Origin of the sequence: Methylosinus sp. R-45379 (assembly GCF_001644125.1) — a bacterium.
Classification (GTDB): Bacteria; Pseudomonadota; Alphaproteobacteria; order Rhizobiales; family Beijerinckiaceae; genus Methylosinus.
On sequence record NZ_LUUM01000276.1, the window covers coordinates 1 to 110,905 of the forward strand.

Sequence of the window (110,905 nt, forward strand, 5' to 3'; positions counted from 1 at the left end):
GCCCCCTCTCCCGCGAAGCGGGGGAGGGTGAGGGAGGGGGCCATCGACGGAGTGAGGGAACGGCGCCGGCTTCCAATCGTCTCGACATGAAATCCTCATCGAGGAGATTCCCGACATGATCGATTACGGAATTCTGCGGCTCGTCTGGTGGGCCTTGCTCGGAACGCTGCTCATCGGATTTGCGATCGCCGACGGCTTCGATCTCGGCGTCGCCGTGCTGCATCCCTTCGTCGCCCGCAGAGACGGCGAGCGCCGGCAGACGCTCAATGTCATCGGCCCGGTGTGGGAAGGCAATCAGGTCTGGCTGATTCTCGGCGGCGGCGCGATCTTCGCCGCCTTTCCGGCGCTCTACGCCGTCTCCTTCTCGGGCTTCTATCTGGCGATGTTCCTCGTCCTGCTCGGCCTCATTCTGCGGCCGGCGGCGATCGTCTATCGCAGCAAGGTGGAGACGCCCGGCTGGCGGCGCGCCTGGGACTGGATTTTCTTCGCCTCCGGCTTTGTGCCGGCGCTTCTCTTCGGCGTCGCCTTCGGCAATGTGCTCCTCGGCGCGCCCTTCCGCTTCGACGATGAGATGAACGTCGTCTACGAGGGCAATCTCTTCGGCCTGCTGACGCCCTTCGCTCTGCTCGCGGGCCTCGTCAGCCTCGCCATGATCACGCTGCAGGGCGCCGCCTGGCTCGCCGCCAAGACGCAAGGCCCGGTCGCCTTTCGCGCCAAGCTGGCCGGCTGGCTGGCGGCGATCGTGCTGCTCGCCGCCTTCACCTACGCCGGCTATTGGGGCGCGCAGAATATCGACGGCTATGTGCTGACGAGCGCCGTCGATCCCTCCGGCCCCTCCAATCCTCTGGCCAAGACCGTCGCGCGCGAGGCCGGCGCCTGGCGGGCCGCCTATGAAGCGCGCCCCTGGACGCTGGCCGCGCCCGCCCTGACTTATTTCGGCGTCATCGTCGCCGTGCTGGCGCTCGCCCTCTCGGCGCCGATCGTGGCCTTCATCGGCTCGAGCCTCGCCACCGCGGGCGTCATCGCCACGGCGGGCTTCACCCTCTTTCCCTTTCTGCTGCCCTCCTCGCTCGATCCCAATCACAGCCTCACCCTGTGGGACGCCTCCTCGAGCCGCCACACATTGACGCTGATGCTGGGGGCCGTCGTCGTCTTCCTGCCGATCGTGCTCGCCTACACGGCCTGGATCTATCATGCGCTGCGCGGGCAGGTGACGGAGGCGAGCGTGGGGGACAAGGACAATTATCCCTACTGAACCGCAATTTCCCCTATCGCGCGAAGGACACCGCCATGTGGTATTTTTCCTGGATTCTCGGCCTCGGACTCGCTTGCGCATTCGGCGTCATCAACGCCATGTGGCTCGAGCTCGAGGAATATAGTGAGGAAAAGTGACCGACCAGCGGGCCAGGCGCCTTGACGGGTCGACGGCTTTCGCCTAGGAACCCCACCTTCACCACTTCGGCCTCGCGCTCCGTTCCTCAGCGGGAACGGAGCCGTCGTCGTATAAAAAGCCCGCAGGGGCCGGCCTCCACCGGACGCGGGTCTAATCGGCGAACAAAGTTCGCCCTCACATGGAGAGACGAGAAAATGGCCCGTATAGCCGGCGTCAACATTCCGACCAACAAGCGCGTCGTCATCGCTCTGCAGTATATCCATGGAATCGGGCCGAAAAAGGCGCAGGAGATCATCGAGAAGGTGAACATCCCCGCCGAGCGTCGCGTCGCCCAGCTGACCGACGCCGAAGTGCTGCAGATCCGCGAGACGATCGACCGCGACTATCTGGTCGAAGGCGACCTTCGCCGCGAGGTGGCGATCAACATCAAGCGCCTGATGGACCTCGGCTGCTATCGCGGCCTGCGCCATCGTCGCCAGCTGCCGGTGCGCGGCCAGCGCACCCACACCAACGCCCGCACCCGCAAGGGCAAGGCGAAGCCGATCGCCGGCAAGAAGAAGTAATCAGAACGACGTGTCGCGGGCTCGCCCCGCGACGATCACCTGGGCGCGGAGCGACGAGCGCTTCCGCCCGCATCGAGCCCTAGCGCCCGGCATTACGGGCGCGTCCGAAGGACGAGAAAGAGACTATGGCAAAAGAGACCACCCGCGTTCGCCGCAGGGAGCGCAAGAACATCGTTTCCGGCGTCGCGCATGTGAATTCGACGTTCAACAACACGATGATCACCATCACCGACGCGCAGGGCAACACCGTGTCCTGGTCGTCCGCCGGCACGATGGGCTTCAAGGGCTCCCGCAAATCGACGCCCTACGCCGCGCAGATGGCCGCCGAGGACGCGGCCCGCAAGGCTGGCGAGCATGGCGTTCGCACCCTCGAGGTCGAGGTTTCCGGGCCGGGCTCCGGTCGTGAATCGGCGCTGCGCGCGCTGCAGGCCGCGGGCTTCACCGTGACCTCGATCCGCGACGTGACGCCCATTCCGCACAATGGCTGCCGCCCGCGCAAGCGCCGCCGCGTCTGACGAGACCTATTTCATCGAGACGAATTGCGACGGGGTCTCGCGCCGCAGGCGCGCGGGACCCGGCCGAGAGCTGAAGGAAAGGCGCCACAGTGAGCATCCAGAAGAACTGGCAGGAACTCATCAAGCCCAGCAAGCTCGAGGTGACGGCGGGTTACGATCCGCGCCGCATCGCGGTGGCCGTCGCTTCGCCGCTCGAGCGCGGCTTCGGCTTGACGTTGGGCAATGCGCTGCGTCGCATTCTGCTCTCCTCCCTGCAGGGCGCGGCGATCACCTCGATCCACATCGACGGCGTGCTGCACGAATTCTCGTCGATCCCCGGCGTGCGTGAGGACGTCACCGACATTGTCCTCAACATCAAGGACATCGCCATCAAATACAGCGGCGAGGGCGTGAAGCGCCTGACGCTGAAGAAGCAGGGTCCGGGGCCGGTCACCGCCGGCGACATCCAGGCCACCGGCGATCTGCAGATCCTCAATCCCGATCTCGTCATCTGCACGCTGGACGAGGGCGCCGAGTTCCGCGTCGAATTCACCATCGCGACCGGCAAGGGCTATGTCCCGGCCGACCGCAATCGCGCCGAGGACGCGCCGATCGGCCTCATCCCGATCGACAGCCTCTATTCGCCGGTCAAGAAGGTGAGCTATCGCGTCGAGAACACCCGCGAGGGCCAGGAGCTCGACAAGGACAAGCTGACGCTGACGATCGAGACCAATGGCGCGATCTCGCCGGAAGATTCGCTCGCCTATGCGGCGCGCATTCTGCAGGATCAGCTGTCGGTGTTCGTGAACTTCGAGGAGCCGCGCCGCGAGGAGGCCGCCCCGTCCATCCCGCAGCTCGCCTTCAACCCGGCGCTGCTGAAGAAGGTGGACGAGCTCGAGCTCTCGGTGCGCTCGGCCAACTGCCTGAAGAACGACAATATCGTCTATATCGGCGACCTCATCCAGAAGTCGGAGGCGGAAATGCTCCGCACGCCGAACTTCGGCCGCAAATCCTTGAACGAGATCAAGGAAGTGCTGGCGCAAATGGGCCTGCACCTCGGCATGGAAGTGCCCGGCTGGCCGCCGGAGAACATCGACGATCTCGCCAAGAGATTCGAAGAGCATTATTGAGCGAATAGCGAAATAGCGAGTAGCGAATAGAATTTTCTACTCGCTATTCGCTACGCGCTAATCACTCCTTACGACGGCCGTTCCTTGGCACGGCGGCCGCTAAAATAACGGAGACGCCAAATGTATCATCGTAACAAGAAGCGCCGCTTCGGCCGCACCCACGAGCATCGTCAGGCGATGTTCGTCAACATGGCCCAGGCGCTCATCAAGCATGAGCAGATCGTCACGACTCTGCCCAAGGCCAAGGATCTTCGCCCCATCGTCGAGAAGCTGGTGACGCTCGGCAAGCGCGGCGACCTCCACGCCCGCCGTCAGGCCATCTCCCGCCTGCGCGATGTCGATCTGGTCAGAAAGCTCTTCGACGTGCTCGGCCCGCGCTACAAGGAGCGCAATGGCGGCTACACGCGCGTGCTGAAGGCGGGCTTCCGCTATGGCGACAACGCCCCGCTCGCCGTGATCGAGTTCGTCGACCGCGACGTGGACGCCAAGGGCCAGGATTCCGGCCCCGTCCAGACGGCGACGGAAGAAGCGGCGTAACGCCGATGCTCTCCGGCCCCGCGAGCGGAAGCGTTCTCGGCGGACCGAAGCTCCTGTTGAGATTAGAAGGGGCGGCGCTGATGGCGGCCGCCCTTTTCGCTTATTTCGGCCTCGGCGCCGATTGGCGCCTGTTGGCCTGGCTGTTCCTCTTCCCCGATCTGTCGATGGCTTTCTATCTCGCCGGCCCGCGCATCGGCGCCATCGCCTATAATACCGCTCATACGACCATCGTCCCCTTCGCCGTGCTCGGCGCCGGCGTCTATCTCGACCAGGGCCTGATGATCTCGATCGCGCTGATTCACATTGCGCATATCGGCTTCGACCGAATGCTCGGCTTCGGCCTCAAATATGGAAGCGCCTTCGGCGACACGCATCTCGGCCGCGTGGGACGCCCGCCGGACCCGGAAGCGTGATCCTCGAGCCTTGGGAAGAGCTCTCCCGCGCCCGCACCGCCGCGGGCGATGAGCTGCAGCTGCGCCAGCGCGGCGGCGTCTATGAAATCCGCTGCAACGGCTATGACCTCATGTCCAACCGCGCCCACCGCTCGGAGGAGGCGCTGGCCCGGCTCGCCCTCGCCGAGCCGAGCGCAGGCGCGCCGCGCATTCTGGTCGGCGGCCTCGGCATGGGCTTCACCCTTCGCGCCGCGCTCGACGCCGCGCCGCAAAATGCCCGAATCATCGTCGCCGAGCTGCTCCCCGAGATCATCGCCTGGAACCGCGGCCCCCTCGCGCCGCTGGCCGGCCGACCGCTGGACGACGCCCGCGTCCAATTGCTGGAGGGAGACGTCGCCGCGCTGATGGAGGCGGAAGCGGGCGCCTATGACGCTATCCTCCTCGACATAGACAATGGCCCGGAGGCGGTGCTCTGCGACATTAATTCCGCGCTCTTCTCCGCGCGCGGCCTGCGCAAGATGCGGCGCGCCCTCGCCCCTGCGGGCGTGCTGGCCGTCTGGTCCGCCGATCCGTCGCCGCGCTTCGAAGAACGCCTCGAGGAAACGCGCTTCTCCTTCCGCGCCGAGGAGATCGCCGCCCGCGGCGCCGAGGGCGATCCCCGCCACACCATTTATCTCGCACACGCCCTCGGCTGAGCGCCGCCCCTACGCGCTCATGCGAATTCCACGAGTCTGACGCTTTTCGGGCTAATATGCGCGAACGAATCTCGCCCCACGAATCGCACCCCGAGAGGACGATCGATGATTTTTCTTCGGCGCCAATTCATTGCGGCTCTCGCCATGCTCACGCTCGCCGCTCCGGCGGCGCTGGCGGAGGCCCTGCTCGCGCCTCAGCAGGAGCGCGCCCTGCCGCAGTCGCGCGCCGATGTGATCTTGTCCTTCGCGCCCATCGTGAAAAAGGCGACGCCCGCCGTCGTCAATGTCTTCGCGACGCGCGTCGAGCAGCGGCCGGCCAATCCTTTCTTCGACGATCCGATCTTCCGCCGCTTCTTCGGCGAGGGCGGCGGAGGCGGCGGCCAGCGCGGGCCGACGGCGCAATCGCTCGGCTCCGGCGTCATCGTCGACGCCTCGGGCCTCGTCGTCACCAATAATCACGTCATCGAGGGCATGACCGATGTGAAGGTCTCGCTCTCCGACAAGCGCGAGATACCGGCGAAAATCCTACTGCGCGATCCGCGCACCGATCTCGCCGTGCTGAAGCTGACCGAGGCCGCGACCTATCCGACCATGGAGCTCGGCGATTCGGACGCGCTCGAGGTGGGCGATCTGGCGCTCGCCATCGGCAATCCTTTCGGCGTCGGGCAGACGGTGACGCAGGGCATCGTCTCGGCGCTGGCGCGCACGCAGGTCGGCATTTCCGACTATGGCTTCTTCATCCAGACCGACGCCTCCATCAATCCCGGCAATTCCGGCGGCCCGCTCGTCGACATGGCCGGACGCGTCGTCGGCATAAATTCGGCGATCTTCTCCAAATCGGGCGGCTCGGTCGGCATCGGCTTCGCGATTCCCGTCAATATGGTCAAGATCGTCGTGGCGGCGGCCAAGGGCGGCGGCAAGCAGGTCAAGCGCCCGTGGCTCGGCGCGACACTGCAAAATCTCTCCAAGGAGATTTCCGACGGCCTCGGCCTCCAGCGCCCCGCCGGCGCGCTGGTCGCCGATCTCTACCCCAAAGGCCCGGCGCTCGACGCAGGGCTGAAGCGCGGCGACGTCATTGTCACCGTGGACGGCCAATCGGCCGACGATCCCGAGGCGCTGGGCTATCGCCTCGCCACCAAGCCGCTCGGCGGACAGGCGACGCTGGGCGTGCTGCGCGGAGGCAAGACCATCGCCGTGCCTTTGAAGCTCTCCGCCGCTCCCGAAGTTCCGGCGCGCGATGCGGTGAAGCTGAAAGGCCCCTCGCCCTTCGCCGGCGCGACGGTCGTCAACATCTCCCCGGCCGTGCTGGAGGAATTCTCCGTGCAGGGCGCGGCCAATGGCGTCGTCGTCGCGGAGATCGACCCGCAATCGGTCGCCGCGCAGCTCAATCTGCAAAAGGGCGACGTCATTCTCGTCGTCAATGACGAGAAGATCGCCACCACCCGCGACCTCGAGCGGGCGACGATCAACCGCCATTATTATTGGAAGATCACGCTCGCCCGCGAGGGACAGGTGATCACCACGGTGGTGGGCGGGTGAGCGGCGCCCCCTCCCCAGCCCTCTACCGAGCAGCGGCTATCGAATGCGCGCATCCTCCGCGCCCCCGCGACCGTCCTGGCCGGGCTTGTCCCGGCCATCCACGCCAGGAGGCCGAGGCGTCTTAGAAGTTTGGCATGACGCAGAAGCCTAGGGGGCGCCCGCCGTGGGATGAATCCGTCGATAGCAGGCGTTTTCCCTTTGTTTCTCAGGTGCTTGGCGTGGATGGCCGGGACAAGCCCGGCCATGACGGCCATAGTGTCTCGAGCGGGATCGGCGGCGGCGCCGCGGCGCTACATTGTGCATTCCTCGAGCATATGATCACGCGCGTGGACGGCGTGATCCTCGCCCGCTATTGCCTCAATCTCACGCCCTTCGACGGCGATCGCTCGCCGGTGTGGGAGAGCGATCCGCTTCCGCCTCCCGCCATTCGCTGAGCTAGTCGCCCCTGTGCGCCTAAGCACAAACACGGGCGCGCCGCTCTCCTACAACAGCATTGTTCGCCGGACATGACGCCGACGACGCGCTGAGGGAGAGAAAACAATGACTTTCGCCGTTACCGAATTCGCTTCGCGCCCTGTCCGCACCGACGCCGCCATGCGCATGGCTTTCGTGATCCTCGGCGCGACCGTCGCGCTCGCCGGCGCCAAGGCCATTCTGGCGCAGAGCGTCGCCGCCCCCGTGCCGCCGACCGCGCCGGTCGCCTCCATCGCCGAGCCGGCGAGCTTCGCCGCCGCCGACGCCACGCAGAGCGTCTGCCGTCCCGTCGTCGTCGAGATCGACGAAGGCTATGGCGTGCGCGGCCAGGTTACGCGCTGGGTCTGCCGCAAGGCCTATTGATCTGTGTCCTCGCGCACAAACGCCGAGGACGCCGCTCCCTTACAACTCGCCTCATACGCAGGGCGCGCCGCCCACGACACGAACCGAGGATGAGACAATGACCTTCGCCGTTTCCGAATTCGCCTCGCGCCCCGTCGAGACCGGCTCCGCGATCAAAATCGCCTTCGTCATTCTGGGCGCGACCGTCGCCCTCGCCGGCGCCAAGGCCTTCCTCTCGCGCAGCGCCGCGCCTGTGGCCGAGCCCGCCGCCTTCGCCGTCGCCGAGCATGCGCAGGACCGCTGCCGCTTCGTTCCAGTCGAGTCCGAAACCGGCCTCGCCAAGGGCCAGGCGCTCCGCATCGTCTGCCGCAAGGCGCGCTGAACGATCAGAGCTTCACGAAACGATAGCCGACCCCCGGCTCCGTCAGAAGGATCGCCGGCGCCGAGGCGTCATCCTCGATCTTGGCGCGCAGCTGGCCGATGAAGACGCGCAAATATTGCGTGTCCTCGCCATGCGCCGGACCCCAAACCGCCGTCAGAATCTGGCGATGAGTCAGCAGCCGGTCCGCGTGACGCGCGAGCGTCGCCAATAGCTCATATTCCTTGGGCGTCAGCTTCACGGCGACGCCGTTCTTCGTCACCCGCCGCCGCGCGAGATCGACGCGCAGCCCGCCGCTCTCTATCTCGGCGGCCTCGGCCACGGTCTTCGCGCCATGCCGCAGCGCCGCGCGCAGCCGCGCCAGCAATTCGCCGATCGAGAAGGGCTTTTCCACATAATCGTCGGCGCCGGCGTCGAGCGCGGCGATCTTCTCCGCCTCGCGCTCGCGCGCCGAGAGAATGAGGATCGGCACTTGCGAAAAGGCGCGCGCCTGCCGCAGCGCCTCCTTGCCGTCCATGTCCGGCAGGCCGAGATCGAGCAGCACGGCGTCCGGCGCAGAGGCGGCGATCGCCTTCAGCGCCTCGCGGCCGGTTGCGGCCTCCAGCGTCTCATAGCCGCTCGCCGCCAGCGCCGGCCGCAGCACGCGCAGCATTTGCGGCTCATCGTCGACGATCAATATGCGCGGGCCGCTCATGCCGTCTCGTCGCTCATGCGTTTCGCCGTTCATGCGATTCTTGCGCCCCAGTCGCATAATCCGCTTCGCGGCGCCATACAACGGCGCCGATTCGCGCCGATTTGAGTCGGCCGCCGCCCGGCTCTAGAGTGTTTTCGAGCGCGGCGGGAACCAGTTCGCGTGAAGAAAACACGACCGAACGAGAAGCGATGCCGCAAGATCAGTCCGAAGATTTCGCCCGCCTCTATCTGGCGACGCCCCGCCTCGCCGAGATCGAGCCCTTTCTGCCGAGCCTTGCCGCCGCGCTGGCGGCCGCCGAGGTCGCGAGCCTGCTGCTGCGCCTCGAGACTATGACCCCTGCGGCGGCCGAACGCGCGATAAGCGCGGTCGCGGCCATAGCGCAGCCGGCAGGCGTCGCGCTCATCATCGAGGGCGAGCCGGAGGCGGTCTCGCGCTGCGGCGCGGATGGGCTGCATCTTCCCTATGACGAGAAGCGCCTCGCCACGGCGATCAAACGGCTTTCGCCCGATTTCATCGTCGGGGTCGGCGTTCTCGCCTCGCGCGACGAGGCCATGCGCGCCGGCGAGGCGGGCGCCGATTATCTCGTCTTCGGCGATATAGGCGAGGACGGCGCGCCGCCCACTCTCCAATGGACCGCCGAGCGCGTCGCCTGGTGGGCGGAGATTTTCAACACGCCCTGCGTGGCGCTGGCGCATAGCCTCGCCGAGGTCGGCCCGCTCTCCGCCGCCGGCGCGGAATTCGTGAGCCTGGACGCCGCAGTGTGGGACGATCCCCGCGGCCCGGCAGAAGCCATGCGCGACGCGGCGCGGCTCGTCCGAGAGGCGGCGAAATGAGCAAACGCCTCGCTTTCGCTCTTCTCCTGCTCGCCTCCCCGGCCCTCGCGGCCGAGCCGGCGCCGCCGGCCGCCGATCTCGCCTTCGGCGCCTATCAGCGCGGGGATTATGTCGCCGCCATGGGCGAAGCGCAAAAGCGCCTCGCCGCAAATCCCAGGGACGCCGCCGCCCTCACGCTGATCGGTCGGCTCTATCTCGACGGGCAGGGCGTCGCGCGCGACCGCGCCAAGGCGATGCAATGGTTCCGCCGCGCCGCCGACTCCGGCGGCAAGGACGCCGCCTATTTCTTCGGCGCGGCGGCGCTCACCGGCCGCGACATCCCCAAGGACCGCGCGCTGGCCCAAACCTATCTCGAGAAGGCGGAAAGACATCCGGCCGCGCTCGAACTTTTGGGCGAGCTCTGGCTCGAGAATGACGGCAAGGAGCCTGACTTCGCCAAGGCGCAAGCCTATTTCCGCCGCGCCGCCGAGCTGGACAATTCCGACGCCGCTTATGCGCTGGCGCTTCTCTACAAGAGCGGCCGCGGCGTCGCCGCCGATCCGGCCGAGGCCGGCAATTGGCTGCGCAAGGCCTCCGAGGCCGGCCATACCGCGGCCATGGTGGAATTCGCGATCATGGAATTCAACGGCGCCGGCGTCGCGCGCGACCGCGCCCATGCGGTGAAGCTGCTGCGGCAGGCCTCCGCCGCCGGCAATGTGGTGGCGCAAAACCGCCTGGCGCGCTTGCTGGCCGAAGGGCTCGGCGTCGAGAAGAATCATTCCGAGGCCATGCTGTGGAACAGCCGCGCCAAGGCCGCCGGCCTCGTGGACGAGAAGCTCGACGCGCTGCTGGAGACGACCATTCCTCCGGCCGAGAAGCCCGCCGCTCCGCCGCCGGCTCCGGCTGCGAAATAGGCCGCCATGGCGAGCCTTTCGGCGCATCTCGCGCGCGCTTATCTGCGCCGCTTCCTGCGCCCGCGCATCTGCGGCGAGGGAGAACCAGACGCCGCCGTGCGAGCGCTGAATCTGCGCTTTCCCTGGCCGCCCGCCGGCGCCGCCGAAGCCGACCCGGATAGTCCCGGCGAATGGATCAGAGCGCGCGCGCCAAAGGCCACGCTGCTCTATTTGCATGGCGGCGCCTATATGGCCGGCGCGCCGCGCCTCTATCGCTCGACCGCGCGCTTTTTCGCGAAGGCCGGATTTAATGTCTTCACCCCCGCCTATCGGCTGGCGCCCGAGCATCGTTTTCCCGCCGCGCTCGACGATGTGAGCGCCGCCTATGAGCGCCTCGCCGCACGCGGACCTTTGGCGCTCGCCGGAGATTCGGCCGGCGGCGGATTGGCGCTCGCCCTGATGCTGCGGCTGCGCGCGCGCGGCCTGCCGCTCCCCAGCGCGGCGGCGCTGTTCTCGCCCTGGACCGATCTTTCCACGAGCGGCGCCTCGACGCGCGACAATGAGGGGAAGGACCCGATCTTCACGCGGCGCGCGCTGCGGCTCGCCGCGCGGCAATATCTCGGCGAGGCGAGCGCGCGCGACCCGGAGGCCTCGCCGCTGCTCGGCGATCTCTCCGGCCTGCCGCCGCTCCTGCTGCATGTGGGCGAGCATGAGCTGCTGCTCGACGATTCGCGCCGCCTCGCCGAGCGCGCCGCAGCGGCAGGAACATCCGTGGAGCTGAAGATTTTCCCGCTCGTCCCGCATGGCTGGCAATTGGGCGCCGCCTTCATGCCGGAAGCGCGCGCGTCGCTGCGCGAGGCGGCTGCGTTTCTGGCGCGGCGCGCGTAGACCCTCCCCGACCAAAGCAAACGGGCGCGCTCACCCTCCCCTGTAGGGGGAGGGTCGGACCGTGAAGCGGTCCGGGGTGGGGTTCCGCAGCAAAGACTCGGCGGAAACACCCCCTCCCGATCGCCTTCGGCGCTCGACCTCCCCCCTCGAGGGGGAGGTGGAAACGCCTCTTCGATCATCGAGCGCTCTGTCCGTCGGAAGCGGATTGCCAACACGAAAGAGCGGCTATCGCGCCTCACCCCCACGGCCCATGCGATGGCGGATCGAGCGGGCTGCGGCCGTCCTGCGGCAGAAAGCCCGGCGCGCCAGGGACCGGCGCCGGCTGCGCTTCCCAGGGGCCGTGATCCTCGATCGGCGGCGGCGGCTCCAGCTTCGGCATGTCGCGGCCGCCGGCGTAGCGCACCAGAGCGGCGACGCGATCATCGACGGAAGGATGCGTCGAGAACAGCGCGCGCGCCTTGCGCGTCGGGCTCTCGATGAAGAAGGCGCCCATGCGCGAGGGCATATCGGGAATGAGCGCGTTCGACTCGATCTTGCGCAGCGCCGAGATCATCGCATCCGGGTTCTTGGTGAGCTCCACCGAGCCGGCGTCGGCGAGAAACTCGCGCGAGCGCGAGATGGCGAAGCGGATCAGCACCGACAGCCCCCAGCTCAGCGCGATAATGGCGAGAGCGATGATGATGGCGAGGCCGGCGCCGCTCGCCCCGCCGCGATCGCGCCCCTCCTCCGCCGTGCGCTTAGGCGAGAATCGAAAGCCCCAATTGCGGAAGAGAAGATCGCCCACGAAGGCGAATATTCCGGCGAAAATCGCGGCGACCACCATCAGCTGCACGTCGCGATTGCGAATATGCGTCAGCTCATGGCCGATCACCGCCTCGATCTCGACATCGTCCAACGTCTCCAGCAGGCCGCGGGTGACGGTGACGGCGTAATGGCCCTCTCTCACGCCGGAGGCATAGGCGTTGAGCGCCCCATCCTCGATGATCTTGAGAGCGGGCATGGGAATGCCGCGCGAGATGCAGAGATTCTCGAGCAGATTATAGAGCCGCGGCGCGTCCTCGCGCGAAACGTCGCCGGCGCCGGTGGCGGCGTCGATCAGTCTTTGGTGGAAGAAATAGGCGATGGCGAACCAGAGCCCGGCGGCGCCGAAGGCGATGGGCCAGCCATGCTCGAGATCGCGCAGCGCCCGCGCCATGATTTGCGGCAGCGTGCCGTCCTGCGACGCCTCGAACAGCAGCGCCACGGCGAACAGCAGCGCCAGCAGCAGCACGACGAATCCCGCGAGCAGCAGCAGCGAGCGCAGCCGGTTCGCCTGAATATGGGTGTAGAGGCCGTAAGCGTGAAACATGCGGCTATTCTCGCTGGCCCGGCGAGCCTAGCCAAGTGACGAATCGCACATTCCGATCTTCGTGAGCGGAAGAGGCCCCGGGAGAGGGTCGGGGACGGGGCGCACGGCTCCCTTTGAACTCGATGCGCTTTGTGTCTTATTGCGCCTCGAACCGAGGAAGAGCACGAAGCGTCTCATGGACGAGAAACCGCGATCCGACGACAAGGCCGCCCGGCCGACGCCGATGATGGCGCAATATATAGAGATAAAATCGGCCAATCCCGATTGCCTGCTCTTCTATCGCATGGGCGATTTCTACGAGCTGTTCTTCGAGGACGCCGAGACCGCCTCGCGCGCGCTCGGCATCATGCTGACGAAGCGCGGCAAGCATCAGGGCGCTGATATTCCCATGTGCGGCGTGCCGGTGGAGCGCGCCGACGATTATCTGCAAAAGCTCATCTCGCTCGGCCATCGCGTCGCCGTCTGCGAGCAGATGGAAGACCCCGCCGAGGCGCGCAAGCGCGGCAATAAATCCGTCGTCAGACGCGATGTCGTGCGGCTCGTCACGCCCGGCACCATCACCGAGGAGCAGCTTCTCGATCCAGCGCGCCCCAACGCCTTCGCCGCGCTTTCGCGGCTGCGCGGGGGCGACGGAAACAGGCTCGATGGAAGCTGGCGCTATGGGCTCGCCTGCGTCGATATTTCCACCGGCGCCTTCGATGTCGCGGAGGTCGGCGAAACGGAGCTGGCCGGCGAATTGGCGCGGCTGGAGCCACGCGAGATCGTCGCGGCGGAAGCGATCTGCGCCGATGCGCGGCTCACATCGCAGCTCGCGCATCTCGACGCGCCGCTGACCGCGCTCGGACGCGATGTCGGCGGCGAGAGCGCTGCGCGGCGGCTGCTCGATTTCTTCGGCGTCGCGACGTTAGAGGGCTTCGGCGCGTTGGGCGAGGCGGAGATTGCCGCGGCGGCGGCGGCCATCCTCTATGTCGAGCGCACGCAAAAGGGAAAACGTCCGGCGCTGCGCCGTCCCTCGAGCCTGCGCCGCAGCGCGACGCTGGAGATAGACGCGGCGACGCGCGTGAACCTCGAGCTGACGCGCACGCTGAAAGGCGAGCGCGACGGCTCGCTGCTGGCGACGATCGACATGACCGCGACGCCCGCCGGCGCACGTCTGCTCGCCGAGCGCATCGCCGCGCCCTCCACCGAGCCGGAGCTGATCGCGCAGCGGCTCGACGCGGTGTCCTTCTTCGTCACCGCGCCGGAGCTGCGCGCGCGCTTGCGCGCCACGCTCGCCCGCGCGCCGGATGTGGCGCGGGCGCTCTCGCGTCTGTCCTTGCAGCGCGGCGGCCCGCGCGATCTCGGCAATATTCGCGCGGCGCTCGCCGCCGCGCGCGAGATCGTCGCGCTCTTTTCCGCGCAGGAGGCGGCGCCGCTGGTCGCGCAGGAGATCACGACGCTCGCGGCTTGCGACAATGAATTGGAGCGCGCCATTGCGACGCGCCTCGCCGCCGATCCGCCGCTCGACAAGCGCGCCGGAAATTTCATCGCGCAAGGCTTCGACGCCGAGCTGGACGAAGCGCGCGCGCTGCGCGACGAGAGCCGCCGCGTCATCGCCTCGCTGCAGCAGCGCTATGTCGAGCTGGCCGAGACCAAGCAGCTCAAGATCAAGCACAACAACTTTCTCGGCTTCTTCATCGAGGTTCCGCAGGCGCAGGGCGAGAGACTGCTGCGCGCGCCTTTCGATGCTGTGTTCACCCATCGCCAGACGATGCAGGACGCCATGCGCTTCTCGACGCGCGAGCTCGCCGAGCTGGAGGCGAAGATCGCCTCCGCCGCCGATCGCGCGCAAGAGCGCGAGCTGGCGCTGTTCGAGAAATTGGCGGGCGCCGTTCTCGCGCGCGCGCAAGAGCTGCAACGTCTCGCGCAAGGCTTCGCCGCGCTCGACGTCTTCGCGGCGCTCAGCGAGCTGGCGACAAAACGCGATTGGACGCGCCCGCAGGTCGATTCCTCTCTCGATTTCGAGATTATCGGCGGGCGTCATCCTGTCGTCGAAGCCTCCCTGGAGGCGCAAGGGAAAATCTTCGCCGCCAATGATTGCGATCTCGGCGACGCGCGCGCCGGCAAGATCGCCGTCGTCACCGGGCCGAACATGGCCGGCAAATCCACCTATCTGCGCCAAAACGCGCTCATCGCCATTCTCGCGCAGGCGGGCTCCTTCGTGCCGGCCAAGAGCGCGCGGTTAGGGGCCGTCGATCGCTTGTTCTCGCGCGTCGGCGCGGCGGATGATCTCGCGCGTGGGCGCTCCACCTTCATGGTGGAGATGGTGGAGACGGCGGCCATATTGAATTGCGCCGGCCCGCGCTCGCTGGTCATTCTCGACGAGATCGGCCGCGGCACGGCGACATTCGACGGCCTCTCCATCGCCTGGGCGACGATCGAGCATCTGCACGAGGTCAATCGCGCGCGCGCGCTGTTCGCGACGCATTTCCACGAGCTGACGCAATTGACGAAGCGCATGGGACGGCTCGTCAATCTCACCATGAAGGTGAAGGATCACGCCGGCGAGGTGGTGTTTCTGCACGAGGTCGCGAAAGGCGCCGCCGATCGCTCTTACGGCGTGCATGTCGCCGAGCTGGCGGGGCTTCCGGCGAGCGTGGTGGCGCGGGCGCATGCGATTCTCGCCGAGCTGGAGGCCGCGGATCGGCGCGCGCCGGTCGAGAAGCTCATCGACGATCTGCCGCTCTTCGCGCATGTGGTGACGAGCGCGCCGGCGAAGGACGAATTGCGCGAGGCGCTGGGGGCGATCGATCCGGATGCGCTGACGCCGCGCGAGGCGCTGGCCGCGCTCTATGAGCTGAAGGCGAAAGCGAGCGGCCGTTGAGCCGCCGCGTCAATCCTTCGCATAAGCGGCATAGGCCGCATTGGCCTGAGAGGTCGTCGAGGCGCTGTCGAGCTTGGCGCCGCCGAGCGTGAGATCGCGCAGGCTGGCGAGCAGCGAGTCGATCTGCGCATAGGGATCATGCGCGCCATCGGCGTCGGCGGATTCGTCGCCCGAGGATGTCGACGCGGATTGCGCGGATTGCGCGCGCTGCGTCTCGCTCGCGGGCGCGGCGGCCGCCGGCTGATATGACGTCCCATAGGCCGGGCGGCCATAGAGCGACAGATCGGAAAGTGTGAGCGACACAGCTATGCTCCTTTGCTTCTCGCGTCGAGAAACGTCTTACAGGCGGGAGCTTAACGCGGGTCGCGGAATAACTACGCAATTTTACCTAATTATCGGCGCAAGGGCCGGCGGCCCATCATTTCATCTACCCATGACCTGCACGCCGGGCGCGTAGCGCAACGCGTCTTGAACAGAAGTCGCCTGAATATCGTCCATGAATTTTCGCGATAGGACGGTCACGCCGCCGGGGACATTCATCACATCGCGCTTCTCGCCGCCGGGGCCGACGACATAGGGAATGTGATAACCATCTTCCGCGGGCGTCTTCCGCGACGCGTCGGCGCAAGCGCTCGTCGCGATCAGCGCCGATGCGACGCCGGCCAGAATGCGAACATGAGGCATGACGATTTCTCCTCGCCGCCGTTCGGCTACGCTCGCCTTTCTATCATGGCGGCGGCAGCGGCGCGAGCGGCGCTTCTCTCGGCGCGAATGGTGGAATAGCGCTGCGGCGGCGCTAGAATGAGAAAGCGATTCTCTGCCGGAGCCCGTCCATGTCCTACCGCGCGCCTCTCGATGATCTGCTCTTCGCCATGCGGCGAGCGGCGGGCGAGACGGCCTTCGGTCCGGGCGGACTCTATTCCGAGCTGGACGCGGCCACCGCCGCCGCGACGCTCGAGGAGGCCGCCAAATTCGCCGAGACGGCGCTGCTGCCGCTCGATCGCGTCGGCGACCGCGCGGGGGTGACGCTCGCGGACGGCGAGGTGGCGACCGCGCCCGGCTGGCGCGAGGCCTATTCGCTCTGGGTGGAGGGCGGCTGGAACGCGCTTTCCGCGCCGCCCGGCCATGGCGGCATGGGCCTGCCGCTGCTGCTCGGCGCCGCCTGCACGGAGATTTGGAACGCCGCCAATATCTCCTTCGCGCTCTGCCCGCTGCTGGGCCAGGGCGCGATAGAAGCGATGGAGATCCACGCGAGCGAGGCGCTGAAATCCGCCTATCTGCCGAAGATGATCTCCGGCGAATGGACGGCGACGATGAATCTCACCGAGCCGCAGGCCGGCTCCGATCTCGCCCATTTGCGCACGCGCGCCGAGCGCGCCGAGGACGGAAGCTATCGCCTGTTCGGGCAGAAGATTTTCATCACTTATGGCGAGCACGACCTCGCCGAGAATATCGTTCATCTCGTGCTGGCGCGCCTGCCCGACGCCCCCGCCGGCACGCGCGGAATTTCCTTGTTCCTGGCGCCCAAGTTCCTGCCGGGGCCGGACGGGCGCCCCGGCGCGCGCAATGATCTGCGCTGCGTCGGGATAGAGCGCAAGCTCGGCATCCATGGCTCGCCGACCTGCACAATGTCCTATGGCGACAATGACGGCGCCGTCGCTTTTCTCGTCGGCCGCGAGAATGAGGGCCTCGCCTGCATGTTCACTATGATGAACAATGCGCGGCTCTCGGTGGGGCTGCAGGGCGTCGGCCTCGCCGAGCGGGCGACGCAGACGGCGCTGGCCTATGCCCGCGAGCGCCGTCAGGGCCGAGGCGCTTCATCCGATCCGGCTCCGATCGTCGAGCATCCCGATGTCGTGCGCATGCTGCTGACGATGAAGGCGAAGACCGCCGCGGCGCGGGCGATCTGCTATCTCACCGCCGCCGCGCTGGACCGCGCTCGCCTGCTGGAGGGCGAGGAGGCGCAGGCGACCCAGGAGCGCGCCGGCCTGCTGACGCCGCTCGCCAAGGCCTATTCCACCGACATAGGCGTCGAGGTCGCCTCGCTCGGCGTTCAGGTCCATGGCGGCATGGGCTTCATAGAGGAGACCGGCGCCGCGCAATTGCTGCGCGACGCGCGCATCACGCCGATCTATGAGGGAACCAACGGCATTCAGGCCATCGATCTCGTCACCCGCAAGCTGCGCCTCTCCAAAGGCGCGGCCGTGTGGCGCGAGATCGACGACATGCGCGACGACATAGACGCGCTGTCTGCGAGCAATGACGCCGTATTCGTCAATATCGCCCATCGCGCCGCGGCGGCTGTCGACGCCTTCGAGCGCGCGACCGATTTTCTGTCCGCGACCTCCGATCCGCGCGGCTTCGAGGCGCTCGCCGGAGCGACGCCCTATCTGCGGCTGTTCGCGCTGGCGCGCGGTGTCACTCTGCTCGGGGCCGGTGCGCTCGCCTCGCGTGGCGCCGGCGACGCCGCAACTCAGAATAGAATCGTCACGGCGCGATTCTTCGCCGATAATCTCGCCGTCGCGGCGGAGGGGCTGGAACGCGCCACCGTCGAGGGCGGCGACTCCATCATCGCCGGACAGGCGCTGCTGTCCGCCGGGCGAGAGTGAATCGGGCCGCGGAGCCCGAGAGACGAGAAAGACGCTCATGAAAAATCGCGAGCAGAATCGTGAGATCCTCGTCCGCCGGGACGGCCCGCTGCTGCGGATCGTCATCGACCGGCCGGCCAAGCGCAACGCGATCGACAAGCCCATGTACGAGGCGATGATCTCCGCCTTCGCCAAGGCCGACGCCGACGAGGAGATTCGCGCCATCGTGCTGTCGGGCGCGGGCGGCGATTTCACCGCCGGCAATGATCTCGAGGATTTCCGCCGCCCGCTGGACAATCCGCAGGATTTCCCGGCTCTGCGCTTCGTCCGCGCGCTGGCGACGCTGCAAACGCCTCTCGTCGCCGCCGTGGCGGGCGACGCCATCGGCGTCGGCGTGACCATGCTGTTCCATTGCGATCTGGTCTACGCCTCGCATGGGGCGCGCTTCAAAATGCCTTTCGTCGATCTCGGCGTCATCCCCGAGGCGGCCTCGACGCTGCTGGTTCCGCAACGCATCGGCCTCGTCAAGGCGACGGAGTTCCTGCTGCTCTGCGACAGCTTCGGGGCGAGCGAGGCTCTGCGCCTCGGCATCGTCAATGCGGTCGCCGGCTTCGACGAGGTGGAGGAGATGGCGCTCGACGCCGCGCGCCGGCTAGCGGCCAAGCCACGTGCGGCGCTGGCGGCGACGCGGCGCCTGCTGCGGGGCGATACGGCGGCCGTGGCCGCCCGGATCGAGGAGGAGGCCGCCCTATTCGCGGCGGCGCTGACGATGCGCGAGACGCGCGCGCGGCTCGAAGCGTTTTTCGCCGGCGCCCCGGCCAGCGACCCGCTCGCTCAGTCGTCGGACAATCTGGCGTAGTTCACGAGCCGCGACGCCTTGTAGAGAATGGCGCGCATCTTCTCGCCGGCGCGGGCGCATGTGCCGGCGAGGCGGTCGATGTTCTGCGGCGAGCCGGTGCGATATTGCAGGCGCACGGCGGCGACGCTGGCGACGGCGATGGTGTCGAGCTCGGCGACATAGGCCTCGAAGCGACGCTTGAAGTCCGGGCTCACCTTCTCATAGGCGGCGAGCGCCGAGTGGCGTCCGGGAAGCTGCGAGCGCTCGAAATACTCTTTGTAGGTCACCGGCCGCCAAACCAGCAGATCGTCGATGAGCTCCGGCATGTGCGGCAGCTGCTCGAGCATCATGACGAGCTCGTTGAACAGGTTGAGATAGTCGTTGGCCAGACCGGACACCGGGCTGATCAGCGGCTTGGTGGATGAAAAAGGATTCGGCGCTCGACTGCCGTCGACTTGATCGAGCGTTGCGAATTGCGCGTCAGCGGTCATAGGAAATCCCGATATGCTGGGGTCCAATATGGGCTCCAATTGATAAGAATCTCTTTCCGCCTTCCCGCTGCGATTCCGGGAAGGCGCGGGATTTCCGGCATTTCGCAGCGCAGCGAGAATGGGAGAATCGAGGGAAGCCATGTGCGGTCGATACGCCATCACTCTGCCGCCGCAGGCGGCGCGCGACTATTTCGGCTATGTCGATCAGCCGAATTTTCCGCCGCGCTACAATATCGCGCCGACGCAGCCCGTCCCCATCGTGCGGCAGGAACGCGATCCGCGCGGCGGCGAGGCGCGGCGCTTTCAGCTGGTCCGCTGGGGCTTTCTGCCGGGCTTCGTGAAAGATCCGGCGAGCTTTCCGCTCATCATCAACGCCCGCGCCGAAAGCGCGCCGGAGAAGCCCAGCTTTCGCGCCGCGATACGGCGTCGGCGCTGCCTCTTCATCGCCGACGCCTATTATGAATGGCGCCGCGACGGCGCCAAGGGCCGGGCGCGGGCGAGCCGGCCCTATCTCTTCCGCCACGCCGATGGGACGCCGCTGGCGCTCGCCGGCCTCTATGAGACATGGATCGGCAGCGACGGCAGCGAGCTCGACACCGCCTGCATCCTCACCGTCTCCGCCAATGGCGCGACGGTCGCCATTCACGATCGCATGCCGGCGATCCTCGCGCCGAAGGATTTCGATCTCTGGCTCGGCCTCGACGAATATGCGGCCGAGGCGGCCTGGCGCCTGCTGGCGCCCGCGCCGGACGACGCGCTCGAATTCTTCGAGATCGGCCCGGAGGTCAATAAAGCCTCCAATGATACGCCCTCCGTTCAATATAAGCGCGCCGATCTCCTCGCCTGAGCGGCGCGAGGATGCGGCGAGGGGAAGAAAAACGCCTTGGCGGCTCTGCGGCCGGTGATATGACTCCCGGTCGTCGCCTGTTTCGACATGAGATTTTCTCGAAGGGAGTTTGGTATGCGCATAGGCATGCGCGCCGCATTCGCGGCGCTCGGAATCGTTCTTGCGTCATCTGTCGGCTCTGCGAGCCTCGCTGGCCCCTATAATCCGGTCGCCCAAGCCGCGCAGTCGAAGCTCGCCGCGCAAGGCTTCGATCCAGGCGTGCCGGATGGCGTCGCCGGGACCAAGACGGCCGCCGCAATCTCCGCCTTCCAGCAGAAGTCCGGCCTGCCGCAGAGCGGCGCGCTCGACGCCGCGACGCTCGACAAGCTCGGGATCGGCGTCTCGACGGCGAAGCCCGTCGCCGATTGGATCGCCGTTCCGACGCAGGAGGAGATCGACAAGCTCGTCGCCGGCAAGAATGATCCGGCCCAGGCCTACAGCAATTATCTGCCCAACGCCCCCGCGGCCGGCCTCTCGCTGCCCGGCGCGGCCATTCTCGCGGCGATGAACCAGAGCGCCGATGTCTATGGCAGCCGCCGCGCCGGCGAGCCCAAGCATACGGATCAGGGCTATCAATATACGGCCGACTGCCTGAAAACGAATTACGCGCCGACCAATTGGTCGGACATAACCATCCATTATTATTGCCAAATGTCCAAGCCGCGCGCCTGCTACACTTATGCGCTCTCCGGCAAATCCACGCCCGCGGGGGTCAAATATCAGCGTCCGGCGGCCTATCGCGGCTGCGCGGCGGGCAAATTGAAAGAGGCCGCCGATTTCGTCGCCTTCGTGCCGAAGACGCAGCCTCTGGTCTTTCAATATGTGATGTTCGGCCAGACGCACGCTTTCGATCACGAGCAGGAGCAGGCGATCATCAACGCCTTCTATGGCGTGACGAATCCGGCCGACAAGGCGGAATGCAAGGCCAAGCGCCCGCGCCGCACCGAGGATCCGACCGACGGCTCCCATTGCCTGGTGAGCAAGATCATGTCGCCGCGCCTCGCCGGCAAGGGCGATTGAGCAGGAAGCAGGAATAAGAGAGAGGGGCCGCGAAGGCCCCTCTCTTTTTGGCGCGTCACATCACCTGACGCAGCACGAAGTAGAGCGAAGCCGACAGCAATATGGCGGCGGGGAGCGTGAGCACCCAGGCCATCAGCAGCTTCTGGATCGTCGCCATCTGCACGCCGGCGCCATTGGCGGCCATCGTGCCGGCGACGCCGGAAGACAGCACATGCGTCGTCGAGACCGGCAGGCCATACATGTCGGCGGCGGCGATAGTGCCGGCGGCGACCAGCTCGGCCGAGGCGCCCTGGCCATAGGTCAGATGCTGCTTGCCGATCTTCTCGCCGACGGTGACGACGATGCGCTTCCAGCCGATCATGGTGCCGAGGCCGAGCGCGATGGCGACGGAGATCTTCACCCACAGCGGGATGAATTTCGTCGCCTGATCGATCTGGTCCTTATACTCCTTCAGCACCTTCTTGTCGGAGTCGGTCAGCTCCGACGCCTTGTCCTTGGCGAGGAAGCGCAGCGCCTCGGAGGCGAGGTAGATGTCGTTGCGCGTGTTGCCGACGGTGGCGAAGGGGATTTTCGCGATCGAGCCATAGCTCTCGATCTGATGCGAGATGTCGCGGATCAGCACGGCGAGCGACGGATAGGTTCCCTCGTTGATCTGATGCTGAGCGACGTAATTCGTCACTGCCGGGCGCGGATCGCCGAGGACGTTATAGCCCGCGGCCTTCGTCTCCACGACCTTGGACGCCGCATGCGAGGCTTGCGAGAAGCTCGCGAGATGGCTCGCCGGAAGCGCGCGATTGAGCGCATAGGAGGTGGGCACCGTGCCGATGAGGATCAGCATGATGAGGCCCATGCCCTTCTGGCCGTCATTGGAGCCATGCGCGAAGGAGACGCCCGTGCAGGTGAGGATCAGCAGGCCGCGAATCCACCACGGCGGCGCCGCCTGGCCCTTGGGCTCGGTGTAGAGCTCCGGCTTGCGGACGAGGAACTTCATCACCAGCAGCAGCAGCGCCGCGGCGCCGAAGCCGAAGAGCGGCGACAGCAGCAGCGAATAGCCGATATCGGTGGCCTTGCCCCAATCGACGCCGGAGGTTCCGTCGCGGCCGCGCATGAGGGCGTTGGCGACGCCGACGCCGATGATGGAGCCGATCAGCGTGTGCGAGGAGGAGGCCGGCAGGCCGAGCCACCAGGTGCCGAGGTTCCACACGATCGCGGCGATGAGCAGCGCGAACACCATGGCGAAGCCGGCCTGCGAGCCCACTTGCAGAATGAGCTCCACCGGCAGCAGCGACACGATGCCGAAGGCGACCGCGCCCGTGGAGAACAGCACGCCGAGGAAGTTGAAGAAGCCCGACCACACCACGGCCACCGGCGCCGGCATGGAATGGGTGTAGATGACCGTCGCCACGGCGTTGGCCGTGTCGTGGAAGCCGTTCACGAACTCGAAGCCGAGCGCGATGAGCAGCGCCACGCCGAGCATGATGAAGGGAAGATAATTGGTGACCGGCGCGCCGGACTCCAGAATATCCTTGTAGATGCTCCACGCCGTGAAGGCGAGGCCGAGCGCGATGACCGCGAGGAAGATGAGAAGCGCACGTATGTCGAGCTTGTGATCGAGCTTCGGCTTCGGACTATGAGCGTCGGCGCTTTCACGCAGATCGACGCTCGAGGCAACGGATGTCATAACTTTCTCCTCGCAACGAAAGGCGTGAATATTCAACAATTGCGCACGACAAGCGTGTGACGACGCGGGCTCTACGGGCCGGGAGCAGAAATTCTTCGCCGCGCGGCGATCTGGCGATGCGTTCGTTCTCTCGTCGCGGTTCTGTTAAAAGAACATTCTATTTGACATAACGAACAATTCGCTAGAGCCTATAGGCTCGCAAAGCGACGCGCCGCGCGCCCAAAGTGGTCGTGAGGGGCCGCGCGCCGCTGAGAAGGAGGCCGAAAAAATGTCCGACGCCTATATCATCGAGCTCGGCGAGGAAGCCGTCGGCGTGATCGCCCGCGACGCCAAGGGCTATCGCTTCTATGCGGCGAAACAGTCATTCCGCCCATTGGAGGGGCGTCTGTTCCAATCGGCGGAAAATGCGCGCAGCGCGGCGCTGGAGCTGCGGCGCGAGGCGCCGCCGCGTCTCTCCGCGCTCACCTCGCTCGCCCTCGTCGCGGAGCAGGGGCGCGGTTGAGCGATCGTTTTACGCGGCGGCCCCGCATTCCCGGCCGGGCTCAGGCCCGCCGGGAATGACGGCGCTTTTTTTATTCCTTACGCCCGACCGACGCTCAGATAGGTGAAGCCGCGTTTGCGAATGTCGGCGGCGCGATAGATGTTGCGCAGATCGACGATCACGGGCGTCTTCAGCAGCGTCTTGACGCGATCGAGATCGAGCGCGCGGAACGCGTCCCATTCGGTGACGATGACCAGCGCATCGGCGCCTTCCGCCGTCTGATAAGGATCCTCGCAGAAGGTCACTTCCGGCATCAGCGGCTTCGCCTGGCCCATGCTCTCGGGATCATAGGCGTAGACCTTGGCGCCGTCGCCGGCGAGAGAGGCCACTATGGCGAGCGAAGGCGCGTCGCGCATATCGTCAGTGTTGGGCTTGAAGGCGAGGCCGAGCAAGCCGATCTTCTTGCCGCGCACCGAGCCGCCGAGCGCCGAGATCACCTTGCGGGCCATGGCGCGCTTGCGGGAATCGTTCACCGCCACCACCGTCTCGACGATGCGCAGCGGCGCGGCGTAATCCTGCCCCGTCTTCAGCAGAGCGAGCGTGTCCTTGGGAAAGCAGGAGCCGCCATAGCCCGGCCCGGCGTGCAGGAACTTCGAGCCGATGCGATTGTCGAGGCCGATGCCGCGCGCGACCTCCTGCACATCCGCGCCCACGCGCTCGCAGAGATCGGCGATCTCGTTGATGAAAGTGATCTTGGTCGCGAGAAAGGCGTTGGCCGCATATTTGGTGAGCTCGGAGGTGCGGCGGCCGACGAAGACCAGCGGCGGCTGGTTGAGGCTCAGCGGCCGGTAGATTTCCGACATCACCTCGCGGGCGCGATCGTCCTCGACGCCGATGACGACACGGTCCGGGCGCTTGAAATCCTCGATCGCGGCGCCCTCGCGCAGAAACTCGGGATTGGAGACCACGGCGAAATCGGCCTTGGGATTGACCTCGCGGATGAGGCGCTCGACCTCGTCGCCCGTGCCGACCGGGACGGTCGATTTGTTGACGATGACGGTGAATTTGTCGAGCGCGCGGCCGATGGTCTCGGCGGCGGCGTAGACATAGGAGAGGTCGGCGTGGCCGTCGCCGCGGCGCGACGGCGTGCCGACGGCGATGAAGACGGCGTCCGCGCCACGCACGGCCGGGGTGAGATCGGTGGTGAAGAACAGGCGGTTCTGCTTCACATTATTGGCGACGAGCTCGTCGAGCCCGGGCTCGAAGATCGGAATCTCGCCGCGCAGCAGGCGCTCGATCTTCGAGGCGTCGCTGTCGACGCAGGTCACGACATGGCCGAAATCGGCGAAGCAGGCGCCGGAAACGAGGCCGACATAGCCCGATCCGATCATTGTGATGTTCATCGTCTCTCGTCTCTCGCTCGGTCCAAAGGACTGTCACTGCAACGCAATTATTTCGTCGCCATGACAAAAACGCTTTTTTGGCGCGGCCGCCGCGCCCGGTCGGAGAGGCGCCGCCCTAACCCCCGACCCCGAAAGCCGCCAGAGCGGCCATATTGACGATATCGGCGTCGGTTGCGCCCAATTGAACGATTTGGATCGGCTTGTCGAGCCCGACGATCAGCGGACCCAGCACCGTCGCCCCGCCCAGCTCCTGCAGCATTTTGGTGGCGATGGAGGCGGAGTGAAAGGCCGGCATTATCAATACGTTCGCGGTATCACTGAGACGCGAGAACGGGTAGGCCGCCATGGCGTGACGGCTGAGCGCGACATCGGCCGCCATCTCGCCCTCATATTCGAAGTCCACGCGCCGCGAATCGAGCACGCGCACAGACTCGTGCACGCGGGCCGTGCGCTCGCCCGGCGGATAGCCGAAAGTGGAGAAGGCGAGCATGGCGACGCGCGGCTCGAGGCCGATGCGCCGCGCCACCCCGGCCGCCTCTATCGCTATATCGGCGAGATCGGCGGCCTCCGGCATTTCGGTGATCGCCGTGTCGGCGACGACGACGATGCGCCCATGCGCCAGCACCAGCGAGACGCCGATCAGCCTGTGTCCCGGCTTCTGGTCCACGACATGGCGCACGTCCTCGAGCGCATTGGAGAAATTGCGGGTGACGCCCGTCACCATGGCGTCGGCGTCGCCCTGCGCCACCATGGCCGCAGCGAAATGATTGCGGTCGGTGTTGATGAGGCGCTGACAGTCGCGGAACAGGAATCCCTTGCGCTGCAGGCGCTCGAACAGAAATTGCGCATAGACGCCATTGCGCGAGGAGAGCTTGGCGTTGTGCACCTCGATCTGATCGCCGAGCTCGAGGCCGGCGTTGCGCGCGGTCTGCGCGACGCGATCCTCGCGGCCGACGAGAATGGCGCGCCCCAATCCCTGCGTGACGAAGGAGAGCGCCGCGCGAATGACCTGCTCCTCCTCGCCCTCGGCGAAGACGACGCGCTTGGGATCGCGCCGCACGCGATCATAGATCGTGTGCATCAGCCCGGCGATCGGATCGCGGCGCGCCGAGAGCTCGGCGCGATAGGCGTTCATATCGACGATCGGATGGCGCGCGACGCCGGAATCCATCGCCGCTTTGGCGACGGCCGGCGACACGATGGAGATGAGGCGCGGATCGAAAGGCGCAGGGATGAGATAGTCGCGGCCGAAGCGCGGCCGCGCGCCCTGATAGGCGTTGGCCACCTCGTCCGGCACATCCTCGCGCGCCAGCTCGGCGAGCGCCTTCGCCGCGGCGATCTTCATTTCCATGTTGATCGTCTTGGCGCGCACGTCCAGCGCGCCGCGGAAAATGTAGGGAAAGCCCAGAACATTGTTGATCTGGTTGGGATAGTCGGAGCGCCCCGTGGCGACGATGGCGTCCGGCCGCGCGGCCAGCGCCTCCTCCGGCGTGATCTCGGGATCGGGATTGGCCATTGCGAAGACGATCGGATCGGGCGCCATCGTCTTCAGCATGTCGGGCGTCAACGCGCCTTTCACCGAGAGACCGAAGAATATGTCGGCGCCGTCCAGCGCCTCGGCGAGCGTGCGCGCGTCGGTGTCCACCGCATGCGCGCTCTTCCATTGATTCATGCCTTCGACGCGGCCGCGATAGACGACGCCCTTGGTGTCGCAGAGCGTGACATTCTGCGGCGCGAATCCCATCGCCTTGGCGAGATCGAGACAGGCGATGCCCGCGGCGCCCGCGCCATTGCAGACGAGGCGCGTGTTCTTGATGTCGCGGCCGGTGAGATGCAGCGCATTCAACAGGCCGGCGCTGGAGATGATCGCGGTGCCGTGCTGATCGTCGTGAAAGACGGGAATGTCCATCAATTCGCGCAGGCGCTCCTCGATGATGAAGCATTCCGGCGCTTTGATATCCTCGAGATTTATGCCGCCGAAGGAGGGACCGAGATAACGCACGGCGGCGATGAAGGCCTCCACCTCCTGCGTGTCGATCTCGAGGTCGATGGAGTCGATATCGGCGAAGCGCTTGAACAGCGTCGCCTTGCCTTCCATCACGGGCTTGGCCGCCAGCGCGCCGAGATTGCCGAGGCCGAGGATGGCCGTGCCATTGGTGATGACGGCGACCAGATTGCCCTTGACGGTATAGTCATAGGCGAGGGACGGGTTTTCCGCGATCGCCAGCACGGGGGCGGCGACGCCCGGCGAATAGGCGAGCGAGAGATCTCGCTGCGTCGCCATGGGTTTCGTGGGCACGACGGCGATTTTGCCGGGGCGCCCGCGTGAGTGGTAGAGCAGAGCCTCCTTGTCGGTGAAGACAGGACGTTCGCGCTTCGGAGGCTTTTCCGCCATTTTTCCCCCTCTCGGTCCGAATCATCGGATTGCCGGGGGCACTTAGCAAGAGGTTTGCGACGACAATATGCCGAAGCTCCGGGCCGCGGCCCGAGCCCCCCGGCGCTGCGCGGGAGCGGCGGGGCGGAACGGCCGTGGGGGAGGCGCGCCTTAGAACTGCACCTTGGGGGTTTCCTGGACGGCCTTGCGCTCGCCCTCCTCGAGATTGAAGAACTCCTGCGGGACAAAGCCGAAGGAGCCGGCAAAGAAAGCGGCTGGAACGCTCTCGCGGGCGGCGTTGTATTCGGCCGAGGCGTTGTTGAAGAAGCGCCGCGACGCCGCGATCTTGTTCTCCACGTCGGACAGCTCGCTCTGCAGCTGCTGGAAATTCTGATTGGCTTTCAAATCGGGGTAATTCTCCGCCAAGGCGAACAGCCGGCCGAGCACGCCGTTCAGCGCGCTCTCGGCTGCGGCCTGCGCCTGCGGGCCATTGGCCGCCACCGCCTTATTGCGGGCCGCGACGACCTCCTCGAGCGTGCCGCGCTCATGGGCGGCGTAGCCCTTCACCGTCTCCACCAGATTGGGGATGAGATCGTGACGCTGCTTGAGCTGCACGTCTATGTCCGAGAAAGCCTGACGGCAGCGCTGGCGCAGAGTCACCAAGCCGTTATAGGAGCCGATGAGCCAGAGGACGGCGAGAACCAATACGCCGAGAAGGACGAGAGCGGTCATTTGGGGCTCCTTGATCTTCCCGCCGCACGCCAGCGGCGGAATGCGCAAGTCGTATCCGGCTTTCGCGACCCGCGAAAGTGCGCCGACGCACAATGGAGCGAGACCCAACTGTCGAGCGCAAATCTGCCGAAAGCCTCATAGGGGCAAAGAACGAAGCCTGACATTCTTGCCGATCGGAATTTCATGCATCGAAGGCGGCGCGATCAATTTGGTGACGGCCTCGATTTCTGGCCACTTCCAGACGATCGTGGCCGCCACCTGATGCAGCGGCGTCTTCTGATATGCGGGCGCAAGAACGAAGCCGTGAAGACCGGCCGAGCGCAACGCAGCGCGTTCGGCTGCATTTTTCAGGATGCGGCCGTCTCCCGAAACGAACATCCAAGCGTCGGGACTTTTCCGCAGAAAGTCGATCCATTCGAAATCGGAGGCATGACGGCCATTGGGCAACCCCGGCGCGTCTTTGATATGAAATGCGCGATGTCCAAATGATGAAACAAAGCCGTCTAAAGTCGACGCCATGACCGGCGCTGTGCAGTTGTCGAACAGCACCTTCACGCCGCAAGCCGCCGCTCTAGCTCGGCCTCGAACTCGACAGCGCGTCTGACCGAGGTCTCGGGGACGTCAAACGCCAAGGCGGCCGTCTCGACCCCGTCTCGATTTGCCGCCACGGCCAAGACTGCGGTCGGCACGCTCGTCGAAGCATCGATCGGCTGGCCGAACGACCTCCCTGGATCGACGACGATGCTCGTGCGGCGCCCGGCCGGCCACCATTGGAAAGGCGCCCCTTTATCATCGAAATCGACCGACTTCAGCAATGGCTCGATGATCTGCTTGAACTCGTATTGACGCCGGAACAGGTTCAACAATCCTTCGCGCTCTTCACCATGCTCGTCGGTTTCGGCGACGCGCAGAAAAATGTCTCGACCGTCTGTCCGAAATCGATCGGTCGACAGCGGCCGCTCATCGCCGATGATCTCGCGCGCGATCTGGATCGCCGCGCGCACGCGTCGGGACGAGACTCCGCAACGCATGAACTTGTCGGCAATTCGCGCTTCCATGAGATCGCGAAATCCCAAATAGACATGGCCATTGTCGAGGTCGATTTGCGATTTCCAAAGCGGAGCATATTCATGCTCGCCGACCTGATGGCCGCGCAGCCACCGCGCCAGCTTTCCAGGAGCGATCGCGAGGAGACGGCCCGCCTCCGCCGGGGTGTACAACCCCACGCCTATGAGATTTTCCATGAGCGCCTCCTGCGCCGTCATAGATTCAGCGCGATGATGCGCTGTCAACAAAATCCTCGGCTAGAGCGCTCATCAAAGTGGATCGTTCGGTCGATCAGAGGACAGGGGTCCGACGACCCTGTCTGCAACCCTCGAGAAAATGAGGAAATTTAGCCGCCTAGGGGAGCGGAACACGGCGCGTCCGGGCTCTGCCGCTCGGCGTCGGCGCCCTCCTCCAATCACTTACATTGCGGAGCGAAGCGGAATATAATCTGCGACAAAGCCGCGCCGGCGTCCATTTGACGGAGACGGGGCGCATCCCTATTTCGAGCGAGAAACCCTCGACCGCGAGACCTTCAGGCGCGACAGCAATGGCCATTCGTCCCATCATCACCCTGCCCGATCCGCGGCTGCGGCTCGTCTCCGAGCCCGTCGCGACCTTCGACGGCGAGCTTCAGCTTCTGCTCGACGATATGCTCGAGACCATGTACGAGGCCCCCGGCGTGGGCTTGGCGGCGATTCAGATCGCCGTGCCCAAGCGCATCGTGGTCGCCGACGCAACGCGCGGCGACGAGCCGAAGAATCCCATGTTCTTCATCAATCCCGAGATCGTCTGGGTCTCCGAGGAGCTGTTCGTCTATCAGGAGGGCTGCCTCTCGGTCCCCGATTATTTCGAGGATGTGCAGCGCCCGGCGCGCGTGCGCGTGCGCTATCTCGACCGCACGGGCGCGACGCAGGAGATCGAGGCCGACGGGCTGCTCGCCACCGTGCTCCAGCACGAGATCGACCATCTCGAGGGCGGCCTCTTCATCGACCATCTCTCCCGGCTGAAGCGCGAGCGCGTGGTGAAGAAATTCGCCAAGGCCGCGGCGCGCGCCGCCCCCGTCGCCGACAAGGTCGAGGCGTAACGCCCTCATGCGCGTCGTCTTCATGGGCACGCCCGATTTCGCCGCGCCTCTGCTCGAAAAAATCATCGCCGACGGCCATGAGATCGCGGCCGTCTACACGCGCGCGCCGGCGCCGGCCGGCCGCGGCATGGAGCTGAAGCTCTCGCCCGTCCATCGTCTGGCCGAGACGCTCTCCATCCCCGTCTTCACGCCCAAGAGCTTCAAGAACGCCGAGACGATCGGCGCCTTCGCCGATCTCCACGCCGATGTGGCGGTGGTCGCGGCCTATGGGCTCATCCTGCCGCAGGCGGCGCTGGATGCGCCGCGTTTCGGCTGCCTCAATCTGCATGGCTCGCTGCTGCCGCGCTGGCGCGGCGCGGCGCCGATCCAGCGCGCGGTGATGGCCGGCGACGCCGAGACGGGCGTGATGGTGATGAAGATGGAGGCCGGGCTCGACACCGGCCCCGTCGCCGCGACGGCGCGCGTCACAATCGGCGAGGATATGACGACGGGCGAATTGCACGACGCGCTCGCCGCCGCCGGCGCCGAGCTGATGGCCAAATCGCTGCGCGATCTCTCCGAGGGCGGCCTCTCCTTCACGCCGCAGGCGGAAGACGGCGTGACTTACGCGCAAAAGATCGAGAAGAGCGAGAGCCGCATCGACTGGCGGCGCCCGGCGCGTGAGATTCACAATCTCGTGCGCGGGCTCTCGCCTTTTCCCGGCGCTTTCTTCGAGAGCGATCTCGGCCATGGCGTCGAGCGCGTGAAAGTGCTGCGCACCAAGCTCGTGACAGGCGAAGGCGCGCCCGGCGCAGCCCTCGACGACAAAGGCCTCATCGCCTGCGGCGAAGGCGCGCTCCGGCTCGTCGAGTTACAGCGCGGCGGCAAGGCGCCGATGGCCATTGCCGAATTTCTACGCGGCCGCCCGCTCGCGCCGGGCATGACGCTGGCGACCTGACAATGACGGCCACAATAGAGGCGGGTTCCCCACCTCCCGCGGAAGGAGAGGGTGAACGCGCGACATACCGCTACGCTCTCACCATCGAATATGACGGCTCGCCCTTCGTCGGCTGGCAGCGGCAGGAGAATGGCGTCTCCGTGCAGCAGCGGCTCGAGGAGGCGGTTTCGGCGCTCGAAGCCGGCAAGCGGCGCGTGCTGCATGGCGCGGGGCGCACCGACGCCGGCGTGCATGCGCTGGGGCAGGTCGGCCATGTCGATCTCTCGCGCGAGTGGCGCGAGGATCGGTTGCGGGACGCGCTCAATGCGCATTTGCGGCCGTCGCCGATCGCTGTGCTGGAGACGCGCCGCGTCGCGCCGACATTCGAGGCGCGCTTTTCGGCGATCCGCCGGCATTATCGCTATGTGATCGACAATCGCCGCGCGCCGCTGACGCTGCAGCTCGGCCGCGCCTGGCATGTGAAGCGCCCGCTGGACGCGCAGGCCATGCACGAGGCCGCGCAGGCGCTGGTCGGCCGGCATGATTTCACGACGTTTCGCTCGACCGAATGTCAGGCCAACTCGCCGGTGCGGACGCTGGAGCAGCTCGACGTGCGGCGCATGGACGACGTCATAGAGATCGTCACCTCGGCGAGGTCATTCCTGCACAATCAGGTGCGCTCGCTGGCCGGCTCGCTGGAGCATGTGGGCTCCGGCAGATGGAGCGCAGACGATCTGCGCGCGGCGCTCGAGGCGAAGGACAGAACCCGCTGCGGTCAGGTCGCCCCGCCGCATGGGCTCTATCTCGTCGCTGTCGATTATTGAGCGCCTCTCCGACTTACTCGATACCCGCCTCGCGATTGCGCATGTTGATGGCGTTGCGCAGCTGCTCGTTGATCGCGACCGGATCGGTCGGCGAAGGCTTGGCCTGCAGCAGCGCGCCACGCACCAGGGAGGCCTCCTCGGCCGTCAGAACCACCGGGCCGGCCATGAAGGCTGCGTTGGGCAGCGTGTGCAGAATCCTCAAGCGATTGGGATGGTCCTTGACCTCGACGACGCGATCGGCGACCGGCTTGCCGTCCACACAGACATAAGGACCGATGACTTCGACTTTGTGGCCATCGTCGGTATTTCTGATGAAAGTCGTTTGCATTGTCGTCGCCACTCGTGCTGGGTTGAACTTCGCGCAAAATGGCAGCAAGTTTCGTGCCGGCTAGCGCCGGCGCCGGATCAGCCGCGCCAACGCCACGCTGACCAGCCCGCCGAGACCAAGAGCCGCCGCGAGCTCCGCCAAAAGCATGCTGAATCCAAAGGCGAGCGGCATTTCTTCGCTGTCCGGCGCAGGCGGCGGGGCGTAGAACTAAAGACAGAGCCATTCCCGCCGCGCCCAGCCTGCCACGCCCATGAGCGCGAGGAAGAGGCAGAAACCGACATAGAGCCGCAAGATCGAGCCCCGCTATGACCGAGGAAGGAAAGAAAAACCGCCAGCCGCCACCGCCGCCCAAGAAGAACGCCGCGGCGCTGGCCGCCGCGCTCAGGGCCAATTTGCGCCGACGCAAGGCGGCTGCGCAATCGCCCGGCGAGGGCGAGAACGAACACGCGCCGAAGACGGCGCCTTCGCCAGATTCACGTTAACCCGACGCCTCACGATTCGGCGTCGCCCGCCTCGTCGCGGCGGAAGGGCAGGCTCGCCTCATAATCGGCGATCGACTCGTCGACCGCCACTTTCTCGCGCGACAGAAATTCGACGATCGCGGTCCGCAGCCGCGGATCGGCGAAATCATGCGCCGAATGGGTGGGGACGGGCCGATAGCCGCGCGCCAGCTTGTGCTCGCCCTGCGCGCCGGCCTCCACGCGCTTATAGCCATGGCGAATGGCGTATTCGATCGCCTGATAATAGCAGACCTCGAAATGCAGGAAGGGCCGCTCCTCCAGCGCGCCCCAATTGCGGCCGTAAATCGCGTCGTCGCCGAGAAAATTGATCGCCCCGGCGATGTAATGCCCCTCGCGCCGCGCCATCACCAGGAGGATGCGGTCCGCCATCGTCTCGCCGATGCGATCGAAGAAATCGCGCGTCAGATAGGGCCGTCCCCATTTGCGCGCGCCCGTGTCCATATAGAAGGCGTAGAATTTCTCCCAATGCGCGGGCTGTATGTCCGCCCCGGTCAGAAGATCGATCGAGACGTCGTCGCCCAGCGCGTCGCGGCGCTCGCGCTTGATCGTCTTGCGCTTGCGCGAGGAGAGCGCGGCGAGGAAATCGTCGAAATTCTGGTAGCCTTCGTTGAAGAAATGGAACTGCTCGCCGGCGCGCGGCGCAAAGCCCTCGGCCGCCAGCGCGCCGACCTCGCCCTCTGTCGCGAAGGTGACATGGATGGAGGAGGCCTCCGCCGCCTGACGCAGCGCGCGCAGCGCATGGATCAGCCCCGGCAGCGCGCCCTCCGGCGCATCGCGGGCGATGAGCAGCCGCCGCCCTGTCGCCGGGGTGAAGGGAACCGCCACCTGCACCTTGGGATAATAGCGCCCGCCGGCGTTCTCATAGGCCTGAGCCCAGCCGAAATCGAAGACATATTCGCCCATGCTGTGCATCTTCACATAGGAGGGCGCGGCCGCGACGAGGCGGCCTTCGGCGTCTTCCAATATCGTGTAGAGCGGCGTCCAGCCGCTGCGGCCGCCGACCGATTTCGAGCGCTCGAGCGCCAGCAGGAAGGCGCTGGAAATAAAGGGATTATGTCGCTCGCCCCCGGCCTCCTCGGCGGTGAGCCCGGGCGGATTGGCGAGCGCGTCCCAGGCCGCGGCGTCGATCTGCTCGAGCGAGGGGATGAAACGGGCCGTCAGACGAGTGGAGGACATGGCGCCCGCGGTTTTGGAGAGAGCTGCACAATCTAAGCGAAGCGAAAGATGTTCCAATCGGCGTTTTCGTCCGCGCGTCGCCGGTACGGTTATTGCTTCAAAAATAGGCGCCTATCCGCCGACGAGAGGAATGGACGAGGGAACGAATGCCGCTCTACTCCTATGAATGCCAAGATTGCCATGCGGAGTTCGAACTGCTGATCAGCGCTTCGGACACGCCCGTCTGCCCGTCCTGTGGAAGCGAGAAATTGCAGCAGCAGGTCGCCAAGATCTGCGTCGAGATCAAATATCCGGCCATTGCCAGATCCTGGCGCAAGGCGGCCGCCGCCGAGGGCGAGCTGTCCAATTTCAGCAAGAAGGAAATTGAAGCGAAGCCGAAGAGCTGACGGGCGCGCCTTCGGCTCTTCGCTCATGGCGTCTCGCCGGCGTCAGCGTCTGGCTGGCGCCTGCAGGCTCCATATCCGCCCATCGGGATCGCGGATGGTCGTTTCCCGCGTTCCCCAATGCGTATCCGCAAAGGGCGAGACGATGTCGATCGACGGGTCGAGGCGAAACGCCTCCTCGTCGGCGACATTCAGGACCAGGCGCGTCTGTGGCGTCTCGCTCTCCGGGATTTCGGCGATGAAGAGATATGGTCCGGCGCCGTTGCGGAGCTGGCCGGAGTTGTGATCTGTCTCGAACTCCAGAGTGTAGCCGAGAGACTGGAAGAATTTCGCCGCCTTGCCCCAATTGTGGGTGGTCAGGAAAATGGCTTCAACGCCCTTTGTCGTCATCTCGGCTCTCCTCCTTCGGTGACTGTGCAGGCTGCTCGCGCGCGTCGAGATAGGCGCGCAGCGCGGCGGCGACCAAGGCCGAGAGGGATTGCTCCGTCTCGATGGCATGGTGCTTGACCCGCCGGATCAGCCCCAGCGGCAAATACACGTTGAACTGCTTGACCTCGTCATCCGCCATGAATGCTAGTATACTAGTATTCTAGCAGGAGTCGAGCGGAACAGACATTTCCCTTCCGCTTGACCTTCGACCGACTTCACGCCGTAGATCGAGCGATCCAAAAGGCAGGGGAGAGCGGGCGTGAGCGAGCCGAACGAGGCGCAATCCGCATTGTGGAACAAACGCGGCGGGGAAATATGGGTCGAGCAGCAGCCCATGCTCGACCGGCTGTTTCATCCCTTTGCGGACCTATTGGCCGAGACGGTGAAAGCCGCCGGCGCCCGTCGCGTGCTGGACATAGGTTGCGGCGCAGGGGCCACGACGCTGTCGGCGGCCGAGCGTCTGGACGGCGGACAATGCGTCGGCCTCGATATCTCATCCACCATGATCGAGGCCGCCCGGCGGCGGGCCGAGGCCGCCGGCCTCGGCAATATCGGCTTTGTCGTCGCCGACGCCCAGACCTATGATTTCAAGCCCGCGCAATTCGACGCGATCATCTCGCGCTTCGGCGTAATGTTCTTCGCCGATCCGCGGGCGGCCTTCGCCAATCTGCGGCGCGCGGCGGCGCCCGGTTGCCGGCTCGTCTTCATCGCCTGGCGGGGGCCGCAGGATAATTCTTTCATGCTCGCCGGCGAGCGCGCGGCTTCCGCTTTTCTCCCCGAGCTTTCGTCCTTCGATCCCGAAGCGCCCGGCCGCTTCGCCTTCGCCGATGCGCAGCGCGTGCGCGAGATTCTCGCGGACGCCGGATGGGAGCGGATAGAGATCGCCCCGCTCGACGTCGCCTGCACGCTGAAAGAGCAGGAGCTCGACGTCTACGCCACGCGCATGGGCAAGCTCGGCCAATTGCCGCCCGACCTCGACGAGGCGACGCGCGCCCAAATCTACGAGGCGGCGCGGCGCGCCTACGACCCTTATGTCACAGCCGGCGAGGCGCGATTTCCCGCCGCCTGCTGGCGCGTCGAGGCGCGCGCCGGGTGACGGCGCGGCGTGGGCGTGCTAAGCGCGCGCATGCTCGAAGGACTTCCCCCCAATGGCGCCAGCCACGGCCTGCGCCTCGTCTGCGACCAAACATCCGCGCGCGCCATCGCCGATCTCGTGGTCGAGACCTTCGACCCGGCCGAGACCGCGGCCACGGCTTTCGAGGAGCCGGATGAAAAAAGCTGGGCCGTCGAAGTCTATTTCGGCGATCCGCCCGACGAAGCGCAGATCCGCGCGCTGATCGAGGCCGCCGCGGGCGCGGAGGCGGCCGGGGCCGCGCAATTTTTCGAGATTTCGCAGAAGGATTGGGTCGGCGCCTCGCTCGAGGGGCTGCGGCCGGTGCGCGCCGGGCGCTTCCTCGTTCATGGCTCGCATGATCGCGGCCGCGTGGGCGCGAGCGACATCGGCATAGAGATAGAGGCGGCGCTGGCCTTCGGCACCGGTCATCACGGCACCACGCTCGGCTGCCTGCTGACGCTGGCCGAAATCTGCAAGCAGCGGCGCCCGCAGAATGTGCTGGATGTGGGGACAGGCACCGGCGTGCTCGCCATCGCCGCCGCGCGCCTGCTGCGACAGCCCATCGCCTGCGGCGATATCGATCCTGTGGCGGTGGAGACGGCGGGCGTCAACGCGCGCTTCAACGGCGTCGGCGATCTGGTGCGGCCTGTCGTCGCCGTGGGCGTGCGCCATCCTGCGCTGGCGCCGGACCGTTATGACCTGATCTTCGCCAATATTCTCGCCAAGCCGCTGCGTCTGCTCGCACCCAAGATCGCCGCCGTCGCCGCGCCGGGCGCCGAGCTCGTGCTCTCCGGCCTGCTGGCGCGCGATGTGCCGGGCGTGCTCTCGGCCTATCGCGCGCAGGGCTTTTCGCTGGCGAAGCGCCGCGACATAGACGGTTGGGCGACCCTGCTGTTGCGCAGCGGCGGCGCCGCGCCCCGGCCGGAATGGCGCCTGCCCGACGACGAGGACGACGAGGATTGAAGGACCTTCGGCGCGCAATCGCCGGAAGAGGCGTTTTCACCTCCCCCTCGAGGGAGGAGGTCGAGCGCGAATGCGCTCGGGAGGGCGTGACGCCCCGAGTCTTTGCAGTTGAACCCCACCCCGTCCGGCTATCGCCGGCCGACCCTCCCCCTGAAGGGCAGGGTGGACGCGCATTTTCCGGCGTTCGTTCGATTGCCCATGGATACGTCTACGCTCGAGTTCGGCTGCGGCGCGAAGCGTGAAACGCAGCATCACAGTCCGTGCTTCGACCAGATGGCGCGGATTTGCTCCTCGGTGGCGAATTCACCGCGGCCGCCGCGACGGCCTCGTCGAGAAGTTTGGTCACAAAAAACTATTCTAGCGCGAAGCGCAGGAAGCGGCTTCGATTCACAAATCGGCGCGCGCCTTGCTACGCGAGACGGGACGAAAGAGGGATGCGACCGCGACCATGGCGCTGACGATCCGCCGGCTCACGACTGCCGACGCCGCCGAGTTCCACGCTCTGCGGCAGGAGGGATTTCGCCTGCACGAGCGGGAGTTTCGCTTCGCGCCGGAGGATGAGGCGCATCTCACGCTCGAGGATGTCGCGGCGCGGCTGGCGCGCGATTTCGTCGTCGGCGCTTTCGAGGGCGAAACGCTGCAAGGCGTCGCCGGTCTCGCGGGCTTCGCCGGCGCCAAGACGAAGCACAAGGCGCTGCTATGGGGCATGTATCTGCGCGAGCGCCACAGAGGCGCGGGCGGCGCCGACGCGCTGATGGCCGCGCTGATCGAACATGCGCGCGCGACTTATGAGATCATCACGCTGACCGTGATGCGCGACAATGCGAGAGCGCTGCGTTTCTACGCGCGTTGGGGATTTACGATCTATGGCGTCGAGCCGGCGTCTGTGAAGACGGCGGAGGGCGCCTATCTCGGTGAAGCGCTGATGGCGTTGCGGCTCGCCTCTAGCGCTATTTGAATTGCATGTTCGTTTCCGAAAACCGCTTGGCGCTTTTCGGGAACATGCCGAAGCCGTGATCGAATTGCATGTTCCTTTCCGAAAACCGCTTCGCGCTTTTCGGGAACATGCAGTCGCCGCGATATTGCCGCAGAGCGGGGAAGGGCATAGGTTCGAGACATGTTCGAGAGCAGATTCCAGAGCTTTGCCGACGACGCCTGCGGGCAGGACAGCGCGGAGCGCCTCGCGGCCCTGCGCGCCGAGCTCGCCCGGCTCGAGATCGACGGCTTCATCGCCCCGCGCGCAGATGAGCATCAGAACGAATATGTGCCGAAATCGGCGGAGCGCCTCGCCTGGCTCACCGGCTTCACCGGCTCGGCCGGCGTCGTCGTCGTGCTCGCCGACAAAGCCGCGCTGTTCGTCGATGGGCGCTATACGCTGCAAGCGCCCGAGCAGGTGGACACGAAACGCGTCGCCGTTCTCGACATCGCCAAGACGGCGCCCTCGCGCTGGCTCGCCGAGACGGCGAAGCAAGGCGCGCGCATCGGCTATGATCCTTGGGTGCATACGCCCGCGCAGATCGACCGCTACGCCAAAGCGCTGGAAGGCAGAGGCGTCACGCTCGTTCCGCTCGAGAGCAACCCGATCGACGCTGTTTGGACCGATCGGCCGGAGCCGCCGCAAGGCGCCATCTCGCTCTATCCGCCGCGGCTCGCCGGCGTCGCCGCCAAGACGAAGATCGCGCGCGTGCGCAAGGCGCTCGGCGAGGCGGATGCGCTGCTCGTCTCCGATCCACATGCGCTCGCCTGGCTATTCAATCTGCGCGGCGCCGATGTCGCCTATACGCCGATCGCGCTGGCCTTCGCCGTCCTTCCCAGGGAAGGCAAGCCGCTGCTCTATGTCGACCCCGCCAAGCTCTCGGCCAAGACGAGAAACAGCCTCGAAGGACTCGTCGACATTTACGAGTCTGCGGATGTCGTCGAGGATCTCGCTGACGCTGGCGCGCGCGGCTTGACGATCTTGTTCGACTCCGGCACCGCGCCGGCGAAGCTCGTCGAGCTCTTCCGTGCAAAAGGCGGCAAGCCCAAGCTCGGCGACGATCCGATCGCGCTGCTGAAGGCGATCAAAAACGACATAGAGCTCGAGGGCGCGCGCACCGCGCATTTGCGCGACGGCGTGGCGCTGACGCGCTTTCTCGCCTGGTTCGCGGAGACGGCGCCCAAAGGAAAGCTCACGGAAATCTCCGCCGCTCAGGCGCTCGAGACGTTCCGTCGCGAGAGCGGCGAGCTGCGCGATCTCTCCTTCCCCACCATCTCCGCCTTCGGCCCGCACGCCGCCATTCCGCATTATCGCGTCACCGAGGCGAGCGATCTGCGCATCTCGCGCGGCTGCTATCTCGTCGATTCCGGCGCGCAATATCTCGACGGCACCACGGATGTGACGCGCACCATCGGCGTCGGCCGGCCGTCGCGGCAATTGCGCGAGCATTTCACCCGCGTGCTGCAGGGCCATATCGGCGTCGCCCGCGCCGTGTTTCCGGTGGGCGTCAGCGGCGCGCAGCTCGACGCTTTCGCGCGCCGCAGCCTATGGGAGGCGGGGCTCGATTTCGATCATGGCACGGGCCATGGCGTCGGCGCCTATCTCTCCGTGCACGAGGGGCCGCAGCGCATTTCGAAGCTCGGGACGACGCCCTTGCAGCCGGGCATGATCCTCTCGGACGAGCCGGGATATTATCGCGCCGGCGAATATGGCATTCGCCTCGAGAATCTGATCGTCGTCGAGAAGCGCGAGATCCTCGGCGCCGAGCGCGAGATGCTCGGCTTCGAGACGCTCACCCTCGCGCCTTTCGATCTCGCCCTCGTCGATCCGAAGCTTTTGAGCGTCGAGGAGACGCGCTGGCTCAACGCCTATCACGCGCGCGTGCGCGCGGAATTGTCGCCGCATCTCGACGCTAAGACGCGCAAATGGCTGGCGCAGGCGACGCGCAAGCTCTGACGCGAAGGTCGCGCTGCGCTTTTACCCTCCCCTTTAGGGGGAGGGTCGGCCGGCGGGTAGCCCGGCGCTTGCGACGGGCGTTCTCTTAGAAGGCCCTATGGCCGGACGGGGTGGGGTTCACCGGCAAAGACTCGGCGGCGCCCCCTCCCGATCGCCTACGGCGCTCGACCTCCCCCTCGAGGGGAAGGTGGAAACGCCTCTCCCGGCGCCACTTCTCGTTCACGCGATCGCCTGCGGCGCGGCCTCCCGTCCCGTTTCCTTCCGACCTTGCCGGGTGTATGGAGTTCGGCCTTCGCCGCCGTCAGCGCGGCCCGCCGAGCCAGGTCCACCCATGTCCGTGTCCGGCGAAACGCCGAACAATCACAAGCATCTCGCCTTTCTCTCCTCCGGCACGCCGGAGGCCGATGAGGCGAGGGCGCGGCTCGTCGCCAAATATGGCGAGGTTCCGCCGGAGGAGGCCGATTGCATCGTCGCGCTCGGCGGCGATGGGCTGATGCTGCGCACGCTGCATCGCTTCATGGGCGCCGGCAAGCCGATCTACGGAATGAACCGCGGCTCCGTCGGCTTTCTGATGAATGAATATCGCGAGAGCGGGCTGCGCAAGCGCATCGCCGAATCCAAGCCCTCGATCATCCATCCGCTGCTGATGCGCGCGACCAACACGCATGGCGACGAATTCGCCGCCCATGCGATCAATGAGGTCTCGCTGCTTCGCCAGAGCTCGCAGATCGCCAAGCTGCGCATTTTGGTGAATGGCAAGGAGCGCCTGCCGGAGCTCATCACCGATGGCGTGCTGGTGGCGACGCCGGCCGGCTCCACCGCCTATAATCTTTCCGCCAATGGCCCCATATTGCCGCTGGACGCGCCTTTGATGGCGCTGACGCCGATTTCCGCCTTTCGCCCGCGGCGCTGGCGCGGCGCGCTGCTGCCGGATGCCGCCAAGGTGCGGCTGGAAGTGCTCGAGGCGGAGAAACGCCCCGTCTCCGTCGTCGCCGATCACGACGAATTCCGCGACGCGCTGCAAGTCGACATCGAGATGGATCACGGCGCCGATCTCATCCTCCTGCACGACGCCGGGCATTCTCTGGAAGAGCGCATTCTTCGCGAGCAGTTCGGCTATTGAGGACTCACGGCGCGACGCTCCCGCGTCGAGGACGCGCGGCTTCGCGATTCGACCGCGCCTCCTCGCGGTAGTCCAAGACGCCTCAACCTGGCCGACTCGCGAGAACTCCGTCGACTCGTCCCAGCGCGTCTGGCGCGCGACCATCGAGATCGTCAATGGGCCGAGCGGTCTTGCCGCTCCACGGTCGCCGGACGAATTGCGCAAATTCGTCGGCGCGCAAGGGCGGGCGTCGCCTCATGCGATGCGCCCGTGAACCGCTCGATCGAGATATCGCCGCTCAGGTCGATCTTCGGCGCCCGTCTCGCGGTCGCGAGCGCGCCATCGCAACGCGCGATAAAATATAATTGACACACTCAGTTTTTAATGTGAAACATTAAATTATAGACGATTTAGATGAGACCGATGATGCGCAATGCTTTCCTTGCCCCGGCGCTCCTCGCCATGCTCGGCGGCTGCGGCCATATTCCCGTGTCGACGCTATGGGCGCTGCGCGGTCTCGATGCCTCGACGCTCTCGCCCGAACGGCTGCGCGCCGCGGTGCGCGTTCCCGACGCGCTCGAGCCGCGCCCCGACGGCGTGACGCTGGAGATCGGCTGGTGGCGGGACGGCCGGGAAAGCGAAAAGCGCACAGTGAAATTCGTCCTGCGGGAGACCAAGTCGTCCGCTGACGTCGAGCCGCTCGCGGGCGAGCGAAAGGCAGGGACGCGCATCCACGCATTTCGCGTCGATCCGGCCGATATCGAGAAGATTCGCGCCCTTCAGACCGAAACGCGCGCGGAAATGGCGAAAGGCGGCGGCAAGACCCATGGAACGCTCGGCATCGGCGCCGAAGCGTGCCGGCGCGGCGACCTCCCCGAAGGTCCCGTGATGATGACCACCTTCATCCGCGCGGGCGTCGAGCGCGACTATCTGACTCTGCTCGACGGCGTCGATCTGCGCGCGGCTGTGGGAGCGGACAAGAGCTTGGACGAGCTTGCGCCCCCTTGCGCGAAATTCGCCAACCGCGTCGACGCGGCGTCCGCGCGATGATCTCGCAAAAGCCCATTCGCGCGCCGCCGCGCTGACGCGCTCCCCAGAACCGTCTCCATCCTCTCGACGTCGAAGCGGACGCTTCGTCGAACGCCCTCCCCATGCTTCCACAACGGAGCTTTTCCCAATGAAATACCTGCCCATTCTCGCCGCCGCGTTGCTGTCCTTTTCCACCGCCCGCGCCGCCGATCTCGGCGCTCGCCGCTCGGCGCCGCCTGCCCTCGCTCCACCGCCGGCCTTTCTGTACAGCGGATTTTACGTCGGCGCACAGGCCGGCTGGCTCGGCTACGCCGACCGCGCCCATGTTTTCGCGCCGAACGACGTGTCATTGGCGCGCGTCACGGCGCGCGGCGGCGGCTTCGTCGGCGGCGTTCACGCCGGCTATGACTGGCGCGTCGGTCCGCTGGTCCTCGGCCTCGTCGGCGATGTATCGGGCGCGCGGGCCGTCGGCAACGCATTCGAGCCCTTCGGCGTCGCCATTCGCGACCAGCTCGGCGCGCAGGGTTCCCTGCGCGCGCGGGTCGGCTATGCTTTCGACCGGCTGCTGATCTACGCCACCGGCGGATTGAATGTCGCGGATGCACGCCACGACTACCGCGCGCCCTGGGCGAGCGACTCCCGTCATTTCCTCGTCGCCGCGCCGACCGTCGGCGTCGGCGTCGAATACGCCTTCACCGACCGCTGGAGCGGACGGCTGGAATATCGCGTGAGCGGCGTCGGCGCCCCGCGAGAAACGTCGCGCATCCTGCCATCGACGCTGGTGCGTCACGAAGCCGGCGCCGGCGCCGCGACGGTGGGCGTGAGCTATCGCTTCGGACCTTGAGGCCGAAGCGGAGGCGATAGGGGAAGGCAGCTCGATCGATCGGCGGGGCCCCTTCGAAATCCCGCTGGCGACGCTATCCGCGACATTCGCGCGCGTGACGGGCAGGCCCCGCGCGACTTCGCTAGGCTGCGAGCAGCTGCGCCTCCAGCGCCGCCATATCGACGAGCGACTCTTGCGTCAGCGCGGCGGCCGCTTCGCGCGCGTCCTCGCGCAGCGCCTCGGCCTCGAAACGGCGCAGCAGCGCCATCAGCCGATCGAGCTCGCCGGAATTGACATGGTCGCAAGATGTCAGCACGCGCTGCACCATCGCCAGCGACAGACGCGCGCCGGAAGGAACGCCCGCGTAACCAAAGGCGCGCTGCGCCTCCAGCGCGGCGCGATAGGCCGGCAGGAGATTGGCCGGCATCCCCGCGCGCGCATAGAGCGCCGCGAAGCCGGCGCCGTCGTAATCCCGCGTCAGGCCGGCGACCTTCTCCTCGTCCACACCGGACAATTCGGCGAGCGTCGCCTCGAACAGCGCGCGATTGCCGGAGAGCAGCGCGCGCAGAGCGAGGCTCGGCGTCAGCCGCGCCTTGCGGCGCAAATGGCCGACCAGCATGCGCACGCCTCTGCGGCCCTCGCTATCGTCGGCCGAGGCGGCGATGACGACATTGGCCTTGTCGCGCGCCTCCTGCATGATGCGGCGGGTGCGCTCGGGCGACAGCCAATCGCGATCCAGCACGAAGGAAGCGAGGCTCGCCGCCGTCGCCTCGACGAGATCGACGCGCACCGCCGCCGGCAGAAACGGCCGACCGAGCAGCGCCTCGCGCAGCTGGGCGTCATCGCCGAAACGCTCGATCATGCGGCGCATGGCGAAGGCGGGAAGCTCTGCGCCGGGATTGACAGCGAGCGAGATCAGCGCCTCGCAGGCGCCGATCTCGGCGATGGCCGAGGCGAGGCCGGTCGGCACATGGGCGCGCAGCGCAATGGCGCTCTGCGAGAAGACGTCGCCGATCGCGGCGCAATCGATCAGCTCGCTCTCCGTGAGCAGCGGCGAGCGCGACAGCACCATGGCCGCAATGTCCGACTGATCATTGGCCAACGCCGAGACGATGGAATGCGGCGCGTTGGGCGCGCCGGCGAAGGCCTTGGCGAGCGCGCGGCGCACCAGCGGCGAGGGATCGTCGAGCAGAGCGGCGAGCGCCGTCTCCGCCTCGCGCTTCATCGCGGCGTCGAGATCGCTCACCAGATAGGCGCGCGCCAGGGCGGCTGCGCCTTCCACTCTGAGGGCCGTCGGCGCGCTTTGCGCCCATTGCAGAAAATTTCTCACGATCATCGGCGCTCTGGGCTCCGCCCTAGAGTCTTTTCGTGTTTCCCTGAAACCTGAAAAGACTCTCTGCTTTTGTTTTGACGCGTTTCCAACGCCGAACCGGCGTCCACTTCGGCTGGAAACGCCCTAGGTGCTCGACCTGACTTGACGCGATCCTGGGCAGAATCGCGACTTATGGTAAATGCCCGCTTAAGATCACGGCGGCGAATGGCGGAAGCAGCGAAGATGCGGTCCTTTCTTCTCGTCCCACCGCGCGAGGAGGCCTTTTCCGCCGCTCTCGCCAGCGGCGCCGATGCGCTGGCGCTCGATCTCGGCGATCCCGCGGACCCTGCCCGTGAGTCGATGCGGCGGCGGGCGGCCGCGCTCATCGAGCGGCCGCGCCCGCCGGGGCTGCGCCTCTATGCGCTGATCGCGCCGCTCGGCGCCGCCATAGACGCCGATCTCGCGGCGCTCGTCGCAGCGGGCGTGGACGGCGTGTTTCTTCCGCAGGCCTGCGGCGGGGCGAGCGTGCAGCATCTTTCCGCCAAGCTCGCCGTGGCGGAGGCCGAATGCGGCCGGGCCGACGGCGCCACGCGCATCATCGCCCTCGCGACGCAGACGCCTGCCGCCATATTCGCGCTTTCGACCTATGGCGGCTCCTCCTCCCGCCTCGAGGCGCTGGCCTTCGATACGGAGCCGCTGCGTCGCGCCCTCGGAGCTTCGCCGGACGGGGCCGCCGGACCCTCGGCCATCGCCCGCTCTCTGCTGCTGCTGGGCGCCGCGGCTGCCGGGGTCGCGGCGATCGACGCGCCTTTCGCCGATCTTGCGGATGCGGCCGGCCTCGCCGCCCAATGCCGCGCCGCCCGCCAGGAGGGGTTTGCCGGCAAGCTGGCGCTCGACCCCATACAAATCCCACCGATAAACCAGACTTTCGCCGCGGACGCGCCTGCGTTATAGAAGGCGGCGCCCGAACGTTCATCACGAGTTCATCAAGGTGAAATCAATCTGAGCCAATTCGAAAGGGCGGGAACGGGTTTTCAACAGATCCTGCTTTTTTCATCAGAGCCCGAGCATTCTTCGTCGCCGTGGCGACGAGCGCCTGCCCGGACGTCCCGCGTGAGAGGCGAGCCGCCATCGCGCGACGCCGCCCGCCGGCGCCGCTAGAGCGCTCGCGATAGTCGAGACAGGTTCGAAAATGTCGATAAGCGACCGCCCGCTCGGCGCATTGACCGCCGAGGACACCCCGCTCGCGCTCATGGAGACGCGTCGGGCGCTCGCCGGACCCGATTCCGCCCACGCCCATATATGGACGCGCCGAGACGCCCTCCTCGCCTTTGCGGGCGTCGCCCTCTTCATGGCGCTGGCCGCCGGCCTATGGGCGGCGAGCGGTGCGGTGGTGCCCTGGGACTCAAAAAATCACTTCTATCCCATGTTCCGCTTTCTCGGCGAGGCGCTGCGCCGGGGCGACGTGCCGCTCTGGAATCCCTATCATTTCGCTGGACATCCCGCCGTCGCCGATCCGCAATCGCTGATCTTCGCGCCGACATTCTTCCTCCTGGCGCTGCTGCGTCCCGCCGCGACGATGCAGGAATTCGATCTCTTCGTGCTCGCGCATCTGCTGATGGGCGGCGCCGGAATATTGGCGCTCTGCGCGCGGCGCGGCTTCGTCCCCTCGGCCTCCGTGCTGGCGGGAATGATCTTCATGCTGGGCGGGGTCGCCGCAGCGCGGCTCCAGCATACGGGGATGATCATCTCCTACAGCTTCTTCCCGCTCGCGCTGCTGATGCTGGAAGTCATGCTGGAGCGCCCGCGCCTTCTCAACGGCGTCGGCTTTGGAATTCTCGCCAGCCTCATGGCGCTGGGGCGCGATCAGGTCGCCTATCTCTTCTGCCTCGTGCTGATCGCCCGCCTGCTCTACGCCGCCGCCGTCTCCCGCCGGCCGCTGGACTATCTGCTCGGCCGCTGGCCGGCGCTGCTGGCCGCGGGCGCGACGGGCGGCGCGATTCTCGCCGTTCCCGTGCTGCTGACGCTGCAATTTCTGGCGACCTCCAACCGGCCGGGCATCGCCTTCGGCGTCGCGGCGGCCGGCTCGCTGGCGCCCGTCAATCTCGCCACTCTGCTCGCGCCCGATATTTTCGGATCGCTGGACAAGAGCTATGATTATTGGGGTCCCGGCTATGACACGATCGCCGCGCCGGACTGGACCGACCGCGCCATCAACTATCTCTTCATCGGCGCCGCGCCCGTCGTTCTCGGCTTCTGGCACGGCCTCGCCGGCGGGCGCATCTTCGCCAAGGAGATGCGCTTTTTCCATTACATGCTCGCCGCCGCGCTGATCTACACGCTCGGCCGCTGGACGCCCGTATTTTCCGCTATCTATGATTTCTTCCCCGGCGTGTCGCTGTATCGTCGGCCGGCGGACGCGGCCTTTCTTCTCAACGCCGGCTTCGCGCTCAGCGCCGCCTATCTGCTGCATCGCTATGTCGCCCATGGCGCGCCGCGGCCCTTTCAGAAAATGCCGCGCGCTCTCGCCCATGGGCTCGCCGCCGCGGCGGTGGGCGTCACCCTCGCGCTGATCCTCGGCGGGCTGGCCTTCTCCTTCGCCCATGGCCATGGCGTCGAGTCGCTCATCGCCGTGGCCGCATCGCTCGCCACCGCCGGCGCTGCGGCAGCGGCTCTGCAGCTCGGCGACAAATTCGACAAGCGCAGCCTCGTCGCCATTCTTCTCGTCGCCGCGACCGGGGGCGAGCTCTTGTGGCGAAACGCCGCCGATCCGCTGAACGCGGAGCCGGCGACGCGCTACTCCATTCTCAACGAGGCCTCTCCCGCCGAGCGCGGCGCCATAGCCGCGCTGCGCAAGGATATTTCCGAGCGCGCCGCCAAGGGCGAGCGCCCGCGCGTGGAAATTCTCGGCCTGCCGGGCGGCTGGCAGAACGCCTCCATGATTCTCGGCCTCGAGGACACCCTCGGCTATAATCCGCTGCGCATCGCCGATTATGAGCGCGCCGTGGGGCCGGGCGACAATGCCGTCGACCCCAATCTGCGGCATTATCCGGGCACGTTCCGCGGCTATCGATGCAAGCTGGCGCGGCTGCTCGGCCTCGATTATCTCGTGCTCGGCCGCCCGCTGGCGCGCATGCCGCGCCATATGCCGCGCCCCAACGCTCTGCCGATCTTCGTCTCCGATCAGATCTACGTCTATAAGCTCGGCCGCGCCGCGCCACGCGCCTATTTCGCGACCCGCGTGATGGGCGTCGACTCCGATGCGGCGATCGCCGATGACAATATTCCCGATTTCGAAGGCGCCCGCGAGGCGCTGGTCGATCAGGGCGATCTCCCCAAGCTCCATCCGGCCCTCGCCGATCCGGCGGCGGCCGGCGGGCCGGAGGGCCATGCGACCATCGTCTCCTATGAGAGCGAGCGCATTCTCATCGACGTCGAATCGGAAAAGGACGGATTGCTCGTCCTCCACGATCTCTATTATCCGGGCTGGGAGGCGCGGGTGGACGGCGCGCCGGCGCCGATCGTGAAGGCGAATATTCTGTTCCGCGGCGTGCCGACAGCGAAGGGACGCCATCGGGTGGAATTCCTATTTCGGCCGTTTTCCCTCGCCAATCTCGCCTCCGCCGCCTCCACCCTGCTCGATCATCGTGAGGAGTGACAGGGCGGACGGCGGACGTCACAATAGCCCGTCGAATCCGGGCGTCTCGCCCCCTCCAATTTGCGGCGCATGAAGCTTCTCATCCTCCACACCTCGAGGTTGCTGCTCGCCTCGACGATGCTCGTCGCCGTCGCCGGCTGCGCCGCCGCGCAGACCGCCGCTCCGCCCGCCCAGCAGAAGGGCCGCTCGGCCAAGCCCGCGGCGCCCGCACCCTCATCCACCCCGGCGGAGGAGGAGAAGCCGGCTGCTGGCGCGACGCTGCGCCTCTCCGCCGTGCTGACGCAGAGCGATTCCGCCGCGCTGCGCAGCGGACTGGTCTGGCGGATTTTCGAGGACGCCGCGCAGCCGGACGGCTCCCGCAAGCTCGTCGCGGAATCGCGCGAGGCGAGCTTTTCCGAGCAATTGCCGGAGGGCGCCTATATCGTCCATGTCGCCTTCGGCCTCGCCGGGGCGACGCGCCGGGTCGTCATGGAAGGCCGCAATGTCAGCGAGAGGCTGGCGCTCAACGCCGGCGGCCTGAAGCTCATCGACACTCTGGGCGACAATCAGCTGCCGGCGCAGCGTCTCGCCATCTCCATCTATGTGCCGGAACGGGGTAACTCCGAGGCCAAGCTGGTGCTCGCCAATGCCCGATCCGGCGAGGTGCTGTGCCTGCCCGAGGGCGCCTATCACATCGTCTCGACGCTGCTCGATGTGAGCCAGGGGTCGCAGGGCGACAACAATACGACCAATTCCGTCGTCACCGCCGATTTGCGCGTTCCCGCCGGCAAGGTCACGGAGGCGACGCTGCGCCATCACGCCGCGACGATGACGCTGAAGCTGGTGAAGGCGCCGGGCGGCGAGGCGCTGGCCAACACCTCCTTCTCCGTGCTGACGCCGGGCGGCGACGTGATCCGCGAATTGATCGGCGCCTTTCCGTCGCTGGTGCTGGCCGAGGGCGAATATGTCGCCATCGCCCGCCGCGAAGGCAAGACCTTTCAGACGACGTTCAAAGTGACCTCGACGCAGGATCGCGACGTCGAAATCCTCACGCAATGACTGACAAAAAAACGGACCCGCGTGGCCGCGGGTCCGTCTTTCGAAGGATGAAGTCGAAAGAGTTCGACGGCCTTACTTGAAGGTCGCCGAGCTGAAGTCGATGGACAGCGAGGCGACGAAGCGCGCGCCGCACCAGCTCGACGAGCTCTGGCCGGTGAGCGTGTTCACCGAGGCCACGTAATTGCCGGCCGGGTCGGACGTGTTCAGGAAGCAGCCCGCGCGGGTCAGATTGGAGTCGTAGTAGCGCAGGTCGAGCGTCACCACGTTCCAATTATAGGACGCGCCGACGTTCCAGGTGTTGTAGCTGGCGAATTTGAAGCCCTTGGTGCCCAGAATGCCGGTCGCCAGGAAGGCATAGTCCGGATCGATATAGCTGCCGCCATAGGCCGGGCTCGAATTGCCGATGTAGTAGTGGCCGAAGGCGCCCGAGAGCGACAGCCCCGAATAATCGGTGTTGGCGAAGGGAACGACCTTGGCGTTGATCTCGGAATACAGCGCGTGGGCGCTATAATTGTTCCAGTTCGGAGCATAGGCGATCTGGCCGCCGAGCGTCAGATAGTCGTTCACCGCCCAGCTCGGCTTGAAGTAGATCTCGACATAGCTCGGGTCGAAAGCCGTGGTGGGGAGGGCGGTGTAGGAGTTCTTGAACGTCGTGACCGGGATCGCGCCGCCGATGAACCACTGCTGATGGTTGCTCGGATAGGCGTAGTAGATCGCGCCGAAGTCCAGCGTCAGCGGACCCCAGGTGGGGCGGATGCCGGCGGTGATGTCGATCTCGGCGAGCGGGCTCGTGGCCAGCGTCACATTGGTGGCGGCGAGGCCCGTGTAGAACCAGCCGTAGCGCAGCTCCTCATAGACGCTGCCGGCCGGGCGGTGGGCGCTATTGGAAATGCCGCGGACAATATAGTCCGACATGAATTTCGCGCCATAGGCGTAGTCGAAGCCGGCGTCGAAAACGTCGAGATTCGGTTCCGGCCAAGCGACCAGCGGCTTGGCGGGCTCGGGCTTGGTGGTCTTCGCATCATCGGCGGCATAGGCGCCATTCGCAAAGAGCGCGAGCGCGGCGACGCCGGCAAACAGGACGGATTTCATAGTCTTAGGCTCCCCGATACTGGAATCGTTCTCGTCGCGATTGTTGCGATAAAGCGCGTAGGCACTCAAGCGGAACAGGGAAGCAATTGCCTAGATCTCGAGCAGAATCCGGGTTTCGGCGCTTTTTCTCTTTGGAGAGTGGCGAAAATGTCACAATCGAGTACGCAAACCGACAACTTTTGTCGATTTGGAACAAGAAAAAGGCGCGTCTTGTCCGGCCCTGAGGCGACCCGGCGGAAAGCGGACACGAATTACAGGTTACGGGGTACCGATCACGACGCCATGGCCCACCCCGGCGCCTGCTTTTGCGGCGCCGGGGCGGGAAGCCTCACTCGAAACGGCCCGCCGCATGGCCGAGCATGGTGTAGACCTTGCCGGCGTCGGAGGTGAGATAGCCGCGCGTCAGCGCGCCCTCGCGATCATTGCGGCTGGTCTCGGCGACGAGCCGCTCGAACTCCTGAACATAATGATCGACCGTGGCGTGGAAATCCGGATCGACGCGGTAGCGGCGACGAATCTCCTCGAAGGTCTGCTGGCCCTGGGCGCTGTAGAGCCGGCGGGTGAACAGGCCCTTCTCGCCGCGCTGGAAGCGATCCCAGAACTCGCCGACCGCGGCATGATCGACCATGCGGGCGATATCGAGCGTGAGATTATCCAGAGCCCCGGCGGCCTTGGCCCGGCCGGCCGCCGTATTGGCGCGCGGCGGCGCAGCGGCGGCGGGAGCCTCATCGCGGGAGGCGCGCGCCAATAGATCGGTGAGCCAGCCATCCTCCGTCGCCGAGGCGACGGGCCGCGCCGGAGGAGCCGGCGGCGGCGGGGGCGGCGGCGCGACCGGCGCAGGCGCGGGCTGCGGCTGGGCCTCGAAGCCGCGACGCGCGGGAGCGGCCGGGGCCGCCGCCGGAACCGTCTCGGCGATATCATAGGCCCGACCCGAGCGCGCGACGATGTCGGTCAGCTCGTTGAGCGCCTTCACCTGCTCGCCGACGACACGGCGGAGCGCAGCGGCCTGCTCGGCCGTCTCGCGCGGCAATTCCTGGGCGCCGCGACGCAGCTCGGCGCGGGTCTGCTCCAGCTCGCTCTGAATCTCCGCCGACATGCCGCGAATCTCGGTCGCGGCGGCGGCGAATTTCTCGGTCGCCCGGCCGAAGATATCGGCCAGCTCGTCATTGGCCTGATCATAGGCCGCGCGCAGCGCCGCGGCGGTCTCCTCACGCTCGCGCGAGGCGGCGTCGCGCACGGCGGCGAAGCGCTCGTCGACCAGCTCCGCTGTTTCCTGCGTCGATTGCGTGATGAAGCCGCCGACATCGCGCGCGCGCTCCTCGACCCGGCGGAAATTCTCCTCCACGAGGCCGGAGAAATTGGCGACCGTGTCCTCGAAATCCCTGCGCTTGTCCTCGACCAGCAGCACGAGATTTTCCAGCGAGCGGCGGCGCGCGTCGAGCGCCGCGTCGAGCTCGGACTGGCTCTGCGCCAGCCGCTCGGCGCTCTGCGTCAGGCTCTGCTGATGCGTCTCCATCGCGCCGACCATCGAGCCGGCGTCGCGCATCACGCCGCCGGACACTTCGCCGATCTGCGCGATATGCTGTCCGACCGTCTCGATCGCGCCCTGGAACTCGCGCAGCTTGCCGCCGAGCTCCTTGTCGAGATTGGAGAGATTGCCGCCCGCCGCCGAGATGATCGTCTGCAGCGAGGAATTGGTCTCGCCGAGCCGGTCGAGCACCTCGGGCAGCTCGGAGCGCAGCTTCTCATTGACGTCGAGCAGCGCCCGCACGGAGCCTTCGGCGCCCTCGGTGAGCGCTTTCTTCAGCTCCTCGGCCGATTGGTCGATCGCCGCCGCCAGCTCGACGCGCTTCTCGCCGAGATGCTGCACGATGGTGGAGCCGCGGCTCTCGATCGCATGGGCGACCAGCTCGCCGACATTGGCCAATTCGCGCGTCACCTCGCCGCCACGATCGCCGAGCGTCGTCTGGATCTGCGTGAGGCGCTGCTCCAGCGTCGAGCTGATCTCGCCGACGCGCTCGGTCAGCGCCTGACCGAGATCGCCGGTGCGGGCGTGCAGAGTGGTGTCGAGATCGCGCCGCGCCGAGGCCAGCGTGGCGTTGATCTCCTCGATGCGGGCGTTGATCGTCTCGACGACGACGCGGCTGCGCTCGCCGATCTCGCCGGAGACCGCGTCCAGGCGGCCGACGACATTGTTCTCGAAGACGCCGATCCGCCCGTCCAGCGTGCCGGCGATCTCCTCCGCGCGGCCGCCGAGCGTGGAATTGATCTCCTCCGCCTTGGAGGAGAGCGTCTCGGTGAGCTGGGTCGAGCGGGCGAGCAGCACCGCATCGATATCCTTGACCTTCTCGTCCAGCGAGCGAATGACCTCGCGGCCGCCCTCGCCCATGGCGCGCGCGACCTCCACCGCATGGCGGGCGAGCGTGTCCTGAAAGGCCTTGCCGGCCGAATCGAGCCCGGAATCGACGCGCCCGACCAGCGCGTCTATGCGGTCCGCCGCTTGGCGCGTGCGGGCGTTGGAGACGGTCTCGAAGCTCTCGATCTTCGACGACATGACCGCGGCGATCTCCTCGGCGCGCGCGCCGAGCAATTCGACCAGCGCGGTGCCGTCGCCGGAAATCGTCTTGTCTATGGCCGCCAGCCGCTGGCCGACATCCTCCGACAGGCGCTGCGACTGATCGCCGATGCGCGCCGCGATCTCGTCGGCGCGCTCCGCCAGACGATCGGCCAGCGCCCCGCCCTCCTGGACGATGGCGGCGTCGACCGCGGCCAGACGCTCGGCCAAGGTCGCCGCGAGCTGCTGCGAATGCTCGCCGATCTGCGCCGCGATCTGGCCGCCCTGATGGCGCAGCCGCTCGTCGAAAGCCACGAGCTGCTGCTCCACGCCGCGCGTGACGCCCTCGCCGCTCGCCGCCAGCGCCGCGACCAGCGCGCCGCCGCGATCGACGATCGACGTATCCACCGCCGAAAGCCCCTCGGCCAGCGCCGAGGCGAGCTGCTGCGAGCGCTCGCCGATCTGCGTGGCGAGCTCGCCGCCGTGATGGCGCAGGCGCTCGTCGAAAGCGGCGAGCTGCTCCTCCACGCCGCGGGCGACGCCGTCGCCGCTCGCCGCCAGAGCCGCGACCAGCGCGCCGCCCTGGTCGATGATCGTCGTATCGACCGCCGCGAGCCGCTCGGTGAGCGCGGCCGCGAGCTGATCGGAATGCTCGCCGATCTGCGCGGCCATGAGATTGCTGCGATTGCGCAGCGCCTCGTCGAAGGCGGCGAGCTGCTCGCCGACGTCGCGGCTGAAGCCCTCGCCATTGGCGGCGATGGCCGCCACCAGAGCCGCGCCCTCGTTGACGATGGCCGAATCGACCGCCGTCAGACGCTGGGTGAGCTCGGCCGCGAGCTGCTCGGAATGCTCGCCGATCTTGGCGCCGAGCTCGTCGCCGCGATTGCGCAGCGCCTCGTCGAAGGCCGCGAGCTGCTCGCCGATGTCGCGGGTGAAGCCTTCGCCATTGGCGGCGATGGCCGCGACCAGCGCCGCGCCTTCGTTGACGATCGTCGAATCGACGGCCGCCAGCCGCTCGGAGAGCTCGGCCGAAAGCCGCTGCGAATGCTCGCCGATCTGCGCGCTGAGCTCGCCGCCGCGATTGCGCAGCGCCTCGTCGAAAGCGGCGAGCTGATCGCCGATCTCGCGCGTGAATCCTTCCCCATTGGCGGCGATGGCCGAGACCAGCGCGGCGCCTTCCTCGACAATGGCCGAATCGACCGCCGTGAGGCGCTCGGTGAGCTCGGCCGCGAGCTGCTGCGAATGCTCGTCGATCTGCGCTGCGAAACGCGCGGAATGGCCGCGCAATGTCTCGTCGAGAGACGCCAAGCGCTCGGCGACGTCGCGCGCGAGACCTTCGCCGCCCGCCGCCAGCGCCGAGGCCAGCGCGCCGCCTTGATCGAGCGCCATGGCCTCGAAAGCGGCGATGCGGCCGGCGAGCGCTTCCTCGATGCGCTCGCCCTGCGTGGCGATGGCGAGCGCCGCCTCGCTGGCGGTGAGGGCGAAACGCTCCTGCAGCGAGGCGGATTGCTCGGCGAGAGTCGCGGCGACATCGGCGACGCTCGCGGCGAGGCCCGCCTCGAGCGCGGCGCCGCCGACCGTGAAGGCCTGCTCGGCGCGGCTCTGCGTATCCTCGAGCGTGCGGGAGACTTGCGCGGTCGCCTCCTCCAGCGCGTCCAGCCGATTGACCAGCACGCCGTCGACCCATTCCGCCTGCTCGGTGACGCGGGCGACGACGTCGCCGCTCTGCCGCACCACCTGCTCCTCGAAAGCGGTGAGCCGCTCGGAGAGCACGGAAGCGATGCGATCCGAATGCTCGGTGACGCGCGTCGCCACCTCGTCGCCATGGCGCACCACCGTCTCCTCGAAGGCCGCGAGGCCCTGGGAGAGATAGGCGCCGATCTCGTCGCCGCGCTCGACCAGACGCAGGACGGTCTCGTCGCTGCGGCCGGCGATGCGCTCCTCGAAGGATGCGAGCCCTTCGGCGATGGCCTGGCCGACGCGCTCGCCCTGCTGCAGGAAGCGCGAGGCGGTTTCCTCGCTCTGCTGCACGACCGCCTCGCGGAAGGCCTCGAGCCCTCCGGCGACGGCCGTCGTGGCGCGCTCGCTCTGCTCCTCGAGGCTCGACAGCGTCGCCTCATGCTGCTGCGAAAGCCGATCCTCGAATGCGGCGATGCCTTCCGCCACGGCGAGGCCGAGGGCGTCGCCATGAGCGGTGAGCCGCGCCGCGGCCTCCTCGCTCTGGCCGAGCACGCGCGTCTCGAATTTGGCGAGGCCATCGGTGACGACGCCGCCGATCGTTTCGCCATGGGCGACGAGGCGCTGCGCCACATCCTCGCCATGGCCGAGTATGCGCGCCTCGAAGGCCGCGAGGCCCTCTGAGACCGCGACCCCGATCGCGTCGCCATGGGCGACGAGACGTTCGGCCGCCTGCTCGCTCTGGCCGAGGACCCGCTCCTCGAAGACGGCGAGACTGCCGGAAACCGTGGAGCCGATCTGCTCCGCATGAGCGACGAGACGTTCCGTCACCTCGGCGCTGTGGCCGGTCACGCGCTCCTCGAAGGCCGCGAGGCCTTCGGAGACCGCGGTTCCGATCGCGTCGCCCTGCGCGACGAGACGATCGGCGACCACCTCGCTGTGGCCGAGCACGCGCGCCTCGAAAGCGGCGACGCCTTCCGACACGGAGAGGCCGATGCGCGCGCCTTCCTCGATGAGGCGCTCGGCGGCCGCGGCGCCCTGGCCGGCGACACGCTCCTCGAAAGCCGCGAGCCCGTCATTGACGGCCGCGCCGACCGCGTCGGCATGGGCCGCGAGCCGGGCCGCGACATCCTCGCTCTGACCCGCGACGCGCTCCTCGAAGGCCGCGAGGCCCTCGGTGACGGCGGCGCCGATCGCGTCGCCATGCGAGACGAGACGAGTGGCGACATCCTCGCTATGGCCGATGACGCGTTCCTCGAAGGCCGAGAGGCCTTCCGCGACCGCCGAGCCGATGACGTCGCCATGCGCCGAGAGCCGCGCCGCGACATCCTCGCTCTGGCCGGAGACGCGCTCCTCGAAAGCCGCGAGGCTGGCCGCCAATGCGGCGCCGATGGCGTCGCCCTGCGTCGAAAGACGCGCGGCCGCATCCTCGCTGCGACCGGCGACGCGGTCCTCGAAAGCGGCGAGGCCTTCCGCCACCGCGGAGCCGATCGCGTCGCCATGGGTGACGAGACGCGTCGCCACTTCCTCGCTGTGGCCGAGGACGCGCTCCTCGAAAGCCGCGAGACCTTCCGCCACGGCGGAGCCGACGGCGTCGCCATGGAGAACCAGACGCGCCGCGACTTCCTCGCTGTGGCCGGTGACGCGTTCCTCGAAGGCTGCGAGACCCGCGGCCACCGCAGAGCCGATCGTCTCGCCCTGGACCGAAAGACGCTCCGCCGCCGCCTCGCTGCCGCCCACGACGCGCTCCTCGAAAGAGGCGAGGCCGGCGGCCACGGCCGAACCGATCTCGTCGCCTTGCATCAGCAGGCGTATCGCCACTTCGTCGCTACGGCCGGTGACGCGCTCCTCGAAGGCCGCGAGACCTTCCGCCACGGCCGAGCCGATGGCGTCGCCATGCAGAACGAGACGCGCCGCGACCTCGTCGCTGTGGCCGGTCACACGCTCCTCGAAGGCGACAAGTCCTTCGGCCACCGTCTGGCCGAGACGCGCGCCCTCTTCGGCGAGGCGCGCCGTCGCTTCGGCGCTGCGCTGCGCGACGCTCTGCTCGAATTCCGCGACGCCCTGCGTCAGCGCGGCGCCGATGCGCTCGCTCTGCTCAGCGAAACGCGAGGCGATCTCGCCGCCCTGGACGACGACATTCTCCTCGAAGGCCCCGAGACGATCGGCGAGCGTGTCGGTGACGCGATCGCCATGCGAGGCGATGGCGGCGACGGCCTCGCCGGCCACGGCGGCGAAACGCTCGTGCAGAGCGTCGGCCTGCTCGGTGAAGGCGCTGGCGCTTTCGGCGAGCGTCTGCGCGAAACGCTCGTTGAGGCCGCCGCCATGCGCCTCCAGCTCGGTGCGGGCGCGCTCGCGCGTTTCCTCGAGCAGCTCGGCGAGGCGGTCGCCGGCGGTGCGGAAGGCCGATTCGGTCGCCGCCACTTTCTCGGCGAGCTGCGTCGCGAGATTTTCAGAAGCCGAGAGCAGCGAGCGCTCGATCGCGCCGCCATGCGTCTCGATCGCGTCATCGACGCGGCCGCTGGTTTCCGCGAGACGATCGACGAAGCTCTCGCCGCGCTCGCCTACCGCCTGCACGAGATGGCCGCCGATGGAATCGAGCCGATCGACGACGAAGGCGCCGCGCGATTCGAAATCGGTCGCCAGCGCGTCGCCGCGCTCCTGAAGCTTGCGATCCGCCTCGGCTATGCCGTCGGAGAAGCGCCGCGTGACCTCCTCCGAGGCCAGAGTGAGGCTGACGGCGATCGTCTCCCCGGCGACGGAGAGACGCTGCACCATGTCTTCGCCACGCGTCGAGAGCGTGGAATTGAAGCCGTCGCCGACGCGCTCCAGCGCCAGACGAATCTCCTCGCCCTTGGAGCCGAGCGCGGCGGTCACGCGGCCGCCGGCCTCGCTCACCGTCTCGGCGAGATGGGAGGAGCTGGTCTGCAGCTCCGCCGACAGCGACTCGCGCGCGCCGAGCAGCGCCGTGCGGGCGTTGTCGGCGTTGACGAGGATCGCCTCGCGCTCGCGCGTCAGCTCGTCGATGAGCACGCGAATGCGGCGCTCATTCTCGGAATAGGAGCGCTCGAGATTGGAGACCTCGGTGCGCACGATGATCTCGAGCTCGCTGGCCCGCGCCAGCGCGCGCTCTATGCCGTCGCCCATTGAGGCGGCCTCGCGGCGAATGGCCTGCGAGAGCGTCACCATCTGCTCGGTGGCGATGGCCTCCGGCTCGATCAGCCTTATCGCCACTTCCGCCATGGAATTGGCGACCTGCTTCATCTCATGCGCGCGGCGCGCCATCACGCCGGTCACGAAGATGAAGACGATGGGGGCGAGCAGCGCCAGCAGCGTCAGCACCGGCTTGGGCGCGAGGAAGGAGCCGTTCTCGTGGTCGAGAATCTCGCCCTGATTGAAATAGACGAACAGAGTCCACAGCACCGCCCAGGCGGCGATGGACAGGAAAGTGTAGCCGAGAATGGCGGTGTTGGGACGGACCTGCAGCGCGGCGCGCAGCTCGCCGACGGTCTGGCGATCGTCATTGGCCGGCGCGCCGGCGGGGGCCACCTGCGGCTTGGCCGCCGAGCGGCCGGCCACGGGCGCGGCGCCTTCCGTGGGGCGCGCAGAATCCCGCGCCGCATCGCGCGCATCTTGGCGCCGCGAGGAGGGAAGGCTGAAGTTGAAGCCGGGGGCCGTCTTGGCCTGGCCCTTGCCCTCGGCCTTATCAGCGGGCTTGGCGCCCGCCTCGGCCGGCGACGCGGCTTTCTCGCCAGCTTCCGTCGCGGCCTCGGCGGTGGGCTCCAAGCCCAGATTCAACGCCTCTTCGACCGCCGACAGCGCAGCGATAGCCGCGTCCTGGGGCTTGCCCGATTTCGCCATCGTCACCTCTCCGAGCGGTCATAGTTCCGCTTTATGACGCCGCTCACGCTTTTTCGCCGTTCACATCGAGCAGAAAAGATTAACCAAATATTACCGCCGTCGGCCCGCAAATGAAACGGGCGCGGACCGCCAATCGAAATCGTCGTTAACGCGACTGGGGGAAGATGCTCGGCGCTCCGCCCGGAGCGGAGCAAAAGGGGCGACCTGCAGCTTGGCCGCGAATCCGAAGCAATGCTTACATAAGATTGATTCGAATAAGAATACGACGCCTGATTCGACCCGGCGAGCGCAATCGCCGAGGCCACGCGCAGGCTCTCGGCGCAATCCACAGGAAAAGCGAGACTTTTCCGCGAAGGGCCGATCGGAGACGTAGAATGACGGATGGCGGAAACACCGAAGGCGCGCCCGACGCGATCGATTGGGCGTATCTCTCGCGCCAGACGATGGGCGACACGGAGCTCGAAGCCGAGCTGCTGGCGCTGTTCCTCGCCCAGGCGGGCGAGTTCGACGGCAGGCTGGCGGCGGCGGCCTCCGACAAGGCGCGCCTGGACCTCGCCCATACGCTCAAGGGCGCGGCGCGCGCCATCGGCGCCTTTGCGCTCGGCGACGCGGCCGAAGATTATGAGTCCGCCCTGACGGAGCCAGAGCGGCGGCGGGCGCTGGGCGCGCGGCTGGCCGAGGCGCAGCTGGCGATCGCGTCCCGGCTCGGTCGGTGAGGCGTCAGAGCTGGCCGCCATCGATCGATCGCACCTCCGCGGTCGAGGGCGCCCTTATGCTGGCGTTGAGCTTGCGCAGCATGATGAGGCACTGCTCCTTGACCTGCTCGTCGCGGACGGAGTCGGCGACTTTGGCGAGGTGGCAGAAGGCGATGGCGCGCTGAGAGACGATGTCCTCATATTCGGAAGGGTCACTCAGATCGACCGTATGATCGCTCGTCTCGTCGGTCATGATATGGCGGAACCTCTGGTTTGTCGCATCGGTTGCGGCGGACACTGCCGCCCAATTGTGGTCGCGGCTTGGCCGAACGCCTCGAGCGCCTTGTTCTAGCGAAAGCTTCGCTTTTCCTGGCGAAAGCGTAGCGAGAGCAGGGCCAGCCAGCGCCGCCAGAAAGACGGGCTCCAGAACATGACGGCGGCGATCTGCAGCCTCTGCTCCGCGAAAGGCGCGCCCGGCTCGGCCGGCAGCAGCGTTTTCTCCTGAGGCAGAGCGGCGAGGGCGCTCTCATCGTCCGGCATGGCGATCTCGAGATCGAAATCGGCGCGCGGACGCCTGCGCGAATAATGGAGGAGAATGAGATTGGGCACGATCTCGCGCATGCTCGATTGCGCCGTCCGGGCGAAAGCGCGCGCGCCCGCCGTGATGCGATAGACGCCGCTCTCATGGGTCGAGCGCAGCAGCAGGCCGGCGAGACGGCCGCGGCCGGGCCAGCGGCTGGCCCCCGGCCGGGCGATCTCCAGAAAGCTCCCGGAGAAGACCGTCGATGCGATCTCCACTCTGCGGCAGCGTCCCTGCGGCTCGGCCTGCGACGCGGAGACATAATCGAAAATGGGCGCGTGAAGCCGGCTCGCCCGCGGAACCGGAATGGCGCCGCCGGAAATGAGATCGGCCACGACCTTCGCGCACCGCACCGAGGCTTCCGCGGTGAGATGATGCGGATCGACGAATTGCTCGGCTCGCTCCTCGCCGAAGATCGTCGCAGGCGTCACGCAGGGGGCCACGCCATGCGCCTTCGCGATGCGGCGATAGATGCGGTCGATGCGCCGCACGCAGGCGGAGACCCGCCGTCCGCCCGTCGGGCGCGGACGCAGGCACAGGAACAGCAAGGGGACTCCGCGCTCCGCGCAATGCTGCGCGACGCTGGCCAGCGCATCGTGAACCAGCGCGGCGGTGGTGAAGCCGGCGTCCAGCAGAATGACGTCGTTGAGCGCATATTCGAAAACGACGAGATCGGGCGCCGCCTCGCCGCGCCGCTCCGCCTCGATGAGCCGCGCGAGGCCATAGAGTGAGCCGACGGCGCCGAGAAAGCGGTTGGTGATCTCATGCTCCGGCATGAGCCCCTGCAATTGGGCGGCCCAGCCGAAATAGACCCCGGCGTTGGAGCCGCCGAGCAGCATAACTCTCATATCGCCTTCCCGCTCCGGCCGATGGCCCGCCCTCTACGATGACTTCCGCGCAAAGATCGATATGGCCGGCCCGAAGAAATGATCCGGATCGTCGTGATTGGTCCGAATATCGTCGAAGCCGAGCGCCCGCAGCGCGGCGAGAAGATCGTCCCTGTCCAGCCAGCGATGATCGTCGCGCATGCCGCCGCAAAAGGCCGGATTGGCCTGCGCCTTCACATAGCTGCGCGGATAGGCGCGCACGTCGACGCCGTGAAAGGAGAGGATTTCCGGCTCCTTCGCCATGACGCTGCGCCGCGGATCGGAGAGCGGCATGGCGTCCGAGACGACATGCGTCCAGATGAACACGGCCGAGGCGCGCTGCGCGATCAGCTCCAGCAGCCGCAGCGGATCATGCTGATGATAGAGCACGCCGGAGGCGACGATGAGATCATAGCTCTTGTCGGTCTGCTCCAGCCATTTGACGAAATCGCCGAGCCAGAAGCGCGCCTTCTGCAGCCGCAGGATCTCCTTGGCGACGAGGCAGCGCATGAAAGCGAGCTGATTGGCCTCCACGGCGTCCACCACCGCGCCCGCATTCTCCAGCATATAGGTGTGGCCGGCCTCCAGCGGGCCGAGCTCCAGCACCTCGCGGCCCTCGAGCGCGCCGAAACATTCGACGGCCCAGAAAATTCGCGAATCATAATAGGTCGGCACGATGCCGGCCTTCACCGCGCAGGCCTCGGGGAATGCGGTGCTCCAGCCGGGAATGGCGTCTATGGCGTTCTGATGCGAGGGGAGCGCGTCGACATAGCGATCGAAAGTCCGCTCCTTGCGCTCGAATAATTTCAGCAATCTGTCCAAACCGAATCCGCGACCCGACATTTTTCGTTTCCATGCCCGCTCGAGCGCCCGCCGTCTTTCGACGCCGACGCCCAGAGACTCTATCTTAGCAGCGAGCGAGAAACAGGAATTGTCCGAATTTTTGCCGGCCGCGCGCTCCTACCCTCTTCGGTCGGCGGCAAGCGACGGCTCGCGCGAGGCGAACTTCGGATCGGGGGAGGGCTTTCGGCAGGCCGCCCGAGGCTGGGCCGCGGCGAAAGCCGATCTGTCAGGAGCCTCGACTTCGAGAGGCTTGGTGCGGTCGAGAGGACTCGAACCTCCACTGGTTGCCCAACTAGCACCTCAAGCTAGCGCGTCTACCAATTCCGCCACGACCGCGCCGGGGCGCTGATCGAAACCAAAGCGCCGGCAGGCGGCCCGTCTAACAAAAACCCTCCCCCATGACAAGGCGCTTCGCCTCAATGTTTTGGAAATTCGACAGGCGCGACCCGGGAAGAGGGCCGCAAGGGGGCCGCCCGCACGCTGCGGCCCTCGAGCTCCGACCTGTTGAGATCGATGCTGCGCAGGGTCTGATTGTCATAGCTCTTCACATAATAGACGCGGCCGGCGAGATCGGCGATCGACGACCATTGCGTGAACTCGAAGCGCGAGGTCTCCTGCGGGGCGACGCGCACCAGGCCCATGGGAATGTCGAAATTATTGAGGATGTGCTCGGCGAGGCGCACCGTGCCGGCTGCGTCCTTCTGCGGCTCGGCGGAGAGGGTCATGCCCACGGCGCGCACGAATCGCGACGGCGGGGTGGGGTCGCCCGGCACGCCGATGAGGCCGGAGCCGGCGCCCAGCGGGGCGAAGCTCTCCCCCGCGATCTTCAGCGGCGGCGCATCCACCGGCGAGAGCTTCACATAATTGCGCAGATTGGTGAGGTGCCAATCGAAGGAGGGGGCGTTGGTGACGACGCCGAGCGGATTCTCGTAGATTTTCAACCGCCCGCCGATCGGCTCGACGACCAGAGAGGCGCCGCTGGCGTCATGCAGCGTGTAATGAAAAGGCGGGACGATTCCGAGGGTCGGCTGCACGACATCGACGATGGCGATCGTGTCCAGCGCCGCGCGCAGCTCCTCGACACTGGCGAAATTGCCCAGCGCCCAGGTGAGGAAATCCCAAGGGGCCAGCGCATGGCCGGGATCGGCGGTCTTGGGATCGGCGTAGCCGGCGAAACCCGGAAAATAGAGAATGCCGCCGGCGAGGCCTTTTTCATTCATGCCGTCGACGACGACCGGCAGGCCGAAGGCGTTGAGCCCGGCGATCGCATAGCGGGATTTCCACCCCCAGCCGGGCTTGCCTTCCGGCCCCGTCGCCCGCGCGGCGTAGTTGCGCGGAATGACGATCGCCTCCGATTCGAGCGGAAAGCCGAACTCCAGCGTGCGGCCATAGACGCGCGCGCCATCGGCGGCCTTCAAGAGAAAGCTCGTGCAGGCCCCCGCCGGCGCGAGCGCGAGAGCCAGAGCGAGCGGCGCTAGCGCGAGCCGCCCCAATGCACGACGAAAAGACATCGCAGCCATCTTCCTCTCCGATTGATTCTTCTCGGTAGAGATAGGCGGCCGAAAAGCGAGAGCGCGCGCCGCGGCCGAAAAGCGGCGAACGGCCTCGAGGCATTATGGCGGCGAATGGGAAAATTCCCCGCAATTCTTCTCGACGTGCGCGAGCGCATAGATTTCAGCCGACATTAACCAATAAGAGCAATGCAGGCGAGGGCGAGGCTCTGTCCAGTTCGGACCAGAGCGTTATGTGCTCGAGCAATGTGTTCGTGTGTGTCAGGAGTTTTCGCGTCATGTCGGAAGTCGCTGCTGTAGCCCGCAGCCGCAGGGTCTGCCTTCGCGCCTTTTCCGCGGCCTGCGCCGCAAGCGTCGCCGCCTCGGTTCTCGCCCTCGAGGCGCGGCCCGCAGCCGCACTCGGCTATTCCGCCGAATCTCCCGAAGCAGAGGCCCCCAAGGCGCCGCGCAAGCGTGCAAAGCGCGGAACCTCCTCCGAGGCCAAGCCGGCCGAGAATGTGAGCCTCGCGCGGCCGCTATTCGCGGTGGTGTCGCTCAGCGGCCAGCACATCTCCATCTATAATCACAATGGCCTCGTCGATCGCTCGGTCGTCTCCACCGGCGTGCCCGGCCATTCGACGCCGGAAGGCATGTTCACCATTCTCGGGCGCGAGCGCTTCCACCGCTCCAATCTCTATTCCGGCGCGCCCATGCCCTTCATGCAGCGCATCACCTGGTCCGGCGTCGCCATGCATACGGGCCATGTGACCGGCCATCCCGCCTCGCATGGCTGCATCCGCCTGCCGGGCGGCTTCGCGCAGAAGCTGTGGGGCATGACCCGCATCGGCGAGCGCGTCGTCATCGCGCCTTATGATCTTTCGCCCACGGAAATCTCGCATCCCGCTTTGCCCGCGCCCAAGATGCGCTCGCCGACGGAAGCCTCGGCCGCGACGCTCGCCGACGCCGGACTGCGCGACGGCTTCGCCGACGCCGGCGCGGCGCCGCTGCTCAATCCGCGGCGCTACGCCGAGCAGCTGAAGACGAAATCCGCAGCCGACGCCGCAGCCGCCTCCAAAGCGGCGACGGAGGCCTCGCTCGCTCTCAACGCCAAGCGGCAGGAGGCCGCCCGCGCCTCCGCCGAGCTGAGATCGGCCGAAGCGGCCGAGGCGAGCGCCCGGACCAAGGCGGAGACCGCCGCCAAGGCCGCCGAGGCCGCCGCCGCCAAGCGTCAGGATGTGGCGACCGCCAAGCCGGACCTGCCCACCAATGACGGCGCCAGCCCAGCCGAGGCCGCCAAGGCCAAAGCGGACGCCGCCCTCACCGAGGCCAAGGCCCGGCTCGAAGCCGCCAAGACCGCCTATAACGCCAGCGACGCGGAAGTCGTGGAGGCGGGCCGCCGCTCCCGCGAGGCGGCGGAAGCCTCGGCCGCCGCCGCCAAGGCGGAGAAGGACGCGCAATTGCGCGCCGCGCCGATCTCCATTCTGGTGAGCAAGAAGAATCAGCGCATCTATGTGCGCCAGGGGCTGACGCCGATCTTCGAGGCGCCGGCGACGATCCGCGAGCCGGAACGCCCGCTGGGCTCGCATCTCTATATCGCGACTGCGACCGGCGAGAATGGCGCGCTGAAATGGTCGGTGCTGTCCATGCCGCCGCGCATCGCCGAGGCGCGCGCCGCGCATAAGAAGAAAGGATTGGTGGAGGAGCGCAGCGCCGCCCCGCTGGGCGCGGCCTCCAGCGCCGCCGAGGCGCTGGACCGTCTCGAGCTCTCGGACGATGTGCGCCAGCAGATCGCCGATCGCCTATGGCTCGGCGGCTCGATCATCATCTCCGATCAAGGCCCGAGCTCTGAGACCGGCGCCGTCGGCACCGATCTCACCGTAAAGTTCCGCTGAAACATTCGAATCCCGACGCGCTCTGCGCGCGTCGGGATCGAGGCCGCGGAGCCTCTTATTTCGCCTCTGTCGTGTGCTGCGGCAGCAGGGCCAGCAGCGAGGCCATTTTTGGAGCGGCGCCCGGATTCATCATGCCGACGACATGATAGCCGGCGTCCACATGCAGCACCTCGCCGGTGACGCCGCGCGCCATGGGCGAGAGCAGATAGACCGCCGTCTCGCCCACTTCCTCGATCGTCACCACGCGGCGCAGCGGGGCGTTATATTCGTTCCAGCGCAGAATATAGCGGAAGTCGCCGATGCCCGAGGCCGCCAAAGTCTTGATCGGCCCGGCGGAAATGGCGTTGACGCGAATGTTCTTCTCGCCGAGATCGGCGGCGAGATAGCGCACGGAGGCCTCCAGCGCGGCCTTGGCGACGCCCATCACATTGTAATGCGGCATCCATTTCTCGGCGCCGTAATAGGTGAGGGTGAGCAGCGAGCCGCCGTCCTTCATCAGCTTCTCGGCGCGCTGTGCGACGGCCGTGAAGGAAAAGCAGGAGATCATCAGCGACTGCGTGAAATTCTCCGCCGTCGTGTCGACATAGCGGCCGTCGAGCTGATCCTTGTCCGAGAAGGCGAGACAATGGACGACGAAATCGATCTTGCCCCACAGCTTCTCGACCTCGGCGAAGACGGCGTCGATCGTCTCCGGCTCGGAGACGTCGCAGCGGCCGACGACGGTCGCGCCGATCTCCGCCGCGAGCGGGCGCACGCGCTTTTCCAGCGCCTCGACCTGGAAGGTGAGGGCGAGCTGCGCGCCGGCGTCGGCCGCGGCCTTGGCTATGCCCCAGGCGATGGATTTATTATTGGCGACGCCGAGCACGAGGCCCCGCTTGCCTGCGAGAACGCCGCTGAAAATATTGCCGTTCGACGTCGGTTCCGGTTGCGACATGGGAGCAATGGTCCATAAATCTGCGATCGAGAGGCGGGGTTCCGCCGCCTGTCGGCAACGCCGTTGGAGGGCTACGCGCAACATGCGCGCTCAGCGCGCGCACATCGGGCGCTTCAGCGCGCGCATTTGGGCGCGCGGGCTCGGGACGTGAGGCGGGGCGCCCGAGCGGAGACGCCTTTGGCGTCGCTCGCGGCCCGACATACAAAAACAGATAAATCTCAGGGCGCGGAGATAGTCAATCGCGCCGGACTGGCATAATATCCGTGGGGAAAGAAACCGAACCAGCGCCGCGCGGACGAGGCGTCGAGGACCGCGCGAAACGGGCCGAGCGATGGGACAGGCGGAGGATTTCGACGAGACCTTGGAAAGGCTCACGCCGGGCCTGCGCCGCTATGCACGCGCGCTGCTTTCCGGCGCCGCCAATGATCTCGCCGACGAGCTGGTCCACACCGCGCTGCAGACCACGGCCAACGAAGCCGGGCGCGAGTCGACCGGCGCCGTTCTCGACCTTCGCGTCGATCTCTACGCATCCTTGACCCATGCCGCGCAACGTCGGCTGCGCTCCGCCGCGCCGCATCGTCCCTCCCTGCGGCAACCGGCGATCATGCATCGCTTGGCCGATCTCCCCTTCGAGGAGCGGGAGACGCTTCTGCTCGTGGTGCTGGAGGGCTTTACTTACGAGGAGGTCGCCCGCATCACCCGCACCGATCGGCCAGTGGCGCTGATGCGGCTGATGCGCGCGCGCTCGGCGCTGACCGCGCTGGACCGCCACCCCTCGCCGGGGGCCGACGCCGGCCGCCGGCCGGGTCCGCATCTGCGCGTCGTGAAATAAACAGGCCGCAAATGACGAGCCCCCGGGAGCATGTCGACGAGTCCGATCTGCATGCTTTCGTCGATGGCGAGCTCGACGCCGAGAATCGCCGGCGCATAGAGGACCATCTGCACAATCACGCCGAGGACGCCGCGCTGGTCGAGGGCTGGCGCCGGCAGAATGCGGCGCTGCGCGCGGCCTTCGCCCAGACGGTGAAGGAGCCCGTGCCCGCCGGGCTGCGGACGGCCTCGGTGACGAGCCTAACGCGCAGCTTCGGCTCCGGCGTCAATTGGGCGCGCTTCAGCCCCAGCAAGGGCGCCTCGCTGCGCGCCATGCGACGCTCAGACACCAGCCGCCGGCCGCCGCGCCGGCCGGCGATCATCATGTCGCTGCTGACGCTGCTCGCCGGCGCGGTGGTGGCGGGAGCGGCGCTGCTGGCCTTCACCGGCCCCGCCTCGCCGCCCTCCGCCCCGCAACGGGCCATGATCGAGCCGCCGGGGCTCGTCGCCCACGCCCAGCTCGCCTATCTGACCTTCGCGCAGGATTCGCGGCCGGTGGAGATCGGCGCCGATCGCAAGGCCGAGCTCGCGACCTGGCTCGGCGAGCGCGCCGGCTTCGGCCGCCTGCCGGACCTCGCCGATGTGGGCCTCGAGTTCATCGGCGGCAGGCTCGTTCCGGGCGTGATCTCGCCGGCGGGGCTGCTGATCTATCAGTCCGCCGCCGGAGCCCGCGCGGCGCTCTATTTCGAGCGCGCCGGCGGCGAGCGTCCCTCGGCTCCGCCCAAGACCTTGCCCGGCCTCGCCGCGGTGGAATGGCGCGCCGCCGGCTTCGCCTTCATCCTCATCGGCCCGCTCACGGCCGAGACCGCGCGCGCCGCCGCCGAAAGCGCCGCCGCCCAAGCCAGCCGTTAAAAGCCCGCGAAAAGCCGATCGCCTGCGGGGCCGATTGGCATGTTTCCTTCAACCGATCTCGCGAGCTATCGGGAGCGTCCCCGATTGGCACAGCATATCCGTGGCCCCCGCGGCCGCGGCGTCGAATTGTCTCGAAAGGAGCGGCGTTGTCCGGCAGCAGCGTGAACGGAACCGCGGAAATCCGCGCCGTCCAATATTTGCGGGCGGCCGCGGCGATCCTCGTCGTCTTCATTCATACGGGCGTCTACACCGAGCAATTCTATTGGCCGACGCCGCGCGCCTTCGGCGCCGGCGGAGTCGATCTCTTCTTCGTCATCAGCGGCTTCATCATGATGGTCGTCACCACGGAGCGGCCGATCGCGCCGCGCGCGTTTCTGGCGCGCCGCATCATTCGCGTTGCGCCGCTCTATTGGATCTTCACCCTCGCCATACTCGCCGTCTGCGTGGCTTGGCCGACGGCCATGCTGCATAATCTCGTGACCTTCGATCATGTCGCGCTGTCGCTGCTGTTCATTCCGCATTTCAATCCGCTGGAGAGCAATTACACGCCCTTCTTCAAGCTGGGCTGGACGCTGAACTACGAGATTTATTTCTATCTCGTGTTCGCGGCGCTGCTCGTCATACCCTCGCCGCGCCTGCGGCTGGCGATTCTCGCCGGCTTCTTCTCGCTGGCCACGGCCTTCTATCTCGCCTTTCTGCCCCGCGATCCGTTCCTGCACATCTATTGCAATCCGATGGCGCTCGAATTCGTCATCGGCGCCGCGGTCGGCTATCTCTATGTGAGCGGAAACATAGCGAAGATCTCGCTGCCCACGGCGGCGGCGCTCATCGTCGGCGGCCTCTTCGTCATCGTCGCCATGTTCGATGCGGATGATGTCGCCCGCGTGCAGACGGTGGGTCTCGCCTCGGCCGGGCTGCTGCTGGGCCTGCTGGCGACGGAAGCGCACGGCAAGCTCGGGCGCTCCTCCCTGCTGATGCTGCTCGGCGACGCCTCCTATTCCATCTATCTCGCGCATCCGATCGTGCTGACTCTGGCGCGCGTCGCCACGCGCGCGCTGCATCTGCCGGTCGAGCGGCCGGTCGTCGGCGTCATCGCCGTCATTGCGACGCTGACGCTCTCCATCGCCGCGGGCGTCGTCGTGCATCTCCTCATCGAGAAGCCTTTGCTCGCCGTTCTGCGTCGCCGCCTGCTGCGTCGCGCCGATGCGCGCGAGGCCGCGCCGTCCTTCGATTTCGTCACGACGCGCGCCGGCCGGCGCATGGCCGCGCTGCTGCTCTGCGCGCTCGGCGTCGCCACGATCGCCTTCGCCGAGCGAAGCCTCGCCGCCGAGCCGAAACGCGCGCCCCCGCGTCTCGTCCATGAGGAGGATTTCTCGCGCGCCGGCGGGCTCGATCAAAATTTCTGGTCCTATGAGATCGGCTTCATCCGCAATCACGAGGCGCAATATTATCGCCCCGAGAATGTCTTCGTCGCCAATGGCGCGCTGGCGCTGGAAGGCCGCGCGGAAGGCGTGCTGAACGCCCGCTACGATGGCGCCTCCAAGGATTGGACACGCTCGACGCTCACTTCGGAATACACATCCGGCAGCATTTTCTCACGCTTTTCGATGCGCTATGGCGCCGTTGAGGTGGTCGCGCGCGCGCCGAAAGGCGCGGGCACATGGCCGGCGATCTGGATGCTCGGCGGCGACGACGGCCCGCCCTATCGCGAGATCGATATAGTGGAAGCGGTCGGCAAGCATCCGAACATCGTCTTCACCAGCGCCCATGCCGGTCCGACGCTGGACGAGCTGACCAATTGGTCGGCCGAAACCAATGTGCCGACTCTGTCCTCGCAATGGCATGTCTATCGGCTGGATTGGAGCGCGGAGGCCATCGCCGTCTCCATAGACGGCCGGCAGGTGCTCTCCGTCGCGCCGCGCGGCCCGGACGATCCGCTGCGCATGCCGATGCGCATTCGCATCAATCTCGCGCTCGGCGGCTCCTGGGGCGGACAGATCGACAGAAGCGCGCTGCCGGCGCGTTTCGAGATCCGATCGATCCGCGTCTATTCCAACGAGATGTGATCGCTCCGCGTGAGAGGCGCCTATCTCAGATCATCATCGACCATCGCATGGGCGGCGGGTGGAGCGGAAACGCGCGTCCATGTCTCGCCGCTGCACAACATGCCCCAGAGGCAACCTTTCAGCGTCAATCGCGTCGGGCTGTCGACAGTGACGAAGCCGTCATAGGTCTTGCCGTCCTCGACATTGAAGATCTGGCCGGCCCAATGATTGGGGCCGGTCTGCGTGGCGCCACGAAGAATCACCGCGCCTATGGAGGAGCGATCCTCGGCGTTTTGCGCGGCGACAACCTTGGCGCACAGCTTGCCGTTCTCGCAATCATAGAAGCTGAACCGCACGCCGCCTTCCGGCCGCAGCCAGACGCCGCGCGGATCATTGGACGAGGCGCCGGCCGCAGGACCGCACGCCAGAGCGGCCGCGGCCAGCAGCGCCGAAGGCGCGAGAAGCGCGAGGGCGAAAGAGCGTGTCATGTCGATCCTCCTTCTGTTGGAGAGGGAGGATCGACGAGCATGATGTCGAATCTTCGGCCGCGACGCCTCAGCCGTTGGCGAAGACGAAGAGCGCGACCGCGAGCGCGCCGAGCGCTGTGAGCGCGAGCTGAACCTTGCCCCACAGCTCGATCGACTTGCGCGCGTCGGCGCCGTCCTCGGCCGAGATCAAGGCGAGAATGCGGTTGTCGAGCGGCGAGACCGCATAGAACATGAAAGGCCAGGCGGCGACGATCACCGCGGCGCCGGCGAGCCAGCGCGCATCGTCGGAAGTCTTATAGTCGATGAAGCCGAGAACGGCCGAGAGGAGCGAGAGGCCGGCGAGCAAGGCGAAGCCGCGATGATCGGACGTCTCCCACTCCTTCATGAGCGATTTGTCGTCGAGCTTCAGCCGCGCGGGCTGCTCGACGAAATTGACGTAGAGAGACGCCCCCGTGAAAGCGCCGGCGACGGCGAGCGCGAGCGAGCCCGTGACCATGAGGCGATCCTCCGTTCGAACTGCGACAGAGGATATATAAGCTCTAGTTTCGGGAAACGAAGATCGCGTTTCCCGCCAATGCGGCGGGAAACGCGCCGAGGTCACGCGGTTTCGATCGCCTCTTCGTCGCAGACGATGCGGGAATTGCTCTCCGCCTCCGCCGCCACGTCGAATTTCAGCGGCTCGATCTTGGCCGTTTGCGTCTCGCGCTCGGTGAAATGGTCGAAGAAGAGGCGCATCGTCTGGCTGATGCCGAAGGGATTTATGCGCCGCACATCCTCCCGATAGAAACGCGCGACATTGGGCGGCGCCGTCGCGACGTCATAGGAGGGGAAATAAGCGATATTGGGCCGCGCGCGCACCACCTCGTCCGCCGCCGCGCGCAAAATCGCCTTGATCGCCGAATTGGCCTCGAGCACATGGCGATCCTCGTAAGTGGCGATGATGCCGACCGGCGAGACCGTGAGAATGATGCGCGCATTCGCATTGACGGAACGAATGCGATCGACGGAGGCGAGGAAGTCGCGCACCACTTCCGAGACGGTCATATTGTGGAAGGCGAAGACGGACGGATCCCACACGCCGCCGGCGACGCCGGGCGCCTGCTGCAGCACTGCGCCATCGCTGCGGCAGCGCCAGGATTCGGTATGGCCGAAGGTGAAGACGAAGACGTCCAGCGTCTCGAACATTTTGCGCACGGCGGCAAAATGCCGCTCGCGCTCGGCCAGCATGTCCTCGATCGTGTCATAGCCGTCCGGCTCTATGCTCGGGCGGAAAGGATCGACGATGCGGCCGTCCTCCTGCCGCACCCAATGCACGAGCTCTGGCTGGAACTTCCCATAGGCGCGGTCGAACAGCTGGAGCAGCGCCGTCGTGGTGTAGAGATTGCCGTAGCGGCAGGAGTACATCGAATAATTGCGCCGCTCCGCCTCGGCGGCGGACATGCCCTCCGGCGGCTGCTCGGCGAGATAATAGTGGTACCCGCTGGCCTTTAGTTTCTGGGCTATTTCTTGCGCGAAACAACTCCCGCCGGTCGCCACTCTGTCTTTCAGCGAGATTTTGAACGGCGTGGAGAGAATGGGGTCGATCGCGAAGGGCGGCGTCTGCGTCACCGCCTTGCGCCAGAAGCGATGGTCGGGTAGGGAGCTATAGGGATGTTCCGCCAATTGTCGGTCTCCTGGAAAGCCGCCGGCCGTATGGCTCGTCGAGTCGGGTTCATCTAAGACGCGCGGTCCGCCCTCACAAAGGCGAGAACAGCGCGCCGGAATGGGATGAATGCGGCGGCCTCATCGATGCGGCCGGGAGCATAAACGGCGACCGGGCGCTTGTCATCCTTCGGCGCCGACTTCGATTTCGGGCCGCGACGAAATGGCATAACGCGCGCATGTTGTCTCAGATCGACCGGCAGATCATCCGCTCCTGGTACAATCATCTCGTCGAGCCGCGGCTCGCGCCCTTCTATTCGAAAGGGCCACGCCTCACCGGGCCGCGCATCGCCGTCATCGGCAATTGCCAGGCTTTCGGTCTGGCCTATGCGATGAAGCTGCTCGACCCTTCCGCGCGCGTCTCGCATTTCTCGGCGATCGCCAAGACGCGCGCCGACATCAAGCTGCTCGCCAAGACGCTCGCCACCTATGACTATGTGTTCAGCCACGAGTTTCTGCATGGGCATGTGCGCGGCGGCGGCTCGGCGGAGCTATGCGAGCTGCTGGACAAGGTGATCATGATCCCGGCGATCACCTTCTCCGCCTTCCATCCCGATCTCGTCTATCTGCTCGACGCGACGCGCGGCCATGCGCCGACCCTCGGCCCCGTCGGCCCCTATCATTCGGCGCTCGCCGTCTTCGCCTTTCGCCGCGGCCTCTCGGTGGAGGAGGCCCATGCGCTGTTCAATCGCAATGTGTTCGAGGCGCTCGGCTATTTCGACGTCTGGAACGACGCCGTGAACGAGCTGGTCGAGACCGGCAAGAGCAAATACGGCATGGATCTCTCCGGCGAGATCGCCAATTGGTCGCGCCGCGGCGTGTTCATGTATTCGCTGGTGCATCCGCGGCCATTCGTGCTCTTCGATCTCGCCAAGAAATTTTTCGCCCATGCCGGCCTGCCGACTCCGGCGCCCGTCAATGGCGACTATTACGCGATCGACGATCTCGGCCGCGCGGAGATATTCCCCATCTATCCGCCGATCGGCGAATATTTCGGCGTGCAGGGCAGCTACACCTTCAAGCTCGAGAATTATCATCTCTCGAGCGAGGTCGGCGAATTCGTGTCGCTGAAATATTTTCTGTCCGAATGTTACAAGGTCTATCGCCGCAGCACGCCGGCGCAGCTCACCCATCCGCGCATAGAGGCGTGGCTCGCCGATCCCGCCGCCGTCGGCCGCATCATCACGCTCGCGGGCGAGAATTTGCGCAAGGGCCTGCTGCCGGCCTGACGCGCCGCCTGCGTTCAGAACCGCGAAAGGCTCTCACGCGCCTTCGAGGCGCGTGGACCAGTCCTCCACCGCGCCACACGCGAGACGGCGCGCGGCCAGCTCTCGCCAATTGCGCGCGAGCGGCGCCAGCTCCGCCATTTGCGCCAGCGCATCGCGATCGAGCATGCGCAGATAGAGCAAGTCATTGAGCCGCGACAAAGGCCAATCGGGCAGCGACCGCTCCACGCGCTGGAGAGACGCGCCCGGCTCGGCGACGCCCTCGCGCAGCACGCGGTAATACCAGCCGGTGCGGCCGCTCGTCTGAACGCGCCGCGCCATATCCGTCCGCGCGAAACGCACATTCAGCTTCCAGCAGGGCTGGCGGCCCTGGCTCACCTGCAGCAGCGCCGAGCCGAATGCGAAGATGTCGCCGATACAGACGTCGCGCTCGGTCACGCCCAGAGTCGAGATGTTCTCGCCGAAAGCCGGCGGCGCCGCGAGCGCTTCGGCGAGTTCCGGCTCCTCCTTCGCCCAGGCGTCGTAATGATCGCGCGGATAGTGATGCAGCGCCTTCTCCGGCCCGCCATGGTGGCGCAAATCCCCCTGACAATCGCCGCAGAGACCGTCGCTCAATATGCGCCATGGCGGCGTCGCCGCGCTTTTGGCGATTCCGCTCGGCGCCGCACGCGGACCCAGAGAGATGAGCGCCGGCGCCGCGAATAGAGTCTCGATCACAGGGTTCATGGACAGAGTTCGCTGAAAAAAGGCCTCGCGCGAGCATTGCTCGGCGAGGCAGTTCGGAGTCGCCGAAGTGACAACGGCGGGGGGTCGTCGGTGGTCTATTTCAGCGCGGAGAGATCGGCGCCGAAATTAATGTGATAGGCGCGCCCGTCGATGACGAAGGCGGGCACGGATTTGACGCCGGCGGCCTCGGCCTCGCCGAGCCGCGTCTTGTCCTCGCCGAGATGCACGATCTCGACGTCGAAGACTTTGGGGTCGAGCGCTTTGGCGAAGGCGGTCTCCGCATCCGCGCAAACCGGGCATCCGGCGTGATAGAAAGTCGCTTTCGTCGCCATGGCCTTGGTCCTCCTCTCTTCTGCCTGCGGCGCGCCCTCTCGGAGCGGCGCGCCATTCTGCTGCGAACCTGCCGCGGGCTTGAGCCGGCGGCGCCAGAGCCCCGAGCGGCTCGAAGATTTGCGCATCTCAGGCTCCGGCCTGCTGCGCGTCGCGATGCGCGAAGAGGCTCCAAGCCTCCTCGCTCGCCGCGGGCGGCGCGGGATCGTGCTCCGGGCAATCCAATCGCAAATGACGGCCGCCGAAAGCCGCGTCGACCAGCGCGCAATGATGCGGAAGCTCGGCGTCCGCATGAGCGTGCGGGCGGAAGTGGCGGCAGCTGACACAGAGCCGCTGCGGCGGAATAGCCTTGGCCTGCTGCAAGGCGCGGATCGTCTTGATGACCAGATCGAGCAGCGTCTGCTGCTCTTGCGGCGTCAGCGTCTCCAGCGCGCTTTCGGCGGAGGTCATGGCGAGGCCGATGGCGCGAACGACATCGCAGCCGGCCGGCGTCACGCGAATAGCGATGGCGCGCTTGTCGGTGGGATCGGCGAGCTTGGTGACCAGGCCCTTGCGCGTGAGCGCGGCGATGGAGTCGGTCGCGGTGGGCTGAGTGACGCCCAAATGCTCCGCCACTGCGCGTAGGCGCAGCCCCGCCTCGCCGCGGCCGGCGATGAAGGTGAGCGCATGCAATTGCGTGGGGGTGAGCCCGGCCTCCTCGGCGACGCCCCATTCATCGGCGCGCATGGCGGCGGCGATTCGGTCGAGCCCCTCGCGCAGGCGGCGCGGCAAAGGCGTGGTGATGGCGTCGAAGAGCGTCATGGATTTTTATTAGGACTCCTATTTATTTTTGTCAAGCGTTAGCGCGCTTGCGATTCGCCATGCGCTTGCGCTAGGCCAACGGGGCCGTCGCCCATCGCAGGATCGACCCTATGCTCCGAGCCGCCGCCGTTTGTCTCTTCGCCCTCGCCGCCACGATTCCCGCGCGCGCCGCCGATCTCAATGATTATCCGACCTCGGCGCGGGCGGATTATGTGTTCGGCTGCATGAAGGCCAATGGCGATTCGCGGCAGGCGCTGGAGCAATGCTCCTGCTCCATCGACATCGTCGCCTCCATATTGCCCTATGAGCGCTATGTCTCGGCCGAGACTGTCGCCAGCATGGATCAGCAAGCGGGGCAGATCGGCTCGCTGTTCCGCAACTCGCGCCTCGCCAAGGAGGCGCTGGAGGAGCTGCGCCGCGCCCAGGCGGAAGCGCAGGTGCGGTGTTTCTGAGGGCGCGCGCCCTCACGCCCCCGAGAGTCGCGCCACCGCCCGCGCATGGCCGATCAGCGGCAGCAGCAGCGACAGTTCCGGCCCATTCTCCGCGCCGGTCAGCGCGACGCGCAATGGATGAAACAGCGCCTTGCCCTTGCGGCCCGTGCCCGCCTTGACGGCGCTGGTCCAGGCCGACCATGTGGTCTCGTCCCACGGCTCGGCGGGCAGCAGCGCCTGCGCCTGCGCCAAAAATTCCGCATCCTCGCGGATCGGCTCGATCTCGCCCTCGACGACGCGCCACCAGTCCAGCACATCGGCGAAGCTCGTCACATTCCCCCGCACGGCGCGCCAGAAGGGCTCGGCCTTGAAGCCGACGATGTCATGCGCCTCTAAGCGCTCGCGCACGTCGTCATATTCCAATATCGCCAGCGTGCGATGGGTGAGCGGGCCGAGATCGGCGGGATCGAAACGCGCTGCGTTGCGCGAGAGATGCGCGAGATCGAAGGACTTGGCGAGATCGCCGAGCGAGCGCACCGCATGGACGCTGTCCGACGAGCCGGTGAGCACGGCCAGCGCCGCCACGGCGAGCGCCTCATAGCCCTCCTCGCGCAGCGAGGCGATGGCGAGCGAGCCGGTGCGCTTGGAGAGCGCCTCGCCCGCGCCGCCAACGAGAAGATTGTGATGCGCGAAAACAGGATGCGCGTGCTCCGGCGCCAGCGCCTGAAACAGGCGAATCTGCACCGCCGTATTGGTCACATGATCCTCGCCGCGAATCACATGGGTGATTCCGAGCTCTATGTCGTCCACCACTGAAGGAAGCGTGTAGAGAAAGCTGCCGTCCTCGCGCAGCAGCACCGGATCGGACAGTGTGGCGCAGTCGATCGCGCAATCGCCGCGAACGAGATCGCGCCATTCCACGACGCCGGCCGGCAGCTTGAAACGCCAATGCGGCTTGCGCCCCTCCGCCGCGAGCCGCGCGCGCTCCTCCGCCGAAAGCTTCAGCGCGGCGCGGTCATAGACGGGCGGCAGGCCGCGCGCCTGCTGCAATTTGCGGCGCTTCTCCAATTCCTCCGGCGTCTCGTAGCAGGGATAGAGCAGGCCCGCCGCCTCGAGACGCGCCGCCGCCGCCTCGTAGTGAGCGACGCGCTGCGACTGCCGCACCACCATATCCGGACGCACGCCGAGCCAGGCGAGATCGACCTCGATCGCCTGCGCGAATTCCTCGCTCGAGCGGGCCAAATCGGTGTCATCGAATCGCAGCACGAATCTTCCATGGTGGGAGAGGGCGTACAAATAGTTCAGCAGGGCCGGACGCGCATTGCCGATATGGATGCGGCCGGTCGGCGAGGGCGCGAAGCGAACGATCGGAGTGGTCATGAGCAAACTTCGGCAGGAGGAGAGTGCGAGGACCGCGCGACGCGACAAGATTCTCGCGCCGCCCCCCTTTTGCCAAGAGCTGAGCTCCTTGTCAGGCGGAATATCGGTCTGGCCCGCTCCGGGGCTGCGCAGCCGTCGCCGCCCGCTGGCGCAGGCGCAGGCCGCCGCCCGTCTCGAATCCCGAAAGTGACAGGCAGGGAACACGCATGATCATCGCCTATGTGTGCGCCGCCTTCTGCGCGACGCTGCTCTCGCTCAACCTCGCCAGCATCGCAATCGCCGCCTTTCGCTGCAAAGCCCGCCCCCGCAATTTGCGCGTTCCCGCCCATGCGCCGCCGGTGAGCATCGTGCGGCCGCTGCGCGGGCTCGAGACCTTCAGCGAGGAGACGATCGGCTCCACCTTCGCGCTCGACTATCCGAGCTATGAGGCGCTGTTCTGCGTGCAATGCGCCAATGATCCGGTGATTCCGCTGGTCGAGCGGCTCATCGCCGCGCATCCGCATATTTCCGCTCGGCTGCTCGTCGGCGACGATTATGTGAGCGTCAATCCCAAGCTCAACAATTGCGTGAAGGGCTGGGACGCCGCGCGCCATTCCTGGGTCGTGCTCGCCGACTCCAACGCTCTGCTGCCGCCGGACTATATTCAGACCATGCTCGCCGCCTTCCGCGACGACACGGCGCTCTCCATCTCCATGCCGATCGGCTCTCGCCCCAAGGGCTTTTGGGCGGAAGTGGAATGCGCCTTCCTCAACACCTTCCAGGCGCGCTGGCAATATGGCGCGGAGGCGGTCGGCATCGGCTTCGCGCAGGGCAAGAATATGATGTGGCGTCGCGAGGTGCTGGAGCGCGCCGGCGGCATTCGCGCTCTGGGCGCCGAGATCGCCGAGGACGCCGCCTCCACCAAGATCATCCGCGCGCAAAAGATGAAGGTGCGGCTCGTGGACATGCCCTTCGAGCAGCCGCTCGGCCATCGCACGGCGCATGAGGTCTACTCCCGCCATGTGCGCTGGGCGCGTCTGCGCCGCGTCACCTTCCCCGCCTATTTCGCGCCGGAATTCATGAATGGCAGCTTCATGCCGGTCATCACAGGCGCCTATGCGGCGCATCTGCTCGACGCCAATGTGGCGCTGACGGCGGGCGCGATTCTCGCCGCGCTCTATGGCGCCGAGTGCCTCCTCGCCCGCATCGCCGGCTGGCGGCTCTCCTGGCGCACGCCTGTCACTCTGCTGACGCGCGACATTCTGCTGCCGGTGATGTTCGTGGACGCCTGCCTCTTCGACGATTTCGTCTGGCACGGCAACGCCATGACCGTGCGCGAGCAGGAAGAGCAGACGACCGGCTGAGCCATCCCCCCGAGGTCTCTCTCGAAAAGACCTGCGAAGACGAAGGGGCGCCGCGAGGCGCCCCTTTTCATTTGGCCGGCTCCTCCGGCGTCGCTATCTCGATCTTGCGAATGACGCGCTCCGGCTCCGGCCGCGCCAGATCGATGGACAAGAGCCCGTTGACGAGATCGGCGCCCAGCACCTGCATCCCCTCGGCGAGCAGAAAGGCGCGCTGAAACTGCCGCGCGGCTATGCCGCGATGCAGGAACTGGCGCTCGCGATCGTCCACCTGCTTGCCGCGAATGACGAGCTGGCTCTCCTCGAGCGAAATCTCCAGCTGCTCGCGCGTGAAGCCGGCGACCGCCAGCGTCAGCCGCAGCCGATCCGGGCAGGAATCGCCGCCCGGCAACCTCTCGATATTATAGGGCGGATAACCATCGGAGCCCGAGCGTGTGACGCGATCCAGCGCGCGTTCAATCTCGTCGAACCCCAGGAGGAAGGGGGAATTCAGCGTCGGCAGTCGTGCCATAACGAAGCCCTCGCGGCGCTTCTCTTGCGAAGAATCTGCGAGGCCCGGAGTCGGCGCCTCGGGGCGGTATATGGAGCCGAAGCTCGACACGATCAAGCGGGGCGGCGCGTGGCTATCCGTCAAATTCGAGTCTTGCTTCGCGCAAGCGGCGAGCCTATCCGTTTCAACATTGAAATATTTGAAAATCATATTTGATACAGGATGGATAGAATGACCGTATATCCAGATGAAGATAGGCAAAAAGTCAGTTTTCATCAAAGACTTTTCGGCCTAGCTCAGAGCGCGGCGAGCGAGGACGCAGCCGTGTCGAGAGAGACCGCTGCCGGATCGGACGCCGATGCGAGCGTCGAGGGCTCCTTGACCCGCGGCGAAGCGCTCCGCGCGCTCTATTCTGGCCTGCTCGGCCGCGAGCCGGACGAGATTGGCTTCAACGGCTATATGCTGGCGATGCGCAATGGCGAGTCGCTCGCCTCGATCGCGCGAGGAGTGGCCGACAGCCCAGAATTTCTCTCCCGTCACAGCCTCCTGCGGGTCGGCGCGATCGAGCTTCCGGACCTCACCAAAGTCGCTCCGCGCAAATATGTCCGCTCGCAAGGGGAGCGGACGATCTTCCACGCCTCCCGAGACGAAGATTTCGCCTGGATGGCGCGCATGATCGATGAAAATCGATATTACGATCATCTCGGAGTCTGGTCGCCGACGATCGACCGCGACAAGCGCGTGACCGCCGCGATCGCCCTGGGCCTCCGCGCGAGGAGTTGCTTGGAGCTCGGCTGCTTCAGCGGTCCGGTTCTCAGCGTGCTCGCGGATCGCGGCGTCGATGTGTGCGGCGTCGAGCTCAGCCATATCGCCTTCATCCTCGCTTTCCCCAATGTGCTGCGGAAGCTGAGATATGGCGACCTTCTGGACATCGCCTTCGATCGAGCCTTCGATGTTTTCGTCGGCATGGATATTCTGGAACATCTGAACCCGATCGAGCTGCCGAAATATGTTCGCCGCATCCGCGAGATCGTCGCCCCCGAAGGCTTCGCGCTGATCAATTCGCCGATGATCGGAAGTGACGATATCTTCGGCCTCGCCTTCGATCCCTATTTGCCGGAGTGGCGACAGGCCGGCGCCGAATCCTTCTGGCGTCACATGGACTGCGACGCCAAGGGATGGCCGATGCACGGTCATCTGGTGTGGGCGAGCCCACGCTGGTGGGAGCAGCTGTTTTTGAAGGAAGGCCTCGTTCGCGACCGACATCTCGAGCGCCATGTTCAGCTCCTGCTGAAGGATTTTTTCGAGCAGGCTCCGGGGCGACGGTCGCTGTTCCTGCTCCGCCACGCCGATCACGAGCCGGACCTCGCCGCAATCGAGAAAAATCTCACGGATCGGATCGGCGAAGCGCTATCGTCGCCGTGAGCGAGGCGAAGCGGAGTCCGGTCCAGGCTAGCCATGCACGCGGATTTGGTGTATGCGGCCCGCACGAGTTTTCACCCCGCCCCCGATGCGGGGAGTTGGAGATCGAGACAAATGGCCGTTCCGAAGCGAAAAACCTCCCCGATGAAGCGCGGGTTCCGCCGCTCCGCCGACGCGATCAAGGCGCCGACCTATGTCGAGGACAAGGATTCGGGCGAGCTGCGCCGTCCGCATCACATCGACCTCAAGACCGGCATTTATCGCGGCCGGCAGGTGCTGAAGGTCAAGGCTCAGGAAGCCTGATCTTTTCAGCCGGCAGGAATTTGCGAGCCCGACGCGCGAAAGCGCCGTCGGGCTCGCGGCGTTTCAACGATGACAATCTTCAGCGCGCCTGCTGCGCCTTGGCCAGCAGGGGCAGAAGAATCGCGCGCGGCGCCGCACGTCCCGCCGCGACGAAGAATTTGTTCACCAAGCCCGGCACCACCACGCGCCGGCCGGAGAACAGCGCCTCATAGCCCTGCCGCGCGACCTCCTCGGCCGGCAATAGCGCGGGCTTCACCGCTTTCATCTCGCCTTTATAGTCGAAGCCGGCGCGGGCCTGAAAACCGGTCTGCACCGGACCGGGACAGAGCGCGGTGACGCGCACCCCATGCGGCTTCAGCTCCTCGGCCAAGGCCTCGCTGAAGGAGCGGACATAGGCCTTGCTGGCGTAATAGACGGCGAAGCCCGGCCCCGGCATGAAGGAGGCCACGGAGGCGACATTCAAGATTCCGCCGCGCGTCTCTATGACCGAGGGCAGGAAGCGCAAGGTCAGCGCCGTCAGCACGCGAATATTGAGATCGACGATCGCCAATTGCTCGGCGGCGTCCAGCTCGGCCACACGGCCGACGAGGCCGAAGCCGGCGTTATTGACGAGAATCTCGGGCTTGCGCCCGGCCGCGCTCAAAGTTTCGGCCAGACTCTCGCAGGCGCCCGTCTCGCAGAGGTCGAGATCGACGACCAGCGGCTGCTCCGGCGCGCCGGCCGCCTCGATCTCGCCGGCCAAAGCCTCCAGCCGCTCGCGGCGGCGGGCGACCAGGGTGACATGATGGCCCTTGCGGGCGAAGAGCTTGGCCAGCTCCAGGCCGATGCCGTCCGAGGCTCCGGTGACGATGGTGGTGGTCGCGGCGTCGCTCATGTCTTCAGCCTCCCCAGGGGCCGGGCGGAACCGGCTTATCCGCGTCCTTCGCAGCCTGACGGAGCGCGACGCGATCGCGCGTGGAGACGCCGAGCAGCTCGGCGACGCGCCAGATCACATTCTCCTCGAATTCATGGACCTCGCCATCGGCATAGGCCATTTCCCACAACATGCCGATGACGACGCGGCGGCCGTCCTCGTCGAGCCGGCGCTTCAGCACCTGGGTGAAACGGTAGAGATCGACGGCCTCGCGCTCGCTCTCCGCCGCGGCCTCGATCAGCGCGCGGGCGGCGGCGTGGTCGAGGCCGAAGCGGCTCTCGACGAGCTTAAGCAGCAGCGCCCGCTCGCCGTCGTCGAACTCCCCGTCTATGGAGGCGAGATGCACCAGAAGCGCGACCGCGGCGAGCCGATAATCGGACGCCTCCAGCGGCCGTGGGCGCGCCGGCGCGGCGACCTCATCGAGAAAAGCGCGGAGGGCTTCGAGCATGATCGCGGCCTTCGAGGGTTCGGAATATCCTTACGTTCTATATGGCGGCGAACGCGCGAAGCATAGCCCGCGGCCCCGCCCGCCGAGCGCGGCCAAACCGCGGCAATGACGCAAACGGCGCAATTGCCGATTGACAGAGCCTTGAATTCTCTTTACCTACGTTATTGCTGCAATGCAGCGTGACTCGTTCCGGCCGCGTGGATCGCTTCCCACAGGGGATCGGAGCCGTAGAGCGGGTCCTCATCACGATGACGGCCCGATACGCGGGGCAGGTCTCCCATCCATCGCTGCATGGCCTCGCACGGGAGACATTCTCGCGCACATGCGGCCTATTTCGAAAGTTACGCAGTGACCAATTTCGCCGATCTCGGCTTCGCCGAGGTCATTCTGCGCGCGCTCGCGCAGGAAAATTATGCGACGCCCACGCCGATTCAGGCTCAGGCGATTCCCGCTCTCCTCCAAGGCCGCGACCTGCTCGGCATCGCGCAGACCGGCACCGGCAAGACCGCCGCCTTCGCTCTGCCGATCCTGCAACGGCTGCTCGAGGACCGCCGCCGCCCGGCCCCCAACACGACGCGCACTCTGGTGCTCGCCCCGACGCGCGAGCTGGCCGCGCAGATCGCCGACAGCTTCCGCGCCTATGCGCAATTCGCCCGCATCAGCATCGGCGTCATCGTCGGCGGCGTGGCCCATGGCCCGCAGATCCGCATGCTCGCCGGCGGGCTCGACGTTCTCGTCGCGACGCCCGGCCGCCTGCTCGATCATGTCTCCTCCAATCATCTGCGGCTCGAGTCGACGCGGACGATCGTGCTGGACGAGGCCGATCATATGCTCGACCTCGGCTTCATCGTCCCCATTCGCAAGATCGTCTCGCGCCTGCCCAAGGACCGGCAGAATCTCTTCTTCTCGGCCACCATGCCGAAGGAGATCGCCTCGCTCGCCGACGACATGCTGCGCGACCCCATCACCGTGAAGGTGACGCCGGCGGCGACGACGGCCGAGCGTGTGGACCAGCGGGTGATCATGGTGGACGGCGCGGCCAAGCGGGACGTTCTGGTGGAGCTTTTCGCCGATCCGGGCTTCTCGCGCGCCATCGTCTTCACGCGCACCAAGCGCGGCGCCGATCGCGTGGCGCAGCATCTCGACGCGAATGGCGTCGGCGCCTCGGCGATCCACGGCAATAAGAGCCAGAATCAGCGGCAGCGCGCGCTCGAGGATTTCCGCTCCGGCCGCACCCGCGCGCTGGTGGCCACCGATATCGCCGCGCGCGGCATCGATATCGACGGCGTCTCCCATGTCGTGAATTTCGAGCTGCCGGAAACGCCCGAGGCCTATGTCCACCGCATCGGCCGCACCGCGCGCGCCGGCGCGACGGGCGCCGCCGTCTCGCTGTGCGACAATAGCGAGCGCTCGCTGCTCAAGCAGATCGAGCGCGTGACGCGCCAGACTCTGCCGATCACCGAGCGCCGCAGCGCGCCGGGCGCCGCCCCGGCCGAGAGCGACTCGCCGCGCCGTCCGCACGAGCATCGCCGCACGCATCAGGAGCCGGGCCGCGCCGCGCGCCATCCGGGCAAGCCCGCAGAGCATGGGCGTCCGCCGCAACAGCAGCAGCGCCGCCGCGCCAAGCCGGCCGCCGCACGCCGGCCGGACCATTCCGCGCCGCGCTCACGCGCCTCCGAGTAAGCGATTCCACGGAAGAACGGGAAGGGAGCCCCGCAGGCCCCCTCCCTCACCCTCCCCGTCCGCGGGAGAGGGCCGCTGGTGAATCTTTCAGCTCTCGGCTCTACTCTCCTCGCGAGCAAAATCGCGGGGGGAGCCGGCAATGGTCTTCGATCTCCTTATCGTGGGCGGCGGCGTCAATGGCTGCGCCATAGCGCGCGACGCCGCCGGACGTGGGCTGAACGTCCTTTTGCTCGAGCAAAAGGACCTCGCCGCGGCGACCTCCTCCGCCTCCACCAAGCTGGTCCATGGCGGGCTGCGCTATCTCGAGCAGTATGAGTTCCGCCTCGTTCACGAGGCCTTGGCCGAGCGCGAGCTGCTGCTCGCCGCTGCGCCCCATATCATCCACCCGCTGCAATTCATCCTGCCGCATGAGCGCGCGATCCGCCCGGCCTGGCTCGTGCGGCTGGGGCTGCTGCTCTACGATCATCTGGCGCGGCGAAAGCGCATCCCCGGCTCCTCGACGGTCGCGCTCGCCGGCTCGAGATTCGGCGCGCCGCTGACCGCTGATCATCGCCTCGGCTTCTCCTATTACGATTGCCGCGTCGACGATTCACGCCTCGTCGCGCTGGAGGCGCTGGACGCTTTCGAGCGCCGCGCGCAAATTCGCGTCGGCGCGCGGCTCGTCGGCGCACGGCGGGACGGCGCGCAATGGATCGCCAGCGTCGCCGGCGCCGACGGCAAGCTCGAGGAGGTCCGCGCCCGCGCGCTGGTCAACGCCTCCGGCCCTTTCGTCTCTGAGACGCTGGAGCATCGTCTCGGCCTCAGCTCGCGCAAGCATGTGCGGCTAGTGAAAGGCTCGCATATCGTCACGCGCAAGCTCTATGAGGGCGCGCAGGCCTATATGCTGCAGCGGCCGGACAAGCGCATCATCTTCGCCATTCCCTTCGAGGAGGATTTCACCCTCGTCGGCACCACCGACATTCCTTTTCCCGACGCGGCGGGGCCGGTCGCGATCAGCGAGGAGGAGACGGATTACCTCATCGCGGCGGTGAATCATTTCTTCGAGAAGAAGATCGCGCGCAGCGACGTCGTCTGGAGCTATTCGGGCCTTCGTCCGCTCTATGACGATGGCGCGCTGGAGGCCTCCGTCGTCACGCGCGATTACGCTTTCGATCTCGACGCGCTGGCGGGAGAGGCGCCGGCGCTGTCGATCTTCGGCGGCAAGATCACCACCGCGCGCCGCCTCGCCGAGCATGCGCTGGAAACGCTCGCGCCCTTCTTTCCGAATATGCGCGCGGCCTGGACGGCAGGCGCCATTCTGCCCGGCGGCGACATAGGCGCGGCCGGCTTCGACGCCTTTGTCGCGGAGCTGGCGCGCGCCAAGCCGTTTCTAGAGCCCCGCCTCGCGCGCCGTCTCGCCGGCGCCTATGGGACGCGGGCGTGGCGCTTTCTGGAGCCGGCGAAATCTCTCGCCGATCTCGGCGCGGATTTGGGCTGCGGCCTCACCGAGGCCGAGCTCGATTATCTGCGCGCGCAGGAATGGGCGCGCACGGCCGAGGATGTGCTGTGGCGGCGCTCCAAGCTCGGCCTGCATTTCGACGCCGCGCAGACGGAGAGGCTGACGCGCGCGCTCACCCCGCGCGGGGCGTGAAGCGCACCACCTTGTGCCAGCGAAAGGCGGCGATCGGCGCCGCCTCGAGGCCCGCCGCGCGCGCCTGCGTCTGCAGGATGGAGAAGCTCTCCGGCATATCGTTCTCGACGAGATGCGCGCAGGTCGTCTCGCGCTCCTCGAGCGTCAGCTCGCTCCAGTCGCGGCGCAGCCATTCCACATAATGGGCGTGATAGAGGGGCAGCGTTTCGTCCTCCTCGCGCATCACATCGGTCATCAGCAGCAGCCCGCGCTCCGAAAGGCGCGCGGCCGCGCGGCGGAAGAATTCGGCCTTCTGCTCGGTCGAAAGATGATGCACGGCGAAGCTCGTATGAATGACGTCGAAGCGCTCCTCGCCGGCGCCGATCGCGGCGAGCAGATCCTCGCGGCGCAGTTCCGCCGTGCAGGCGAGAATTTTCAGATTCTCGGCGGCGAGGCCGAGCGCGGTCTCGGAGAGATCGACGCCGACATAGCGCTTCGGCTTCAGCCGCGCGAGCCGTGGCGCGAAGACCGAGGCGTCGCCGCAGCCGAGGTCGAGAATGGAAAAACCCTCGTCGCCGAAGGCCGTGCGCAGCATCTCCTCGACGCGCTCGCCGATCTCGCGATGGAACATGTAATTCGTGTCGACGATCTTGCGATAGGTCCGCCAGGCGGCGAAGAATGCGTCGGTAGGCTGGTTCGTCATTTCGGACCCGTTCCTCGAGTTTTCGCTCTCATAACATTTAGCGCATCTCGTGTCTTCGCGACACGAAAGGACAGAAGCGGAGACGGTCATGACGAAATATGTCGGCGCGATCGACCAGGGCACGACGAGCTCGCGCTTCATCCTCTTCGATCATGAGGGCGAGATCGTCGCGCTCGACCAGCGCGAGCATGCGCAAATCTATCCGCGTCCCGGCTGGGTGGAGCATGACGCGGCCGAAATCTGGCGCAACACGCAGAGCGTCATCGCCGGCGCATTGGCGAAGGCGGGGCTGACGCCGGCCGATCTCGCCTGCGTCGGCCTCACCAATCAGCGCGAGACGACTCTGCTGTGGGATCGCCGCACGGGCGCGCCGCTGCACAACGCCATCGTCTGGATGGACACGCGCACCGATGCGCTGGTCGCGCGCTTTTCCGCGCAGGGCGGCAAGGATCGCTTGCGCGCGAAGACGGGCCTGCCGCTCTCCACCTATTTCTCCAGCCTCAAGCTGCTCTGGCTCTTCGAGACCATTCCCGGCGCGCGCGCGAAAGCGCAAGCCGGCGAAGCGCTGTTCGGCACGATGGATTCGTGGATCGCCTGGAATCTGACTGGTCGCCATTTCACCGACGCCACCAACGCCGCGCGCACGCAGCTGATGAATCTCGAGACGCTGCAATGGGACGACGAGCTGCTCGCGCTCTTCGACATTCCGCGCGCCTGCCTGCCGCAGATTCTCTCCTCGAGCGAAATCTATGGAGCCTGCCGCGCGCCGCTCGCAGGCGTACCGCTTTCGGGCGCGCTCGGCGATCAGCATGCGGCGCTGATCGGCCAGGCCTGCTTTGCGCCGGGAGACGCGAAAAACACCTATGGCACAGGATGTTTTCTGCTGATGAACATAGGCGAGACGCCGCGGCTCTCCACCAAGGGCCTGCTCACCACGCTCGCCTATAAGCTCGGCGAGGAGAAGCCCGTTTATGCGCTCGAGGGCTCTGTCGCCATCGCCGGCGCGTTGGTGCAATGGCTGCGCGACAATCTCGGAATTATCGAGAAGAGCGCGGATATAGAAGCGCTGGCGGCGAGCGTTCCCGACAATGGCGACGTCTATTTCACGCCCGCATTCTCCGGCCTCTATGCGCCCTATTGGCGCGAGAGCGCGCGCGGGATCATCGCCGGCCTCACGCGTTTCTCGACGAAAGCGCATATCGCGCGCGCCGCGCTGGAAGCTGTGGCGTTCCAGACGCGCGACATCGTCGCAGCGATGGCGGAGGATTCCGGCGTCGCGCTGGAGGAGCTGCGCGTCGACGGCGGCATGGCGGTGAATGCGCTGCTGATGCAGTTTCAGGCCGATATTCTCGGCGCTCCCGTCGTGCGGCCGCGCTGCATAGAGACGACGGCGCTCGGCGCCGCCTATGCCGCAGGACTGGCCAGCGGCTTTTGGAAAGATAAGCGCGAGATCGCCGCGCATTGGCGCGCCGAGAAACGATGGAGCCCGACGATGTCGAAGGAAGAGCGCGAGCGCCGCATCGGCAAATGGGCGAAGGCGGTGACGCGCTCCTTCGATTGGACGGACTGACGCGCAGCGCTTCGTCAGAATTTGGCGAGCACGGGAATGGTCGGCGCGGCGCCCTCGAACGGATAATAGCGAAAGCTGGTGAACACCATGCTGTCGCGCGCCTGCGGCGCGCCGCCAATGCCGGAAAAGCCGTCCTTGATCGTATAGGAATATTGCACGCCGCCGCGCACCTTGCCGAACTGCCCTTCGTACAAAGTGTGCCAGAAGCCGCCTGTGACTTGCCGAATGTCTTTGATGATTCCGGCGCAGGCCAAAGCGCCGCCCAATGGAACATTGGCCGCCGTGCCGCCGGAGAGGAAGGCCGTCGTGGTCAGCGCTTCATTCTCTATGTTGCATCCCAGATTGTTGAAATAGGGATTGGCGAAGCCGCCGAAAATGACATTGCCCGGTATGGCGACATATTGCGGATTGCGTTGCGTGAACTCGCCGCCGGCGTAGGCGTATATGTCGAGATCGGGCCGCGGATGCAGCACGCCGCCGATGAGAATCATGCGCTCGTTGATCGGCAGCGGGCCGCCGTCGACGGCCGACCATGTCGCGTCCGCGAGCTGCCCGGCGCCATAGCGGCCGATTCCATGGCCGATCGCGCCGGAGACTTGGAAATCGAGGAGACCGGGGAGAACCGGCGCGAATATGCCGGCTCCGAAACCGCCGCCCCAGGCGTTGCGATTGCCCCAATAGGCGCGCGTGGTGAAATTGCGCGCCAGGCCGAAGCCCTCCAAATGCACGATGCGGTCGCCGAGATTGGCGTCCCATGCGGCTTTGCCGATGAGATCGGGCGCGCGATTGAGCGAATAGCTGTTCACAATGTTGAAGAGGCCGCCGCCCGCCGCTTGTCCGAACAATATCGGATTTTGCAGCGGCAGAGCGGTCGTGCCGAAGAAGCCCGGAGGTAGGGAGCCATAGCCGGCGAAGGTGGTGGCGGCGCCCTCGGCGGCGAAGGCGAGCCAGAATTCCTTGTTGAAATCCACGGTGAGGCGCATGCCGGGCTGCCGCGCCCAGACATAGCCCGGAACATATTGCGCATCGATGGTGAGCGGCTGAATCGTCGTGTCGGGCTTTATGCCGACCTTGTTCAAGGTCACCAGCGACCACGCCTGCCCCGCCATGAAATGCGCGCCGAACGAATCCCAATCGATATTCGTGTACATCTGCCGCAGGCGCAGATTGTAGGAATTGCTCTCATTGGAATTGGCGGTTTGCGCCGCGCCGAGAAAATCGGTTTCGACATAGCCGGTGATCTTGGTGAAAGGATCGATGTCGCCCTTCACCAGCATGGACAGACGGCTCTGTCGCGCGCTGAAGCGGAACTCGCTCGAATGTCCCGTCGCGAAGAAATTATAGGGAATATTCTGAAACGGCGTGTTGACGTCGGCGCCGACCCAGCGGCTTCGCCAGACGCTTTCGAGCGCGATGAAGCCGCCGGGCGTGATCGTGATTCCCCGAAAGCGGAAATTATCCGGCCCCTTCTTTTCGGCCTCCTCCTTTTTTTCCTTCTCTTTCTGCTTTTCTTCCTTCTCCTTTTTCTTATCGGCCTGCGTGGTCTTTTGCGACTTGTCCAATCTCGCCTCGAGCTTGTGCAAGCGCTCCATGAGCGTTCGAACCTCCGCACGCAGCTCCTCTTCGCTCGCGTGAGCACATGTCGGCGACGCGAGGAGGAGCGCGATCGCGAGCGAGCCGCGCAGCAGCTCCGCACGATGAGTGTGAAAACGATTCATTGCGCCGATCCCTTTGGACGGCGCCACGCCGATGAAGAGAGCGCGCCCGCGCGCGTCGTCAAACGAGCGCGCGAGGAGCGGCCGAAACGCTGTGCGGCGCGACGCCGATCACTGTCGAAAACGAAGAGGTGATGAAATCGCACGCGACTCGCGACACGAGAGCGCGCGGCCATGCCGGCGCGGCGCCGACTCGCTCGGCGTCGGAACGCTACGCGCAGGCTATGACGAATCGACGACCGAGGGAATCCTCGCCTCGCGCCGCTCTCCGACAATCACATGCGCTGAAGGCGACGTGAGCTCGACCCGCGCAGCGCGAATCGAAAGCGTCGGCGAATCACGCTACCGTCGATGCGCGAGCGTCGCTTTTGGCGTGGGCCGCGCGCATGCGGGAGCGCGAGCGTCGCGCGCTGCGCCCGCACGGCTGCGGACGCGCCGGCAACATCTTGCTTTTTATTGAAATTTTCGACGCTTTGCGGAAGCCTTGCGAGCGAAGGCTTCGCCGCCTGTTTCCGCGGCGATTCGTCCCTGTGACAGCGGTAGGTGATTTGTGTCGCGATTATGTATATAAGGCGACACGAAGCGGAACGTCGGCCCTCTTTCGGCCAGCGTCATGCGAATGGCCGAGGCTAGCCACATTTCGGCCGCCAACGCCTTGGAACGTGGCGCCCGAACGGCGATGTTCCAAAGCGGCGAGGCGAGCCGCCGAGACGACGAGTCGCGCGGGCGCAAGAGTCTAAGCTCGCGCCCCGAATCGAACATCGAGCCCGATATCGGACGTTAACAGTAAAGGTTGAAGATGCCGACAATCGCTCTCGTCGACGACGACCGCAATATTCTCACTTCCGTCTCGATCGCGCTGGAAGGCGAGGGCTACCGCGTTCAAACCTATACCGACGGCGCCGCTGCGCTCGACGGGCTGCGCGCCAATCCGCCGGACCTCGCCATTTTCGACATAAAGATGCCGCGCATGGACGGAATGGAGCTGCTGCGCCGTCTGCGGCAGAAATCCGACCTTCCGGTGATCTTCCTCACCTCCAAGGACGAGGAGATCGACGAATTGTTCGGCCTCAAAATGGGCGCCGACGATTTCATTCACAAGCCGTTCTCGCAGCGCCTGCTGGTGGAGCGCGTGAAGGCGATTCTGCGCCGCGCCAATCCCAAGGAAGCCGCCGCGCAGAAGGAATCGGAAGCCAAGGTGCTGGAGCGCGGCGCGCTGGTCATGGACCCGGAGCGCCACACCTGCACCTGGCGCGGCGATCCCGTCGTGCTGACGGTGACGGAATTCCTCATCCTGCAAGCGCTGGCGCAGCGACCCGGCGTGGTGAAGAGCCGCAATGCGCTGATGGACGCCGCCTATGACGATCAGGTCTATGTCGACGATCGCACCATCGACAGCCACATCAAGCGGCTGCGCAAGAAGTTCAAGGTCGTGGACAATGAGTTCGAGATGATCGAGACGCTCTATGGCGTCGGCTATCGGTTCAAGGAAGCCCCATAACGGCTCATGACAGTCACGACCGACAATGAACATGGCGTCGAGACGCAGGCGCGGCAGAAGCGAATTGGCCGCGCCGCCTCGGTTCGCTTCGCGCGGCTCACGCGCGCGATTCAGTCGCGCCTGTCGTCCTCGCTCACACGCCGCATCGTCGTGCTCAATCTTGGCGGCCTCGTGGCGCTGCTCGGCGGCTTTCTCTATCTCAACCAATTTCGCGAAGGCCTGATCGACGCGCGCGTGCAGAGCCTGCAGACGCAGGGCGAGATCATCGCCGCGGCCATCGCCGCCTCGGCGACCGTCGATACGGACGCGATCACCATCGATCCCGAGAAGCTGCTGCGCCTCGCGCCGGGCGAGAGCTACAGCCTCGCGGAGGGCAGCCAGCCCTCTATGGAGTTCTCGCTCAATCCCGAGCGCATCGGCCCGCTGCTGCGCCGCCTCGTCTCGCCGACGCGCACGCGCGCGCGCATCTATGATCGCGACGGCTATCTCTTGCTCGACTCGCGCTCCGTCACCGGACGCTCCAACATTCTGCGCTTCGATCTCGGCCCGCCGGGCGGCGCGAGCGAATCGTCCGGCTATCTCCAGCAGGGCATAAATGCGCTGCGCCGTTGGACGCGCCGGCCGGAGCTGCCGCTCTATGAGGATATCGGCGCCGGCAATGGCAAAGCCTATCCCGAGGTCGCCGCCGCGCTCACCGGCGGCGCGCTCTCCGTGGTGCGGGCCAACGCCAAGGGCGAGACCATCATCTCCGTCGCCGTGCCGGTGCAACGCTTCCGCTCGGTGCGCGGCGCGCTGCTGCTCTCCACGCTCGGCGGCGACATTGACGCCATTCTGGCGCAGGAGCGCTGGGGCATCATCCGCATCTTCCTGGTCTCGGCCGGCGTGATGCTGCTGCTGTCGCTGTTCTTCGCCGGCACCATCGCCGAGCCCATGCGCCGTCTCGCCGAGGCGGCCGATCGCGTGCGCCGCGGCGTCAAATCGCGGCAGGAAATTCCCGATTTCTCGCAGCGCCAGGACGAGATCGGCCATCTCTCCGGCGCGCTGCGCGACATGACGCGCGCGCTCTACAATCGCATTGAGGCGATCGAGCATTTCGCGGCGGATGTGGCGCATGAGCTGAAGAATCCGCTCACCTCGCTGCGCAGCGCGGTGGAGACTCTGCCCATCGTCAAGGACGAGAACGCACGCTCGCGCCTGCTCACCATCATCAAGCACGACGTCGGACGGCTCGACCGTCTCATCAGCGATATTTCCGACGCCTCGCGTCTCGACGCCGAGCTGGCCCGCGCCGACATGGACATTGTCGATGTCGCCGGCGTGCTGAAGACCGTCGTCGGCATGGCGCATGACCTCGATCGCGGCGATGGAGTCGCCATCACGCTCGACATTCAGCCCGCCGATCCGCGGCGGCGCTGGCGCATCCTCGGCCATGATTCGCGCCTCGCGCAAGTGTTCGACAATCTCATCGGCAACGCCCGCTCCTTCTCGGCGGAGGGCGGCAATGTGCGCGTCTATCTGCGGCCGGAGCAGGCGATGGGGCCGGGCGGGCAGCCGATCGACGGCTATGAGATCATCGTCGACGACGACGGGCCGGGCATTCCGGCCCATGCCTTCGAGCGCATTTTCGAGCGTTTCTACACGGATCGGCCGGAGCAGGGCTTCGGCCAGAATTCTGGGCTCGGCCTGTCGATCTCCCGCCAGATCGTCGAGGCGCACAATGGCCGCATCCGCGCGATGAACCGCACGCGGGCGGAGCCGGAGGGAACCGACGAGATCGCGCCGGAAGATGTCGTGCTGGGCGCGCGCTTCGTGCTCTGGCTTCCGGCGGCGAAATGACCGGCGCGCCTCTCCAAGACGCGCCTCTCCGAGACGCGCCTCCCGAAGCGGAGCAGGTCGAGGAGCGGATCATGATTCACGCCAATGCTCTGCTCATCGGCGCGGCCGGCGTGCTGCTGCGGGGGCCTTCGGGCTCCGGCAAGAGCGGGCTCTGCCTCGAGCTGATCCATCTCGCGGAGGGGCGGGGGTTTTTCGCGCGGCTCATCGGCGATGATCGGATCGCGCTCGTCCGCCGTCACGGCCGCCTGCTGGCGCGCCCGCATCCGGCCATAGCCGGGGCGATAGAGGAGCGCGGCAGGGGCGTTCTGCCGGCCGAATTCGAGCCCGCGGGGGTGCTGCGCTGTCTCGTCGATCTATGTGGACAGAGAGACGAGGCGCCGCCCCGCTATCCGCCGGAGGGGGGCGCGGAGGCCAAACTGTGCGGCGTGACGCTGCCGCGGCTCGCCGCGGACGCCCGAGAGGCGGGGGCGGCGAGGAAGATTTTGTCGTTTATTCATCAGTTTGAAGCATTTTAACGATGACCGGAGGTTTTCGCTTGCCAATTTCGCCGCAACGCACAAAATGGCGCCCGAAACGCTGCGAACGTCGGGGCGACATTCGCGTTAGTAAATTGGTGAGCCGCAATGCCGGTCTGCTTCGGTTCTCCGGTTTCGACGATCTCGTTCTCCTGCGAGACGGTCTTCATGAGCGGTAGCTGCGAATGATCGGAATGGTCCTGGTGACCCATGGCCACCTCGCCACGGAGTTTCGCGCGGCCCTCGAGCATGTCGTTGGCCCGCAGAAGCAGCTCGTGTCGATCTCGATCGGCCCCGAGGACGATATGGAGCGTCGGCGCCGGGACATTATCGACGCCATCGCCGAGGCGGACAGCGGCGACGGCGTCGTCGTGCTGACCGACATGTTCGGCGGCACCCCCTCCAATCTGGCGATTTCCGTGATGAACGGCGGCAAGGTGGAGGTGCTGGCGGGCATCAACCTGCCCATGCTGATCAAGCTGGCCTCGGTGCGCGAATCGACTCCGCTCGAGCAGGCGGTGTTGCAAGCCCAGGACGCCGGGCGCAAATATGTCTATATCGCCAGCCGAGTCCTCAACGCCAAATGACCGACCAATCCGTTTCCGCCGCCGCCGATGGCGGCCGCATCGTCCGCGATCTCACCATCGTCAACCGCAAGGGCCTGCACGCGCGGGCCACGGCCAAATTCGTCCAATGCTGCGAGGCTTATGAGGCCGAGATCACCGTCTCCAAATGCGGGGATACGGTCGGCGGCAGCTCCATCATGGGCATATTGACGCTGGGCGCGGCCCAAGGCTCCACCATCACCGTGACCGCCGCCGGCCCGCAGGCCTTTCAAGCGATAGAGGCGCTGGCGGCGCTGGTCGGCAACCGCTTCGGCGAGGACGAGTAGGGCGCGCAGCCCCCTCCCTCGCCCTCCCCCGCTAACGCGGGAGAGGGAAGGCGCCCAGCGACGCGCGAAATAGCGATGAAGCGCGCGGAATCTGCTCCCTCTCCCGCAAAGCGGGGGAGGGCTGGGAAGGGGGCCTCCGCTACGCATCCCCCCGCCTCGGTTTAGACAGCTCGCTCAAATCCGGCTCCTTGCAGCGCGCGAGGATGGCGGCGCGGACATGATCCCGCAGCCGCAGCGCGCAGATGAAGTCGCTCCCGCCCGCCCGTATCGGCGGCAAAATGGCGAGCGACAGCGCCGAGCGGCGCGGGAACCATTGGCCGCCGCGCAACATGCCGCGGGTTCCGCGCAAGACGCCCGGATAGACCGACAGCTCCGCCTCGGCGGCGATCTTGAACGCGCCGAGATAGAAGCCGCAGAGCCCGGCCCGCCGCGTGAAAGTCCCCTCCGGGAAGAACACCAGATTGCGTCCCTCGCGCGCCGCCGCGACGAGGCTCTCCGCATCGGCGACGCTCGCGGCAATATCGTAGCGCTCGACGAAAAGCGCCCCGAGCCGGCGCAGGAACGGCCCGGCGAAAATCTGCGCGGCCAGCTCCTTCTTGGCGACGAAGGCCGGCTCGCCCGGCAGGCGGGCGGCGAGCAGCATGACATCGACATAGCTCGAATGGTTGAAGGCGAGCACGGCGCCACCCGTCTGTAGACGCTCGAGCCCTTCTGTCGTGACCTTCGCGCCAATGACGCCGAGCATGGCGCCGGCGATCTTCCGCACGGCGGGCCAGCGCGAGCGGCGGGGCAGTATCATCACCGCCCACCAGACGGCGAAATAGCCGGCGCAGACGACGAGCCACCACCAGCTGGCATAGGCGAGCTCGCCCGCCCGCCCCGCCGCGCCACGGATCGCCGGCCATAGGCCGAGCAGCGCCAGCCGGCCGATCTGCAGCCACACCGGACCGCGCGGCTCGCCGAGCCGACCCTCCTCGAACAGCGCCTTGGCGGCGCTGCGGCGAATCTTGCCGCTCGAGGTTTTGGGCGTGGAGCGCGGCGGAAGGAAGCGAACCTCGTCGGCCGGCGCGCCGCAAACGGCGGCGACCGCCGTCTGAACCTTGGTCTCCAGCGCGCCCAGCGCTTCCGGCACGGTCTCATAGGTCTCGGCGACGACGATCAGCCGTTCCGTGCCGGTCTCCACATCGGGCGCGCCGAAAGCGGCGACGCAGCCCTTGCGAATGCCGGGAAGCGCGGCGACGGCCTCCTCTATCTCCTGCGGATAGAGATGCCGCCCGGCGCGAATCACAATGTCCTTGACCCGCCCGGTCACAAAGATCTCGCCGCCGGCCATATAGGCGCGATCGCCGCTGTCGAGCCAGCCGCCTCGAATCAGCGATTTGGTCTTCTCCTCATTGCGGAAATAGCCCTTCGTGGCCGAGGGGCCGCGAAACTCCAGCCGCCCCTCGCGGCGCTCCGACAGCTCGCGGCCGGCGGCGTCGACGATGCGAATCTCATGGCCCGGCAGCGGGGCGCCGCAGCCGACGATCTCCAGCGAGCCGGCGCCTTCCGCCGCCGGCTCGGCGCGGCCGTCGGTCGCCAGCGCCTCGCGGGAGATGCGGTCGATGACCGGCGCGCGGCCGGGCGGCGGAAAGGCGAGGCCGACCGCATTTTCCGCGAGCCCATAGACCGGCGCCATGGCCTCCGCCCGAAAGCCGTATTTGGCGAATTTTTCGGCAAATCGCTGGATGGTGCGCGGGGAGATGGGCTCGGCGCCATTGGCGACCATGCGCAGCGAGCAAAGATCGAGCCCCTCGATCTGGGCCGGATCGATCTTGTCGAGGCAGAGCTCGAAGGCGAAATTGGGCGCGGCGCTCAACGTGCCGCGATGGCGGTCGATCGCCTCGAGCCAGCTCGCCGGTCGCGACAGAAAAGTCAGCGGCGACATGACATAGAGCGGCGCGCCGAAATGCAGGCAGCCGAGCCAGGCGCCGATCAGCCCCATATCGTGATAGAGCGGCAGCCAGCTCACGAAGCTGTCCGCCGAGCTGGCGCCGATGGCGAGGCCCATGGCGCGCACATTGGCGAGAAGATTGGCGTGGCTCAACACGACGCCTTTGGGGTCGCCCGTGCTGCCGGACGTATATTGCAGCATGGCGGTCGCGCCCGCCTCGCGCGTCGGCGGCAGCGGCGCGCCATTGGCGCCGCTCGTAAGATCAGCGACGCAGACGATCGCCTCCAAGCTCTCCACACGCCCGCGGGCGAGGCCGGCGAGGCGCAGACCCTCCGGCGTGGTGACGAGCAGCCGCACCCCCGCATTGCGCAAAATGCCGATCTGCCGCGTGAGATGCTCCTCGATCTGCGCCATGCGCATCGGCGGATAGATCGGCACGGGAATGGCGCCGGCGTAGAGCACGCCGAAAAAGCCCACGAAGAAATCGATGCCCGTCGGCAACATCAGCGCGATGCGGTCGCCCGGCGCGACATCGCGGGCGATGAGCCCCTCCGCCGCGCGCCGCGCCTCATCGGCGAGCCGCCAATAGGTGAGCGCGCCGCCGGGCGTCGCGGCGTCGCGCAGAAAGGTGAGATGCAGCCGCTCGGGATTTTGCGCGGCGTGCCAGTCCAGCGCCTCGGTCAGCGTCCTAGCCTCGAAGGCGGCGCGAATATGCGGCAGCGCCTCGCCGGGCGAAGGCTCGGAGAAGGAGGGCGGCTCGGCGCCGGGCGCCTTCTCCAGCGCCGTCAGCAGATCGCCGACCGTATCGGCGCGGCCCAGCTCCTCGAGCGGCAGAGGGGCGTGGAAGGCGCGCTCCAGCCGCAAGTTCAATTCGGCGCGCGCCAGGCTGTCGACGCCGAGATCCTGCTCGAGCCGGCTGGACAGCGAAATCTCCGTCGGCGCGCCGCGCCGCGGATGCATCTCGCGGGCGAGCGAATCGACGACGGCGAAAACCTCCCGCCGCGCCGCCTCCTGCGCAGCGCGCCGACGTCCCGGATAATTGGAGACCGCATGCATTGGGAGCCCCTCTCGCTCTCGAGGCAGATAGAGCGAGGTCGGCGGCATTCGACTCTTTTCTGTAACCCGCCATCGACATGGGCCGCGGATAATCGCTGCGGTTGCGCTGACGCCAGCCTCGCGCAAGGCGGACGCCGGAAACTGGGTGCGCGTCTGACGCGCCATGGATGGTCACGAATCATGGTTTCGCCGATTTCCGCCGTCACCTCTCGAGCGCCCAGCGTGCGCGCGCTGTCGCGCGTCTCGCAGGTCACGGCGAAAGCCGAAGCGGTGGAGGAGGAGACGAGCGTCACGACCGCGACGGCCGCCAAGCCGCCGCCCCCGCCCGGTCCCGGCCTGCGCGATGCGCTGCCCGCCGGCTATCGCAATTTCGCCATGCCGCTCGGCGCCGAATCCGACGAGCCGCTCGCCGGCGAGAATGCGCCCTTGCGGTCGGCCTATGGGCCGAGCGCGACGGCGCTCGCCGGCCTGCCGCGCCTGATCGGCGAGCGCATTCCGCTGCGCATCGTCATTCGCGAGGCGCAGACCGCCCTGCGCGCGGCGGCGGAGGCGCGCGGCGAGACGGTGCGGGAATTCCTCGACGCCGCCGACACCGTTCCGCGCGCGCGCCTGCCCTCGCGCAATTCAGCCGAGGCCACGCCGACGATTCGCGCCGCCCTTCTGGTCCGCGACGGCGAGCGCGACACGGCGACCATCGACCTCTATGTGACCAAGACAGGGCCGGGCGCCGTCGAGGCCGCCGCCTATGACCGCGATTTCGCTTCGCCCTCCGGCGGCTTTCCCTATGCCGCGCCGCCGCTCTTCATCGATCGCATCAATTTCGATCCCGCCTATCAGGCCGTGGTCTCGGCCGTCGCCAGCCCGCCACGCCGGCGCAGCGCTGCGAGCGTGGGCGGGGCGTCGCCGGTCGGCTCTATCGTCGTCACCACGGTCATCGGCGTCGCGACCTTCGTCGCCGTCATGCTGACGCTCGCCGCCGGCCAGCCTGTGTTCGCCGCCACGATCGCGCTGCTCGGCGCCATGGGCTTCGTCTACGCGCTGCGCGCGCGCTCGGCCTGAAGCGTCACGGCGGGAAATTCTCTCCCCCAGAAATTCTTGCGCTCCGGCGCGTCCCCCGCTAACCCTGCGGCCAGCCTCCGAAGCCCAAACAGGGAAGCCGCCGCATGAAAGCCCGCGTCATCGTCACCTTGAAGAACGGCGTGCTCGATCCGCAGGGCAAGGCCATAGAAGGCGCGCTCGCCTCGCTCGGCGTCGAGGGCGTCGGCGGCGTGCGGCAGGGCAAGGTGTTCGACATCGAGCTCGAGGGCTCCGACCGCGCCCTCGCCGAGGCGCGGCTGCGCGCAGCTTGCGAGAAGCTGCTCGCCAACACCGTCATCGAGAATTTCCAGATCGAGATCTGATCCCATGAAAGCCGCCGTCCTCGTCTTTCCGGGCTCCAATCGCGAAGGCGATATGGCGCGCGCGCTGCGTCAGGCCACCGGCCATGAGCCGGCTATGGTCTGGCATTCGCAGACCGAGCTGCCCGCGGGCACGGATCTCGTCGTGCTGCCCGGCGGCTTCTCCTATGGCGATTATCTGCGCTGCGGCGCCATCGCCGGCCGCGCCGCCATTATGGACGCGGTGCGCGCCCATGCCGCGCGCGGCGGGCTGACGCTCGGCGTCTGCAACGGCTTCCAGATTTTGTGCGAGGGCGGGCTGCTGCCGGGCGTGCTGATGCGCAACGCCAATCTGCGCTTCGTCTGCCGCATGCAGCATTTGCGCGTCGAGCGCGCCGACACCGCCTTCACCAGGCATTATCGGCAGGGCCAGACGATCGAGGTCGCCATCGCCCATGGCGAGGGCAATTACGAGGCCGATGACGAGACGATCGCCCGGCTCGAGGGCGAGGGGCTAGTCGCCTTCCGCTATTGCGATGCGCTCGGCCGCGTCGGCGGCGAGGCCAATCCCAACGGCTCACGCAACGATATCGCCGGAATCTTCTCCGAGCGCCGCAATGTGCTCGGCCTGATGCCCCACCCGGAAAATCTCATCGATCCGCTGGCCGGCGGAATCGACGGCCGGGGATTGTTCGAGAGCCTCGCGGCGGCGTGAGGCTGAACGGCGCGCGCTCCGTTATCCCTCGCGGCGCTTGATCCACATCAGCGCGAAAAAGGCCGCCGCGGCCGAGGCGAGGCAGAGCGCCGCCGCATAGAGCGTCCCCTGCTCATTATCGGCGAAGAACAGATTCTTCGTGTTCATGCCGAAGATGCCGGAGACGAGAGTCGGCGGCATCAAGAGCGTGCCGAGAATGGTCAGCACATAGAGCTGGCGATTGGTCTCCGCCGTGAAATTGGAGACGATCTCGTCCTGCAGCAGGCGCGCGCGCTCCTCCACCGCCTGCAGCTCCTGCTGCAGCGAATCGAAACGCTGCGTCAGCCGGCGCAGCGCCGCATGGGTCGGCGGCGTGACGCGCGGCGAGAACGCCGCCCGGGAAAAAACGCGCTGCCCATCGGCGAGCTCGCGCCGCAGCCGGATCGTCTGGCGGCGCAGCGCGCCGAGATCGCGCCGATCGTCATGCGCCTCGTCGTCCAGCACGCGATCCTCGATCTTGTTGAATTTGGCGAGAAGCTTCTCGAGGCCGGTGTCCATGGAGACGAGGCTGCGCGTCACCAGCGCCTCGAAGAGATCGAGCGGCGTTGGCAGCCGCTGGCCCTCCAACGCGGCCTGCCGAATGGCGGCGGTCGATTCGACGGCGTAGCGGCGGGCGGTGACGATGCAGCGCTCGGTGACGACGACGCGCAGCGGACGCAGCACATCTTCCTCGCGCTCGAGATCGCGGCCGTAATCGGCGATCACGCCCCACAGCGCCTGCTCGTCGGCGTCCAGCCGCTGATGGCTGTCCTGATCGATGAGCAGCGCGCGCGCCTCGGCCGGCATTTGCTGGCGGCCGGCGACCCAATCGCGATAGCGCAGGTCTGCGACATTGAGATGGACCCAGAAATAGCCGTCGGCGTCCGCATCGAGCTGCGAGGAATCGTGGTCGGCGACGAGCGTCGCCACGCTGTCCGCATCGAAGCGCATGACCCAGAGAAAGGGCGAATCGCCCGCGATCGCGCCGGCCGGCGGCATCGTCTTCATTTTCATGCGTCCCCGCGGGCGCGCGCCTTCGGCGGCCCGCCTCGGGTCCTCGCCATTAGAGGAGGGATGCGACGATTCGTCGACATGGGGCGGCACGGATGACCTTCAGGCTCATGCGTCGGCTTTTTGCGGCGCGCGCTCGAGCTCCTCGATCGGCTGCGGGAAGCGCCGGCGCCGCCGCTCCTCCGCCGCCTCGAAGGCTTTGCGCAGCGCGCGCCGCGCGGCGTTGGTGTGCGCCTCGGTGACGCGCGAGAAGAGGAAGCCGAAGACGACCGCCGCCGCCATTACCGCCGCCAGCACCAGCCAATGGACGGGCGTCGCCAGCTCGCGCGCCCATAGCGCGCCGAAATGCCGATCGGCCAGGGCGCGCGCCAGAATCAGCACCGGCATATGGACGCTGTAGAGCGAGAAGGAGAAATCGGCGAGCCGCCGATGCAGCTGCGGCTGGAACAGCGCCCAGCCCTGCTGCGGCCCGAAGCGCAGCGTCACCACGAGATTGAGGAAGAGGACGGCCGACAAAGTATCGGCGAGATCGGCGAGATAGGGGAATGCCTCGAGATTGGGGCCGCGCACCAGTAGGCGGATCGGGATGACGGCCATGACATAGAGCGCGAGCGCGATCCAGCGCGATTCGACGAGCGGGCGCCGCGCCAAAGTCGCCAGCGCGCCGAGGCCCCAGAGCAGATAGCCGAAACGAAACCAGCCGCCGGCGGGGATGGACATCACCACCAGAATGGCGAGGCCGAGCGCGAAGCCCGCCGCGCGCGTCCGCAGCGAATAGGCGCGGGCGAAGGGCAGCAGCAGCAGCGGGAAGGAGATGTAATACCAAAACTCGCAGGCGAGCGACCAGAGCGGCCCATTGGTGCCGAAGAAATCGCAATAGATCGCCGAGAGATTGGCCAGCGAGCCGAGAAAGAGATCGGCGCGATAATGGTCCTTGAAGACCGGCCAGTCATAGACGCCGCTGTCGCCGAACCAGCTGTGGCCGATCCAATCCACCGCCGCAGTGACGAGCAGCGCCGGCGCAAGGACCACATAGATGCGCGCGAAACGATGGATGAGATAATCGCGCAGAAAGGGCTTGTCCTTGCGCAATTGCGCCAGCACCGCGCCGCCGACCAGATAGCCCGAAATGGCGAAGAAGCCGACGACGGCCTGATGTCCGAGCTCGAAGCTGACAAAGAACCACCAAGCGTGGACGCTCGCCGCATGGGGCGCGCTCATTATGTCCGCGAGATTGACGAACATATTGGTGGAATGGACGGCGAGCACCAGCAGCGCGCCCACCCAACGGCATGCCTCGATGAATTGCGACAAGAGGACGGGCATGTGTCTCCGAAGGCTTTGGAGCGAACGGATCGCCCCAAATGAAAAAAGCAGGACAGGGCCGAGTTATAGCCCCTCGGCTCGACCTTGGCCAACCCAGCGGGCGCGCTCGCCGAGCCGCGCGCGCCGGTCCAGCGCGGCGACAGCCGCATGCAGAAGCCGCCGCAGCGCCGGCGTATGCGCCTCGGTCACACGCGAGAAGACGAAGGCCGTCGCGACGGCGACGAGGAGCAGCGCCGCCGTGACGAGCCAATGCGTCGGCGTCGGCAGAAGCTTGTGCCAGTCCGCGCCGAAAATATGGCCGGCTCCGGCCCAGAAGAAGAAAACGATCGGCATATGCGTGGCGTAGAGCGAGAAGGAGAAATCCGCGAGCCGGCGATGCAGCGCCGAATGTCCGAAAGCAAAGCCGCTTTCCGTAAAGCGCAGCGTCGTCAGCAGATTGGCGAGCGTCGCCGCGGTGAGGGCGTCGGCGATGTCGTGAAGAACCGGATGCGCCTCGAAGAGAGGCCCGCGCGCAGCGAGGCGGCCGACGACGAGCGCAACGAGAAAAATCCCCAGCGACAGATATTTGCCGGTGAGGAACGGGCGCGTCGCACGGGCCGCGAGCGCGCCCATGGTCCACAGCGCGAAGCCGAAGGGCACGCGCGAGGACGGCAGCGAGAGGAGTAGCAGCAGCAGCGCGCCGAGGGCGAAGGCGGCGAGGCGTGCAGGCTCCGAATAGGCGCGCGCCAAGGGAAGCGCCAGCAGCGGGAACAGCAGATAGTACCAGAACTCGCAGGCCAGCGACCACAGAGGGCCGTCTGTGCCGGCCTGCCCGGCCCAGATATTCTGCTGCATGACGAGCGTCGAGAGAATGCGCGAGGGCTCGAAGGCGCCCTCGAGGCCGGGAAGCTCATAGACGCCGGCGCCGGCGAAGAGCTCGCGGCCGAGCGCATCGAGGGCGAAGGTCAGCGCCAGCGCCGGGATCAGCACGAGATAAATGCGGGCGAAGCGATCGATGAAATAGGCGCGCAGGAAAGGCGTCCGCCGCTCCATGGCCGCAAAGACGCGGCCGCCGACGAGAAAGCCCGACAGCACGAAGAAAACCGTCACCGCCTGATGCGAGAAGGCGGTCAGGAACCACCAGAGATAGACCAGCGGCCCATGCGGCCCGACCATTATGTCGCTCAAGGAAATGAGCACATTGGCGTGGGCGAGCAGAACGGCGAGAGCGGCGAGCCAACGGGCGGCGTGAATGAAATCCGATAAAAAGACAGGCATGAAAAAAGTGCTCGTACGAAAAGGGCGCCGTCGAGGCTAGGGAAAGGAGCGCGCCGCGTCATCTTGCGGAAAGACCGCATGTCCGCGGCCATCCGGCATCAGCAGAGTTCCTCTGACTTGCTCCACTCAAATTGTTCGGCTGAACGCAAGGGGAACTCCGTCCGCGTCAGGAGCGCCTTCGGGTGACTAGAATACGTCTCATAATATAACAGGAAGCTCTGTCGTCCGGGGTTCTTCGAGTCGGACTAAAAAGTAGCTTGTATCCGGTTCGTTTTCCACCGCGGCTACTTTCGTGCTGATGGTCATCGTCGCGGCATAGTACTTAGGAAGCTGGACTGGATTCGATGCACTAATGGCCTTGTCGAAGGTTCCTCTAATAGGCTTTCCATCTACAACCATTTCAAATGTTTTTTCTGTCATGTTGACCTGGGTCAGCTCGCCGACATAGACGCCATTTTCTTTGGCGATTGCCACGCTCAAAGCGCCCGCGAGGCGGGATATTTCTTTCGGTTGGACACGAACTTCAAGCTTGGCGTCTTGTGAGCGCTGCCACACAATGTCAGCTCCGAGTCGAGCCTTCGCATTCTCCGTGGCCCATTGGAGGGTCTGACGCACAGCAGGGAGCCCGACGATTTCAGTCATTGCTTCAATTTTTTCTTTGCTCTCAGCACTGATAAGCTCAAACGTGCGCCCCATTGCCTCATCGAGCGGAGTTTTATCGATTAAGAGTCGCTCGTTAGCCAAAGTCATCATAAACCCTATCGAACCCGGGAATGTGTAAGCAAATCCAAACGCCGTTGCATCTAAAGATTCGGCGCTTACCTTCGCTGTCTTCTTTGGTCCGTTTGTTATAGCGTGATAGACACTTGTAAATATTTTCTGAAACGAGTTCAACGCAGCCGTTATGGCAGCAATTGTTGCTTGCCTTTGATCTTCAAACTCAATGCGGTAGCTGCACAAGTCAAAGCCAACTTCGTCCGCTGCTGCGGCGAATTGCTCTTCCAGATTTTCCCTGCGCTTTTGAATTGTTCGCAGGGTTGCCAAGACTGATGGAACGTTAGGATGCTTCGCAACAGTGCGTTCAGCGTGCGCGATCGCCGCTGCTACATCTTGAAGGTCGTATTGTATCTCCGCGAGCCGTCTCATTTAGGCTCCCCTTCAAGCTTCACCACAACGATACCCTTAGGGTCTTCTTCCCTACTAAACCCCCATTTGACCTTCCAATAAGCGTGCCACCAACCGCCTTCCTCATGAAGCTCGTGCCCTTCAGGGTATTCCAGCAGGGCATAGGAATCGCATTTGAGTTCCGCCTTCTGATTTTCAATCACCCAGTTGACAATTTCGCGATATCGTTCATCGGCGTTGTATCGTGTGCCGTCACAACGAACGACAACATCGATATCCTTCGGATCGATTTTCTCGGTCGTAAAACTCCCATCGACCCAAATCTCCCCATCCACCCCACAATCGGCCAGCCGTTCGACGAACCTTCGAAACCCCTCCATGATTAACTTCCTGGTGGAAGATAACGGGAATTGATTGACACATTTATCTTCAATGGCTTCCATCGAAAGATGGTGGAAGCCTAATTCGAAAAGTGGCGGGAAATCGGGCTGACGCTGCAACATGAGCCGGACGATAGCCGGACAGCTAAGATGTCTCAAGACCTACCGTGGCGATCACTGCCCCGGTCTATGCGTGGGCCGAGCGCAGCGGCAAAAGCTCGCCTCTGTGGGCTTGCTCCTGTATAGCTGGGCCGCGCAGGGGAGCGGCGAGCAGGAGCCAGGCTAGTGGAGAATTGGACGCCCGGAAGCTGGAGAGCGAGACCGATCGAGCAGACGCCGATCTATCAGGATCAGGCGGCGCTCGCCGATGTCGAGCGGCAGCTCGCCGGATTTCCGCCCCTCGTCTTCGCCGGCGAGGCGCGCAGCCTCAAGCGCTCGCTCGCCGAGGTCGCCGGCGGCCGCGCCTTTCTGCTGCAGGGCGGCGATTGCGCCGAGAGCTTCAGCGAGCATTCGGCCGACAATATCCGCGACTTCTTCCGCGTCTTCCTGCAAATGGCGGTGGTGCTGACCTATGCGGCGGCCTCGCCCGTGGTGAAGGTCGGCCGCATCGCCGGCCAATTCGCCAAGCCGCGCTCCGCCCCCACCGAGAAGCAGGGCGCGCTGGAGCTGCCGAGCTATCGCGGCGACATCATCAACGACATTGAATTCACCGCCGCCGCCCGCACGCCCGATCCGCAGCGCCAGCTGATGGCCTATCGGCAATCGGCGGCGACGCTCAACCTCATCCGCGCCTTCGCCACCGGCGGCTTCGCCAATCTCGTCAATGCGCATCGCTGGATGCTGGGCTTCGTGCGCAACAGCCCGCTCTCGGATCGCTATTCGCAGCTCGCCGATCACATCAGCGAGACGCTCGGCTTCATGCGCGCCATCGGCCTCGATCCCGAGCATCATCCAGAGCTGCGGCAGACGGATTTCTACACCTCTCACGAGGCGTTGCTGCTCGGCTATGAGCAGGCGCTGACCCGCGTCGATTCGCTCGAGGGCGGCTATTTCGCCACCTCCGGCCATTTCCTCTGGATCGGCGACCGCACGCGCCAGGAGGACGGCGCCCATATCGAATATCTCCGCGGCGTGCAAAACCCGATCGGCCTCAAATGCGGGCCGAGCCTGAAGCCGGACGCGCTGCTGCGCCTCATCGACAAGCTCGATCCGCAAAACGAGCCGGGGCGGCTGACGCTCATCTGCCGTTTCGGCTCCGACAAGGCCGCCGAGGCGCTGCCGCCGATCCTGCGCGCGGTCGCCCGCGAGGGGCGCAATGTCGTGTGGTGCTGCGACCCGATGCATGGCAACACGATCAGCGCCGGCGGCCGCAAGACTCGGCCCTTCGATCGCGTGATGGCGGAAATCCGCAATTTCTTCGAGGTTCACCGCGCCGAAGGCACCTACGCCGGCGGCATTCACCTCGAGATGACGGGGCAGAATGTCACCGAATGCATGGGCGGCGCGCGCGATATTTCCGAGCAGGAGCTGGGCGTGCGTTACGACACGACCTGCGATCCGCGCCTCAACGCCGAGCAGGCGATAGAGGTGGCCTTCCTCGTCGCAGAATTGCTGAAGGCCGAGCGGCTGGCGCGCGGCGCGCGGGATCAGGACGCGGCGGCGGAGTAGAGAATTTCTCCTTCTCCCTGCAATGCGGGGAGAAGGAAGACGGCAAATGCCGCGCGAAGCGATCAGCCGGAAGCCCGTATCACTCCGCCGCGGCGTGGACATTGGCGGCGCCCGGCCGCGGAGCGGCGAGGCGAGTGGCGATGACTATGGCCGCCAGCGTCGCCACATAGACGACGACCTGCAATGCCGTCGGCTGGTCGACATAGCCGATCAGCGTATGCAGCACGCGGCCGAAGAGGCTCGAATCCGGCAGCACGCCGGATGTGTCCCACACCGTCTGCGAGAGCGCGGTGACGATCCAGGCCTGTTGCAGAAAGCCCGCGCATTGCGCCGCGAGACCGGCCGCCAACAGCGTGATCATCGCCGTCGTCACGGCGAACAAATGCCGCGCCGGAATGGTGACGAGACCGAAATAGGTGAGCGCGCTGACGCCGGCGCCGAGCACGAGGCCGGCGAGGCCGCCCGCCAAGAGATCCGCCACAGTCTCTCCCGAAGCCAGGATTCCGTAGAGGAACAGCGCCACCTCCGAGCCCTCGCGCAGCACGGCGAGCGCGACGACCAGCGCCAGAGCCAAAAAGGATTTGTCGCCCGAGACGGCGGCGCGGCCGGCGGCCGCCAGCTCGCTGGCGAGCTCGCGGCCGTGGCGCGCCATCCAAATGTTGTGCGAGGCGAGCATCACCACCGCCACTGCGAGGACGCCGGCGTTGAACAGCTCCTGCCCGCGGCCCGCGACGGCCTGCGACAGCGCATCGGCGAACAGCGCGACGACGCCGGCGCCGAGCGCGCCCACGGCCACGCCGCCGAAGACATAGGCTCGCGAGCCGCGCGCGCCGCGCGTGACCGCGAGCACGATGCCGATGACGAGACCCGCCTCTATGACCTCGCGAAAGACGATGATGAGTGCGCCCAGCATGGTGTGATCCTTACTCGACGACGAGCTCGCCCTTGGCCGTATCCTCGTGATATTCGCCGACGAAATGATAGCGGCCGGGCTTCAGCGGGCGCACCCGCACGGTGATCTCGGCCTTGCCGGCGACCACTTTCTCGATCTTGAGCGCCTTGCTCTCGAACTCCTCCGGCGTCGAATCGAGATTCTTCACGACGATGGTGATCGGCTTGTCGGCGGGCGCATGCAGCTCGGCGGTCGAGAAGCGATGATCCTTGATGGAGATTTCGAGAGAGGTCTCGTCGGCCGCGACGGCGGCGCCGACGCCCGCCGCGAGAACGGCGGCGACGAGAAGAATACGGGAGGATGTCATTTCACGCCTTTCGATGAATCGTTTCGACGCCTTCGCCCACGCCCCGCGTGATGCGAAGCAAGAACCGGCCCACCGTCATGCGCGAGGCGGACGTCGCGAGGCCCGCCCATGAATGCGCTACAGCTTGAATATGAAGGTAGTTAAAGGGCCGCCGCGCCACAACGGCGCGAGTTGAGATTGCTTCCAATCTGGACTCGGCGAAACGCCGCGGCCTCGCTCAGCCCGGATAGCCGTGACGCGCCTTGCTCGCATGCACCAGAGCGACGGCCTGAGCGTCGCGCCCCACCGAGCAGGCCGAGGCGGCGGCGGCGATCTCATTTTGGATCGTCGCATAGACGCCCTGAGTCACGTGACCCATGGCGAGGTCATTGTCCATGATCGCGCGATATCGGCGGATGGCGTTCGCGCAGCCGGAGCCGTCGGGAAGCTCGAAGCCCGCCGGCGTCGTGTTGCGCGTCGCGAGCGCCGGCGCCTCGGCAACGGCGACGGGCTGCGCGGAGTTGCAGGCGGCGAGGCACAGCGCCGCGATGATCGGGACGAAGAGCTTTGCGGATGTCATGGCGAAACCGAAATTCCTCGCATTATCGGACTGACTGCGGATGATTGACTGTCGGCGACGCGCCGAGCAAGTCGAAATTTCCCACCCTCTCACCGCGCGGGCGAATTTTGTGAAAGCAAGCCGCTGTGAAGCTCGCAATGGCTCGGACACTCTCTCCAGAACCGATCAGATCGGCAGTGGCGACGGCTCCGTGGGAATCAATTCGCAATAGAGCGACATCGAGGACGTGGACCGCACCGCATCATGGTGCACTCTATTTCTATCTCCGAAGCGGGCGATCCATATAGAAAGCCGACGTCGAGAATTTCTCTTCCAAAACCCACCCATCGGCGTTCGATAATCCATCCGCCGCGATGGTCTTTCGAGCGATCATACGAAATATTCAATCCTCGAGCATATTCCTCTGAATTAAGCGCGCCCTGGTGTTTTTTCATGAATGCTTGAATAATATAATTATCCTTCACTTGGCGAATTGCGCTCTCATCGCTGGCCACTTCTTCTTTTACCGAAGCGCATCCCCACCGATATTCGACGGCGGTATCGAGCAAATCTTTGGCAAAAGCGACGCAAAAGACGAAGATCGAAACGGCGAGTATACAAAACATCACGCGCATCGAGGAGATGACGGCGCGATAAAGCATCGGGCCTCACTCACTCAAAAGGCGCGCGACGAAGGCCTCTATGCCCGGCAGGCGCCGCGGCCGGCGCTGACGCTCGGCGCGCAATATTGCGAGAAGATCGTCGAAGCTGCGCTGCAGATCGTCGTTGACCAGCACATAATCGTAATGCTTCCAGCGCTGAATCTCATTGCGCGCATTCTCGAGACGGCGCTCGATCGCCTCGCGCGAATCTTCCGCGCGGCGCTCGAGACGCGCGCGCAGCTCTTTCATCGACGGCGGCAGAATGAACACGGTGACAGTGTCCGCGGCCATCTTGTCGCGCACCTGCTGCGTGCCCTGATAATCGATATCGAAAAGCGCATCGCGGCCGTCGCGCAAAATCTCATCCACCGGCCCGCGCGGCGTGCCGTAATAATTGCCATGCACCTCGGCCCATTCCAGCAATTCCCCATTGTCGCGCATCGACTCGAAGCGGCTCTTGGAGATGAAGGAATAATGGATGCCGTCGACCTCGCTCGAGCGGCGCGGCCGCGTCGTCACCGAAATGGAGAGGGTGAGGTCGAGCTCACGGTTCTGCAGCAGCATGCGCGTCAGCGTCGTCTTCCCCGCGCCGGAGGGCGAAGAGAGTATGAGGACGATTCCGCGGCGGTCTGGCGTTGTGGGCATCTCAGGTCCAGCGAATAGCGAGTGGCGAATGGAGCGCGTCTTTCGCGCTACTCCCTATTCGCTATTTTCTCCTCACTCAATATTCTGCACCTGCTCGCGCCATTGCTCCACCTCGATCTTGAGGTCGAGGCCGAGGGCGGTGAGCGCGCCATCGTTGGATTTGGCGCAGAGCGTGTTGGTCTCGCGCGACAATTCCTGGGCGAGGAAATCGAGGCGGCGGCCGATCGGGCCGCCCTTCGCTATCAGCGCGCCGGCGCTGACCACATGGGCCTTCAGCCGGTCCAGCTCCTCGCGAATGTCGGCCTTTACCGCGAGCAGCACCGACTCCTGATGCAGGCGCTGCGCATCGAACGAATGGCCCGTCTCCAGCAGCGCCGCGATCTGGCTCGCGAGCCGCGCGCGCACCGCCTCGGCCGAGCGGCCGGGCAGCGCCTCCGCCTGCGCGGTCAATTCGCCGATGCGCGCGAGCCGCGCCGTCAGCACATCGCCAATGGCCGCGCCTTCGGAAGCGCGCGAGGCGGTCAAAGCCTCGAGCGCCTCCGCCAAAGTCGCCAGCACGCACACGTCGAGGGCGTTGCGCTGCTCCTCATCGTCCTCCAGCTCTATCACCTCGACAATGCCGCGCACGGCGAGCAGGCCGTCGAGAGAAGCCGGCCGCAAGGATGCGTGCAGCGGCACATCGTCCAGCGCCTTGAGCAGACGCTCGAGCGCGGGGCGATTGATGCGCGTCTCGACCACAGCGTCGTCGCGACGCGCGGTGAGATTGGCGAAGCAGGAGCCGCGAGCGATGCGGCCGGAGATGAGCGCGCGCGCCTTCACCTCCACCGCATCGAAATTGGGCGGGACGCGCAGCCGCAGATCCAGCCCTTTGGAATTGACGGTCTTGATTTCCCAAGCGTAGCGCCACGGTCCGAGACTGTCGTGAGCGCGGGCGAAGCCGGTCATGCTGGCGAGAGACATTGCGATCCTAGGTAGGGCGAATTGCGAGCAGCGGGTCGGCGATCTCTCTACGCGCTTCCATCACCGAAACTTCGCCACATCCGGCACGGTCTTGGCGGAGTTCAAATCCCAGCCGCGATCCCGCAACGGATCGAGCGCCGTGCCTTCCGAAGCGTCGAAGGCGCGCGCGCGGGCGGCGCGCGGCGGCTGACCGGCGTCGGCCGAAGCGGAGAGCGGCAAGGGGCGCTCCACGGGCCGCTCCTCGACCGCCAAGCCCAGCCGCGCGGCGCGGGCGCGCTGCTCGGCGCGCAGAGCGGCGGAAACCGGATAGCTCGCCGAATCGAGACCATCGTCCTCGGCCAGCTCGTCGGAGCCGGCCTGTGAGTCGTCCGCCGCGGCGGCGATCATCGTGACGGCGGCGCGCGCCTCGGGCTGGGCGCGCTGGGCGAATTGCGTGGTGAACAGCGGCGGCGCGACGAGCGCCACAGCGGCGCGCTCGGCCGTGAGCCGCAGGCTCTCCTCATTGTCGCCCGCATATTCGAACGGGATGGACGGCAGAGCGGCGCCGATTCGCTTCAGCGCGCCATGGCGCGGATCGGCCGCCGTCACAGTCTCCATCTGCGCATCGGCCAGCGCCACGAGCCGGCCGAAAGCCGCGTCGCCGCGCTTTTCCCGCGGGGCGGGCTGCGTCGGCCCGACGACGGCGCCAGGCTCCAGACGATCGACGCCCAAGGCGCGATCCTTCTCGATCTGCCGCCAGCGCTGGACGTTGCGCGAATGCTGCTCGAGCGTCTCGGCGAAGACATGGCCGCCGGTTCCGTCGGCGACGAAATAGAGCTCCTGCGTGCGCGAGGGATTGGCGACGGCCTCCAGCGCCGCGCGGCCCGGATTGGCGATCGGCCCCGGCGGCAGGCCCTCGATCGCATAGGTGTTATAGGGCGTCCACTTCTCGACTTCGGACTTCAAAATTCCGCGGCCGAGCGTCGCGCGCCCGCCGACGAGGCCGTAGACGATGGTGGGGTCCGACTGCAGCCGCATGCCCTTGCGCAGACGATTGACGAAGACGGCGGCGACGCGCGGCCGCTCATCGGCCTTGCCGGTCTCCTTTTCGACGATGGAGGCGAGCGTCACCAGCTCGAAGGGCGTCTTGACGGGAAGGTCGGGATTGCGGCGCGCCCAGATCTGATCGAGCAGCTTGCGCTGATCCTCCTGCATTTTCAGCAGCAGCTTGGCGCGCGGATAGCCGCGCGCGACCTTATAGGTCTCCGGCAGCAGCGCGCCCTCCTTGGGCAGTTCCGCCATGTCGCCGGCGAGCACATCGCTCTCGCGCAGGCGCGAGACGATCTGATCCGTCGTCAGCCCCTCGGGAATGGTCACGCCATGCAGAATCTGGCGGCCGTTGATGAGCTCGTCCATCACCTCGCGCAGGCTGGCGTTCTGCTTGAAGGCGTATTCGCCGGGCTTCAGCTTGCCGCGCACGCCCTCGATCAGCAGAGCGATGTTCATCAGCATGGGATTGTCGATGACGCCATCGCGCTCGAGCTGCGCCATAATCTCGGGAACATCGCTATGCGGGGCGATATAGACGATCTTCTCGGCGGCGAGCGGGCCGGGCTCGCGCAGCTTGTGCAGCACGGCGATGAGACCGAAAACGCCGGCGACGGCGACGACCAGCAGCAGCGAGAGCAGGCTGCTGAGCGCGGAGAGCGTTCCCTCGCGCTTGCGGCGCGGCGGGGGCGGCGGCGGAGCGTCCGCGCCGCCGGAGCTGCGCAGGCTGGCGCGGCGGCGAAAGAAAGAGGAGGATTCGCGGCTCTGAGACGGCTGGCCCTCGGCCTCCTGACCCTTCGCGTCCGGCCCCTTGGCCTCGGATGCGCCGTCCTTCGGCGTCTCGGACGAATCGTTGGGAGCATCGCTCATCGGGAAACTCCGTCTCTTTGGTTCCGGGCCGTGTCGTGATTCGGATCACACCGACCAGAAAAACGCGACGGACCGACAAACAAAACGCCGCCTCGGCGGCTCGCCGAGGAGGATTGCGACGACTTTACGGCGCTTGCGCGTCCGTTACCCTATCGTTCTTTGTGGCGAAATCAGGAACGCTCCCACGTCCACAGCCG

Annotated in this window: 106 protein-coding genes and 1 tRNA gene; 58 read left to right on the plus strand and 49 right to left on the minus strand. The window is 66.5% G+C overall.

Going from position 1 to position 110,905, the window contains the following annotated elements; genetic code table 11:
- The first annotated feature begins 115 nt into the window (after positions 1-115).
- The 12 genes from cydB to A1351_RS18000 all read left to right on the plus strand — a co-directional run bounded on the left by cydB (position 116) and on the right by A1351_RS18000 (position 7,941).
- Entirely contained in the window at positions 116-1,255 is a 1,140-nt protein-coding gene (gene cydB, locus A1351_RS17945) for a cytochrome d ubiquinol oxidase subunit II (protein ID WP_026599861.1), read from the plus strand.
- Positions 1,256-1,290: 35 nt separating this feature from the next.
- Positions 1,291-1,392 carry a cytochrome bd-I oxidase subunit CydX gene (cydX, locus tag A1351_RS17950; RefSeq protein ID WP_024878255.1) on the plus strand — a complete coding sequence of 34 codons (102 nt, stop codon included), beginning with the start codon at positions 1,291-1,293 and terminating at the stop codon, positions 1,390-1,392.
- Between the two features lie 195 nt (positions 1,393-1,587).
- A complete protein-coding gene (gene rpsM / locus A1351_RS17955) occupies positions 1,588-1,956 on the plus strand; it encodes a 30S ribosomal protein S13 (protein WP_018267193.1) in 369 nt (122 codons plus the stop codon).
- A 125-nt stretch (positions 1,957-2,081) separates the two neighbouring features.
- Positions 2,082-2,471 carry a 30S ribosomal protein S11 gene (gene rpsK, locus A1351_RS17960; RefSeq protein ID WP_018267194.1) on the plus strand — a complete coding sequence of 130 codons (390 nt, stop codon included), beginning with the start codon at positions 2,082-2,084 and terminating at the stop codon, positions 2,469-2,471.
- An 89-nt stretch (positions 2,472-2,560) separates the two neighbouring features.
- Complete coding sequence (locus A1351_RS17965; protein WP_024878254.1) at positions 2,561-3,580, plus strand: DNA-directed RNA polymerase subunit alpha; 1,020 nt, start codon at positions 2,561-2,563, stop codon at positions 3,578-3,580.
- Between the two features lie 120 nt (positions 3,581-3,700).
- Positions 3,701-4,117, plus strand: a complete 417-nt coding sequence (gene rplQ, locus A1351_RS17970; RefSeq protein ID WP_024878253.1) for a 50S ribosomal protein L17 — start codon at positions 3,701-3,703, stop codon at positions 4,115-4,117.
- A gap of 5 nt (positions 4,118-4,122) precedes the next feature.
- The gene (locus A1351_RS17975; protein WP_024878252.1) at positions 4,123-4,530 is read left to right on the plus strand and encodes a DUF4260 domain-containing protein; all 408 of its coding nucleotides are present in this window, start codon (positions 4,123-4,125) and stop codon (positions 4,528-4,530) included.
- The gene (locus tag A1351_RS17980) at positions 4,527-5,204 is read left to right on the plus strand and encodes a hypothetical protein (RefSeq protein ID WP_024878251.1); all 678 of its coding nucleotides are present in this window, start codon (positions 4,527-4,529) and stop codon (positions 5,202-5,204) included. Before A1351_RS17975 ends, A1351_RS17980 begins: the two co-directional genes overlap by 4 nt.
- A gap of 105 nt (positions 5,205-5,309) precedes the next feature.
- Positions 5,310-6,743 carry a Do family serine endopeptidase gene (locus A1351_RS17985; RefSeq protein ID WP_064033620.1) on the plus strand — a complete coding sequence of 478 codons (1,434 nt, stop codon included), beginning with the start codon at positions 5,310-5,312 and terminating at the stop codon, positions 6,741-6,743.
- A 218-nt stretch (positions 6,744-6,961) separates the two neighbouring features.
- Complete coding sequence (locus tag A1351_RS17990) at positions 6,962-7,177, plus strand: hypothetical protein (RefSeq protein ID WP_157096368.1); 216 nt, start codon at positions 6,962-6,964, stop codon at positions 7,175-7,177.
- Positions 7,178-7,283: 106 nt separating this feature from the next.
- Positions 7,284-7,580 carry a hypothetical protein gene (locus tag A1351_RS17995; protein ID WP_026599857.1) on the plus strand — a complete coding sequence of 99 codons (297 nt, stop codon included), beginning with the start codon at positions 7,284-7,286 and terminating at the stop codon, positions 7,578-7,580.
- Positions 7,581-7,677: 97 nt separating this feature from the next.
- A complete protein-coding gene (locus tag A1351_RS18000; protein ID WP_026599856.1) occupies positions 7,678-7,941 on the plus strand; it encodes a hypothetical protein in 264 nt (87 codons plus the stop codon).
- A 4-nt stretch (positions 7,942-7,945) separates the two neighbouring features.
- Here the strand turns inward: A1351_RS18000 and A1351_RS18005 are convergent, their stop codons facing one another.
- Positions 7,946-8,632: a response regulator gene (locus A1351_RS18005; protein WP_024878246.1), complete on the minus strand. Its 687-nt coding sequence runs from the start codon at positions 8,630-8,632 to the stop codon at positions 7,946-7,948.
- A 188-nt stretch (positions 8,633-8,820) separates the two neighbouring features.
- On the opposite strand from A1351_RS18005, the gene A1351_RS18010 reads away from it, so the two are divergent.
- Genes A1351_RS18010 through A1351_RS18020 form a run of 3 tightly spaced genes read left to right on the plus strand, consistent with a single transcriptional unit; the run spans position 8,821 to position 11,225 of the window.
- Positions 8,821-9,465 carry a thiamine phosphate synthase gene (locus A1351_RS18010; protein WP_024878245.1) on the plus strand — a complete coding sequence of 215 codons (645 nt, stop codon included), beginning with the start codon at positions 8,821-8,823 and terminating at the stop codon, positions 9,463-9,465.
- Positions 9,462-10,358 (plus strand): tetratricopeptide repeat protein, encoded by an 897-nt coding sequence (locus A1351_RS18015; RefSeq protein WP_024878244.1) that lies wholly within the window; start codon positions 9,462-9,464, stop codon positions 10,356-10,358. The genes A1351_RS18010 and A1351_RS18015 overlap by 4 nt, the downstream gene beginning before the upstream one ends.
- Positions 10,359-10,364: 6 nt before the next feature.
- The gene (locus tag A1351_RS18020) at positions 10,365-11,225 is read left to right on the plus strand and encodes an alpha/beta hydrolase (protein ID WP_064033622.1); all 861 of its coding nucleotides are present in this window, start codon (positions 10,365-10,367) and stop codon (positions 11,223-11,225) included.
- A 235-nt stretch (positions 11,226-11,460) separates the two neighbouring features.
- Here the strand turns inward: A1351_RS18020 and A1351_RS18025 are convergent, their stop codons facing one another.
- Complete coding sequence (locus tag A1351_RS18025) at positions 11,461-12,573, minus strand: M48 family metallopeptidase (RefSeq protein ID WP_064033623.1); 1,113 nt, start codon at positions 12,571-12,573, stop codon at positions 11,461-11,463.
- A gap of 175 nt (positions 12,574-12,748) precedes the next feature.
- On the opposite strand from A1351_RS18025, the gene mutS reads away from it, so the two are divergent.
- A complete protein-coding gene (gene mutS / locus A1351_RS18030; protein ID WP_064033624.1) occupies positions 12,749-15,436 on the plus strand; it encodes a DNA mismatch repair protein MutS in 2,688 nt (895 codons plus the stop codon).
- Positions 15,437-15,445: 9 nt separating this feature from the next.
- On the opposite strand, the gene A1351_RS18035 is transcribed toward mutS, so the two are convergent.
- Together A1351_RS18035 and A1351_RS18040 are read right to left on the minus strand one after the other, a co-directional pair.
- The gene (locus A1351_RS18035) at positions 15,446-15,739 is read right to left on the minus strand and encodes a hypothetical protein (protein WP_064033625.1); all 294 of its coding nucleotides are present in this window, start codon (positions 15,737-15,739) and stop codon (positions 15,446-15,448) included.
- Between the two features lie 120 nt (positions 15,740-15,859).
- A complete protein-coding gene (locus A1351_RS18040) occupies positions 15,860-16,120 on the minus strand; it encodes a TonB-dependent receptor plug domain-containing protein (RefSeq protein WP_064033626.1) in 261 nt (86 codons plus the stop codon).
- Between the two features lie 149 nt (positions 16,121-16,269).
- Here A1351_RS18040 and A1351_RS18045 point away from each other — a divergent pair, with 149 nt between their 5' ends.
- Positions 16,270-18,045 carry an acyl-CoA dehydrogenase gene (locus tag A1351_RS18045; protein WP_064033627.1) on the plus strand — a complete coding sequence of 592 codons (1,776 nt, stop codon included), beginning with the start codon at positions 16,270-16,272 and terminating at the stop codon, positions 18,043-18,045.
- A gap of 37 nt (positions 18,046-18,082) precedes the next feature.
- Positions 18,083-18,883, plus strand: coding sequence for an enoyl-CoA hydratase-related protein (locus tag A1351_RS18050; RefSeq protein WP_036309143.1), 801 nt, complete (start codon positions 18,083-18,085; stop codon positions 18,881-18,883).
- Here the strand turns inward: A1351_RS18050 and A1351_RS18055 are convergent.
- Entirely contained in the window at positions 18,859-19,353 is a 495-nt protein-coding gene (locus A1351_RS18055) for a hypothetical protein (RefSeq protein ID WP_024878236.1), read from the minus strand. The two genes, A1351_RS18050 and A1351_RS18055, sit on opposite strands and share 25 nt — an antisense overlap.
- Positions 19,354-19,492: 139 nt before the next feature.
- Between A1351_RS18055 and A1351_RS18060 the strand changes: the two genes are divergently transcribed.
- Positions 19,493-20,200 (plus strand): SOS response-associated peptidase, encoded by a 708-nt coding sequence (locus tag A1351_RS18060; protein ID WP_064033628.1) that lies wholly within the window; start codon positions 19,493-19,495, stop codon positions 20,198-20,200.
- 114 nt (positions 20,201-20,314) lie between these two features.
- Positions 20,315-21,259: a peptidoglycan-binding domain-containing protein gene (locus A1351_RS18065; RefSeq protein ID WP_024878234.1), complete on the plus strand. Its 945-nt coding sequence runs from the start codon at positions 20,315-20,317 to the stop codon at positions 21,257-21,259.
- A gap of 55 nt (positions 21,260-21,314) precedes the next feature.
- Here A1351_RS18065 and A1351_RS18070 read toward each other — a convergent pair whose 3' ends face one another.
- Positions 21,315-22,940 carry an inorganic phosphate transporter gene (locus A1351_RS18070; protein WP_024878233.1) on the minus strand — a complete coding sequence of 542 codons (1,626 nt, stop codon included), beginning with the start codon at positions 22,938-22,940 and terminating at the stop codon, positions 21,315-21,317.
- Between the two features lie 268 nt (positions 22,941-23,208).
- Here A1351_RS18070 and A1351_RS18075 point away from each other — a divergent pair, with 268 nt between their 5' ends.
- Positions 23,209-23,442: a hypothetical protein gene (locus A1351_RS18075; protein ID WP_024878232.1), complete on the plus strand. Its 234-nt coding sequence runs from the start codon at positions 23,209-23,211 to the stop codon at positions 23,440-23,442.
- A 77-nt stretch (positions 23,443-23,519) separates the two neighbouring features.
- On the opposite strand, the gene A1351_RS18080 is transcribed toward A1351_RS18075, so the two are convergent.
- The 5 genes from A1351_RS18080 to A1351_RS18100 all read right to left on the minus strand — a co-directional run bounded on the left by A1351_RS18080 (position 23,520) and on the right by A1351_RS18100 (position 28,934).
- On the minus strand, positions 23,520-24,824 hold the full coding sequence (locus A1351_RS18080; RefSeq protein WP_024878231.1) for a UDP-glucose/GDP-mannose dehydrogenase family protein: 1,305 nt from the start codon (positions 24,822-24,824) through the stop codon (positions 23,520-23,522).
- Positions 24,825-24,939: 115 nt separating this feature from the next.
- On the minus strand, positions 24,940-27,219 hold the full coding sequence (locus A1351_RS18085) for an NADP-dependent malic enzyme (RefSeq protein WP_024878230.1): 2,280 nt from the start codon (positions 27,217-27,219) through the stop codon (positions 24,940-24,942).
- Positions 27,220-27,369: 150 nt separating this feature from the next.
- Positions 27,370-27,930 carry a LemA family protein gene (locus A1351_RS18090; RefSeq protein WP_024878229.1) on the minus strand — a complete coding sequence of 187 codons (561 nt, stop codon included), beginning with the start codon at positions 27,928-27,930 and terminating at the stop codon, positions 27,370-27,372.
- Positions 27,931-28,065: 135 nt separating this feature from the next.
- Complete coding sequence (locus tag A1351_RS18095) at positions 28,066-28,485, minus strand: hypothetical protein (protein ID WP_024878228.1); 420 nt, start codon at positions 28,483-28,485, stop codon at positions 28,066-28,068.
- On the minus strand, positions 28,482-28,934 hold the full coding sequence (locus tag A1351_RS18100; RefSeq protein WP_245267200.1) for a hypothetical protein: 453 nt from the start codon (positions 28,932-28,934) through the stop codon (positions 28,482-28,484). Before A1351_RS18100 ends, A1351_RS18095 begins: the two co-directional genes overlap by 4 nt.
- Positions 28,935-29,524: 590 nt before the next feature.
- Here A1351_RS18100 and def point away from each other — a divergent pair.
- From def to truA, 3 genes are read left to right on the plus strand one after another with little or no spacing between them, the layout of a single operon-like run.
- Positions 29,525-30,061, plus strand: a complete 537-nt coding sequence (gene def / locus A1351_RS18105) for a peptide deformylase (protein WP_024878226.1) — start codon at positions 29,525-29,527, stop codon at positions 30,059-30,061.
- Between the two features lie 7 nt (positions 30,062-30,068).
- Entirely contained in the window at positions 30,069-30,998 is a 930-nt protein-coding gene (gene fmt, locus A1351_RS18110; RefSeq protein WP_064033629.1) for a methionyl-tRNA formyltransferase, read from the plus strand.
- Between the two features lie 2 nt (positions 30,999-31,000).
- Positions 31,001-31,801: a tRNA pseudouridine(38-40) synthase TruA gene (gene truA, locus A1351_RS18115; protein ID WP_245275828.1), complete on the plus strand. Its 801-nt coding sequence runs from the start codon at positions 31,001-31,003 to the stop codon at positions 31,799-31,801.
- A gap of 13 nt (positions 31,802-31,814) precedes the next feature.
- Here truA and A1351_RS18120 read toward each other — a convergent pair whose 3' ends face one another.
- A complete protein-coding gene (locus A1351_RS18120) occupies positions 31,815-32,129 on the minus strand; it encodes a hypothetical protein (RefSeq protein WP_018267229.1) in 315 nt (104 codons plus the stop codon).
- Positions 32,130-32,434: 305 nt separating this feature from the next.
- Here A1351_RS18120 and A1351_RS24890 point away from each other — a divergent pair, with 305 nt between their 5' ends.
- On the plus strand, positions 32,435-32,611 hold the full coding sequence (locus A1351_RS24890; protein WP_157096369.1) for a hypothetical protein: 177 nt from the start codon (positions 32,435-32,437) through the stop codon (positions 32,609-32,611).
- A gap of 9 nt (positions 32,612-32,620) precedes the next feature.
- Here A1351_RS24890 and A1351_RS18125 read toward each other — a convergent pair whose 3' ends face one another.
- On the minus strand, positions 32,621-33,826 hold the full coding sequence (locus tag A1351_RS18125; protein ID WP_064033630.1) for a GNAT family N-acetyltransferase: 1,206 nt from the start codon (positions 33,824-33,826) through the stop codon (positions 32,621-32,623).
- Positions 33,827-33,972: 146 nt separating this feature from the next.
- Between A1351_RS18125 and A1351_RS18130 the strand changes: the two genes are divergently transcribed.
- Positions 33,973-34,212 (plus strand): zinc ribbon domain-containing protein, encoded by a 240-nt coding sequence (locus A1351_RS18130; protein ID WP_024878222.1) that lies wholly within the window; start codon positions 33,973-33,975, stop codon positions 34,210-34,212.
- A 42-nt stretch (positions 34,213-34,254) separates the two neighbouring features.
- Here the strand turns inward: A1351_RS18130 and A1351_RS18135 are convergent, their stop codons facing one another.
- Together A1351_RS18135 and A1351_RS18140 are read right to left on the minus strand one after the other, a co-directional pair.
- The gene (locus A1351_RS18135; protein WP_064033631.1) at positions 34,255-34,599 is read right to left on the minus strand and encodes a glyoxalase/bleomycin resistance/extradiol dioxygenase family protein; all 345 of its coding nucleotides are present in this window, start codon (positions 34,597-34,599) and stop codon (positions 34,255-34,257) included.
- A complete protein-coding gene (locus A1351_RS18140; protein WP_024878220.1) occupies positions 34,580-34,777 on the minus strand; it encodes a ribbon-helix-helix protein, CopG family in 198 nt (65 codons plus the stop codon). The genes A1351_RS18135 and A1351_RS18140 overlap by 20 nt, the downstream gene beginning before the upstream one ends.
- Positions 34,778-34,897: 120 nt before the next feature.
- Here A1351_RS18140 and A1351_RS18145 point away from each other — a divergent pair, with 120 nt between their 5' ends.
- The 7 genes from A1351_RS18145 (at position 34,898) to A1351_RS18175 (ending at position 42,622) form a co-directional block, all read left to right on the plus strand.
- A complete protein-coding gene (locus tag A1351_RS18145) occupies positions 34,898-35,734 on the plus strand; it encodes a class I SAM-dependent methyltransferase (protein WP_026599838.1) in 837 nt (278 codons plus the stop codon).
- Positions 35,735-35,764: 30 nt separating this feature from the next.
- Complete coding sequence (locus A1351_RS18150; protein ID WP_024878218.1) at positions 35,765-36,715, plus strand: 50S ribosomal protein L11 methyltransferase; 951 nt, start codon at positions 35,765-35,767, stop codon at positions 36,713-36,715.
- A gap of 448 nt (positions 36,716-37,163) precedes the next feature.
- Positions 37,164-37,673 (plus strand): GNAT family N-acetyltransferase, encoded by a 510-nt coding sequence (locus tag A1351_RS18155; RefSeq protein WP_064033632.1) that lies wholly within the window; start codon positions 37,164-37,166, stop codon positions 37,671-37,673.
- A 159-nt stretch (positions 37,674-37,832) separates the two neighbouring features.
- Positions 37,833-39,647, plus strand: coding sequence for an aminopeptidase P family protein (locus tag A1351_RS18160; protein WP_064033633.1), 1,815 nt, complete (start codon positions 37,833-37,835; stop codon positions 39,645-39,647).
- Positions 39,648-39,978: 331 nt separating this feature from the next.
- Positions 39,979-40,770 carry an NAD kinase gene (locus A1351_RS18165; RefSeq protein WP_024878215.1) on the plus strand — a complete coding sequence of 264 codons (792 nt, stop codon included), beginning with the start codon at positions 39,979-39,981 and terminating at the stop codon, positions 40,768-40,770.
- A gap of 402 nt (positions 40,771-41,172) precedes the next feature.
- Positions 41,173-41,799 (plus strand): hypothetical protein, encoded by a 627-nt coding sequence (locus A1351_RS18170; RefSeq protein WP_024878213.1) that lies wholly within the window; start codon positions 41,173-41,175, stop codon positions 41,797-41,799.
- 127 nt (positions 41,800-41,926) lie between these two features.
- A complete protein-coding gene (locus tag A1351_RS18175; protein WP_024878212.1) occupies positions 41,927-42,622 on the plus strand; it encodes an outer membrane protein in 696 nt (231 codons plus the stop codon).
- A gap of 121 nt (positions 42,623-42,743) precedes the next feature.
- Here the strand turns inward: A1351_RS18175 and A1351_RS18180 are convergent, their stop codons facing one another.
- A complete protein-coding gene (locus A1351_RS18180) occupies positions 42,744-43,937 on the minus strand; it encodes a DUF2336 domain-containing protein (RefSeq protein ID WP_024878211.1) in 1,194 nt (397 codons plus the stop codon).
- Between the two features lie 219 nt (positions 43,938-44,156).
- Here A1351_RS18180 and A1351_RS18185 point away from each other — a divergent pair, with 219 nt between their 5' ends.
- The 3 genes from A1351_RS18185 to A1351_RS18195 all read left to right on the plus strand — a co-directional run bounded on the left by A1351_RS18185 (position 44,157) and on the right by A1351_RS18195 (position 48,609).
- A complete protein-coding gene (locus tag A1351_RS18185; protein ID WP_026599832.1) occupies positions 44,157-44,867 on the plus strand; it encodes an aldolase/citrate lyase family protein in 711 nt (236 codons plus the stop codon).
- Between the two features lie 238 nt (positions 44,868-45,105).
- Positions 45,106-47,571: a YfhO family protein gene (locus tag A1351_RS18190; protein ID WP_198162451.1), complete on the plus strand. Its 2,466-nt coding sequence runs from the start codon at positions 45,106-45,108 to the stop codon at positions 47,569-47,571.
- A gap of 69 nt (positions 47,572-47,640) precedes the next feature.
- Positions 47,641-48,609, plus strand: a complete 969-nt coding sequence (locus A1351_RS18195; RefSeq protein ID WP_064033634.1) for a hypothetical protein — start codon at positions 47,641-47,643, stop codon at positions 48,607-48,609.
- 72 nt (positions 48,610-48,681) lie between these two features.
- Here the strand turns inward: A1351_RS18195 and A1351_RS18200 are convergent, their stop codons facing one another.
- On the minus strand, positions 48,682-49,701 hold the full coding sequence (locus A1351_RS18200) for a TorF family putative porin (protein WP_064033635.1): 1,020 nt from the start codon (positions 49,699-49,701) through the stop codon (positions 48,682-48,684).
- A gap of 328 nt (positions 49,702-50,029) precedes the next feature.
- The gene (locus A1351_RS18205) at positions 50,030-57,793 is read right to left on the minus strand and encodes an apolipoprotein acyltransferase (protein ID WP_083967408.1); all 7,764 of its coding nucleotides are present in this window, start codon (positions 57,791-57,793) and stop codon (positions 50,030-50,032) included.
- Positions 57,794-58,167: 374 nt separating this feature from the next.
- Between A1351_RS18205 and A1351_RS18210 the strand changes: the two genes are divergently transcribed.
- Positions 58,168-58,509, plus strand: a complete 342-nt coding sequence (locus A1351_RS18210) for an Hpt domain-containing protein (RefSeq protein ID WP_064033636.1) — start codon at positions 58,168-58,170, stop codon at positions 58,507-58,509.
- Between the two features lie 4 nt (positions 58,510-58,513).
- Here the strand turns inward: A1351_RS18210 and A1351_RS18215 are convergent, their stop codons facing one another.
- The 5 genes from A1351_RS18215 to A1351_RS18235 form a co-directional block, all read right to left on the minus strand.
- On the minus strand, positions 58,514-58,741 hold the full coding sequence (locus A1351_RS18215; protein WP_018267247.1) for a hypothetical protein: 228 nt from the start codon (positions 58,739-58,741) through the stop codon (positions 58,514-58,516).
- Positions 58,742-58,836: 95 nt separating this feature from the next.
- Complete coding sequence (locus A1351_RS18220) at positions 58,837-59,916, minus strand: hypothetical protein (protein WP_157096370.1); 1,080 nt, start codon at positions 59,914-59,916, stop codon at positions 58,837-58,839.
- 33 nt (positions 59,917-59,949) lie between these two features.
- Positions 59,950-60,777, minus strand: coding sequence for a bifunctional 2-polyprenyl-6-hydroxyphenol methylase/3-demethylubiquinol 3-O-methyltransferase UbiG (locus tag A1351_RS18225; RefSeq protein ID WP_064033638.1), 828 nt, complete (start codon positions 60,775-60,777; stop codon positions 59,950-59,952).
- Positions 60,778-61,028: 251 nt separating this feature from the next.
- Positions 61,029-61,113: transfer RNA gene (locus tag A1351_RS18230), tRNA-Leu, on the minus strand.
- 80 nt (positions 61,114-61,193) lie between these two features.
- On the minus strand, positions 61,194-62,288 hold the full coding sequence (locus A1351_RS18235; RefSeq protein WP_064033639.1) for a choloylglycine hydrolase family protein: 1,095 nt from the start codon (positions 62,286-62,288) through the stop codon (positions 61,194-61,196).
- Positions 62,289-62,566: 278 nt separating this feature from the next.
- On the opposite strand from A1351_RS18235, the gene A1351_RS18240 reads away from it, so the two are divergent.
- Entirely contained in the window at positions 62,567-64,159 is a 1,593-nt protein-coding gene (locus A1351_RS18240) for a L,D-transpeptidase family protein (RefSeq protein WP_024878201.1), read from the plus strand.
- Positions 64,160-64,214: 55 nt separating this feature from the next.
- Here A1351_RS18240 and fabI read toward each other — a convergent pair whose 3' ends face one another.
- Complete coding sequence (gene fabI / locus A1351_RS18245) at positions 64,215-65,093, minus strand: enoyl-ACP reductase FabI (protein WP_024878200.1); 879 nt, start codon at positions 65,091-65,093, stop codon at positions 64,215-64,217.
- 331 nt (positions 65,094-65,424) lie between these two features.
- Between fabI and A1351_RS18250 the strand changes: the two genes are divergently transcribed.
- The 3 genes from A1351_RS18250 (at position 65,425) to A1351_RS18260 (ending at position 68,881) form a co-directional block, all read left to right on the plus strand.
- Positions 65,425-65,925, plus strand: coding sequence for a sigma factor-like helix-turn-helix DNA-binding protein (locus tag A1351_RS18250; RefSeq protein WP_024878199.1), 501 nt, complete (start codon positions 65,425-65,427; stop codon positions 65,923-65,925).
- A gap of 11 nt (positions 65,926-65,936) precedes the next feature.
- Positions 65,937-66,815, plus strand: a complete 879-nt coding sequence (locus A1351_RS18255) for an anti-sigma factor (RefSeq protein WP_024878198.1) — start codon at positions 65,937-65,939, stop codon at positions 66,813-66,815.
- Between the two features lie 146 nt (positions 66,816-66,961).
- Entirely contained in the window at positions 66,962-68,881 is a 1,920-nt protein-coding gene (locus A1351_RS18260; RefSeq protein WP_064033640.1) for an acyltransferase family protein, read from the plus strand.
- 20 nt (positions 68,882-68,901) lie between these two features.
- Here the strand turns inward: A1351_RS18260 and A1351_RS18265 are convergent, their stop codons facing one another.
- From A1351_RS18265 to A1351_RS18275, 3 genes are all read right to left on the minus strand, one after another.
- Positions 68,902-69,348 carry a DUF2147 domain-containing protein gene (locus A1351_RS18265; protein ID WP_024878196.1) on the minus strand — a complete coding sequence of 149 codons (447 nt, stop codon included), beginning with the start codon at positions 69,346-69,348 and terminating at the stop codon, positions 68,902-68,904.
- Between the two features lie 67 nt (positions 69,349-69,415).
- Positions 69,416-69,844: a DUF1772 domain-containing protein gene (locus A1351_RS18270; protein ID WP_018267257.1), complete on the minus strand. Its 429-nt coding sequence runs from the start codon at positions 69,842-69,844 to the stop codon at positions 69,416-69,418.
- A gap of 101 nt (positions 69,845-69,945) precedes the next feature.
- Positions 69,946-71,010: a GSCFA domain-containing protein gene (locus tag A1351_RS18275; RefSeq protein WP_064033641.1), complete on the minus strand. Its 1,065-nt coding sequence runs from the start codon at positions 71,008-71,010 to the stop codon at positions 69,946-69,948.
- 218 nt (positions 71,011-71,228) lie between these two features.
- Here A1351_RS18275 and A1351_RS18280 point away from each other — a divergent pair, with 218 nt between their 5' ends.
- Complete coding sequence (locus A1351_RS18280; protein ID WP_024878193.1) at positions 71,229-72,278, plus strand: WcbI family polysaccharide biosynthesis putative acetyltransferase; 1,050 nt, start codon at positions 71,229-71,231, stop codon at positions 72,276-72,278.
- Between the two features lie 33 nt (positions 72,279-72,311).
- On the opposite strand, the gene A1351_RS18285 is transcribed toward A1351_RS18280, so the two are convergent.
- The 3 genes from A1351_RS18285 to A1351_RS18295 form a co-directional block, all read right to left on the minus strand.
- The gene (locus A1351_RS18285; protein ID WP_064033642.1) at positions 72,312-73,001 is read right to left on the minus strand and encodes an MOSC domain-containing protein; all 690 of its coding nucleotides are present in this window, start codon (positions 72,999-73,001) and stop codon (positions 72,312-72,314) included.
- A 95-nt stretch (positions 73,002-73,096) separates the two neighbouring features.
- Complete coding sequence (locus tag A1351_RS18290; protein ID WP_024878191.1) at positions 73,097-73,333, minus strand: thioredoxin family protein; 237 nt, start codon at positions 73,331-73,333, stop codon at positions 73,097-73,099.
- Between the two features lie 127 nt (positions 73,334-73,460).
- Positions 73,461-74,132, minus strand: coding sequence for a MarR family winged helix-turn-helix transcriptional regulator (locus tag A1351_RS18295; RefSeq protein ID WP_064033643.1), 672 nt, complete (start codon positions 74,130-74,132; stop codon positions 73,461-73,463).
- 110 nt (positions 74,133-74,242) lie between these two features.
- Between A1351_RS18295 and A1351_RS18300 the strand changes: the two genes are divergently transcribed.
- The gene (locus A1351_RS18300; RefSeq protein ID WP_064033644.1) at positions 74,243-74,584 is read left to right on the plus strand and encodes a hypothetical protein; all 342 of its coding nucleotides are present in this window, start codon (positions 74,243-74,245) and stop codon (positions 74,582-74,584) included.
- A gap of 12 nt (positions 74,585-74,596) precedes the next feature.
- Here the strand turns inward: A1351_RS18300 and A1351_RS18305 are convergent, their stop codons facing one another.
- Entirely contained in the window at positions 74,597-75,943 is a 1,347-nt protein-coding gene (locus A1351_RS18305) for a glutamate--tRNA ligase (RefSeq protein ID WP_064033645.1), read from the minus strand.
- 206 nt (positions 75,944-76,149) lie between these two features.
- On the opposite strand from A1351_RS18305, the gene A1351_RS18315 reads away from it, so the two are divergent.
- On the plus strand, positions 76,150-77,286 hold the full coding sequence (locus tag A1351_RS18315) for a ceramide glucosyltransferase (RefSeq protein WP_024878186.1): 1,137 nt from the start codon (positions 76,150-76,152) through the stop codon (positions 77,284-77,286).
- 67 nt (positions 77,287-77,353) lie between these two features.
- Here the strand turns inward: A1351_RS18315 and A1351_RS18320 are convergent, their stop codons facing one another.
- The gene (locus A1351_RS18320; protein WP_024878185.1) at positions 77,354-77,794 is read right to left on the minus strand and encodes an Hsp20 family protein; all 441 of its coding nucleotides are present in this window, start codon (positions 77,792-77,794) and stop codon (positions 77,354-77,356) included.
- 303 nt (positions 77,795-78,097) lie between these two features.
- On the opposite strand from A1351_RS18320, the gene A1351_RS18325 reads away from it, so the two are divergent.
- Both A1351_RS18325 and rpmF read left to right on the plus strand, forming a co-directional pair.
- The gene (locus tag A1351_RS18325; RefSeq protein ID WP_024878184.1) at positions 78,098-79,198 is read left to right on the plus strand and encodes a methyltransferase domain-containing protein; all 1,101 of its coding nucleotides are present in this window, start codon (positions 78,098-78,100) and stop codon (positions 79,196-79,198) included.
- Between the two features lie 111 nt (positions 79,199-79,309).
- Positions 79,310-79,498 (plus strand): 50S ribosomal protein L32, encoded by a 189-nt coding sequence (rpmF, locus tag A1351_RS18330; protein ID WP_024878183.1) that lies wholly within the window; start codon positions 79,310-79,312, stop codon positions 79,496-79,498.
- Positions 79,499-79,577: 79 nt separating this feature from the next.
- On the opposite strand, the gene A1351_RS18335 is transcribed toward rpmF, so the two are convergent.
- Together A1351_RS18335 and A1351_RS18340 are read right to left on the minus strand one after the other, a co-directional pair.
- The gene (locus tag A1351_RS18335; protein ID WP_024878182.1) at positions 79,578-80,372 is read right to left on the minus strand and encodes an SDR family oxidoreductase; all 795 of its coding nucleotides are present in this window, start codon (positions 80,370-80,372) and stop codon (positions 79,578-79,580) included.
- Positions 80,373-80,376: 4 nt separating this feature from the next.
- Positions 80,377-80,859 carry a TerB family tellurite resistance protein gene (locus A1351_RS18340; RefSeq protein ID WP_024878181.1) on the minus strand — a complete coding sequence of 161 codons (483 nt, stop codon included), beginning with the start codon at positions 80,857-80,859 and terminating at the stop codon, positions 80,377-80,379.
- 291 nt (positions 80,860-81,150) lie between these two features.
- On the opposite strand from A1351_RS18340, the gene A1351_RS18345 reads away from it, so the two are divergent.
- Together A1351_RS18345 and A1351_RS18350 are read left to right on the plus strand one after the other, a co-directional pair.
- The gene (locus tag A1351_RS18345) at positions 81,151-82,542 is read left to right on the plus strand and encodes a DEAD/DEAH box helicase (RefSeq protein ID WP_036308532.1); all 1,392 of its coding nucleotides are present in this window, start codon (positions 81,151-81,153) and stop codon (positions 82,540-82,542) included.
- A gap of 139 nt (positions 82,543-82,681) precedes the next feature.
- Complete coding sequence (locus A1351_RS18350) at positions 82,682-84,172, plus strand: glycerol-3-phosphate dehydrogenase (RefSeq protein ID WP_024878179.1); 1,491 nt, start codon at positions 82,682-82,684, stop codon at positions 84,170-84,172.
- Here A1351_RS18350 and A1351_RS18355 read toward each other — a convergent pair.
- Positions 84,153-84,854 carry a class I SAM-dependent methyltransferase gene (locus A1351_RS18355; protein WP_024878178.1) on the minus strand — a complete coding sequence of 234 codons (702 nt, stop codon included), beginning with the start codon at positions 84,852-84,854 and terminating at the stop codon, positions 84,153-84,155. The two genes, A1351_RS18350 and A1351_RS18355, sit on opposite strands and share 20 nt — an antisense overlap.
- An 88-nt stretch (positions 84,855-84,942) precedes the next feature.
- Between A1351_RS18355 and glpK the strand changes: the two genes are divergently transcribed.
- Positions 84,943-86,424, plus strand: coding sequence for a glycerol kinase GlpK (gene glpK, locus A1351_RS18360; RefSeq protein ID WP_024878177.1), 1,482 nt, complete (start codon positions 84,943-84,945; stop codon positions 86,422-86,424).
- 14 nt (positions 86,425-86,438) lie between these two features.
- Here the strand turns inward: glpK and A1351_RS18365 are convergent, their stop codons facing one another.
- Complete coding sequence (locus tag A1351_RS18365) at positions 86,439-88,142, minus strand: hypothetical protein (RefSeq protein ID WP_024878176.1); 1,704 nt, start codon at positions 88,140-88,142, stop codon at positions 86,439-86,441.
- 796 nt (positions 88,143-88,938) lie between these two features.
- Here A1351_RS18365 and A1351_RS18375 point away from each other — a divergent pair.
- The 5 genes from A1351_RS18375 (at position 88,939) to A1351_RS18395 (ending at position 92,883) form a co-directional block, all read left to right on the plus strand.
- Positions 88,939-89,640: a response regulator transcription factor gene (locus A1351_RS18375; RefSeq protein ID WP_018267279.1), complete on the plus strand. Its 702-nt coding sequence runs from the start codon at positions 88,939-88,941 to the stop codon at positions 89,638-89,640.
- A gap of 6 nt (positions 89,641-89,646) precedes the next feature.
- On the plus strand, positions 89,647-91,476 hold the full coding sequence (locus tag A1351_RS18380) for a stimulus-sensing domain-containing protein (protein ID WP_064033647.1): 1,830 nt from the start codon (positions 89,647-89,649) through the stop codon (positions 91,474-91,476).
- Entirely contained in the window at positions 91,473-91,991 is a 519-nt protein-coding gene (locus tag A1351_RS18385; RefSeq protein WP_064033648.1) for an HPr kinase/phosphorylase, read from the plus strand. Before A1351_RS18380 ends, A1351_RS18385 begins: the two co-directional genes overlap by 4 nt.
- Positions 91,992-92,176: 185 nt before the next feature.
- Positions 92,177-92,578: a PTS sugar transporter subunit IIA gene (locus A1351_RS18390; RefSeq protein ID WP_024878173.1), complete on the plus strand. Its 402-nt coding sequence runs from the start codon at positions 92,177-92,179 to the stop codon at positions 92,576-92,578.
- A complete protein-coding gene (locus A1351_RS18395) occupies positions 92,575-92,883 on the plus strand; it encodes an HPr family phosphocarrier protein (protein WP_024878172.1) in 309 nt (102 codons plus the stop codon). Before A1351_RS18390 ends, A1351_RS18395 begins: the two co-directional genes overlap by 4 nt.
- A 139-nt stretch (positions 92,884-93,022) precedes the next feature.
- On the opposite strand, the gene A1351_RS18400 is transcribed toward A1351_RS18395, so the two are convergent.
- Positions 93,023-95,872 (minus strand): AMP-binding protein, encoded by a 2,850-nt coding sequence (locus tag A1351_RS18400; RefSeq protein WP_064033649.1) that lies wholly within the window; start codon positions 95,870-95,872, stop codon positions 93,023-93,025.
- A gap of 180 nt (positions 95,873-96,052) precedes the next feature.
- On the opposite strand from A1351_RS18400, the gene A1351_RS18405 reads away from it, so the two are divergent.
- From A1351_RS18405 to purQ, 3 genes are all read left to right on the plus strand, one after another.
- Positions 96,053-96,931: a hypothetical protein gene (locus tag A1351_RS18405; protein WP_064033650.1), complete on the plus strand. Its 879-nt coding sequence runs from the start codon at positions 96,053-96,055 to the stop codon at positions 96,929-96,931.
- Positions 96,932-97,035: 104 nt separating this feature from the next.
- Positions 97,036-97,272 (plus strand): phosphoribosylformylglycinamidine synthase subunit PurS, encoded by a 237-nt coding sequence (gene purS / locus A1351_RS18410; RefSeq protein WP_026599801.1) that lies wholly within the window; start codon positions 97,036-97,038, stop codon positions 97,270-97,272.
- 4 nt (positions 97,273-97,276) lie between these two features.
- The gene (gene purQ / locus A1351_RS18415) at positions 97,277-97,963 is read left to right on the plus strand and encodes a phosphoribosylformylglycinamidine synthase subunit PurQ (RefSeq protein WP_064033651.1); all 687 of its coding nucleotides are present in this window, start codon (positions 97,277-97,279) and stop codon (positions 97,961-97,963) included.
- A 21-nt stretch (positions 97,964-97,984) separates the two neighbouring features.
- Here purQ and A1351_RS18420 read toward each other — a convergent pair whose 3' ends face one another.
- The 5 genes from A1351_RS18420 to A1351_RS18440 form a co-directional block, all read right to left on the minus strand.
- Positions 97,985-98,989 (minus strand): CorA family divalent cation transporter, encoded by a 1,005-nt coding sequence (locus tag A1351_RS18420; protein WP_245291681.1) that lies wholly within the window; start codon positions 98,987-98,989, stop codon positions 97,985-97,987.
- Between the two features lie 111 nt (positions 98,990-99,100).
- Positions 99,101-100,318 (minus strand): acyltransferase, encoded by a 1,218-nt coding sequence (locus A1351_RS18425; protein WP_064033653.1) that lies wholly within the window; start codon positions 100,316-100,318, stop codon positions 99,101-99,103.
- A gap of 63 nt (positions 100,319-100,381) precedes the next feature.
- Entirely contained in the window at positions 100,382-101,575 is a 1,194-nt protein-coding gene (locus tag A1351_RS18430) for an acyltransferase (protein WP_064033654.1), read from the minus strand.
- 198 nt (positions 101,576-101,773) lie between these two features.
- Entirely contained in the window at positions 101,774-102,721 is a 948-nt protein-coding gene (locus tag A1351_RS24895) for a hypothetical protein (RefSeq protein WP_157096371.1), read from the minus strand.
- Complete coding sequence (locus tag A1351_RS18440; protein ID WP_157096372.1) at positions 102,718-103,203, minus strand: hypothetical protein; 486 nt, start codon at positions 103,201-103,203, stop codon at positions 102,718-102,720. The genes A1351_RS24895 and A1351_RS18440 overlap by 4 nt, the downstream gene beginning before the upstream one ends.
- Positions 103,204-103,365: 162 nt before the next feature.
- On the opposite strand from A1351_RS18440, the gene A1351_RS18445 reads away from it, so the two are divergent.
- Positions 103,366-104,748, plus strand: a complete 1,383-nt coding sequence (locus A1351_RS18445; RefSeq protein WP_064033657.1) for a class II 3-deoxy-7-phosphoheptulonate synthase — start codon at positions 103,366-103,368, stop codon at positions 104,746-104,748.
- A gap of 79 nt (positions 104,749-104,827) precedes the next feature.
- Here the strand turns inward: A1351_RS18445 and A1351_RS18450 are convergent, their stop codons facing one another.
- The 7 genes from A1351_RS18450 to mltG form a co-directional block, all read right to left on the minus strand.
- Positions 104,828-105,661, minus strand: coding sequence for an FTR1 family protein (locus tag A1351_RS18450; RefSeq protein ID WP_064033658.1), 834 nt, complete (start codon positions 105,659-105,661; stop codon positions 104,828-104,830).
- Positions 105,662-105,671: 10 nt separating this feature from the next.
- Positions 105,672-106,007, minus strand: coding sequence for a cupredoxin domain-containing protein (locus A1351_RS18455; protein ID WP_064033659.1), 336 nt, complete (start codon positions 106,005-106,007; stop codon positions 105,672-105,674).
- A 217-nt stretch (positions 106,008-106,224) separates the two neighbouring features.
- Complete coding sequence (locus tag A1351_RS18460) at positions 106,225-106,566, minus strand: hypothetical protein (RefSeq protein ID WP_064033660.1); 342 nt, start codon at positions 106,564-106,566, stop codon at positions 106,225-106,227.
- 197 nt (positions 106,567-106,763) lie between these two features.
- Positions 106,764-107,207, minus strand: a complete 444-nt coding sequence (locus tag A1351_RS24900; protein ID WP_157096373.1) for a hypothetical protein — start codon at positions 107,205-107,207, stop codon at positions 106,764-106,766.
- 6 nt (positions 107,208-107,213) lie between these two features.
- Entirely contained in the window at positions 107,214-107,852 is a 639-nt protein-coding gene (gmk, locus tag A1351_RS18465) for a guanylate kinase (RefSeq protein ID WP_064033661.1), read from the minus strand.
- A gap of 72 nt (positions 107,853-107,924) precedes the next feature.
- Positions 107,925-108,812, minus strand: a complete 888-nt coding sequence (locus A1351_RS18470) for a YicC/YloC family endoribonuclease (RefSeq protein WP_064033662.1) — start codon at positions 108,810-108,812, stop codon at positions 107,925-107,927.
- Positions 108,813-108,872: 60 nt separating this feature from the next.
- Positions 108,873-110,708, minus strand: a complete 1,836-nt coding sequence (gene mltG / locus A1351_RS18475) for an endolytic transglycosylase MltG (protein ID WP_064033663.1) — start codon at positions 110,706-110,708, stop codon at positions 108,873-108,875.
- Between the last annotated feature and the right edge of the window lie 197 nt (positions 110,709-110,905).

What these genes read in the sequence shown, in the direction of transcription:
- A1351_RS18205 (WP_083967408.1), bottom strand. Translation starts at nt 57,793, where the DNA reads ATGGCGAAATCGGGCAAGCCCCAGGACGCGGCTATCGCTGCGCTGTCG.
- A1351_RS18240 (WP_024878201.1), top strand. Translation starts at nt 62,567, where the DNA reads ATGTCGGAAGTCGCTGCTGTAGCCCGCAGCCGCAGGGTCTGCCTTCGC.
- A1351_RS18190 (WP_198162451.1), top strand. Translation starts at nt 45,106, where the DNA reads ATGTCGATAAGCGACCGCCCGCTCGGCGCATTGACCGCCGAGGACACC.
- A1351_RS18300 (WP_064033644.1), top strand. Translation starts at nt 74,243, where the DNA reads ATGCTCCGAGCCGCCGCCGTTTGTCTCTTCGCCCTCGCCGCCACGATT.
- A1351_RS18170 (WP_024878213.1), top strand. Translation starts at nt 41,173, where the DNA reads ATGATGCGCAATGCTTTCCTTGCCCCGGCGCTCCTCGCCATGCTCGGC.
- A1351_RS18225 (WP_064033638.1), bottom strand. Translation starts at nt 60,777, where the DNA reads ATGTCGGGTCGCGGATTCGGTTTGGACAGATTGCTGAAATTATTCGAG.
- A1351_RS24890 (WP_157096369.1), top strand. Translation starts at nt 32,435, where the DNA reads ATGACCGAGGAAGGAAAGAAAAACCGCCAGCCGCCACCGCCGCCCAAG.
- A1351_RS18305 (WP_064033645.1), bottom strand. Translation starts at nt 75,943, where the DNA reads ATGACCACTCCGATCGTTCGCTTCGCGCCCTCGCCGACCGGCCGCATC.
- mutS (WP_064033624.1), top strand. Translation starts at nt 12,749, where the DNA reads ATGGACGAGAAACCGCGATCCGACGACAAGGCCGCCCGGCCGACGCCG.
- A1351_RS18220 (WP_157096370.1), bottom strand. Translation starts at nt 59,916, where the DNA reads ATGAGAGTTATGCTGCTCGGCGGCTCCAACGCCGGGGTCTATTTCGGC.
- cydX (WP_024878255.1), top strand. Translation starts at nt 1,291, where the DNA reads ATGTGGTATTTTTCCTGGATTCTCGGCCTCGGACTCGCTTGCGCATTC.
- A1351_RS18180 (WP_024878211.1), bottom strand. Translation starts at nt 43,937, where the DNA reads ATGATCGTGAGAAATTTTCTGCAATGGGCGCAAAGCGCGCCGACGGCC.
- A1351_RS18290 (WP_024878191.1), bottom strand. Translation starts at nt 73,333, where the DNA reads ATGGCGACGAAAGCGACTTTCTATCACGCCGGATGCCCGGTTTGCGCG.
- A1351_RS18005 (WP_024878246.1), bottom strand. Translation starts at nt 8,632, where the DNA reads ATGAGCGGCCCGCGCATATTGATCGTCGACGATGAGCCGCAAATGCTG.
- A1351_RS18140 (WP_024878220.1), bottom strand. Translation starts at nt 34,777, where the DNA reads ATGGCGGATGACGAGGTCAAGCAGTTCAACGTGTATTTGCCGCTGGGG.
- purQ (WP_064033651.1), top strand. Translation starts at nt 97,277, where the DNA reads ATGAAAGCCGCCGTCCTCGTCTTTCCGGGCTCCAATCGCGAAGGCGAT.
- A1351_RS18045 (WP_064033627.1), top strand. Translation starts at nt 16,270, where the DNA reads ATGTCCTACCGCGCGCCTCTCGATGATCTGCTCTTCGCCATGCGGCGA.
- A1351_RS18125 (WP_064033630.1), bottom strand. Translation starts at nt 33,826, where the DNA reads ATGTCCTCCACTCGTCTGACGGCCCGTTTCATCCCCTCGCTCGAGCAG.
- A1351_RS18395 (WP_024878172.1), top strand. Translation starts at nt 92,575, where the DNA reads ATGACCGACCAATCCGTTTCCGCCGCCGCCGATGGCGGCCGCATCGTC.
- A1351_RS18315 (WP_024878186.1), top strand. Translation starts at nt 76,150, where the DNA reads ATGATCATCGCCTATGTGTGCGCCGCCTTCTGCGCGACGCTGCTCTCG.
- A1351_RS18175 (WP_024878212.1), top strand. Translation starts at nt 41,927, where the DNA reads ATGAAATACCTGCCCATTCTCGCCGCCGCGTTGCTGTCCTTTTCCACC.
- A1351_RS18085 (WP_024878230.1), bottom strand. Translation starts at nt 27,219, where the DNA reads ATGGCGGAAAAGCCTCCGAAGCGCGAACGTCCTGTCTTCACCGACAAG.
- A1351_RS18335 (WP_024878182.1), bottom strand. Translation starts at nt 80,372, where the DNA reads ATGAGCGACGCCGCGACCACCACCATCGTCACCGGAGCCTCGGACGGC.
- gmk (WP_064033661.1), bottom strand. Translation starts at nt 107,852, where the DNA reads ATGCCCACAACGCCAGACCGCCGCGGAATCGTCCTCATACTCTCTTCG.
- A1351_RS18420 (WP_245291681.1), bottom strand. Translation starts at nt 98,989, where the DNA reads ATGAAGACGATGCCGCCGGCCGGCGCGATCGCGGGCGATTCGCCCTTT.
- A1351_RS18150 (WP_024878218.1), top strand. Translation starts at nt 35,765, where the DNA reads ATGCTCGAAGGACTTCCCCCCAATGGCGCCAGCCACGGCCTGCGCCTC.
- A1351_RS18380 (WP_064033647.1), top strand. Translation starts at nt 89,647, where the DNA reads ATGACAGTCACGACCGACAATGAACATGGCGTCGAGACGCAGGCGCGG.
- A1351_RS18455 (WP_064033659.1), bottom strand. Translation starts at nt 106,007, where the DNA reads ATGACATCCTCCCGTATTCTTCTCGTCGCCGCCGTTCTCGCGGCGGGC.
- A1351_RS18235 (WP_064033639.1), bottom strand. Translation starts at nt 62,288, where the DNA reads ATGTCTTTTCGTCGTGCATTGGGGCGGCTCGCGCTAGCGCCGCTCGCT.
- A1351_RS18000 (WP_026599856.1), top strand. Translation starts at nt 7,678, where the DNA reads ATGACCTTCGCCGTTTCCGAATTCGCCTCGCGCCCCGTCGAGACCGGC.
- A1351_RS18055 (WP_024878236.1), bottom strand. Translation starts at nt 19,353, where the DNA reads ATGACCGCTGACGCGCAATTCGCAACGCTCGATCAAGTCGACGGCAGT.
- A1351_RS18265 (WP_024878196.1), bottom strand. Translation starts at nt 69,348, where the DNA reads ATGACACGCTCTTTCGCCCTCGCGCTTCTCGCGCCTTCGGCGCTGCTG.
- A1351_RS17995 (WP_026599857.1), top strand. Translation starts at nt 7,284, where the DNA reads ATGACTTTCGCCGTTACCGAATTCGCTTCGCGCCCTGTCCGCACCGAC.
- A1351_RS18060 (WP_064033628.1), top strand. Translation starts at nt 19,493, where the DNA reads ATGTGCGGTCGATACGCCATCACTCTGCCGCCGCAGGCGGCGCGCGAC.
- A1351_RS18010 (WP_024878245.1), top strand. Translation starts at nt 8,821, where the DNA reads ATGCCGCAAGATCAGTCCGAAGATTTCGCCCGCCTCTATCTGGCGACG.
- A1351_RS18165 (WP_024878215.1), top strand. Translation starts at nt 39,979, where the DNA reads ATGTCCGTGTCCGGCGAAACGCCGAACAATCACAAGCATCTCGCCTTT.
- cydB (WP_026599861.1), top strand. Translation starts at nt 116, where the DNA reads ATGATCGATTACGGAATTCTGCGGCTCGTCTGGTGGGCCTTGCTCGGA.
- A1351_RS18120 (WP_018267229.1), bottom strand. Translation starts at nt 32,129, where the DNA reads ATGCAAACGACTTTCATCAGAAATACCGACGATGGCCACAAAGTCGAA.
- A1351_RS18400 (WP_064033649.1), bottom strand. Translation starts at nt 95,872, where the DNA reads ATGCATGCGGTCTCCAATTATCCGGGACGTCGGCGCGCTGCGCAGGAG.
- truA (WP_245275828.1), top strand. Translation starts at nt 31,001, where the DNA reads ATGACGGCCACAATAGAGGCGGGTTCCCCACCTCCCGCGGAAGGAGAG.
- rpsK (WP_018267194.1), top strand. Translation starts at nt 2,082, where the DNA reads ATGGCAAAAGAGACCACCCGCGTTCGCCGCAGGGAGCGCAAGAACATC.
- purS (WP_026599801.1), top strand. Translation starts at nt 97,036, where the DNA reads ATGAAAGCCCGCGTCATCGTCACCTTGAAGAACGGCGTGCTCGATCCG.
- def (WP_024878226.1), top strand. Translation starts at nt 29,525, where the DNA reads ATGGCCATTCGTCCCATCATCACCCTGCCCGATCCGCGGCTGCGGCTC.
- A1351_RS18075 (WP_024878232.1), top strand. Translation starts at nt 23,209, where the DNA reads ATGTCCGACGCCTATATCATCGAGCTCGGCGAGGAAGCCGTCGGCGTG.
- A1351_RS18365 (WP_024878176.1), bottom strand. Translation starts at nt 88,142, where the DNA reads ATGAATCGTTTTCACACTCATCGTGCGGAGCTGCTGCGCGGCTCGCTC.
- A1351_RS18160 (WP_064033633.1), top strand. Translation starts at nt 37,833, where the DNA reads ATGTTCGAGAGCAGATTCCAGAGCTTTGCCGACGACGCCTGCGGGCAG.
- fmt (WP_064033629.1), top strand. Translation starts at nt 30,069, where the DNA reads ATGCGCGTCGTCTTCATGGGCACGCCCGATTTCGCCGCGCCTCTGCTC.
- A1351_RS18375 (WP_018267279.1), top strand. Translation starts at nt 88,939, where the DNA reads ATGCCGACAATCGCTCTCGTCGACGACGACCGCAATATTCTCACTTCC.
- A1351_RS18065 (WP_024878234.1), top strand. Translation starts at nt 20,315, where the DNA reads ATGCGCATAGGCATGCGCGCCGCATTCGCGGCGCTCGGAATCGTTCTT.
- A1351_RS18350 (WP_024878179.1), top strand. Translation starts at nt 82,682, where the DNA reads ATGGTCTTCGATCTCCTTATCGTGGGCGGCGGCGTCAATGGCTGCGCC.
- A1351_RS18130 (WP_024878222.1), top strand. Translation starts at nt 33,973, where the DNA reads ATGCCGCTCTACTCCTATGAATGCCAAGATTGCCATGCGGAGTTCGAA.
- A1351_RS18040 (WP_064033626.1), bottom strand. Translation starts at nt 16,120, where the DNA reads ATGCCTCATGTTCGCATTCTGGCCGGCGTCGCATCGGCGCTGATCGCG.
- A1351_RS18340 (WP_024878181.1), bottom strand. Translation starts at nt 80,859, where the DNA reads ATGCTCGAAGCCCTCCGCGCTTTTCTCGATGAGGTCGCCGCGCCGGCG.
- A1351_RS18390 (WP_024878173.1), top strand. Translation starts at nt 92,177, where the DNA reads ATGATCGGAATGGTCCTGGTGACCCATGGCCACCTCGCCACGGAGTTT.
- A1351_RS18080 (WP_024878231.1), bottom strand. Translation starts at nt 24,824, where the DNA reads ATGAACATCACAATGATCGGATCGGGCTATGTCGGCCTCGTTTCCGGC.
- A1351_RS18320 (WP_024878185.1), bottom strand. Translation starts at nt 77,794, where the DNA reads ATGGCACGACTGCCGACGCTGAATTCCCCCTTCCTCCTGGGGTTCGAC.
- A1351_RS18050 (WP_036309143.1), top strand. Translation starts at nt 18,083, where the DNA reads ATGAAAAATCGCGAGCAGAATCGTGAGATCCTCGTCCGCCGGGACGGC.
- A1351_RS24895 (WP_157096371.1), bottom strand. Translation starts at nt 102,721, where the DNA reads ATGAGACGGCTCGCGGAGATACAATACGACCTTCAAGATGTAGCAGCG.
- A1351_RS18195 (WP_064033634.1), top strand. Translation starts at nt 47,641, where the DNA reads ATGAAGCTTCTCATCCTCCACACCTCGAGGTTGCTGCTCGCCTCGACG.
- A1351_RS18015 (WP_024878244.1), top strand. Translation starts at nt 9,462, where the DNA reads ATGAGCAAACGCCTCGCTTTCGCTCTTCTCCTGCTCGCCTCCCCGGCC.
- A1351_RS18345 (WP_036308532.1), top strand. Translation starts at nt 81,151, where the DNA reads ATGGCCTCGCACGGGAGACATTCTCGCGCACATGCGGCCTATTTCGAA.
- A1351_RS18405 (WP_064033650.1), top strand. Translation starts at nt 96,053, where the DNA reads ATGGTTTCGCCGATTTCCGCCGTCACCTCTCGAGCGCCCAGCGTGCGC.
- fabI (WP_024878200.1), bottom strand. Translation starts at nt 65,093, where the DNA reads ATGTCGCAACCGGAACCGACGTCGAACGGCAATATTTTCAGCGGCGTT.
- mltG (WP_064033663.1), bottom strand. Translation starts at nt 110,708, where the DNA reads ATGAGCGATGCTCCCAACGATTCGTCCGAGACGCCGAAGGACGGCGCA.
- A1351_RS18295 (WP_064033643.1), bottom strand. Translation starts at nt 74,132, where the DNA reads ATGACGCTCTTCGACGCCATCACCACGCCTTTGCCGCGCCGCCTGCGC.
- A1351_RS18430 (WP_064033654.1), bottom strand. Translation starts at nt 101,575, where the DNA reads ATGCCTGTCTTTTTATCGGATTTCATTCACGCCGCCCGTTGGCTCGCC.
- A1351_RS18425 (WP_064033653.1), bottom strand. Translation starts at nt 100,318, where the DNA reads ATGCCCGTCCTCTTGTCGCAATTCATCGAGGCATGCCGTTGGGTGGGC.
- A1351_RS18155 (WP_064033632.1), top strand. Translation starts at nt 37,164, where the DNA reads ATGGCGCTGACGATCCGCCGGCTCACGACTGCCGACGCCGCCGAGTTC.
- A1351_RS18135 (WP_064033631.1), bottom strand. Translation starts at nt 34,599, where the DNA reads ATGACGACAAAGGGCGTTGAAGCCATTTTCCTGACCACCCACAATTGG.
- A1351_RS24900 (WP_157096373.1), bottom strand. Translation starts at nt 107,207, where the DNA reads ATGCTTTATCGCGCCGTCATCTCCTCGATGCGCGTGATGTTTTGTATA.
- A1351_RS18070 (WP_024878233.1), bottom strand. Translation starts at nt 22,940, where the DNA reads ATGACATCCGTTGCCTCGAGCGTCGATCTGCGTGAAAGCGCCGACGCT.
- glpK (WP_024878177.1), top strand. Translation starts at nt 84,943, where the DNA reads ATGACGAAATATGTCGGCGCGATCGACCAGGGCACGACGAGCTCGCGC.
- A1351_RS18460 (WP_064033660.1), bottom strand. Translation starts at nt 106,566, where the DNA reads ATGACATCCGCAAAGCTCTTCGTCCCGATCATCGCGGCGCTGTGCCTC.
- A1351_RS17985 (WP_064033620.1), top strand. Translation starts at nt 5,310, where the DNA reads ATGATTTTTCTTCGGCGCCAATTCATTGCGGCTCTCGCCATGCTCACG.
- A1351_RS18250 (WP_024878199.1), top strand. Translation starts at nt 65,425, where the DNA reads ATGGGACAGGCGGAGGATTTCGACGAGACCTTGGAAAGGCTCACGCCG.
- A1351_RS18355 (WP_024878178.1), bottom strand. Translation starts at nt 84,854, where the DNA reads ATGACGAACCAGCCTACCGACGCATTCTTCGCCGCCTGGCGGACCTAT.
- A1351_RS18020 (WP_064033622.1), top strand. Translation starts at nt 10,365, where the DNA reads ATGGCGAGCCTTTCGGCGCATCTCGCGCGCGCTTATCTGCGCCGCTTC.
- A1351_RS18185 (WP_026599832.1), top strand. Translation starts at nt 44,157, where the DNA reads ATGCGGTCCTTTCTTCTCGTCCCACCGCGCGAGGAGGCCTTTTCCGCC.
- A1351_RS18285 (WP_064033642.1), bottom strand. Translation starts at nt 73,001, where the DNA reads ATGAACCCTGTGATCGAGACTCTATTCGCGGCGCCGGCGCTCATCTCT.
- A1351_RS18210 (WP_064033636.1), top strand. Translation starts at nt 58,168, where the DNA reads ATGACGGATGGCGGAAACACCGAAGGCGCGCCCGACGCGATCGATTGG.
- A1351_RS18385 (WP_064033648.1), top strand. Translation starts at nt 91,473, where the DNA reads ATGACCGGCGCGCCTCTCCAAGACGCGCCTCTCCGAGACGCGCCTCCC.
- rpsM (WP_018267193.1), top strand. Translation starts at nt 1,588, where the DNA reads ATGGCCCGTATAGCCGGCGTCAACATTCCGACCAACAAGCGCGTCGTC.
- A1351_RS18280 (WP_024878193.1), top strand. Translation starts at nt 71,229, where the DNA reads ATGTTGTCTCAGATCGACCGGCAGATCATCCGCTCCTGGTACAATCAT.
- A1351_RS17975 (WP_024878252.1), top strand. Translation starts at nt 4,123, where the DNA reads ATGCTCTCCGGCCCCGCGAGCGGAAGCGTTCTCGGCGGACCGAAGCTC.
- A1351_RS18270 (WP_018267257.1), bottom strand. Translation starts at nt 69,844, where the DNA reads ATGGTCACGGGCTCGCTCGCGCTCGCCGTCGCCGGCGCTTTCACGGGG.
- A1351_RS18215 (WP_018267247.1), bottom strand. Translation starts at nt 58,741, where the DNA reads ATGACCGACGAGACGAGCGATCATACGGTCGATCTGAGTGACCCTTCC.
- A1351_RS18200 (WP_064033635.1), bottom strand. Translation starts at nt 49,701, where the DNA reads ATGAAATCCGTCCTGTTTGCCGGCGTCGCCGCGCTCGCGCTCTTTGCG.
- A1351_RS18450 (WP_064033658.1), bottom strand. Translation starts at nt 105,661, where the DNA reads ATGCTGGGCGCACTCATCATCGTCTTTCGCGAGGTCATAGAGGCGGGT.
- A1351_RS18025 (WP_064033623.1), bottom strand. Translation starts at nt 12,573, where the DNA reads ATGTTTCACGCTTACGGCCTCTACACCCATATTCAGGCGAACCGGCTG.
- rpmF (WP_024878183.1), top strand. Translation starts at nt 79,310, where the DNA reads ATGGCCGTTCCGAAGCGAAAAACCTCCCCGATGAAGCGCGGGTTCCGC.
- A1351_RS18440 (WP_157096372.1), bottom strand. Translation starts at nt 103,203, where the DNA reads ATGTTGCAGCGTCAGCCCGATTTCCCGCCACTTTTCGAATTAGGCTTC.
- A1351_RS18470 (WP_064033662.1), bottom strand. Translation starts at nt 108,812, where the DNA reads ATGTCTCTCGCCAGCATGACCGGCTTCGCCCGCGCTCACGACAGTCTC.
- rplQ (WP_024878253.1), top strand. Translation starts at nt 3,701, where the DNA reads ATGTATCATCGTAACAAGAAGCGCCGCTTCGGCCGCACCCACGAGCAT.
- A1351_RS18090 (WP_024878229.1), bottom strand. Translation starts at nt 27,930, where the DNA reads ATGACCGCTCTCGTCCTTCTCGGCGTATTGGTTCTCGCCGTCCTCTGG.
- A1351_RS18255 (WP_024878198.1), top strand. Translation starts at nt 65,937, where the DNA reads ATGACGAGCCCCCGGGAGCATGTCGACGAGTCCGATCTGCATGCTTTC.